Source organism: Pseudoleptotrichia goodfellowii (assembly GCF_007990505.1).
GTDB lineage: Bacteria > Fusobacteriota > Fusobacteriia > Fusobacteriales > Leptotrichiaceae > Pseudoleptotrichia > Pseudoleptotrichia goodfellowii.
The window spans coordinates 461,372-576,714 of record NZ_AP019822.1 but is presented as its reverse complement, the minus strand read 5'-3'; the positions used below and the strand labels follow the sequence as shown (position 1 = coordinate 576,714).

110 protein-coding genes, 3 tRNA genes, 1 other RNA gene and 1 pseudogene (1 of these 115 cut by a window edge) are annotated in these 115,343 nt (G+C 31.5%); 21 read left to right on the top strand and 94 right to left on the bottom strand.

The genetic code is table 11. The features are described 5' to 3' along the window. Window positions 1–124: 124 nt before the first annotated feature. From FVE72_RS02945 to FVE72_RS02920, 6 genes are all read right to left on the bottom strand, one after another. Window positions 125–667, bottom strand: a complete 543-nt coding sequence (locus FVE72_RS02945) for an OmpA family protein (RefSeq protein ID WP_026737192.1) — start codon at window positions 665–667, stop codon at window positions 125–127. Beyond that, window positions 622–864, bottom strand: coding sequence for a hypothetical protein (locus FVE72_RS02940; RefSeq protein ID WP_006808102.1), 243 nt, complete (start codon window positions 862–864; stop codon window positions 622–624). The genes FVE72_RS02945 and FVE72_RS02940 overlap by 46 nt, the downstream gene beginning before the upstream one ends. 249 nt (window positions 865–1,113) lie before the next feature. Then, complete coding sequence (locus tag FVE72_RS02935) at window positions 1,114–1,338, bottom strand: hypothetical protein (protein WP_146966358.1); 225 nt, start codon at window positions 1,336–1,338, stop codon at window positions 1,114–1,116. Continuing rightward, window positions 1,335–1,586 carry a hypothetical protein gene (locus tag FVE72_RS02930; protein WP_146966356.1) on the bottom strand — a complete coding sequence of 84 codons (252 nt, stop codon included), beginning with the start codon at window positions 1,584–1,586 and terminating at the stop codon, window positions 1,335–1,337. Before FVE72_RS02930 ends, FVE72_RS02935 begins: the two co-directional genes overlap by 4 nt. 9 nt (window positions 1,587–1,595) lie before the next feature. Further along, window positions 1,596–2,036 carry a hypothetical protein gene (locus FVE72_RS02925; RefSeq protein WP_036056043.1) on the bottom strand — a complete coding sequence of 147 codons (441 nt, stop codon included), beginning with the start codon at window positions 2,034–2,036 and terminating at the stop codon, window positions 1,596–1,598. Window positions 2,037–2,046: 10 nt separating this feature from the next. Continuing rightward, window positions 2,047–2,433, bottom strand: coding sequence for an adhesion protein FadA (locus tag FVE72_RS02920; protein WP_026737189.1), 387 nt, complete (start codon window positions 2,431–2,433; stop codon window positions 2,047–2,049). A 341-nt stretch (window positions 2,434–2,774) separates the two neighbouring features. Between FVE72_RS02920 and FVE72_RS02915 the strand changes: the two genes are divergently transcribed. Further along, entirely contained in the window at window positions 2,775–3,239 is a 465-nt protein-coding gene (locus FVE72_RS02915) for a DUF441 domain-containing protein (RefSeq protein ID WP_026737188.1), read from the top strand. Between the two features lie 105 nt (window positions 3,240–3,344). Here FVE72_RS02915 and FVE72_RS02910 read toward each other — a convergent pair whose 3' ends face one another. The 7 genes from FVE72_RS02910 to sufC all read right to left on the bottom strand — a co-directional run bounded on the left by FVE72_RS02910 (window position 3,345) and on the right by sufC (window position 10,634). After that, complete coding sequence (locus FVE72_RS02910) at window positions 3,345–4,022, bottom strand: DUF1266 domain-containing protein (protein ID WP_006806696.1); 678 nt, start codon at window positions 4,020–4,022, stop codon at window positions 3,345–3,347. A 25-nt stretch (window positions 4,023–4,047) separates the two neighbouring features. Further along, window positions 4,048–5,043 carry a YiiG family protein gene (locus tag FVE72_RS02905; protein ID WP_026737187.1) on the bottom strand — a complete coding sequence of 332 codons (996 nt, stop codon included), beginning with the start codon at window positions 5,041–5,043 and terminating at the stop codon, window positions 4,048–4,050. Window positions 5,044–5,246: 203 nt separating this feature from the next. Beyond that, window positions 5,247–5,681 carry a Fe-S cluster assembly sulfur transfer protein SufU gene (gene sufU, locus FVE72_RS02900; protein WP_026737186.1) on the bottom strand — a complete coding sequence of 145 codons (435 nt, stop codon included), beginning with the start codon at window positions 5,679–5,681 and terminating at the stop codon, window positions 5,247–5,249. Further along, entirely contained in the window at window positions 5,678–6,877 is a 1,200-nt protein-coding gene (locus FVE72_RS02895) for a SufS family cysteine desulfurase (RefSeq protein ID WP_026737185.1), read from the bottom strand. Before FVE72_RS02895 ends, sufU begins: the two co-directional genes overlap by 4 nt. A 397-nt stretch (window positions 6,878–7,274) precedes the next feature. Beyond that, window positions 7,275–8,402 carry a Fe-S cluster assembly protein SufD gene (sufD, locus tag FVE72_RS02890; protein WP_026737184.1) on the bottom strand — a complete coding sequence of 376 codons (1,128 nt, stop codon included), beginning with the start codon at window positions 8,400–8,402 and terminating at the stop codon, window positions 7,275–7,277. 39 nt (window positions 8,403–8,441) lie between these two features. Then, window positions 8,442–9,857 carry a Fe-S cluster assembly protein SufB gene (sufB, locus tag FVE72_RS02885; protein WP_026737183.1) on the bottom strand — a complete coding sequence of 472 codons (1,416 nt, stop codon included), beginning with the start codon at window positions 9,855–9,857 and terminating at the stop codon, window positions 8,442–8,444. 30 nt (window positions 9,858–9,887) lie between these two features. Further along, window positions 9,888–10,634 carry a Fe-S cluster assembly ATPase SufC gene (gene sufC / locus FVE72_RS02880; protein WP_026737182.1) on the bottom strand — a complete coding sequence of 249 codons (747 nt, stop codon included), beginning with the start codon at window positions 10,632–10,634 and terminating at the stop codon, window positions 9,888–9,890. A 249-nt stretch (window positions 10,635–10,883) separates the two neighbouring features. Here sufC and thiD point away from each other — a divergent pair, with 249 nt between their 5' ends. Together thiD and metF are read left to right on the top strand one after the other, a co-directional pair. Continuing rightward, window positions 10,884–11,690 (top strand): bifunctional hydroxymethylpyrimidine kinase/phosphomethylpyrimidine kinase, encoded by an 807-nt coding sequence (gene thiD, locus FVE72_RS02875; protein WP_026737181.1) that lies wholly within the window; start codon window positions 10,884–10,886, stop codon window positions 11,688–11,690. A 275-nt stretch (window positions 11,691–11,965) separates the two neighbouring features. Further along, on the top strand, window positions 11,966–12,832 hold the full coding sequence (gene metF, locus FVE72_RS02870) for a methylenetetrahydrofolate reductase [NAD(P)H] (RefSeq protein ID WP_026737180.1): 867 nt from the start codon (window positions 11,966–11,968) through the stop codon (window positions 12,830–12,832). A gap of 48 nt (window positions 12,833–12,880) precedes the next feature. On the opposite strand, the gene FVE72_RS02865 is transcribed toward metF, so the two are convergent. The 4 genes from FVE72_RS02865 to FVE72_RS02850 form a co-directional block, all read right to left on the bottom strand. Continuing rightward, on the bottom strand, window positions 12,881–13,156 hold the full coding sequence (locus FVE72_RS02865; protein ID WP_026737179.1) for a type II toxin-antitoxin system YafQ family toxin: 276 nt from the start codon (window positions 13,154–13,156) through the stop codon (window positions 12,881–12,883). Then, on the bottom strand, window positions 13,153–13,425 hold the full coding sequence (locus tag FVE72_RS02860; RefSeq protein ID WP_006806688.1) for a type II toxin-antitoxin system RelB/DinJ family antitoxin: 273 nt from the start codon (window positions 13,423–13,425) through the stop codon (window positions 13,153–13,155). The genes FVE72_RS02865 and FVE72_RS02860 overlap by 4 nt, the downstream gene beginning before the upstream one ends. A 372-nt stretch (window positions 13,426–13,797) precedes the next feature. Continuing rightward, complete coding sequence (locus FVE72_RS02855) at window positions 13,798–14,856, bottom strand: extracellular solute-binding protein (protein WP_026737178.1); 1,059 nt, start codon at window positions 14,854–14,856, stop codon at window positions 13,798–13,800. A gap of 59 nt (window positions 14,857–14,915) precedes the next feature. After that, window positions 14,916–16,388, bottom strand: a complete 1,473-nt coding sequence (locus tag FVE72_RS02850) for a UDP-N-acetylmuramoyl-L-alanyl-D-glutamate--2,6-diaminopimelate ligase (protein WP_026737177.1) — start codon at window positions 16,386–16,388, stop codon at window positions 14,916–14,918. A gap of 216 nt (window positions 16,389–16,604) precedes the next feature. On the opposite strand from FVE72_RS02850, the gene FVE72_RS02845 reads away from it, so the two are divergent. Further along, window positions 16,605–17,093, top strand: a complete 489-nt coding sequence (locus FVE72_RS02845) for a hypothetical protein (protein ID WP_026737176.1) — start codon at window positions 16,605–16,607, stop codon at window positions 17,091–17,093. 68 nt (window positions 17,094–17,161) lie between these two features. After that, the gene (locus tag FVE72_RS02840; RefSeq protein WP_051411731.1) at window positions 17,162–18,046 is read left to right on the top strand and encodes an HD domain-containing protein; all 885 of its coding nucleotides are present in this window, start codon (window positions 17,162–17,164) and stop codon (window positions 18,044–18,046) included. Between the two features lie 200 nt (window positions 18,047–18,246). Here FVE72_RS02840 and hydA read toward each other — a convergent pair whose 3' ends face one another. The 22 genes from hydA to FVE72_RS02730 form a co-directional block, all read right to left on the bottom strand. After that, entirely contained in the window at window positions 18,247–19,641 is a 1,395-nt protein-coding gene (gene hydA, locus FVE72_RS02835; protein WP_026737175.1) for a dihydropyrimidinase, read from the bottom strand. A 4-nt stretch (window positions 19,642–19,645) separates the two neighbouring features. After that, window positions 19,646–21,112, bottom strand: a complete 1,467-nt coding sequence (locus FVE72_RS02830) for an NCS1 family nucleobase:cation symporter-1 (protein WP_026737174.1) — start codon at window positions 21,110–21,112, stop codon at window positions 19,646–19,648. 184 nt (window positions 21,113–21,296) lie between these two features. Beyond that, window positions 21,297–22,610, bottom strand: a complete 1,314-nt coding sequence (locus FVE72_RS02825) for a YgeY family selenium metabolism-linked hydrolase (RefSeq protein ID WP_026737173.1) — start codon at window positions 22,608–22,610, stop codon at window positions 21,297–21,299. 27 nt (window positions 22,611–22,637) lie between these two features. Beyond that, the gene (gene dpaL, locus FVE72_RS02820; RefSeq protein ID WP_026737172.1) at window positions 22,638–23,849 is read right to left on the bottom strand and encodes a diaminopropionate ammonia-lyase; all 1,212 of its coding nucleotides are present in this window, start codon (window positions 23,847–23,849) and stop codon (window positions 22,638–22,640) included. 236 nt (window positions 23,850–24,085) lie between these two features. After that, window positions 24,086–25,279 carry a knotted carbamoyltransferase YgeW gene (ygeW, locus tag FVE72_RS02815; RefSeq protein WP_006806698.1) on the bottom strand — a complete coding sequence of 398 codons (1,194 nt, stop codon included), beginning with the start codon at window positions 25,277–25,279 and terminating at the stop codon, window positions 24,086–24,088. Window positions 25,280–25,702: 423 nt separating this feature from the next. Further along, window positions 25,703–26,386: a helix-turn-helix transcriptional regulator gene (locus FVE72_RS02810; RefSeq protein ID WP_006806687.1), complete on the bottom strand. Its 684-nt coding sequence runs from the start codon at window positions 26,384–26,386 to the stop codon at window positions 25,703–25,705. Between the two features lie 178 nt (window positions 26,387–26,564). After that, window positions 26,565–26,640, bottom strand: a tRNA-Phe gene (locus tag FVE72_RS02805). Window positions 26,641–26,643: 3 nt separating this feature from the next. Further along, a tRNA-Asp gene (locus FVE72_RS02800) sits at window positions 26,644–26,720 on the bottom strand. A gap of 7 nt (window positions 26,721–26,727) precedes the next feature. Then, window positions 26,728–26,803 (bottom strand) — tRNA-Val (locus FVE72_RS02795). A 123-nt stretch (window positions 26,804–26,926) separates the two neighbouring features. Beyond that, on the bottom strand, window positions 26,927–27,214 hold the full coding sequence (locus FVE72_RS02790) for a hypothetical protein (RefSeq protein WP_026737171.1): 288 nt from the start codon (window positions 27,212–27,214) through the stop codon (window positions 26,927–26,929). 159 nt (window positions 27,215–27,373) lie between these two features. Beyond that, a complete protein-coding gene (locus tag FVE72_RS02785; protein WP_232049497.1) occupies window positions 27,374–28,129 on the bottom strand; it encodes a DUF4846 domain-containing protein in 756 nt (251 codons plus the stop codon). A 284-nt stretch (window positions 28,130–28,413) separates the two neighbouring features. Then, the gene (locus FVE72_RS02780; RefSeq protein WP_026737169.1) at window positions 28,414–34,713 is read right to left on the bottom strand and encodes an autotransporter-associated N-terminal domain-containing protein; all 6,300 of its coding nucleotides are present in this window, start codon (window positions 34,711–34,713) and stop codon (window positions 28,414–28,416) included. A 130-nt stretch (window positions 34,714–34,843) separates the two neighbouring features. After that, window positions 34,844–35,365 carry an OmpA family protein gene (locus tag FVE72_RS02775; RefSeq protein WP_036056040.1) on the bottom strand — a complete coding sequence of 174 codons (522 nt, stop codon included), beginning with the start codon at window positions 35,363–35,365 and terminating at the stop codon, window positions 34,844–34,846. Beyond that, window positions 35,341–35,583 carry a hypothetical protein gene (locus FVE72_RS02770; protein ID WP_006808102.1) on the bottom strand — a complete coding sequence of 81 codons (243 nt, stop codon included), beginning with the start codon at window positions 35,581–35,583 and terminating at the stop codon, window positions 35,341–35,343. The genes FVE72_RS02775 and FVE72_RS02770 overlap by 25 nt, the downstream gene beginning before the upstream one ends. Window positions 35,584–35,754: 171 nt before the next feature. Next, window positions 35,755–36,294 (bottom strand): hypothetical protein, encoded by a 540-nt coding sequence (locus FVE72_RS02765; protein WP_180321552.1) that lies wholly within the window; start codon window positions 36,292–36,294, stop codon window positions 35,755–35,757. A 9-nt stretch (window positions 36,295–36,303) separates the two neighbouring features. Further along, window positions 36,304–36,744, bottom strand: a complete 441-nt coding sequence (locus FVE72_RS02760) for a hypothetical protein (RefSeq protein WP_036056037.1) — start codon at window positions 36,742–36,744, stop codon at window positions 36,304–36,306. A gap of 10 nt (window positions 36,745–36,754) precedes the next feature. Beyond that, window positions 36,755–37,141 (bottom strand): adhesion protein FadA, encoded by a 387-nt coding sequence (locus tag FVE72_RS02755; RefSeq protein ID WP_026737165.1) that lies wholly within the window; start codon window positions 37,139–37,141, stop codon window positions 36,755–36,757. Between the two features lie 744 nt (window positions 37,142–37,885). Then, window positions 37,886–38,893, bottom strand: a complete 1,008-nt coding sequence (locus tag FVE72_RS02750; RefSeq protein WP_026737164.1) for a helix-turn-helix transcriptional regulator — start codon at window positions 38,891–38,893, stop codon at window positions 37,886–37,888. Between the two features lie 233 nt (window positions 38,894–39,126). After that, window positions 39,127–41,985, bottom strand: a complete 2,859-nt coding sequence (locus FVE72_RS02745) for an autotransporter serine protease (RefSeq protein ID WP_026737163.1) — start codon at window positions 41,983–41,985, stop codon at window positions 39,127–39,129. A 39-nt stretch (window positions 41,986–42,024) separates the two neighbouring features. Beyond that, window positions 42,025–42,429: a bactofilin family protein gene (locus tag FVE72_RS02740; RefSeq protein ID WP_006807248.1), complete on the bottom strand. Its 405-nt coding sequence runs from the start codon at window positions 42,427–42,429 to the stop codon at window positions 42,025–42,027. Beyond that, complete coding sequence (locus tag FVE72_RS02735) at window positions 42,393–43,328, bottom strand: M23 family metallopeptidase (protein ID WP_051411729.1); 936 nt, start codon at window positions 43,326–43,328, stop codon at window positions 42,393–42,395. Before FVE72_RS02735 ends, FVE72_RS02740 begins: the two co-directional genes overlap by 37 nt. Window positions 43,329–43,654: 326 nt before the next feature. After that, a complete protein-coding gene (locus FVE72_RS02730; RefSeq protein WP_026737162.1) occupies window positions 43,655–44,236 on the bottom strand; it encodes a TetR/AcrR family transcriptional regulator in 582 nt (193 codons plus the stop codon). Window positions 44,237–44,470: 234 nt separating this feature from the next. Here FVE72_RS02730 and FVE72_RS02725 point away from each other — a divergent pair, with 234 nt between their 5' ends. Both FVE72_RS02725 and FVE72_RS02720 read left to right on the top strand, forming a co-directional pair. After that, on the top strand, window positions 44,471–45,046 hold the full coding sequence (locus tag FVE72_RS02725) for a biotin transporter BioY (protein ID WP_026737161.1): 576 nt from the start codon (window positions 44,471–44,473) through the stop codon (window positions 45,044–45,046). A gap of 101 nt (window positions 45,047–45,147) precedes the next feature. Next, a complete protein-coding gene (locus FVE72_RS02720; protein ID WP_026737160.1) occupies window positions 45,148–45,585 on the top strand; it encodes a hypothetical protein in 438 nt (145 codons plus the stop codon). 82 nt (window positions 45,586–45,667) lie between these two features. On the opposite strand, the gene FVE72_RS02715 is transcribed toward FVE72_RS02720, so the two are convergent. From FVE72_RS02715 to FVE72_RS02690, 4 genes are all read right to left on the bottom strand, one after another. Then, entirely contained in the window at window positions 45,668–47,221 is a 1,554-nt protein-coding gene (locus FVE72_RS02715; RefSeq protein ID WP_026737159.1) for a S1 RNA-binding domain-containing protein, read from the bottom strand. A 63-nt stretch (window positions 47,222–47,284) separates the two neighbouring features. Further along, the gene (locus tag FVE72_RS02705) at window positions 47,285–47,737 is read right to left on the bottom strand and encodes an ATP-binding cassette domain-containing protein (protein ID WP_026737158.1); all 453 of its coding nucleotides are present in this window, start codon (window positions 47,735–47,737) and stop codon (window positions 47,285–47,287) included. Between the two features lie 218 nt (window positions 47,738–47,955). Next, on the bottom strand, window positions 47,956–48,924 hold the full coding sequence (locus tag FVE72_RS02695; protein WP_232049469.1) for an ATP-grasp domain-containing protein: 969 nt from the start codon (window positions 48,922–48,924) through the stop codon (window positions 47,956–47,958). A 40-nt stretch (window positions 48,925–48,964) separates the two neighbouring features. Next, the gene (locus tag FVE72_RS02690; protein WP_026737156.1) at window positions 48,965–50,221 is read right to left on the bottom strand and encodes a dicarboxylate/amino acid:cation symporter; all 1,257 of its coding nucleotides are present in this window, start codon (window positions 50,219–50,221) and stop codon (window positions 48,965–48,967) included. A gap of 459 nt (window positions 50,222–50,680) precedes the next feature. Between FVE72_RS02690 and FVE72_RS02685 the strand changes: the two genes are divergently transcribed. The 4 genes from FVE72_RS02685 (at window position 50,681) to FVE72_RS02675 (ending at window position 52,844) form a co-directional block, all read left to right on the top strand. Then, complete coding sequence (locus FVE72_RS02685) at window positions 50,681–51,676, top strand: IS1634 family transposase (protein ID WP_146966354.1); 996 nt, start codon at window positions 50,681–50,683, stop codon at window positions 51,674–51,676. 108 nt (window positions 51,677–51,784) lie between these two features. Beyond that, the gene (locus FVE72_RS11200; RefSeq protein WP_154669368.1) at window positions 51,785–51,925 is read left to right on the top strand and encodes a hypothetical protein; all 141 of its coding nucleotides are present in this window, start codon (window positions 51,785–51,787) and stop codon (window positions 51,923–51,925) included. Between the two features lie 71 nt (window positions 51,926–51,996). Then, window positions 51,997–52,233, top strand: coding sequence for a hypothetical protein (locus FVE72_RS02680; protein WP_146966343.1), 237 nt, complete (start codon window positions 51,997–51,999; stop codon window positions 52,231–52,233). Window positions 52,234–52,292: 59 nt separating this feature from the next. After that, window positions 52,293–52,844 carry a cyclase family protein gene (locus tag FVE72_RS02675; protein ID WP_232049496.1) on the top strand — a complete coding sequence of 184 codons (552 nt, stop codon included), beginning with the start codon at window positions 52,293–52,295 and terminating at the stop codon, window positions 52,842–52,844. Between the two features lie 111 nt (window positions 52,845–52,955). Here FVE72_RS02675 and FVE72_RS02670 read toward each other — a convergent pair whose 3' ends face one another. The 6 genes from FVE72_RS02670 to rplS form a co-directional block, all read right to left on the bottom strand. After that, entirely contained in the window at window positions 52,956–53,876 is a 921-nt protein-coding gene (locus FVE72_RS02670) for an SPFH domain-containing protein (protein WP_026737155.1), read from the bottom strand. Window positions 53,877–53,903: 27 nt separating this feature from the next. Beyond that, window positions 53,904–54,329, bottom strand: a complete 426-nt coding sequence (locus tag FVE72_RS02665; protein WP_026737154.1) for an NfeD family protein — start codon at window positions 54,327–54,329, stop codon at window positions 53,904–53,906. 216 nt (window positions 54,330–54,545) lie between these two features. Next, window positions 54,546–57,194 carry a valine--tRNA ligase gene (locus tag FVE72_RS02660; protein ID WP_036056308.1) on the bottom strand — a complete coding sequence of 883 codons (2,649 nt, stop codon included), beginning with the start codon at window positions 57,192–57,194 and terminating at the stop codon, window positions 54,546–54,548. 85 nt (window positions 57,195–57,279) lie between these two features. Continuing rightward, window positions 57,280–57,738 carry a ribosomal protein S18-alanine N-acetyltransferase gene (rimI, locus tag FVE72_RS02655; protein WP_051411728.1) on the bottom strand — a complete coding sequence of 153 codons (459 nt, stop codon included), beginning with the start codon at window positions 57,736–57,738 and terminating at the stop codon, window positions 57,280–57,282. Window positions 57,739–57,757: 19 nt separating this feature from the next. After that, on the bottom strand, window positions 57,758–59,308 hold the full coding sequence (gene lepB / locus FVE72_RS02650) for a signal peptidase I (RefSeq protein WP_026737151.1): 1,551 nt from the start codon (window positions 59,306–59,308) through the stop codon (window positions 57,758–57,760). Between the two features lie 52 nt (window positions 59,309–59,360). Continuing rightward, a complete protein-coding gene (gene rplS / locus FVE72_RS02645; RefSeq protein WP_006808240.1) occupies window positions 59,361–59,711 on the bottom strand; it encodes a 50S ribosomal protein L19 in 351 nt (116 codons plus the stop codon). 234 nt (window positions 59,712–59,945) lie between these two features. Here rplS and FVE72_RS02640 point away from each other — a divergent pair, with 234 nt between their 5' ends. Then, window positions 59,946–60,677, top strand: coding sequence for a DUF554 domain-containing protein (locus tag FVE72_RS02640; protein ID WP_026737150.1), 732 nt, complete (start codon window positions 59,946–59,948; stop codon window positions 60,675–60,677). A gap of 21 nt (window positions 60,678–60,698) precedes the next feature. Further along, on the top strand, window positions 60,699–61,367 hold the full coding sequence (locus FVE72_RS02635) for a Crp/Fnr family transcriptional regulator (protein WP_036056035.1): 669 nt from the start codon (window positions 60,699–60,701) through the stop codon (window positions 61,365–61,367). Window positions 61,368–61,613: 246 nt separating this feature from the next. Here the strand turns inward: FVE72_RS02635 and ssrS are convergent. Beyond that, window positions 61,614–61,817, bottom strand: a non-coding RNA gene (ssrS, locus tag FVE72_RS02630) — 6S RNA. Between the two features lie 246 nt (window positions 61,818–62,063). Between ssrS and FVE72_RS02625 the strand changes: the two genes are divergently transcribed. Continuing rightward, entirely contained in the window at window positions 62,064–62,735 is a 672-nt protein-coding gene (locus FVE72_RS02625; RefSeq protein WP_026737148.1) for a YoaK family protein, read from the top strand. A gap of 164 nt (window positions 62,736–62,899) precedes the next feature. Here FVE72_RS02625 and FVE72_RS02620 read toward each other — a convergent pair whose 3' ends face one another. The 13 genes from FVE72_RS02620 to FVE72_RS02560 form a co-directional block, all read right to left on the bottom strand. Beyond that, window positions 62,900–63,421, bottom strand: a complete 522-nt coding sequence (locus tag FVE72_RS02620; RefSeq protein ID WP_026737147.1) for a type III toxin-antitoxin system ToxN/AbiQ family toxin — start codon at window positions 63,419–63,421, stop codon at window positions 62,900–62,902. Between the two features lie 213 nt (window positions 63,422–63,634). After that, window positions 63,635–64,489: an ATP-binding cassette domain-containing protein gene (locus FVE72_RS02615; RefSeq protein WP_197734923.1), complete on the bottom strand. Its 855-nt coding sequence runs from the start codon at window positions 64,487–64,489 to the stop codon at window positions 63,635–63,637. Between the two features lie 151 nt (window positions 64,490–64,640). Then, the gene (locus FVE72_RS02610) at window positions 64,641–65,345 is read right to left on the bottom strand and encodes a GTP-binding protein (protein WP_026737145.1); all 705 of its coding nucleotides are present in this window, start codon (window positions 65,343–65,345) and stop codon (window positions 64,641–64,643) included. Window positions 65,346–65,481: 136 nt separating this feature from the next. Then, window positions 65,482–66,708: an ABC transporter substrate-binding protein gene (locus tag FVE72_RS02605; RefSeq protein WP_026737144.1), complete on the bottom strand. Its 1,227-nt coding sequence runs from the start codon at window positions 66,706–66,708 to the stop codon at window positions 65,482–65,484. 121 nt (window positions 66,709–66,829) lie between these two features. Continuing rightward, window positions 66,830–67,033: a twin-arginine translocase TatA/TatE family subunit gene (locus FVE72_RS02600; protein ID WP_006808233.1), complete on the bottom strand. Its 204-nt coding sequence runs from the start codon at window positions 67,031–67,033 to the stop codon at window positions 66,830–66,832. A gap of 3 nt (window positions 67,034–67,036) precedes the next feature. Next, window positions 67,037–67,747, bottom strand: coding sequence for a twin-arginine translocase subunit TatC (tatC, locus tag FVE72_RS02595; protein ID WP_006808253.1), 711 nt, complete (start codon window positions 67,745–67,747; stop codon window positions 67,037–67,039). A gap of 22 nt (window positions 67,748–67,769) precedes the next feature. Next, window positions 67,770–69,443: an FTR1 family iron permease gene (locus tag FVE72_RS02590; protein ID WP_232049468.1), complete on the bottom strand. Its 1,674-nt coding sequence runs from the start codon at window positions 69,441–69,443 to the stop codon at window positions 67,770–67,772. After that, entirely contained in the window at window positions 69,436–70,677 is a 1,242-nt protein-coding gene (gene efeB / locus FVE72_RS02585) for an iron uptake transporter deferrochelatase/peroxidase subunit (protein ID WP_026737142.1), read from the bottom strand. Before efeB ends, FVE72_RS02590 begins: the two co-directional genes overlap by 8 nt. A gap of 1 nt (window position 70,678) precedes the next feature. Continuing rightward, window positions 70,679–71,566: an iron uptake system protein EfeO gene (gene efeO / locus FVE72_RS02580; RefSeq protein WP_232049467.1), complete on the bottom strand. Its 888-nt coding sequence runs from the start codon at window positions 71,564–71,566 to the stop codon at window positions 70,679–70,681. Window positions 71,567–71,698: 132 nt separating this feature from the next. After that, window positions 71,699–73,036 (bottom strand): TrkH family potassium uptake protein, encoded by a 1,338-nt coding sequence (locus FVE72_RS02575; protein WP_026737140.1) that lies wholly within the window; start codon window positions 73,034–73,036, stop codon window positions 71,699–71,701. A gap of 42 nt (window positions 73,037–73,078) precedes the next feature. Continuing rightward, window positions 73,079–73,738 carry a potassium channel family protein gene (locus tag FVE72_RS02570; protein ID WP_026737139.1) on the bottom strand — a complete coding sequence of 220 codons (660 nt, stop codon included), beginning with the start codon at window positions 73,736–73,738 and terminating at the stop codon, window positions 73,079–73,081. A 105-nt stretch (window positions 73,739–73,843) separates the two neighbouring features. Next, window positions 73,844–75,061, bottom strand: coding sequence for a glycosyltransferase family 4 protein (locus tag FVE72_RS02565; protein WP_026737138.1), 1,218 nt, complete (start codon window positions 75,059–75,061; stop codon window positions 73,844–73,846). Between the two features lie 18 nt (window positions 75,062–75,079). Next, window positions 75,080–77,257: an RNA ligase gene (locus FVE72_RS02560; protein ID WP_026737137.1), complete on the bottom strand. Its 2,178-nt coding sequence runs from the start codon at window positions 77,255–77,257 to the stop codon at window positions 75,080–75,082. A gap of 170 nt (window positions 77,258–77,427) precedes the next feature. Here FVE72_RS02560 and FVE72_RS02555 point away from each other — a divergent pair, with 170 nt between their 5' ends. Further along, window positions 77,428–77,817 carry a DUF4189 domain-containing protein gene (locus FVE72_RS02555; RefSeq protein ID WP_081453622.1) on the top strand — a complete coding sequence of 130 codons (390 nt, stop codon included), beginning with the start codon at window positions 77,428–77,430 and terminating at the stop codon, window positions 77,815–77,817. Window positions 77,818–78,065: 248 nt separating this feature from the next. Here the strand turns inward: FVE72_RS02555 and FVE72_RS02550 are convergent, their stop codons facing one another. From FVE72_RS02550 to FVE72_RS02525, 6 genes are read right to left on the bottom strand one after another with little or no spacing between them, the layout of a single operon-like run. Beyond that, window positions 78,066–79,028 carry a transketolase family protein gene (locus FVE72_RS02550; RefSeq protein ID WP_026737136.1) on the bottom strand — a complete coding sequence of 321 codons (963 nt, stop codon included), beginning with the start codon at window positions 79,026–79,028 and terminating at the stop codon, window positions 78,066–78,068. Continuing rightward, window positions 79,029–79,880, bottom strand: coding sequence for a transketolase (locus FVE72_RS02545; protein WP_026737135.1), 852 nt, complete (start codon window positions 79,878–79,880; stop codon window positions 79,029–79,031). A 36-nt stretch (window positions 79,881–79,916) separates the two neighbouring features. Continuing rightward, window positions 79,917–81,272, bottom strand: coding sequence for a PTS ascorbate transporter subunit IIC (locus FVE72_RS02540; RefSeq protein WP_026737134.1), 1,356 nt, complete (start codon window positions 81,270–81,272; stop codon window positions 79,917–79,919). A gap of 16 nt (window positions 81,273–81,288) precedes the next feature. Beyond that, window positions 81,289–81,558 (bottom strand): PTS sugar transporter subunit IIB, encoded by a 270-nt coding sequence (locus FVE72_RS02535; protein ID WP_026737133.1) that lies wholly within the window; start codon window positions 81,556–81,558, stop codon window positions 81,289–81,291. 56 nt (window positions 81,559–81,614) lie between these two features. Then, the gene (locus FVE72_RS02530) at window positions 81,615–82,046 is read right to left on the bottom strand and encodes a PTS sugar transporter subunit IIA (RefSeq protein WP_026737132.1); all 432 of its coding nucleotides are present in this window, start codon (window positions 82,044–82,046) and stop codon (window positions 81,615–81,617) included. Continuing rightward, window positions 82,040–84,097, bottom strand: coding sequence for a BglG family transcription antiterminator (locus FVE72_RS02525; protein WP_026737131.1), 2,058 nt, complete (start codon window positions 84,095–84,097; stop codon window positions 82,040–82,042). The genes FVE72_RS02530 and FVE72_RS02525 overlap by 7 nt, the downstream gene beginning before the upstream one ends. Before the next feature lie 336 nt (window positions 84,098–84,433). Between FVE72_RS02525 and clpB the strand changes: the two genes are divergently transcribed. Next, a complete protein-coding gene (gene clpB, locus FVE72_RS02520) occupies window positions 84,434–87,004 on the top strand; it encodes an ATP-dependent chaperone ClpB (RefSeq protein ID WP_026737130.1) in 2,571 nt (856 codons plus the stop codon). An 86-nt stretch (window positions 87,005–87,090) separates the two neighbouring features. Here clpB and FVE72_RS11630 read toward each other — a convergent pair. The 12 genes and pseudogenes from FVE72_RS11630 to pncB all read right to left on the bottom strand — a co-directional run bounded on the left by FVE72_RS11630 (window position 87,091) and on the right by pncB (window position 98,980). Beyond that, a pseudogene (locus FVE72_RS11630) lies at window positions 87,091–87,963 on the bottom strand (Abi family protein). Between the two features lie 256 nt (window positions 87,964–88,219). Further along, entirely contained in the window at window positions 88,220–88,477 is a 258-nt protein-coding gene (locus tag FVE72_RS02500; RefSeq protein ID WP_006808511.1) for a SemiSWEET family transporter, read from the bottom strand. A 93-nt stretch (window positions 88,478–88,570) separates the two neighbouring features. Further along, a complete protein-coding gene (locus FVE72_RS02495) occupies window positions 88,571–89,434 on the bottom strand; it encodes an AraC family transcriptional regulator (protein WP_026737128.1) in 864 nt (287 codons plus the stop codon). Window positions 89,435–89,512: 78 nt separating this feature from the next. Next, window positions 89,513–90,625: a YARHG domain-containing protein gene (locus tag FVE72_RS02490; RefSeq protein WP_026737127.1), complete on the bottom strand. Its 1,113-nt coding sequence runs from the start codon at window positions 90,623–90,625 to the stop codon at window positions 89,513–89,515. A 68-nt stretch (window positions 90,626–90,693) separates the two neighbouring features. Beyond that, window positions 90,694–92,142, bottom strand: a complete 1,449-nt coding sequence (locus FVE72_RS02485) for a TrkH family potassium uptake protein (protein ID WP_026737126.1) — start codon at window positions 92,140–92,142, stop codon at window positions 90,694–90,696. 24 nt (window positions 92,143–92,166) lie between these two features. Further along, window positions 92,167–93,522, bottom strand: coding sequence for a Trk system potassium transporter TrkA (gene trkA, locus FVE72_RS02480; protein ID WP_026737125.1), 1,356 nt, complete (start codon window positions 93,520–93,522; stop codon window positions 92,167–92,169). A gap of 74 nt (window positions 93,523–93,596) precedes the next feature. Continuing rightward, window positions 93,597–94,571, bottom strand: a complete 975-nt coding sequence (hemB, locus tag FVE72_RS02475) for a porphobilinogen synthase (protein ID WP_026737124.1) — start codon at window positions 94,569–94,571, stop codon at window positions 93,597–93,599. A gap of 16 nt (window positions 94,572–94,587) precedes the next feature. Continuing rightward, window positions 94,588–95,064: a precorrin-2 dehydrogenase/sirohydrochlorin ferrochelatase family protein gene (locus FVE72_RS02470; RefSeq protein ID WP_026737123.1), complete on the bottom strand. Its 477-nt coding sequence runs from the start codon at window positions 95,062–95,064 to the stop codon at window positions 94,588–94,590. Between the two features lie 89 nt (window positions 95,065–95,153). Then, a complete protein-coding gene (gene mnmH / locus FVE72_RS02465) occupies window positions 95,154–96,176 on the bottom strand; it encodes a tRNA 2-selenouridine(34) synthase MnmH (protein ID WP_026737122.1) in 1,023 nt (340 codons plus the stop codon). A 23-nt stretch (window positions 96,177–96,199) separates the two neighbouring features. Continuing rightward, window positions 96,200–96,814 (bottom strand): alpha-ribazole phosphatase, encoded by a 615-nt coding sequence (gene cobC, locus FVE72_RS02460; RefSeq protein ID WP_026737121.1) that lies wholly within the window; start codon window positions 96,812–96,814, stop codon window positions 96,200–96,202. Next, window positions 96,811–97,539, bottom strand: a complete 729-nt coding sequence (cobS, locus tag FVE72_RS02455) for an adenosylcobinamide-GDP ribazoletransferase (RefSeq protein ID WP_051411726.1) — start codon at window positions 97,537–97,539, stop codon at window positions 96,811–96,813. Before cobS ends, cobC begins: the two co-directional genes overlap by 4 nt. Before the next feature lie 55 nt (window positions 97,540–97,594). Then, window positions 97,595–98,980: a nicotinate phosphoribosyltransferase gene (pncB, locus tag FVE72_RS02450; protein WP_036056033.1), complete on the bottom strand. Its 1,386-nt coding sequence runs from the start codon at window positions 98,978–98,980 to the stop codon at window positions 97,595–97,597. Window positions 98,981–99,104: 124 nt separating this feature from the next. On the opposite strand from pncB, the gene FVE72_RS02445 reads away from it, so the two are divergent. Genes FVE72_RS02445 through FVE72_RS02440 form a run of 3 tightly spaced genes read left to right on the top strand, consistent with a single transcriptional unit; the run spans window position 99,105 to window position 100,923 of the window. Then, window positions 99,105–99,686 carry a hypothetical protein gene (locus FVE72_RS02445; protein ID WP_026737118.1) on the top strand — a complete coding sequence of 194 codons (582 nt, stop codon included), beginning with the start codon at window positions 99,105–99,107 and terminating at the stop codon, window positions 99,684–99,686. Between the two features lie 20 nt (window positions 99,687–99,706). Continuing rightward, the gene (locus tag FVE72_RS11390; protein WP_232049465.1) at window positions 99,707–100,000 is read left to right on the top strand and encodes a transposase zinc-binding domain-containing protein; all 294 of its coding nucleotides are present in this window, start codon (window positions 99,707–99,709) and stop codon (window positions 99,998–100,000) included. Further along, a complete protein-coding gene (locus FVE72_RS02440) occupies window positions 99,955–100,923 on the top strand; it encodes an IS91 family transposase (RefSeq protein ID WP_445013560.1) in 969 nt (322 codons plus the stop codon). Before FVE72_RS11390 ends, FVE72_RS02440 begins: the two co-directional genes overlap by 46 nt. Before the next feature lie 212 nt (window positions 100,924–101,135). Here the strand turns inward: FVE72_RS02440 and FVE72_RS02435 are convergent, their stop codons facing one another. From FVE72_RS02435 to FVE72_RS02420, 4 genes are all read right to left on the bottom strand, one after another. Continuing rightward, window positions 101,136–101,336, bottom strand: a complete 201-nt coding sequence (locus FVE72_RS02435; protein ID WP_006806256.1) for a preprotein translocase subunit SecG — start codon at window positions 101,334–101,336, stop codon at window positions 101,136–101,138. Between the two features lie 43 nt (window positions 101,337–101,379). Beyond that, window positions 101,380–102,141: a triose-phosphate isomerase gene (tpiA, locus tag FVE72_RS02430; protein WP_026737116.1), complete on the bottom strand. Its 762-nt coding sequence runs from the start codon at window positions 102,139–102,141 to the stop codon at window positions 101,380–101,382. 152 nt (window positions 102,142–102,293) lie between these two features. Next, on the bottom strand, window positions 102,294–103,109 hold the full coding sequence (locus FVE72_RS02425; protein WP_006806231.1) for a Cof-type HAD-IIB family hydrolase: 816 nt from the start codon (window positions 103,107–103,109) through the stop codon (window positions 102,294–102,296). A gap of 21 nt (window positions 103,110–103,130) precedes the next feature. Beyond that, window positions 103,131–103,652: a type III toxin-antitoxin system ToxN/AbiQ family toxin gene (locus FVE72_RS02420; protein WP_006806242.1), complete on the bottom strand. Its 522-nt coding sequence runs from the start codon at window positions 103,650–103,652 to the stop codon at window positions 103,131–103,133. Window positions 103,653–104,022: 370 nt separating this feature from the next. Between FVE72_RS02420 and FVE72_RS11195 the strand changes: the two genes are divergently transcribed. Beyond that, window positions 104,023–104,196: a hypothetical protein gene (locus FVE72_RS11195; protein WP_154669367.1), complete on the top strand. Its 174-nt coding sequence runs from the start codon at window positions 104,023–104,025 to the stop codon at window positions 104,194–104,196. 126 nt (window positions 104,197–104,322) lie between these two features. Beyond that, the gene (locus tag FVE72_RS02415) at window positions 104,323–104,655 is read left to right on the top strand and encodes a hypothetical protein (protein WP_026737115.1); all 333 of its coding nucleotides are present in this window, start codon (window positions 104,323–104,325) and stop codon (window positions 104,653–104,655) included. 271 nt (window positions 104,656–104,926) lie between these two features. Here the strand turns inward: FVE72_RS02415 and FVE72_RS02410 are convergent, their stop codons facing one another. The 9 genes from FVE72_RS02410 to FVE72_RS02370 all read right to left on the bottom strand — a co-directional run. Continuing rightward, on the bottom strand, window positions 104,927–106,510 hold the full coding sequence (locus FVE72_RS02410; RefSeq protein ID WP_026737114.1) for a UDP-glucose--hexose-1-phosphate uridylyltransferase: 1,584 nt from the start codon (window positions 106,508–106,510) through the stop codon (window positions 104,927–104,929). 16 nt (window positions 106,511–106,526) lie between these two features. Continuing rightward, complete coding sequence (gene galE, locus FVE72_RS02405) at window positions 106,527–107,504, bottom strand: UDP-glucose 4-epimerase GalE (RefSeq protein WP_026737113.1); 978 nt, start codon at window positions 107,502–107,504, stop codon at window positions 106,527–106,529. A 63-nt stretch (window positions 107,505–107,567) separates the two neighbouring features. Then, window positions 107,568–108,620 (bottom strand): aldose epimerase family protein, encoded by a 1,053-nt coding sequence (locus FVE72_RS02400; RefSeq protein WP_026737112.1) that lies wholly within the window; start codon window positions 108,618–108,620, stop codon window positions 107,568–107,570. Further along, window positions 108,617–109,774: a galactokinase gene (locus FVE72_RS02395; RefSeq protein WP_026737111.1), complete on the bottom strand. Its 1,158-nt coding sequence runs from the start codon at window positions 109,772–109,774 to the stop codon at window positions 108,617–108,619. The genes FVE72_RS02400 and FVE72_RS02395 overlap by 4 nt, the downstream gene beginning before the upstream one ends. Window positions 109,775–109,832: 58 nt before the next feature. Further along, on the bottom strand, window positions 109,833–110,861 hold the full coding sequence (gene mglC / locus FVE72_RS02390; RefSeq protein WP_006806259.1) for a galactose/methyl galactoside ABC transporter permease MglC: 1,029 nt from the start codon (window positions 110,859–110,861) through the stop codon (window positions 109,833–109,835). 8 nt (window positions 110,862–110,869) lie between these two features. After that, complete coding sequence (mglA, locus tag FVE72_RS02385) at window positions 110,870–112,384, bottom strand: galactose/methyl galactoside ABC transporter ATP-binding protein MglA (protein WP_026737109.1); 1,515 nt, start codon at window positions 112,382–112,384, stop codon at window positions 110,870–110,872. Between the two features lie 84 nt (window positions 112,385–112,468). Continuing rightward, entirely contained in the window at window positions 112,469–113,494 is a 1,026-nt protein-coding gene (gene mglB / locus FVE72_RS02380; RefSeq protein WP_006806244.1) for a galactose/glucose ABC transporter substrate-binding protein MglB, read from the bottom strand. Window positions 113,495–113,541: 47 nt separating this feature from the next. Then, window positions 113,542–114,738: an ROK family protein gene (locus FVE72_RS02375; protein WP_026737107.1), complete on the bottom strand. Its 1,197-nt coding sequence runs from the start codon at window positions 114,736–114,738 to the stop codon at window positions 113,542–113,544. Between the two features lie 399 nt (window positions 114,739–115,137). Further along, window positions 115,138–115,343, bottom strand: the end of a protein-coding gene (locus FVE72_RS02370) for a TIGR03915 family putative DNA repair protein (RefSeq protein WP_026737106.1). 526 nt of this gene lie beyond the right edge of the window; the window shows 206 of its 732 coding nt (coding positions 527–732); the start codon falls outside the window, past its right edge — the gene reads right to left on this strand; it ends in the stop codon at window positions 115,138–115,140.

Here is a 115,343-nt window from a genome sequence, read left to right as displayed (position 1 = left end):
TTCCTTTCTATAACTAAATTCCTTTTATTTTTCTCTCATTTCTTATCGCTTTTTCTTCTTTATCTCTTATTCTCATCCTGTTTTTTAAATTTCGTCTGTTTTCAATAGATTTTATTCTTGTTTATTAATTTTTTCTCACAAGTTTAAATTCTATTCTTCTGTTCAATGCTCTTCCTTCTGCTGTATCATTTGTTGCTACAGGTTCTTCTTCTCCTCTTGATTCTACTCCCACTATTCTGCTTGCAGGCACTCCAAACTCTATCATCTTTGCTTTTACACTTTCCGCTCTTCTCATTCCAAGTTTCATATTGTATTCGTTTGTTCCTTTAGAGTCTGTATGTCCTATGATTGTTACATCATAGTCGTTTACTTCTATATACTCTTTCAAGTTTTGAAGTATTCCGTAATATTGAGGTTTCACGTTAGATTTATCAAAGTCAAATAACAATGATCTTTCATCCAATACTACCGTTACTTCTTTCGGTCCTTTTACTTTCGTTATGTCTATTTCATCCAATTCCAATGCATTTATTCTTATACTGTTCTCTCTTATCTGTGTTGTCGTCAATTTTCTAAATGCTAACGTCGGAATAGAAACTAACAATAACAACATCATTAATATTATTGCTCTTGACTTTCTTTCCATGCGTCTGCCTCTCTTTCCAATGACTTATATTGTGTCGTATATTCTATTTGTCCTTCATTTTTCAATTTCTCCAAATTATCCGAAGGTTTTACAAATTTATTTTCTTTCAAATATGCTTCTATATTGTCTAATCTATCTGTATTGTAGTTTACCAACTTTGCATTTGTACATGATACTGCCAATGCTCCCAATCCTAATGCTATTGCTATCTTTTTCATATATTTTACTCCAGGGATTTTTCTTATTCTTAAATCCCTCTCCTTTCTTTATATTATATTTTTCCCTCAACATCATAATTTTACAACGTGAAAAATGTGTTAGTGAGTGTCATGAAAACATCCTTTTTGTTTTCATAGCGAACGGGCATTTTTGAGTATGTAAAATTTGTGTTGAGCAATTTTTTGTTACTTTTTTCCTAAAAAAGTAGGTTAGTTGTTTTTTCGCTACCTTTTTTCAAAAAGTAAATACTACTTCATTTTACTTTGTATACCTTCCAGTCTCTCTTCCATTTTCTCTAACGCTTCATTTGTTTTGTGGAATGTTTCTATATTGTTGTTTATTTCATCCACTCTTTTTTTGATTCTCTGTATTTCTACATTCATCTTTTCACTTTCTGTCATGTTCTTCTGTCTTGCCTTATTTGCTCTCATTTCTGCTTTCTTTTGCATCTGGGCATCTTTTTTCATCTTCATTTCTTGACTTTTTTTACTTTGTGATTCTCTTTTATTTCTGCCGCTCTCTTTTGTATACTGTTTGGTGTTTCTGTTGTAACAGGTGTTTCTTCCACTGTCACTTCTTCTACCTTCTCCTGCTTCGCTTCCTCTGCCTGTCTCTTTCTCGCTTCTCTCAATAATCTGTCCACTGCAGGGTCACTGTAACTTATTTGTGTCATTAACAGTACTAATCCTGCCAACAACCCTATCGCTTTTCTCACTTTCATTGCTTCCTCCTATTTCTTCTTATTTACTTTCTTAGGCTCTCTTACTTTTTTCTCTACTACTTTCTTTACTTTCTTTTTCTTGCCTATTACTTCATTATATCCGTTTAATTCTTTTTCTTCTCTTTCTACACTTCTCACTACTCTTTCGTAAAAGTCCACTCTGTCTTTTGCCTTTGCTGCATTGTACTCCAGTTTTTCCATCGGTGTCTTTGGTTTTACTTCTTCTACCACTTCTTCTTCTACATCCAATGTCACTTCCTGTACATTCCCTTCAGCTGTTTCTCTTCTTAACACTTTCTTTTCTTTTACTTTTTCTTCTCTTACAGGTCTTGATGCCTCTTTTTGTTGTCTATAATAGTCTTCTCTTGCTTTTCTTAATACGTCCTGTGCACTCTCTGCCATTACTATACTTCCTATCGCAAGTAAGCCCAACATTACTATCTTTTTCATTACTTCCCTCCTAATTCATCACTGATAACATTGCTTCTAATTCACTTATCTTCTGCTCTTTTTCTCTTATCATTTTTGCTATGTTTTTATAGTATGTGTCGTAATTGTTAAGAACCTGTTTATACTTGTCTCTTAACCATCTTACTTCCGAATCCTTTTTCAGCTTTTCAAACAGTTTTTCTTTCCCCTGTTCTTTTGCTTTCAAGTCTTCAACTTCTGCTTCCAGTTGTGCTTTCTGTGCTTCAAACTCTCTTTTCTTTTGTGCTTCTTTTTCTAGTAAATCATTAAATTTTGACTCTATCGCATTCAAACTTTGTTCCAAGCTCTTCTGCGGTGCTGCATAACTTACTGATGATACTGCTATTATGCTCATCAACAGTATTATTTGTTTTCTCATTTTTCCTCCTTATTTTTTGTATAAAACATTACTTTTAGTTACCTTTATTTTATCTTATAAAATTATAGCAAATATGTATACAAAAATCAACATTTAATTTTCAGATTGTTTTTAATCAAATTACAAACATGCCTTTAAATCTCTTAAATACAAGGCTTTATAGCACATACAAGAAAATTATAAAACGCTATTAAAAAACATTTGTTTTTTATTAATAAAACAACAATTCTAAATTATTCTCTAAATTTAACCTTTAAATAACGATTTTTTTCTATTGATATATTTCCTTTTTTTCGCTACAATATAGTATATTTACATATGAAAAAGAAAGGAAACAAAAAATGGACGAAAGTTTATTATTTTTAGGATTAATTTTATTTATCGGGATCATTTCAAAAAATCATTCTATAATAATAGCAACAATATTTGTAATAATTCTAAAATTATTGCCTTTTACTGAAAAAGTCATGTTTCAATTTAAAACAAAAGGTATAAATTGGGGAGTTCTTATAATTACTGTAGCAATTTTAATTCCTATTGCTACAAAAGAAATAGGATTTCTTGATTTGTTAAATGCTTTCAAATCTCCCATAGGATGGGTTGCCATATTAAGTGGAATAGGAGTTTCTCTGCTTTCAGCAAGAGGAGTAAATCTTCTTTCGGGACAGCCTGAAATAACCGTTGCTCTCGTTTTCGGCACAATAATAGGTGTTGTATTTATGAGAGGTGTTGCTGCAGGCCCCGTAATCGCAAGTGGAATAACATACTGTGCTTTACAGATTATAAATATTTTTTTCAAAAAATAATTTTAACAAAAAAAGAGCTTTTAATCAGAAAATTTTAAAATATAATCCGAAAAATTTTAAGGTTATATTTTATTCCTGATTTGAAAACTCTTTTATTTAAAGTCCTTATTTAAAAGAAAATTTATTATAAGGGCTGTTTTTGTCTTTTAGAAGTTTGTCGGCTACGATTTTATTTTCTGAAAAATTATTTGAAAAAGTTATACCTCTTCCTAACATAACCCCTGCAAAATAACTTTTCCAGCTATCATAGTCATTTCTTGCTTTTACTACAGTTTTGTCGATATAAGACCACATTTCCTCTTCCGTTATATAACCCGCATCATAAGCAAATCTGGCTACATTTATCAATCTGTCATAATCCCATGCACTTATAGTTTTTACATTGTCTACTTCTTCTTTTGTATATCCGTAATCATTTACAAGGGCATCTCTTATGTTGTTATACGTAGCAGCTACTTCCGCATACTCTCCGCTTAAAGCATTCGGAGATTTCAACTCGGGAAGAATCAAATCCACTTCTCCTCTTGTCCCTTCGTCTAATAATATGTCAAGAGTTTCTGTTGCAGACTTTTTGTCAGTTATATCCCAATCTCTGCTTAACACTTCAACACTGCATTTATCACAATCCTTTTTATCAGGCAATCTGTCATAAGGAAAATCATTTCTCGTGAGCAATACTGCACCGTATACCATTTTATGCTGTTGCTCTTTCGTCAGTTTCTTTTTCCCGCAAGATATTAATAACGCAGCTAAAATCGTTATCAATATTAATATTTTTCTCATTTTATCCTATTTCCTTTCTTGAAAATTATCTGTTTGAACGATTGTACTCTCTCACAAGTTCATTAAAACTTCTTATAACATTTTCAGGTGTTCCGTTATCAGTTTCAAGGAAGAAAGAATTACTTAATTTAAAGTCATCCACTTTTTTCTTATTTTCTATTCTTTCTATGAAAGTAGCTGTAGTTGCTTTAAACTCTGTGGCTTCACTTAAAAAACTGCTTAATGTATGACTCGCATAACCTTCTTTTTTCAACTGTGCTTCATCGTTTACAGAATTTTGAAATTCAGACACTGCATTAATAAGTTTTTCTTGTAAAGGTTTAAATTTTGAAACATCTCCTGTTGTAAAGTTTGCTCCGTTTAACTTCTGTTTTTTTATTTCAGCCAATATTTCTTCAGAAACACTTAAAACCATCATTTTATTGTAACTGATTTTTCTTCCTTCTTTTTGAAGCATTTTCATTTCTTTTTCTCTCTGTTCAGCTACTTTTTTATCCATCGCAGCTCTGAAAGGTACTACAGCTTCATTATACTTTTTCACTATTGCCAAAAATTTTGTGTGAAATTCCTGAGCTTTTTTATAATTATCACTTGTATAATCTTTTCCGTCATAGTATACTTTCATATCCTGAGTAAGAGGAGAAGCTTCCTCAATTACAGAAGTTAAAGCAGCCGTACTTTTATCCAATTCAGCCATTGCAGGTTTCGCAGAAACAGCCTCTTTCATTTTTTTTATTAACGAAGTTAAATCGGAAAAACTCGCATCTACACTTCCTGAAGGTTTTTGAAACTGTTCTTTATCTCCAGCATCTTCAAAATAATCATTAACATCATCTTCAAAATTTAACAAATCATTATATATACCTACATACATATTATATTTTTCAACTTCATTTACTTCTTTTTTAGTTCCTCCCTGATTCAAATTATCAAAAGGATTGGACTTACTGTCTTTAGCCTTTCCTTTCCCGCAGGAAATCAATATTAACAACATCGAAACAGCAATTAAAAATTTTTTCATAAATCTTCTCACTTCTTTCTTTTATAATTTTTTGTTTTTACAACTCATTATAATAATTTTTTATCATAATGTCAATTAAAAATGGAGATCATTCAAAACTGAACTTTCCCTTTTTCTATATCGGTAACATTAATTCCGAAATTCCAAAACGAAAAATTTTTCTTCCAAACTATCTCTTGTGAATATTCTATAAATTATTGAATTTATTTTCTTTTTTCAGTAATAACTCTCAACGAATGCCAACTCAAAGTCGCACATTTTATTCTGGCAGGCATATTTGCCACATATTCCATTAATACCGCATCTCCCAGCTTCTTCTGTTCTTCAGCAGTCAATTTTTCTTCCTGTTTCATCATTTTAAAAAACAGATTTACTTTCTCTTCAGCTTCCTCCATTGTTTTACCTTTTATCAATTCTATCAGCATTGCTGTAGAAGCACTGGATATAGCACAGCCGTTCCCTATAAATGCAGCATCTTCTATAATATTCCCGTCTAATTTTACCTCTAAAGTCAAATCATCTCCACAGTTGGGATTATGACCTCTTTCAACATAATCGGGATTCTCTATTTCCTTTTTCAAATCCTTTCTGTTACTGTATTCCAGTATTGTCTGTTGATATATTTTCTCAAAATTCATATTCCGAACACTTCCTTTACTTTTTTTAAACCTTCTATAAGTTTGGCAATGTCTTCATCATTATTGTAAATACCGAAACTCGCACGACAACAGGACGGAATCCCTATATAGTTCATTAACGGCTGTGCACAATGATGTCCCGATCTTACTCCCACATGATAAGAATCCAGTATAAATGCTACATCATGAGAATGCACACCTTTTACATTAAAAGCTATAATTCCTGTTCTTTCTACATTTTCAGTACAGTAAGTTTCCACAAAATCAAGTTTTTTTATTTCAAATAATGCTTTCATATCCAATTCTTTTTCAACCTTATCTATTTTATCATAACCCATTGCCTGTATGAAGTTTATTGCTTCTTTCAGTCCTACAGCTCCTCCGACATTTTGAGTGCCTCCTTCAAACTTATTCGGCAAAGGAGCAAAGGTAGATTCCTGCTCGGTTACAAATTCTATCATGTCTCCTCCGTATAAGAAAGGAGGCATTTTATCCAAAAGCTCTTTCTTCCCGTACATCACGCCTATCCCCATAGGTGCAAATAGTTTGTGTCCTGAAAACACAAGAAAATCAGCATCCAGCTTTTGCACATCATGTTTAAAATGAACTATAGACTGGGCAGCATCTATTAAAACAGGAATATTTTTTCTGTGTGCAGCTTCTATTATTTCTTTTACAGGTTGTATAACTCCCGTTACGTTGACTACTCCCGAAACTGCAACAATCTTTGTTTTAGCCGACAATTTATATTTATAATCATTTAAGTCAAACTGTCCATCATCATCCAATTCCACATATTTTATTTTCGCTTTTTTCTTTTTGGCTACAAACTGCCACGGAACTATATTCGCATGGTGATTGGATATTCCCAGTAAAATTTCGTCTCCCTCATTTATAAACTCCATTCCGTATGAATAAGCAATCAAATTTATAGATTCCGTTGTACTTTTTGTGAAAATTATTTCCTCTGTTTTTTCGGCATTTATGAACTGTCTTACCGTTTCTCTCGCACTATCCATTATTTCCGAGGCTTTCATTGACAATTCATGAGAACCCCTGCCCGGATTACCGTTATATCTTTCATAATACTGCACTACTTTATCCAACACTTTTTTCGGCTTTTGAGATGTTGCCGCAGTATCCAGATAATGTTTTTCCCCATTTTCAAATATAGGAAACTCTTTTCTGTAATCCATATTTAAACTCCTTTCTTTTATTTATATACCTTTTTATTTATATACCTTTTTTCTTCAATACAATTCTTCTCTATTTTTATAACATTTACAATTCACTTTGACAATCTCCGTTAATATACCGTTATTATACATTTTAATCCGTTCTTTTACAAGAAAAAATATGTACCTCCAAACTTATCAGATTTTTCGTTCAGTCTTTCAGTACATATTATTTTCCCGACATTAAAATTTTACTGCAAAAAATACGAAACGGAATGTTATAAAAACAACTGTCTGAGCGAGGATTCTCAATCCGAAGCAAGTTTGTTGTTTTTATAATGGAGTGAGTCATTTTGAGTTAGTAAAATTTTAGTCGGTTGTTTTTTGCTACTTTTTATAAAAAAAGTAGATAAATCATTTATATTCTTCTTTCCAATTCTTCCAACAAATGTTCTCTTATATTCTCGTCATCTATATTATCGAATATAGGTCTGAATGACGATTCTACAATCAGCTTTTTCGCTCTTCCCTCAGAAAGTCCTCTGCTCATTAGATAAAATAATTTTGCATCATCCACTTTACCTATCGAAGCATAGTGTTCTCCGATTACGTCGTCTTCATCGCAAAACAGAGTCGGAATTGCATGTACTTTAACATCTTTATCCAAAAGTATTGCAAACTCCCCTTCTCTTCCTTCGGATTTTGCCGCACCTCTTTTAAAGTACATATTTCCTCTGAATACTTTCCTTGCAGTATCTTTAACAGCACCTCTTCCGTGTATTTCTCCTATTGTCTGTCTGCCGTAAAACACTGTGGAATATTCCAAATCCAGTTGTCTTGTCCCGTCAGCAAGGTATCCGGGCCATACATAAGTTTCGGCCCTATCTTCCATTAGATAAGTTTTATGACTTATTCCGTTTATTTTCGCTCCCAACTCGATACTGTAATAATTTACAATTCCCTGTCCTGAAGTTTCTATTTTTGAAGATTCAAAATTTGAGCTTTCAGTATTCAAAGTCTGTATTTTTATTATTTTTACTTTGGAATTCTGTCCTGCAAATATTTTTGTTATTCCGTTATGATAAGCAGGCGTATCATCTTCGGAATTATAAGTTATTATTATTACAGCCTCGGCAAAATCTTCAACTTCTATAATATTGCAATCTATTAAAAAATTATTCTCTTTATTTGTATTGTAAGTTATATATACAGGTTTTTCCAATTTTTTTCTTTCTTTTACTTTTACAAACTGCCCCGCATTATGAAAAGCAAAAATCTGTAACTTGAAAAACTCATCCAAACCGTATTCATTATCATTTTGCAATCTCGTCAAATCTTCGAGAGAATTATTTATCTCCTTTATTGTCAAACCGTCCTGATTTTCATTTTTTATTACTGTATTATTGAAATCAGTATATTTTTCAGGTTCTTCGTATTTATATCCTACTCTTTTCCAATTCGGTTTATCAAGAGCGGAGTATTTTTTAAAAAAATCCAGTCTGTAATCTGAATTTTCAAGATTTTTTAAACTCGCCTCATTTAGCATTATTTTTCTCCTTTATTTTTCGTTAATACTCGGATTTAATTAACCTATCGTTCCTTCAAGTTCCAATTCGATTAATTTGTTCAATTCTACAGCATATTCAAGAGGAAGCTCTTTGGAAATAGGCTCGACAAATCCTCTTACTATCATTGCCTTTGCTTCGTCTTTACTGATTCCTCTCGACATCAGATAGAATATCGCTTCATCACTTATTCTTCCTATCTTTGCTTCATGCCCTATATCTACACTGTCATTATTTATTTCGATAATAGGTATAGTATCCGAATGAGATTCATTGTCAAGCATTAACGATTCACATTCCACAGTGGATTTACAGCCATGTGCATCTTTTGCAATATGTAAGTATCCTCTGTAAAAAGCATTTCCTCCGTTTTTTGAAATTGATTTTGAATGTACTGTAGATGTTGTGTAAGGTGCTGCATGCACAATTTTACAACCTGTATCCAGATACTGTCCCGTAGAAGCAAACGTAACTCCTGTAAATTCACATCTTGCTCTTTCTCCTCTTAATATCGTTCCCGGATAAAGCATTGTCGCCCTCGAACCGAATGATCCCGATACCCATTCCATAATACCGTCTTCATCTATTAATGCTCTTTTTGTATTCAAATTATATAGATTTCTTGACCAGTTCTCTATTGTAGAATATCTCATTCTCGCACCTTTTCTTACTATAAGCTCTACGGCTCCGGCATGTAAAGCATTTCTTCTGTATTTCGGTGCCGAACATCCTTCTATAAAATGTAAATCTGCTCCTTCTTCAACGATTATCAGTGTATGCTCGAATTGTCCCGCTTCGGCAGCATTCAATCTGAAGTACGACTGTAAAGGCTGATTTACTTTTACACCTTTCGGAACATAAACAAACGATCCTCCTGACCACACTGCAGCATGCAATGCTGCAAATTTATGATCTGTCATTTTTATTACTTTCATAAAATATTCTTTTATTATATCTTCATGTGTATGTAATGCCGTTTCAATATCCGTATAAACTACTCCCTGCTCTTCAAGTTCTTTATGTAAACTGTGATACACGACTTCCGAATCATATTGAGCTCCCACTCCTGCAAGAGACTGCTTTTCAGCTTCAGGTATTCCCAGCCTGTCAAATGTCGCTCTTATATAATCAGGTACATCGTCCCAGTTATCACTCATTATTTTTGAATCCGGCTCCAAATAGTGTATTATCTGATTTATATCCAAATCCGACAAATCTGCTCCCCAAGTCGGCATAGGCTTTGAATTAAACACTTCCAATGCTTTCAGTCTTAATTCCAGCATCCACTCCGGTTCATTTTTCTTTTCGGATATTTTTCTTATAATTTCTTCTGTAAGTCCTTTGCCTGTTGTATATTTATGGTGCATTTCATCTTTAATATCATATACACCTCTTTCAATATCCGCAACATATGTTTTATTTCTGCTTTCTTCCATTTTTACTAACCGCCTTCTCAAAACTCGGGATTATAACCCCAGCTCCTTTTTTATTTTAGAATATCCATGTTTCTCAATACTTTCAACCAGTTCTTTTCCTCCTGTTTTAACGATTTTTCCGTCCATCAGAATATGAACAAAGTCAGGTTGCAGATATTCCAGAACCTTATCGTAGTGAGTTATAATAAGCATTGCAGTATCAGGAGTTTTAAGTGATTTTACTCCTTCAAACACTATTTTTGTAGCATCTATATCAAGCCCCGAATCAGTTTCATCAAGTATTGCCAATTTAGGCTCCAAAACAGCCATCTGCAATATTTCATTTTTCTTTTTTTCTCCCCCTGAAAACCCTACATTCAAATGTCTTTCAGCATATTCGGGATTTATATGCAATTTCTCCATTTTTTCTATAAGTTCATTATGAAATTGCATCATATACTGTTTCTCTCCTGTTACCGCTTCTTTTGCAGTTCTCAAAAAATCTTCCACTGTTAATCCCGGTATTTCTTCAGGATACTGAAACGACAAAAAAATACCCCTTTGAGCTCTTTCATCTACTTCCAAATCATTTATATTTTCTCCATCAAGTATAATTTCTCCGTCAACTATTTCATGTTTGGGATGTCCTACGAGAATACTTGCAAGGGTAGACTTTCCTGCACCGTTAGGCCCCATTATTACATGTACTTCTCCTTTATCAATGGTTAAATCCACACCTTTCAGAATAGGCTTTCCTTCAACTTCGGATTTAACTCCTTTTAAATTAAGCAAACTCATTTTATATTACCTCCAATAATTTATCCAAAACAGACCGTTTCCAAGAATAAAAGTTAGTGAAAACTTTATTTCCTCTATTTTGAAACAATCTTAATATATAGATATTTTACAAAAAATTTGTAATAAAGTCAAATTTAAAAATATTATATTTTAAAAATTTTTTAAACAAAAAATATTAACTTTCATATTGATTTTTACATAACATCGGGTATAATTAATATGGAAATTTAAAATCAGGAGGTCTTTAAAATGGCAAATTTAAAAAAAGTAGTTACTATCGCAGGTTCGGATACAAGCGGAGGTGCAGGAATCCAAGCCGATCTTAAAACTTTTCAGGAACGTGGAGTTTACGGCATGAATGTCCTCACAGTAATAGTTACTATGGATAAAAACTGGAATCATAAGGTTTTCCCTATTGATATGAATACTATAAAAGAACAGGCACAGACAGTTTTTGAAGGTATCGGCGTAGACGGAGTAAAAACAGGAATGCTGCCGACTGTAGAAATTATAGAATATGCAGGTTCTCTTTTGAAAAAATGTGACTCTTCGGTTATTAAAGTCGTGGATCCTGTTATGGTCTGTAAAGGAACAGACGAAGTTCTTTTCCCTGAAAATACGATAGCTATGCAAAAACATTTACTTCCTTATGCTACAGCTGTTACTCCGAATTTATTTGAAGCAGCACAGTTAGCAGGAGTTGCTCCTATACATTCCCTTGACGATTTGAAAGAAGCAGCTAAAAAAATATATGATTTGGGTCCGAAAAACGTTGTTATCAAAGGAGGAAAAGCCCTAAGTGATAAAATTTCCATAGATGTAGTATATAACGGAAAAGATTTTGAAATTTTTGAATCAGAAAAAATAAACACTCCTTACACTCACGGTGCAGGATGTACATTTGCTGCTTCATTAACAGCTGAACTGACTAAAGGAAAATCTGTCACCGAAGCTATGAACACAACTAAAAAATGTATAACAGATGCTTTAAAAGAATCTTTCAAACTCAACGAATACGTAGGTCCTGTTTACCACAAAGCTTTTTCATTAAAATAAACATAAACAGTTTATATCCTTCATATAAAATCAATCAATTTTACAAATGGACATTTATGTAGTAAAATACATTCGTTATGAGTTTCTCAAACAGTCAATAACCGATTTTGATAGTAAATTAGCGATATAATGGGGAATATTGTGATTTATTAATAAATACATAATAATGAAATTGATTGTTTCAATTGTGCTTTTCTGTATGGAGGAGTTTTCAAGATCCGGTTTAGTTTTCCGGGTCTTTTTTATCGCTATTTTATAATATTGAAAGGAGATTTATGAAAATTAAAGATTTATACGAAAATAAAAATCCTGTTTTTTCTTTTGAGATATTTCCGCCGAATAAAAATTTTTCCGAAGAAAAACTCAAAGCGGTAACCAAAGAACTTGCGAGTTATAAGCCTGATTTTATAAGTGTTACTTATGGAGCAGGAGGTACTACAAAAGCGGGGACTGTAGAAATCGCATCCTATATAAAAAATGAGCTTAAAATAGAAACTTTAGCTCATCTTACATGTATCGGAAGTAAAAAACAGGAAATAGCCAATTTTTTGAAAGAATTGAAAAATAACAATATTAAAAACATACTGGCTCTAAGAGGTGATATTCCTCAAGGAGAAGACGAGTCTATTTACAATAGAGGCGACTATAAATATGCTTCGGATCTGATAAAAGATATAAAAGAAAATGAAGATTTTTCCATAGGAGCGGCATTCTATCCCGAAACTCATTATGAAAATAATGATTTGATTGATTTATTTCATTTAAAAGAAAAAGTGGATTTAGGTGCGAATTTTCTTATTTCTCAAATATTCTTTGAAAATGAAACTTTTTTAAGATTCAGAGAACAGGCTAAAAAACTGAGTATAAATGTGCCATTAGTGGCAGGAATAATTCCTGTTACAAATGCCGCACAAATAAAAAGGATTACTGCCCTCTGTAATTCTAAAATACCTTCAAAGCTTGAAAAAATCCTCGATAAATACGGAAGCAATCCCGATTCTATGAAAAAAGCGGGTATCGCTTATGCAACAGAACAGATTATCGAACTTTTATCCAACGATATAAGAGGTATCCATTTATACACAATGAATAAAACCGACACTACAAAAGAAATACTTGATAATGTCAGTTTTGTGAGATAATTTATTTCTTTAGGGGATTATTTCCCCTAAATTTTTTTATTTTTAAATTCAAAAAAGTTCGGAATGGGAACCTGTACGCAATAACAGGAGAACTAATATATCATCATAAAATTCATATATTAACAGCCAATCCGGATCAACATGGCATTCTTTGGTACCTTTATAATTTCCTGTTAAATTATGTTCTCTATATTTTTCTTTCAATTTTTTTCCATTTGCTAAAATTTCAATAACTTCAAACAATTTATCTACATCTTTGCCCTGTTTTTTTAATAATTTCAAATCTTTTTTAAATTGCCCTGTAAATTTAACTTTATATTTCATACTTCAAGTGCTTTTTTCAAATCTTTAATATTTGAAAACCCCTCAATTTCTTTATTTTCAGCAATTTTTCTACCTTCTTCTATTGCTTTAATAGTCATTTCATTCGGTGTTTCCAATTTCAATGAAAAAGGTATCCCATTTTCTCTTATAGCAGTTTTAAGAAATAAATTAACAGCTGTTGTCATTGACATTCCAAGTTCCTGAAATATCGCATTTGCCTTTTTTTTCACATCAATGTCCGTTCGAATATTTAAATTTGTGTTTGCCATAAACTCTCCTTCTGTTATGATATAAATTATTATATTCTTTTTTAATGACAATGTCAATACACTACGATTATAAAACAAAAATTACTTTCAAAAATCCCGCACTCTCAGAAATAATCTGAAAATGCGGGACCCACAATTTATTATTAATATTTTATTATTTACCGACATTAAAATTTTACTTCGAGAAATAATAAATGCAACGTCATAAAAACAACTGTTTGAGCGAGGATTCCTAATCCGAAGCGAGTTTGTTGTTTTTATAGTGGAATGAAATTATTTCGAGTTAGTAAAATTTTAGTCGGATAATTTTTCGCTTCCTTTTTTGAAAAAAGGAAGATAAAATAATTTTTTGCTATTTTTCAAAAAAATAGACTAATTCGACAACTTTATCTCATTCCATATTTTATCCTGTTTTTCTTTCGCTTCATCGGATAATGCTCCCGGCAATTTTGCATTTTCCACTACCTGTTTTGATTTTACGATAGCTTTTACCTGAGATTTTTCTTCTACACCTTTTATTACTGACGGAGCTTTAAACTGCTCGTATACTTTTATAAAGTTTTCAGGTCTGTATAAAAACTCCAAAAATTTATAAGCATTTTCCTTATTCGGTGCATTTTTGACAATAGCCATACTGTCGATGTACATCATCGCACCTTTAGGTATGAAATAATCATAATTACTGTACTCGGACTCTTCCAATTCACCGTAAACATTTTCGGCATATCCATGTGCCGCATAAAACTCTCCTGTAACAACACTTTTACCGAATGCAGTGGCATCAAATTTTGCAAGATTCTTTTTCCATTCCAGAATCTTATTTTTAGCTTCCTGTAATTCTTTGTCATTTGAAGAATCCGAAAGATATCCTAAATATTGAAGAGTAGCTCCTATAACTTCTCTTCCGTCATCAAGCATTGTCATTTTTCCTTTATATTGAGCTAATCCGAATATATCAAAAGACTGAGGATAATCTTTCATAAACTTCTTATTAACTGCAATTCCTGTTGCCGAGAAAGAATAAGGTATAGAATAGTCCAATCCCAGATCATATATTTTAGAATGTTCCATTAATTTTAAATTATCTGCATCTAAATTATTGAATGTCTGTCCTAATTTCGATTTATCCAATTTTTCTATTAATCCGTTTTTTATCAATATATCAACATAATCAGTAGACGGCGAAATTATGTCAAAACCTTTGGCACCTGACATTAATTTAGCAATCATCACATCGTTATTATCATAGTAACTGAGGTTTACTTTTATTCCTGTTTCTTTTTGAAAATCATCTATTACTTCCTGCGGTATGAAGTATGTCCATGTGTATATGTTCAACTCTTTACTTTCTGAACCTTTACTTCCTTCACTTTTTCCTCCGCAGGCAACCATCAATAAAGCAATACCCAACAACAAAATAATTTTTTTCATTTCTTAAAAATCACTCCCTTCAATTTTTTATACAAAACAAGTGTATCAAAAAACTGTAATTATATCAAATATTTTTTTGCAATTTCTCTGTCATCAAAATGTCTTTTTTCTTTACCTATAATTTGATAAGTTTCATGCCCTTTTCCGGCTATAAGAAGACTGTCTCCTTCTCCTGTCATTTCCTGAACTGCATATTTTATAGCCTGTTCTCTGTCTTCAATAACAGTATATTTATCTTTCGGAAAATTTATTTCAATAAGTCCCGCTTCCACTTCTTTTAAAATATTCGCCGGATTTTCAGTTCTCGGATTATCCGAAGTAAGTATTATAAAATCACTAAATTCAGCAGCAGCTTTTGCCATTTTAGGTCTTTTTTTGTTATCTCTGTCCCCTCCTGCACCGAATACTGTAATTACTCTATTATCAGTTATTTTTCTCAAAGTTTTCCCGATGTTTGTCAACCCGTCATCAGTATGTGCGTAATCTACTACAATTCTTGCATTTTTATTATTCTTTACAGTTTCAAATCTTCCTGGAACCGAAGGCATTTTCTGAAGTTTTTCTATAATTTTTTCTATTTCTATACCTAAAGCCAGTGCAGATGCTGCACAGCCTAAAACATTGTATAAATTATATTCTCCTACCAGATTTATATTTGCAAAATATTCTTTACCGTTATGCACGATTTTTATTTTCATTCCGTCGTTGGTATATTCAGCTATTTCTCCGTACAAATCCGCATTTTTATCTTTTATGCTGACCGTTTTGTAACATACATTTTCTGCATCCTTTTTTTCTTCGATTATTCTTTTTCCGTATCCGTCATCTATATTGACTGTTCCTGTTCCACTGTTTCTAAGCATGGAAAATATTTTTCTTTTCGCATTAAAATAATTTTCCATAGTTTTATGAAAATCCAAATGATCCTGAGTCAGATTGGTAAATATTGCCGAATCAAATTTGAGCATGTTTACTCTTCCAATCTCAAGAGCATGCGAGCTGACTTCCATTATAAAATATTCCACTCCTCTTTTCACACTTTCATTTATTAATTTCACAAGTTCAAGTGATTCAGGAGTAGTATTTACGGTTTCAAATTCTTCGTCAAGTATTCTGTTCCCTGTAGTTCCTATTCTTGCAGTTTTTTCAAGAATGTTTTCCAGTATATAACTCGATGTTGTTTTCCCGTTTGTTCCTGTTATTCCTATTATCTTTATCTTGTCTTGCGGATATCCGTAATAATTAGACGCGATAATTCCCAGATGTTTTCTCACATCTTCCACAAACACAAAAGATATATCCTCATATTTATCGTACTTGGATACTTCTATATTTTCTTCGACAATTATCATTTTCGCACCGTTATCTATGGCTTTTTGTATAAACTCATGACCATTGACACTGCTTCCTTTCATTGCGGCAAAAACAAAATTTTCCTTTATTTTTCTCGAATCATATTCAATTCCTTCGATTTTAAATTCTTTTCCTTTATGCAAAACTGTATGGGATATGTTTTCAAATATTTTAAACATCACAGGACTCCTTTTAATTTTATAATTTTTCATAGTTATTTTATCACTTTAATCAAGAAAAATCTACAATATAAATAACAATATTTTTCAAATTCAAAACAATAAAAATTCTATTGCTATTTTAATTGTGCTATGATAATATTTATACCCGAACAGGAAACTGTATAAGCCTTTTATTTTCAGTAAAAATAATTAATTTTGAAAGGAACTTAAACTATGAAAAAAATATTTTTAACTTTTTCAGTAATAATATTTTTATTATCTTGCAATAGCAATAAACCTGAAACAAAAAAAGAAGTAACAGAAAATAAAAATCAGGAATATAATAAAATTTTAAACTCAGATGGTATAGAATTTAAAATTTCTTCTGAAAATAAAGATAATAAAAATATCGTCAGCATTTCTACAAAGGGATTATCCGAAGTGGAATATAACGAAACTTTTGACATTGAAAATTACAAAATTGCAAATTCGGAAGTTGCAGATTTGGATTCTGACGGTTCACCTGAATTGTTTGTTTACGCTCAATCAAAAGACAAAGAAAAGTACACAAAAGTCCTTATATTTTCAGTCAATAACAAAAAATCAATGAGTGAAGCGTTTTTTGCCGAAGATAATAAATCACAAAGTCAAAATAAATTTTTCGTTGAAGGAAAACATTTATGCGAAGTTTCTTCCTTCAAATCAGCAAAAAGTCTGTTATAATCTCGTAAACGGAGAAGCATCGAAACTTCTTAAAGCAGATAGCGATTCAAAATAAGGAGAAACCCGAAATGAATGAAATTATTGACGAGTTATACGGGAAATACTATGTAAATGATATAATTTTTGAGATAATGGAAAGTTCTATTTTTAAAAGACTTAAAAACATACATCAGTCAGGCGGAGGATATTTAGTAAACGAATTGTGGAATGTTACCAGATATGAGCATTCTGTAGGTACAATGATTTTATCCTTAAAATTCGGAGGAAATGTTGAAGAACAGATAAAATCTCTTCTTCATGACATCTCTCACTCTGCTTTTTCTCATGTTATAGACTATATTTTGAAAAATAATAACGAAGATTATCATGAGATTATTCAAGAAGATTTTCTGAAAAATAAAGAACTCTTTGGTATTTTTAAAAAACACAATCTTAATCTTGACATAATCATGTCAACTAATTACAATCTTTTGGACGCAGACCTTCCCGATTTATCTTTTGACAGAATAGACTATACTTTCAGAGATTTATTCAGACAAAAACTCATTACAAAAGATGATATAAACTTTTTACTGAATCATATAATTGTTCATAAAAATATATTATGTTTTAATTCGATTGAAGCAGGAAAATATTTTAAAGAACTGTATTTTAAAGAAACTGTGGAATATTTCAACGATCCCTTAAATAAATATATTAATACCGTGTTAGCAAATTTACTGTCTAAAGCCTTGCACGAAAAAATTATTGAATTGAAAGACTTTAATTTCACTGAAGAAATTATATTGGAAAAAATCAAAAATTCCCATTACGAAAAGGAACTTGAAAATATCATTAACAAAAAGTATTTTGAATCTTTTTTACAATCAAACAGAAAAATAGAGATAAAACAGAGACACATAGATCCTTATGTTTTTATAAATGGTGTGATTAGGAGATTGTCCGGGTTTTAATTTTATGATTTTCAGTTTTTGCTCTTTTTATAATTTCATAATAATATTAACCTTTTAAAGGAATGCCTCATAATAAGAAAGCAATATTTTTGAAAAATTTATTATCAAAGTTAACTTTATAAAATTTATATGAGAATAACAAAAATTTATAAATGAGGCATCCTTTAGATTATAGAATTACCGCATGTTTTTAAATTACTTTAGTAAATAACCAGATCATTGTTTTTATATCTTTTTATAAACTGACCATATCCTTCTTCCCCTATAAACTCATTATTTTTAACTATTACTTTTCCTCTTACGATAGTCATTATGGGATATCCTTGTAATTCCAACCCTTCATAGCTTGTATAATCAACATTTTCATGAAATAATGATTTCGTAATATTAATTTTTTTATTTTTATTAATTATTACTAAATCAGCATCACTTCCTACAGCAATTGAACCTTTTTTCGGATACATTCCGCAAATTTTTGCAGGATTTGTACTTGTCACTTCAACAAACTTATTAATTGAAATACGACCTTTCATAACTCCTTCTGAAAATAATACAGGTATTCTTGCTTCTACTCCGGGTGCTCCGTTAGGACATTTTGTAAAGTCGTCTTTTCCCATAGGCACTTTTTCTTTCTCATATGAGAATGGGCAATGATCTGTCGCAACTACCTGGATATCTCCATTCTTTATTCCTCTCCATAATTTTTCCTGATTGGATTTATTTCTTAAAGGCGGACTCATAACATATTTTAGACCTTCTGTTCCGGGCAATTTATACAATTCTTCATCTAAAACAAGATATTGAGTACATGTCTCCACATATATATTTTTTTGTCCTCTTTTTCTGGCCATTTTTACATAATCAAGTCCCATATCTGAAGTCAAATGTACTATATATATCGGTGCATCCCCTACAATATGTGCTAATGTTATTATTCTGTTTATAGCTTCAGCTTCACATTCTTCAGGTCTGCTTTTCGGATGATACTCTGCCGAAGTCATCCCGTTTTCTACATAATACTTTCTTAAATATTCAACAGCTGCATGATTTTCAGGATGCACTGAAACTATAGCATTATTTTCTTTAGCGGTTTTTAATACTTTTAAAGCTTCTTCATCTCCTATTCTCTGTCCATAAGTCATATAAATTTTATAACTTTCTATTCCTTCTTTTATAAGTTCTTTCATATCTTTTATCTTTTCTTCATCCGCATTATAAGCTATAACTCCGTGAAATGAATAATCTATTACTGCTTTTCCGTCTGCGAGTTCATGATAATGTTTTATTCTGCTTTTTAAAGTACTTCCTACGGGACCTTGTCCTATATGGTCTACTATTGAAGTTGTTCCTCCACAGGCAGCTGCAATTGTCCCTGTTCTAAAATCATCGTTTGAAATTGCAATTCCTACATCAAGACTAAAATGAGTATGTACATCTACTCCACCGGGAATTACATAATTTCCTTCTGCATCTATAATTTCATTGTCATCTATATTTAAATTTTCTCCTATTTCTTTTATTACTCCATCTTTAATATAAATATCTCCCGGATATAAATCACTTGCAGTTGCAATTAAAGCATTTTTTATCAACATATTTTTATCCTCCTATTGAATTATTTTTATTAAAAATTTTTATTAGCAAAATATAAACAAACATTCCTATCAGTAAGCCTAAAACATAAGAATTTTCATAAAATATCTTATAAAAAGAGTCTGAAAATTTCCCGAAATATAAAAATAATGTTATTAAGAAAAGTGAAATTATTGCTATTTTATTTACTCCTTTATCATAATAATATTTTCCGCCATCTATTCTGTATAAATCTACCAACTCAATATTTGATTTATACTCCAGCCAATAAGAAGCTAAATATATTCCTGCCATCGGTCCTAAAAAGGTTGCTAAAGCTCCGTTTACTTCATATATATAGTTATTAGGATTTTCCAACACTTTCCAAGGTTGTGCAACTATAGCCAAAAAACCTACAATAATTATGGCTTTTTTGTATGTTAAAAATTTCGCAAAAAGATTAGAGAAGATAATTCCCGGTGGAACGAGATTAGCTGCAACATTAGTTGTTAAAGTTGCCAATATTATAAATATGGAAAATAGAATTACTATTAACGGATTTTTAAATTTCGATACTAATTCAGCAGGATTCCAAATAGGACTTCCAAAACTGATTGCAGATGCTACTGTTCCGCAAATTCCCACAAAAACAATAAAAGCTGTCATTACAGGGGCACCTATAAATTGACCTGAAATTTGTGCTTTTTGAGTTTTTGCATGTCTTGTAAAATCTGATATATTTAAAGCTATAGTTCCATCAAAAGCTATCATTGCAGTTAAAGAAGGAAAAAACAGTTTCCAAAAATTATTTTTTCCTCCTTGTGCAACACTATGGGTTAAAAGTTTCCCAAAACCTCCGGAAACTCTATATGCCCATATTATAACTGCCAATCCCATTATTATTAATACAGGTGCAGCATAACTTTCCATATATTTTACAGCTTTGGAACCGGTATACCCTATGTAAACATTTAATAACAAAAAGATCCCATAACAAACAAATAAATGTCCATTAATTTGTATCCAAGCAGGTATAATAGCTGATATCATTGAATCTACAGCCATACCTCCTATCCAGCATTGAATTCCGAACCAAAAACATCCTAAAAAAGCTCTAACCATTGTCGGAAAAATATTACCTTTAGGTCCAAAAATCAATTTAGATACCAATGGATAACTTATACCGTATTTTGTCCCTGAATGACCAAGAAGTGTTGCAGGTATTATTACAATTGTATGCCCTAAAACAATAACTGAAATTGATTGCCACCAATTCATTCCTGATGCAATTAAACCACTCGCCAACATATAAACCGGAATTGAAACCATAATTCCTATCCATAATGCAGCAATGTCCCAACTTCCCCATTCTCTTTCCTTACTGGAAATAGGTTTTGTATCATTTGTATAAATCGTTTCATATTTTTCTATTTCTTGTAATCCCTCTTTTGTTAAATCCCATATGCCATGATTATCTTGTTGAAACTTTTTCATAAAATCACTCCCACAAAAATAGATTAATTAAAAACTCAATTATATTTCATCCTCCAAAACAAAATATTATCCTTTTATTGAATTTATATTATCATTTAATATTTTTTATCAATATTTCAATATAATTAATTTTTTTGATGCAATTTTTCTAATTTTTTTATTTTATTACAGGAAGTTCTCATTATTATTTTGTTTTATATATTTCAGGTAATGCTGCATAAACAGCTGCACACACTACCAGATCATTTTTCCAGCTTTTTTCATTAGGTGCATGTGCTTGAGCTTCTGCTCCCGGTCCAAACCCTATTACAGGTATTCCATTTCTTCCCATAATTGAAACTCCATTTGTTGAGAATGTCCATTTATCCACAAGAGGTCTATTTATTCTTGTTTCTATAATTGATTTTGAACCTGTTCTTTTTTCTCCATATAAAGATTCATATGCTTCTTTTAAAGACAATGTCACTTTATGATCTTCAGGAAGTGTCCATGTAGGAAAATAACATTCTATAGGATAAACTAATCCTGTATACGACGGTCTATCATAATCATACATTAAAATCGTTACATCATTTTTATATTTTTTAACTGCCGGTAACTGTCTTATTTCTTCCAAACAATACTCCCAAGTTTCTCCGGCTGTCATTCTTCTATCAAGAGAAACAGCACAAAAATCAGCAACTGCACATCTACTTGGACTTGTATAGAATATTTGTGAAACTGTTATTGTTCCTCTTCCAAGAAAATTAGCCTCTTTCCATTCAGAATTATACTTTTTATCCAACATTTTTATTAAACCTTTTATTTCGGTTCCTTCAGAAACACCATTTTCATTTAAAGAACGTATATCCTGCAAAATATCTGCCATTTTATAAATTGCATTATCTCCTCTTTCAGGTGCGGACCCATGACAGGAAATCCCTTTAACTTCAACTCTTATCTCCATTCTCCCTCTTTGTCCCCTGTATATTCCACTATCTGTAGGTTCTGTAGACACAACAAATTCAGGGCGGATCTTATCTTCTTTTATTATATATTGCCAGCATAAACCGTCACAATCTTCTTCTTGTACACTTCCAACTACTAAAATTGTATACTCCGGATCTATTAACTCAAGCTCTTTCATTATTTTAGCTCCATAAACTGCTGAAACGATTCCTCCTAATTGATCACTGGTTCCTCTTCCTCCTATTTCTTCTTCCGTTTCATATCCTTCATAAGGATCAAATGTCCAATTTCTTATTTCTCCTATTCCTACTGTGTCTATATGACCATCAAAAGCTATTATTCTTGGTCCGTTTCCCATATAACCTAAAACATTTCCTTGAGGATCAATTTCAACTTTATCAAATCCTACTTTTTCCATTTCTTCCTTAAGTCTTAATGCATGTCCTTTTTCTTCAGCACTTTCTCCCTTTATTTGTACTAACTCTCTTAAAAATTTTGTCATATCGGATTTGTAATTTTCAGATTTTCTTTTGATTTCTTCATAATTCATCTTGTTTACCTCCAAAAACTTATTATTTTATTTACTAGGATATTCTCCATCCCATACTATATCTGTATACTTATCAGGGTCCGTATTTCCTTCCGTATTAAAGAGCAAAATTTTCGAATTCTCATCTAACTTCAATTTTTTTCGTAATTCTTTATAATAATCGTCTTTCAAAATAGAAAATAAACTTCCTAAAGATACTGCTCCTGATTCTCCCGAAATTATCTGCTGATCTCCTCTTAACGGTGCTGCTGAAATCCTCATTCCTTTAGCTGCTATATAATCCGGACAGGATAAAAAAGCAGTTGCATAATTTTTCAATATTTCAAATCCTATTATATTAGGTTCTCCACATGCCAAACCTGCCATTAAAGTCTGCATATCTCCTCCTACATTTACCGGTTTTCCATCCCCCTGTACTGCCGATCTGTAATAACAATCTGCTGAATTAGGTTCTACTACTATTGTTATAGGAATATTATCTTTATAAGTTGAAGCAAAAAAACCTTGTATAGTTCCTGCTAATGAACCTACACCCGCTTGAATAAATATATGAGTCGGTCTGTCGACTCCGTATTTTTCAAGCTGCTTTTTAGCTTCTATAGCCATTGTCCCATATCCTTGCATAATCCATGTCGGTATATCGGTATATCCTTCCCAAGCCGTATCCTGTATTATTACTCCGTTATTTTTTTCAGCATTTTTAGCTGCAAGCCTTACAGCATCATCATAATTCAATTCTGTTATACTCGCCTCCGCCCCTTCAGATAAAATGTTCTTTAATCTTGTTTTTGAAGAACCTTTAGGCATATAAACCACTGATTTCTGTTTCAATTTATTGGCTGTCCATGCGACTCCCCTACCATGATTACCATCTGTAGCAGTATAAAAAGTAATTTCTCCCAACTCTTTCTTTACTTTTTCAGATATTAATTTTTCATAAGATAATTCTGAAATATCTTTCTCCAATTTTTTTGCCAAATATTTTGCCATCGCATAAGAGCCGCCTAAAACCTTAAAAGCATTTAATCCGAATCTATAAGATTCATCTTTTATATAAATTCCTGAAACCCCTAAATTCTTAGATAAATTATCTAATCCTACTAAAGGAGTTTCGCAATATTGCGGAAAACTTTCATGAAACTTTTTAGCCTTAATTACTTTATCTTCTGTTAAAATCTCAATACTTCTATCTCCATCAGATTTAGACATTGTATTTAAAATCCACTTGATTTTTTCCATAATTAAATTTTTCCCTTCTTAATTTTTTTATGACTGACAATTATATGATATCAATTTTACCTAAATATTTTTTTTGATACTAAATTATTTTTTGAATCAAAAGAAAAAAAATAATTGAACTTTTGAATGTACTGAAAAAATCTATACAATTATATACAAAATATAACTATTTATAATTTTTCTCTGTTAAAAGACTTGATAAAATACACAACCTTTTATTATTCTCCTATAATTCTCTAGAAATTCCATCGAATTTTATTTTGAATCATAAGATTTTCCAATGTTTTTTCAGGTTCTTTTACTTTAGATAAGAATATCATAGCTGCTATAATATAGGGTTTGAAACTTGCTTGCTTATATAAGGGTATTCTATATCTATTAAATACTGAAGCTTCTACTTCACCTTTCTCACAGGAAACTCCTGAAATATCAGCCGGCAAGCAATGTAAATATAAAGCTTTTCCATTTTTAGTATTTTTCATAAATTCTTCAGTACATTCCCAATCTTTATGCTTTGAATTTTCTTCTAACAACTCTTTCTCTAACTCTTTGATTCCCTGAGTATCCCCATTACCGTATAAAACTGTTCTTTTTTCCATTGCTACAAATGGTGCCCAACTCTTCGGATAAACTATATCTGCATTTTTAAATGCTTCTTTCATATCATTTGTAACTTTAAATGTTCCTCCTGATTCTATAGCATTTTTTTCAGCTACTTTTTGAACTTCAGGCATAATTTCATATCCTTTAGGATGAGCTAGCACCACTTCCATCCCAAATCTTGTCATAAGACCCACTATTCCTTGAGGTACACTTAATGGCTTTCCATAAGAAGGAGAATATGCCCAACTCATAGCAATTTTTTTCCCTTTTAAATTCTCCACTCCACCAAATTCATGTATTAAATGTAACGCATCTGCCATACTTTGAGTTGGATGATCTATATCACATTGAAGATTTACTAAAGTAGGTTTTTGTTCCAATACACCGTCTTTATTTCCTTCAGTAACCGCATTAACTACATCATGCATATATTTGTTTCCTTTTCCGATATACATATCATCACGAATACCTATAACATCTGCCATAAATGATATCATATTTGCTGTTTCCCTAACTGTTTCACCATGGGCAATCTGACTTTTTCCTTCATCCAAATCCTGAACTTCTAAACCTAACAAATTACAGGCAGATGCAAAAGAAAATCTGGTTCTTGTAGAATTATCTCTAAACAATGAAATTCCTAATCCTGAATCAAATATTTTAGATGAGATATTATTTTCTCTTAAATATCGAAGAGCATCTGCTACTATAAAAACAGCATCTAGTTCATCTCCGGTTTTTTCCCATGTCAAGAAAAAATCACTATTATACATGCTCTTAAAATTAAGCTTTTCTAATATTTTTATATATTTTTTTATATTTACCATTGTTTATCACTCCTATTTTACTTATAATTGTTCATTTAATATAATTTATATGATTTTCTACGGGAAATACATAATTTCTTTTAAAAATTTTATTATTACTTTTTTGTATTTTTTTGCATCTTTTCTAATTTTACTAAAATCCATTGTATTTTCCTCCTTTTTTAAAAGAAAATTTTATCATTTTAAAATTCTAATAAAACAAAATGCCTCTTTACTTTTATTTTACCCCATTAAATATAAATTAGCAAGAGAAATCTAAAAAAAATTTTTTTATCTAATTTTTTTTTAGTTTTTTTGTTTCGCCGGGAACAAAGTTCACAGTTATTTATTATTCATATAATTTTTTATAAAAAAAAGAGAGTTGTCCTATATTTACAACTCTTTTTAAATATCATATTCTATTCTACTTACAGTTATCTTCTCCTAGACTATTTCTTTTTTAGAAATTATTTTTTTATTATCTTTTTCGGTATTTTTTATATCTATATAACTATATAAAGTGTATTTTGAAATCCCGAAATATTGAGAAATCCTATCACCTGATTTAGTTATTAAAAATGCTCCTGCTTCATTTAAATATTTTATGGCTTTTTTCTTTTCAATCTTTGTCATGAGAGGAGCAGGCTTCCCTATTAATTCCACAGATTTTTCTATAAGACTCTCTAATAGATCATTTACATTATTCGGTATTTCTATAGCCTCTTTATTTTTATCTTTCCCTGTACTGATGATAGTTTGTATAGCTGCATCCACTACTAATAAATGAGTTATATCATAATTTATTGATAATACGTATTTCAATCTTTTTTTAGTCTTATCAGAAAAAAACAAAGTACTTGACTTTAATATTTTTCCGTCTTTTGTTTTAGTCAAATAACAAAGATTATCTTTTATTTTAGAAAGTTTTTTTTGAGAAGATTCCAAAATAATTCTTGACGGTCCGTCTCCTAAATGTCTGCCTGAAACATGTCCGTTTTTTATATATACAATTCTGCTGTCATGTCCATCAGATTTTATATCATGAATCAAAACTTCACAATTTTCTCCAAAATGTTCTGCTATACTTTCTCCTATTTTTTTTAATGCTTTTAAAGTACAATATTCCATAATTTATACTCTCCTATTATTACAGTTAACTATCAATTTACATTTTTGTAATGCTACAAGTTTATTATAACATAACATCTAGCTATATCGAAAGAAATTTTTACATTCCTGTACTCACAAAAAAATAATTGACAACTCTATTATTGTCAATTTAATCAACTTTTTTATTTAAACTGAATGGTGCCCAGACGCGGAATCGAACCACGGACACAGGGATTTTCAGTCCCTTGCTCTACCGACTGAGCTATCTGGGCAAATGGCGGAAGTGACGAGACTCGAACTCGCGACATCTTGCGTGACAGGCAAGCACTCTAACCAACTGAGCTACACCTCCATAAAAATGGTGGTCACAATTGGGCTCGAACCAATGACCCCCTGCTTGTAAGGCAGGTGCTCTCCCAACTGAGCTATGCGACCACTTCTTAATGCTTAATTATTATACTACATTTTTTTTACAATTTCAACTATTATTTTAAAATTTTTACAAAAAATCAGACAAAAATTTAATCCTACCCAATAATCCCCCCTTTTATTTAATTATTAAAACTCAATATTTCTTTCTCTCATTTTTTCTTCCATTGTTTTCTTAAGTTCAGGAATAAATTTTTTCTTTGCCAAAAAGAATCCTACAGGACCTCCGTAAAATATAAATATTGTAGACATCACATCCAATCCTTTATATTCTTTCACGATTCTTTCGTCAGTCATTCTTTTTGAATTGAATACACGTTTTATTCTCATTTGAAGGCAAAAATTCATAAAATATGCCAATCCTACCCAAGCTGCAATTATTATTGCTATCACAATTATAAAGTAAACAATTTCCATAGTTTTATTACGATAAATAAAATTTAATATTTATCCTTTTCTCCTTTCTCAAATCTGTTTGAGATTATACCATAAAATACTTAAATTTTTAAAAAATTTATATAAATTTTAACATAATCCGTTTCATACCCGGTTTTCCAAATAAAATCTTTTACTTCCCTAAAAACTTCTTAATTTATCCACAGAAAATCTCCATTGAGGAGTTACAAGAATATCTTTATTTTTTAACGAATACCAGACTTTCATATCACTATTTTCAGGATTTATAAGTATTTGTGTCTGTTGTGCAGGCATGTAGGATTGGGCTAACATAAATATTTTTTCTCCTTTATCATTTACAGCCATATCTACGATTATTACTGCATGACCGGGACTTCCACCCATTATAAATACATCTCCGATTTTCATATCTTTCAATGCTTGAGGTTTCATTTCATTTTCCAAAGAAAGAGTTCCCGAATATGCAAAAACTATAGTCATAAAATTTCTGAAATCTTTGTATGTATTTGAACTGCCTGTTTTTTTGTAATAGGAACCTTTGCCCTCAGGATTTATTCTGTATCCTTCCATCCATTTGGAATATTTTGCATCGAATCCCGAAACAAATTTAAAATTTATTTTGTCATATTCTTTTTTTGAATAAAAATATTCTCCTCTCAACAGCATTATCGCATCTGCACATTGATGCAAATCTCTGTCACCTATTTCCACATCTATAACACTGTCGTATATTCCCTCACTTCTTTTAGCTTCTCCGTTAAAAAATAAAGCTTTTTCTCCGTAAGGTTTCAATTTCTGATTTCTCAAAAATTGTGCAAAACTTCCTTCTTCCGCCTGTACTCTTTTATATCCTGCAGGCACATTATACCTTGTTTCTATTGTAGTTCCCTTCGGATTCACAATGTTATTTTTCATATTCTCTTCATTTTGCTGTATAGTTTGTGAATTATCATTTTTCACATCCTTACTTTGGTTTTCGGAATTACAGGACATTTGCAGACATATAAATACAGCCATTAATAATTTATTAAACTTCAAATTCTTATTTTTCCCCATGGATAATCCTCCCGAATAATTTTATTTTTCATATTTTATATTTTTTATTCTCTCCTGTCAATAACTTTTAAAAGTTCCTTATCATATAAAAAGAAAGAGTATTTCAGCTCTTTGAAATTACTCTTTCCCTTATTTAGAAACTATTAGTAAATAACTCTAAGTCCTAATCCGCCTCTTATGTTTTTACCTTTTGTGTCATATCCTGCATTCAATGTTACTCCGAATCTCTGATTTTCTATTCCGAGGTTCAAATCCGCTTTAAAGTTTCCTCTTCTGTCGTCTTTTTCTCCTCTTATATTAAACCAGTCCGCATCAGTATATGCCACTCTTCCTTTATTTTTTACATTTCCTACTTTTCCAAGTTCGTTTTCATATCCTAAACCTAATGTAGTCGTAAATGTCGTTCTTACTGCCATAGGTTGTTTATATTTGAATTCGATTCCTACTTCAGGTTTTACAGAGTAATAATCATTTCCTTTTACTTCAAGTCTTACTTCTCCTGTTTTCTCCTTTATTGTATTGAATCTTCCATATTCAAGTTTTAAACTTCCGTATGGTCTTATGCTTGTTCTTTCACTTGTTCTTATATTATATCCAAGTTCGTTCTTAACTGCCACTCCATATGTTGTATAGTCTGAATTCGCATTGAAGATTTCATCAACTACAAGATACTTTCTGTGCATGTCGTTTCTTGATACATATCCTTCTCCTGATATTGTCCATTGAAGACTTCCGTTATGGTCTGCTACCGGTGACATTGTCTTGAAGATTCCAAGTTTTAACATAGTCTGATTTTCTTCTGATCTTCCAATATCCTTGAACTTGAATCTGTTATATACCGCTCCTGCATACCATCCTGATCTGTTTCCAAGTTTAACTGTTTCATCTTCATGCAGATATGCAATTCCATATGCATTACTTGTATAATCTATTACTCCTGCTGTATCTGTATTATATTCGTCTCTCATTCCAAATAGTTTTATCTTATTTGACTGTTTAGACTTAGTATCCCACTCTTTAGACAGATGACTGATTTCCTTATCTATCATTCTTCCTGTTCCATATATTCTCTGCTGTACATTTGCATACTGGTGTCCCATCATTTCATCTACTGCCTGATAGAATAGAACTGCTTCATTTTTTCCTATTCCATTTAATTTATTAAATAATAATTTTTCTCTAGATTCAAGAGCATTTTTATCATATCTTTGTTCTAAACCATCTAAGAAATTATATGTATCAGTTACCTCAACTGGTGTTGGTTTTTTCCCAGCAAATTCTGTATATGGTATTTTTGCCATTCCAACTTTTAAAGGTACTCCATTTCCATCAACTGAAGGTAATGCCATCCATGTAAAAGAAGCAGAATTATGACTCCATTTCATTCCTGTTGCTTTTTTTACAGCATCCTGATATGGTTTTAAAATTTTCCCAGAAACTTCAAAATATTTAGAGTTTGAATTTTGCGCAGCTTCTACTCCATATAATAATTCAGCTTTTTTAACATTTAACTTCTCTAATCCATTTATAGGATTAGTTCCTCTTAAAGTATCAACATACATTCCTAATCTTGATATCAAAGCATTCCCTCTATGTCCTATTGGATCAGTTATTTTTTCAACATTTGGTACAGGTTTTCCTTTTGATGTTATATTAACATCTGTAGTACCTTTAGGTGCTTTTAATGTTACTCCTCCTGCTGTCTTCTCTAATTCTTTTCCTCCTGTTGGATCAAACTTTCCACTAGCTGTTGCTCCACCACTTACTGTTATATCTCCATAGTTTGCTATAGTAATATTTGTTTCTTCAGAATTTACTCTGTATATTCCAAATCCTTCTGCAGAATTTATATTAATTTTAGCTCCTGCTCTATTTATCAATTTCGAATTATTACTTAAAACTACTCCTTTAGCTCCTTTAGGAGAACCAACAGTTGTTATTGTTCCTTCATTTATTCCTGTTGCTCCATTATCCAGATACATCCCTACTGAATTTTCTCCTCTAAGATTTATTGTACCTTTATTTATTGCAGTTGATGAAGCTCCAGTCGCATACATTCCAATACTGTTCTTACCATTTACATTTATTACTCCTGTAGGGCTATTTATTATATTTGCTGAGTCTCTTGTTTTATATCCTGCAGCCATTCCTATTCCAAATTTTTCTCTCGCTGTATCAGAGGCTCCTACTGTTATAGTTGCATTATTCGTTCCTGTTCCACCAAATATACTATACATTCCTACATTACCTATACCTGTTCCAAAATTTATATCTCTATTATTTGTAACTGTTCCTGCACTATAGATTCCATAGTTTCCATTTCCAGTAGAATTTAAAACTGTATTGTTTATAACTGTCCCTGCTCTATTATTTGAATAAGAATAAACTGAATCATTTTTTAGTGTTACATTAGCTGTGTTTGTTGTTAATGTTACTCCTGCACCGTGTTCATTTTGTATAACAAATCCATATGCACTATTTCCTATATTTATTTCACTTGCATTACTTGTTACTGTTCCTCCCTGTCCTACATAGTAAACTCCTACTGCATCATTTGCTCCTTCTGCTCCATCTTCTCCTACTGAAAGTTTCCCATTTGCAACAACATTTCCACCTTTTGAATATACTATTGTTCCTCCTGTTCCTGTTTTAGCAACTGAAGTACTTCCAAGATTGACATTGTATCCATATATTCCTACTGTCTTGTTTCCACCTGTTATTGTACCATTATTATTTAATGTTATTGATGATTTATCAGTGTACATTCCTATATTAGGTTTATTAATATTTGTTGATGATGCAAGGTTTATTTTACCCTCATTTGATGCTTCATATGTTCCTGTTCCTGTTGCAAATATTCCAGTTGATTCCTGTCCTTGTAAGTCTATCACTCCTGATGATTCATTTCTGAATATTCTTGCCGTACTATGTGGGTTGTCAATTGATATTCCTGTTACATTATTTGCTGTAGATTCTATTCTACCTGCATTAGACACTCCTCCTGCTGTTCCTGTGTGTGTACCTGCAGAATTTACCTTATAGAATATTCCAGTTGAATTTTCTCCTAATTTTATCGTTCCTGTTGCATCATTTGCAGCTTTTGATCCATCCGCAGGACCTCTGTCATCTTCTACAAGATATATAGCCGTAGATTTTTTACCTACACTTATTGTTCCTTCATTTCTTATAATTCCTCTTTTTGCATATATCCCTGTTGTTTCTTCTCCAGTAAGATTTATTGTCCCTGTTGCTGTATTTGTAAGCGTTACTTCTCCAGGGTTGTATCCATTTCCACTTGTATCATTTCCGTTTTCCTGTGCCATCGCAACTTGTCTATTTTGGCTTCCTGTCATCTGATTAGCATTATCAATAGATGAATTTGCGATTTCTAACTGTGCATAATTACTATTAGAATCATTTAAATCAACAGGTTGATTTATAGTTAATTTACTCAAATACAACATGAATGTTTTATAATTTGAACCATTTATTGTTGGGGCATTTGTTATACCTGACATTAAATTTGTTGCTGATGTATCTGACAAATTCATTCCAACATTGGAAGCAACAAATAATCTTGAACCTTGTTCCATATTTAATGTTAAATTATTTAATGTGCTTGTTCCATTACCAAAAGTATTATTAAAATAATTCTGAATAGCTGTTTTATCAAAAGTTCCATATCTTGTTGGAGATACATAATAAAAAGCTGTTCCTCTTGTATTTGGAGTAGTTCCACCTTTTATTGTTGATGTCATTGCTCCACCAAGAGTAACTTTTCCAGTTCCACTTGTATAAAATAATAATGATTTTTGTCCTGTTACAGTAGTTCCTCCACCTGTTATGTTTATTTTTCCATCTTTTGCAAAGAAATTTATCGCACCATCTGTTGCAGTTATATTAGCTTTTTTTACAGTTAAGTTTCCTTCAGAATACAATCCTATAGACTTATCTGTTTTTACTTTTGCATTAACTGTTGTACCAGTTCCTTCAAACTTTCCTGCTGAGCCTCTTACAACTATACCATAAGAGCCTTTTTTATCTATTTCTCCTGCTTCTGAGCCATTATCATCAACTGTTACAGTCGCATCATCTTCTAATTTAACATTGGTCCCATCTGCCACTATACCTGTTATACTATTTCCAGATACTTTTACATTTCCTTTTAAAGTTAATGAACTGCCAGCACCTGTTACAAGAACTCCAGTAGAATTATCTCCTGAAACTTCTACTGATGGTGCACTGGCTCCTGGTGCCATTGTTCCAACAGTTCCTGTAGAACCAGAATTTATAAGTACTCCTATATTGTTAGTATTTCCTGTTCCAACAACTTTAACAGTTCCTCTGTTTTCAACAGTTGCTCCATTCATACCTACAATACCTATACCATTTTTTACATTTGTACTGCTTATTGTTTTAGTATTTACTAATTTAGAACCTTTAGCTAACATTCCAATAGCATAAGATCCATCAATAGTTATTTCTCCATTATTTATAATTTCTGCACCTGCATGAGAATCTGCTCTCATTCCCATATTAAAAGCTTGTTTCTTTCCGGCATTTTTCTCAGCTTCTGTTAATTTTGCTATAGTTGAATTAATATTAATTTTACCGGTAGAAGTATTTGTTATATTAGAATCTACATTTACATATGTTCCTATTGAATTTTGAACATCTTTCAATGTTATTGTACCTTCATTTCTTGCATTTCCTCTTTTTAAGCTTACGCCATTAGCAACAGTGTTATCAGCAGTTAATGCCATAGCAATTGAGTTACTTGCACTATCTTTACCATTTTTACCTAATGTAATTTTTCCTGTTGAGGCATTTACCATTTCTGCTCTGTCAGCAGACTTTGCAGCTATTTTCATACCATAGCTTTCGCTTCCTCTTAGATTAATTTCTCCTTCATTTTTCATTATTGCATAAGTTGTACTTCCTGGTAAGTATACATACATACCAATAGATCTTTCTCCAAAGAAATTAATTTTTCCTGTTGGAGAGTTTGTCATTTTTTGATTGATTGCACCATATGAATTCGACCCATTTTCTTGAACTTGTGCAATTCCAACCTTGTAACCTACATATCCCTCTCCACTTCTTTTTACTTTATAATCTTCCGTTGGACCTTTTATAGTTAAATAATCTTTTCCAGGATCATAAGGCATTTCTTTAATCCATTTTTCATCTTTTTCTTCTTCATCAGTTATCGTTCCAGAATTTTTTAATTCTGTTCCATTTTCTTGAGATACAAGACCAAGAGTAAGAATTCCACCAAGATTTAATTTTTTCCCATTTGGAAATTCGAATGTCCCTGAGCTAATATTATCAATTTCCCAGAATCTGGACCCTCCTATAAAGAAACGTTGATTATTTTTATTATCTCCTTGAGAAGCCACAACACCATTTGCAAATTCCTTTGTTCCACCAAAATTATATGAATTAAAATAGTATGTATTTCCGCTTGAAGGAGCTGGTAAATTTGTTGTATCTCCTTCTTTATACATTTTAAATGCATAGGATTTTTCTGCACCTGTATTATTTGGCCAAGTATAATGTAAGATTGTATCGATATTTTGTTTACTTTGATTTTCTTCCGATCCTAGAAAGTTTCCTTTTGTATTTTGTCTAGGTGTAGAAGCAGAACTGTCACATCCTTCATTACAGTCTGCTCCTAGTACTACTGAAAATTTAGGTGCTTCCGGTAAATCTGGATCAGCAGGTATAACTATTTTTGGATCTATAGGTGCAAATTTTACTGCTTCTGGCAATGTTGGTGAGTTTGCAGTCTTAGCAGCAATATTTAAAGGCACTTTATTTACACTCTTAGGATTTATCCCAGCATTTACTTCTGTTACAGCAGGTGGTTCAGGAACAGGTTGAGTACTAGCAATACCATAGCCATTTAAATTTGTTCTTTGATTAGAAGCAGCAGATCTAGGATTAGTTGATGTAGGTAATAATCCATAATTTTCACTGTTCGGTGCTATATATCTATTAAATTCATCTTTATCTCTTTGAAATATACCTTCATAAGGATATTTTTCTGCCTTATCTCCTCTACCTTTGTAAGTTCCTCTCCAGTCACTGTAGAAGTAGTTCATTCCCATTTGCCAGCTGCTCCATGGTGATTTTACTACATGGTCTCCCTGTTCCATTAACTGAATCAATTCCAAATTTGCTCTTTTCAATAATCTGTTGTTATCTCTTTTGGCCTGTTTAAACGCCACATGTAAATCGTTTATTGATGTATTCAATTCTTTTCTTGTCTGATTTATAGCATTTTCTGTGCTCTTAACTTCAGGTGATGTCAATGTATCGGAAAATGTCAACATTCCCATTAATAGAAAGCTGAATAGAAGACCTTTTGTATATTTTACATCTTTTGATCTTTTAGCAAAAGCTCTTAAATCTTTTTCCATTTTCTTCAAATTATTACTCATAATTTCTTCCTTTCTATAACTAAATTCCTTTTATTTTCCTCTCATTTCTTATCGCTTTTTCTTCTTTATCTCTTATTCTCATCCTGTTTTTTAAATTTCGTCTGTTTTCAATAGATTTTATTCTTGTTTATTAATTTTTTCTCACAAGTTTAAATTCTATTCTTCTGTTCAATGCTCTTCCTTCTGCTGTGTCATTTGTTGCTACAGGTTCTTCTTCTCCTCTTGATTCTACTCCCACTATTCTGCTTGCAGGCACTCCAAACTCTATCATTTTAGCTTTTACACTTTCCGCTCTTCTCATTCCGAGTTTCATGTTGTATTCATTTGTTCCCTTAGAGTCTGTATGTCCTATGATTGTTACATCATAGTCGTTTACTTCTATGTATTCTTTCAAGTTTTGTAATATTCCGTAATATTGAGGTTTTACATTAGACTTGTCAAAATCAAATAACAATGATCTCTCATCCAATACTACTGTTACTTCTTTCGGTCCTTTTACTTTTGTTATATCTATTTCATCCAATTCCAATGCATTTATTCTTATCGAATTTTCTCTTATTTGTGTTGTCGTAAGCTTTCTGAAAGCCATCGTAGGAATCGAAAGCATCAATAACAACATCATTAATATTATTGCTCTTGACTTTCTTTCCATGCGTCCGCCTCTCTTTCCAATGACTTATATTGTGTTGTATATTCTATTTGTCCTTCATTTTTCAATTTTTCTAAATTATCCGAAGGTTTTACAAATTTATTTTCTTTCAAATATGCTTCTATATTGTCTAATCTATCTGTATTATAGTTTACCAACTTTGCATTTGTACATGATACTGCCAATGCTCCTAATCCTAATGCTATTGCTATCTTTTTCATATTTTCTACCTCTCCTGTTATATTTTTATTTTTCTCTCAACATCATATTTTACAACGTTGAAGTTTTCTTTACTTCCGACATTTAAATTTTACTTCGAGAAATACGTAACGAAACGTCATAAAAACAACTGTTTGAGCGTAGCGAGTTTGTTGTTTTTATAGTGTAGTCAGTTATTTCGAGTTAGTAAAATTTTGTCGTTTGTTTTTTCGCTTCCTTTTTTCAAAAAAGGAAGTTAAAAGTTTCATTTTACTTTGTATACCTTCCAGTCTCTCTTCCATTTTCTCTAACGCTTCATTTGTTTTGTGGAATGTTTCTATATTGTTGTTTATTTCATCCACTCTTTTTTTGATTCTCTGTATTTCTACATTCATCTTTTCACTTTCTGTCATGTTCTTCTGTCTTGCCTTATTTGCTCTCATTTCTGCTTTCTTTTGCATCTGGGCATCTTTTTTCATCTTCATTTCTTGACTTTTTTTACTTTGTGATTCTCTTTTTATTTCTGCCGCTCTCTTTTGTATACTGTTTGGTGTTTCTGTTGTAACAGGTGTTTCTTCCACTGTCACTTCTTCTACCTTCTCCTGCTTCGCTTCCTCTGCCTGTCTTTTTCTCGCTTCTTTCAATAATCTGTCCACTGCAGGGTCACTGTAACTTATTTGTGTCATTAACAGTACTAATCCTGCCAACAACCCTATCGCTTTTCTCACTTTCATTGCTTCCTCCTATTTCTTCTTATTTACTTTCTTAGGCTCTCTTACTTTTTTCTCTACTACTTTCTTTACTTTCTTTTTCTTGCCTATTACTTCATTATATCCGTTTAATTCTTTTTCTTCTCTTTCTACACTTCTCACTACTCTTTCGTAAAAGTCCACTCTGTCTTTTGCCTTTGCTGCATTATACTCAAGTTTTTCCATCGGTGTCTTTGGTTTTACTTCTTCTACTGCTTCTTCTTCTACATCCAATGTCACTTCCTGTACATTCCCTTCAGCTGTTTCTCTTCTTAACACTTTCTTTTCTTTTACTTTTTCTTCTCTTACAGGTCTTGATGCCTCTTTTTGTTGTCTATAATAGTCTTCTCTTGCTTTTCTTAATACGTCCTGTGCACTCTCTGCCATTACTATACTTCCTATCGCAAGTAAGCCCAACATTACTATCTTTTTCATTACTTCCCTCCTAATTCATCACTGATAACATTGCTTCTAATTCACTTATCTTCTGCTCTTTTTCTCTTATCATTTTTGCTATGTTTTTATAGTATGTGTCGTAATTGTTAAGAACCTGTTTATACTTGTCTCTTAACCATCTTACTTCCGAATCCTTTTTCAGCTTTTCAAACAGTTTTTCTTTCCCCTGTTCTTTTGCTTTCAAGTCTTCAACTTCTGCTTCCAGTTGTGCTTTCTGTGCTTCAAACTCTCTTTTCTTCTGTGCTTCTTTTTCAAGTAAATCATTAAATTTTGCTTCTATCGCATTCAAACTTTGTTCCAAGCTCTTTTGCGGTGCCGAATAACTTACTGACGATACTGTTAATATTCCCGCTAGTAATAAAATGATTTTTTTCATACTTCCTCCTTGTATAAGATAAATATAGTAGTTATTTGAATCCCTCTTCAAGGATTTTATTGTATATTATTATTTTATACACTGTCATTAAAACTTCCCCATTTTTATTTACTATTAAAATTTTTCGATACGATTTTGCATTGAATGATTAGTTGAATTTTTAATTTGATAATCAGGTTATTTTTTCATTCACATTGAGAATTGAATCACTTTTAATTTTTTTACTTAAAATGTATATTATTTTAGATCCGTATTATATTTTAAAACGAAATATTTTCCGACACCGTTTCTTTTTGTAACAAAAAAACAACTCCAAATATCATTTTTACTTTTTTAGTATTACAATAATATTACAAGATAAAAATTTAAATAATATTTTCAAAAATTCAGTTATATATTTATTATTTTATTTTTATTTAAACTTATTTTTTTTAAATCTTTATATTAACTAAATTTTCATAAAAATACTTGTTCAAATATAGCAACTAATATTAACTCTTATAAAAATATAACTTTTATTTTTTCTTTATTTTATCTTATAACATTATAACAAATACCTTTTAAAAAAGCAATAACGAATTTTTGGAGCATTTAAAAAAAGGGATATTCTTTATAGAAAAGAGTTCTATCAAAATAAATTTTTCTATACAAATATTAATTTAAAACTATTTTATATTATAAATGATAATATAAAAAATAATACCTATTAAAGAAAATCTCTAAAATAAATATTATTTTTACTTATCAATTCTTTTTTAAATATTTACTCGGCAAAATTCCGAAATACTTTTTAAATGTTTTGGAAAATTTGCTCGGATTTTCATAACCTATTTCCATTGCGATATCGATTATATTTTTATCCGATGTTTCTAACAGATGTTTTGAGTAGTCCATTTTCTTTTTCTGAACATACTGATAAATAGTAATTCCCTCTATTTTTTTAAATGCCTTTTGCAAATGATAATTGCTTATTCCTACAGTTTCATACATTTCTTTTATTGTAGGTATTTCCGAAATTGCATAGCCGTCAATCATTCCTTTCAATTTCATTACAACTTCTTCTTCATTTATTGACACCTCTTTTACAGGAGTTATTCTGAGCTTTAAAATTAAAAATAAAAATTTAAAGATTTTCATTTTAAATTCCAAATAATCATCAATATTATCAATATTCATATTTTCTATCTGATTTGATAAAATATCTATTTCCGAGTTTGTTTTTCCATAACAGAATATATTATTTTCAAAAATATTTATAACTTTTTCTTTCCACTCAAGAATAAGATTTTTATCTATGGACTTTGAAAGGCTTGTCTCCAATTTATCAATATCCAAAAAAATCAGAATTTTCTTAAAATTACTGCTTTTAAAACTGTATTCATTTATATTGTCATTATTCATTTTATAAATTAAAATACTGCCTTTTTTCATGAAATAACTTTCATTACCCGAAGAAATTATACATTCTCCATGTAAACAATACATTATTTCATATATATTCATATTTATTGAAGGATAAAAAAATCCTTTGTCCATTTCACCGACTGTATTCAAAATCGAAACTTCATAATCTTCATCAATTCTGTATCTTTCCAACATACATTTCAATTTTTCATTTTTAGATATTAACTTGTATTCTTTTCCGAATTTTTTCTCTTTTTCTTTTATGCTGAAAAACTTTTTTAGTTCATTTACCCCAAATATTCCTATAAAATCTTTTTCTTCCAATAATTTTTTTTCTATCTTTTCCATATCGTTCACTACCCTACTAGATTCTATTTTTTATTTTCATTATACTTGAAATCTTTTCCATATTCCAGTCCTTTATTTAAAATAGCCTTAATTTTAAATCTTTTTTATAAAAAAGATTTTCATTTTAACACTTTATCAGATTTTTTGAAAAATAAATATAATAAAAGAGGCTGTGAAAATAGAAATTTCTATTTTAAGACAGCCCCTTATTCAAAAGTCATTTAACTAAAATATTAGAAATTAAATCTGAATCCTGTCGTAAATACATTATTGTTTAATTTGTTTTTCTCCATTTTTGCATCATAGTTTACATACCATGAAAACTTAGGATTTACTTCTGTCAATACTCCTATTCCTGCCCATGTACTGTTCTTTGAAAGTCCTATCCCTTCTACTCTGAATCTTGCGTTGGACAGTCCGCTGTATGCTGCTTCAAAACTTAAGTCCTGTTTCTTAAATCCTATATACTGTGTTACATACCCTTGGAATGTCGTCTTGCTTCCATTGCTCCAGTTTACTGATTTACCTAATCTCAATCCCAACAATGCAGATGTCTGATTATATCTCTTCTTATCCGCCGTCAATCCGAACTGACTGTTTTCCTCACTGAACGCTCCTCTTTCCACTGTGTCATGACTCAATCCCACATAAGGTGTTATTGTTAAACTGCCTATCTTTGCATCATAGCCGCTTTCCAAATATCCCGATAATACTTTATCTCTATGCTCTATCTTCGCTCTCGATATATCTCCGCTTCCTAACAGTATATCTCTTTCCACATTACTTGTTATAAAGCCTAATCCTATTCTTCCCTGTAAGTAATATGGCACTTCTTTATTTCCAAGTCTTCCGTATAACGATATTCCGAAACCGTCTCCTTTGGATTCTCCTCCGTATCTGTCAAACTTCACATCGGATTTTGAATATGATAATGCCGTTCCCAATATTAAACTGTTTCCGAATGCTTTATCTATTCCTACCTGTCCTCCGTATGTATGTGTTTTTCCTACTCCGAAGCCTTCCTGTCTCAATCTTCCGTTTGCTCCTATTCCTGTTACCCATATACCTGCATTATCTCCTACGTTGTCCAATGTTCCAAGCATTACAAGTCTATTGGACAAGTCTTTATTCACTGTTTGTGAATGCTGGAATGTCAATGCCTGTGCAGAAGCATATATTTGACCTGACAAGCTGTCAAGCACTGCTGCAGTATTAGGCAATGAAAGTTTTTGCAGTAATGCCGCACTTTTTGAGAAAGATTTTACATTTTCAGTATTTCCGTTTTCTATTTGACTGTCAAGTTCTTTAAATGATGTTTCAATGTTTTGAGCTACGTTATTTCTCATTGTATCCGATAAACTCAAAGTAGATACATAATCTTCAACATTTTTTCTGCTTAAATTAACATCTACAGAGTTTTCAGATTTTTCAACATCGGCATTAAGTAAAGTTTCTGTTTCCACATTGGAGAAGTTTCCTTTTATTGCATTATCCGAAGTTATTATATTTTCCTTTACTCCTCTTGCTGTTATGTATTGTTGCTCTCCATCTTTTACAGCAGATGCTTCAAGAGTTCCGTTTAATTCTGCCTGACCTTTTACATAGGCACTCGCTCCCAATTCGGAAACGTATTTTGAAGATGAAGAGGCAACATAATTTCCGCCTATAACAGTATTACTTCCGCTATTTACATATGTTCCTTCATTTTTTATTCCGTTTTCCAAGTTAGCATTTTCAGTAGTTTCAACCGTTCCCATTTTTGCTATTTCCAATGAAGATACATATTGATTTCCCAATTTCAGTCTTCCTGCATTTACTTTTGTTCCTCCGGTAAAAGTATTTTTACCGCTTAAAACTAATTCTCCCGTACCGTTTTTTATAATTCCTGCATCTCCTGCTATATCATTGGAGAAAGTATATGTTCCCGACGTTACATCGGCAACTACATTATCTCCCAACGCAAGTCTTTTATCAAATAATGCAGGTCCTTTAAGAGCTTTGTCTATATTCAAAAGTCCCCAACCGAAGTCTTCATCTACACCTTTTTTACCTATATCGGTTGCAGTAGATAATATGGTTTGTCTTATAAGGCTTCCGTCCATCCACGGATATTTTTCCTTTAATAATGCTGCTGTCCCAGTTACCATAGGAGCTGCAAAAGATGAGCCGTTTGCCTGATAATTATTGTCCCCTGTTTTAAAAGTAATTCCTGAAACAGCACTTACAGTCCAGTTTTTAGCCACTCCTGCCCCTGAAAGTCTTTCCTGCTTACTCCATTCTGTATTTCCCGGATTTTCTTTATTGCTATGAGCCAATCCGACAACATTAATCCATCCTTTTTCAAGCTCACTAACACGATAAGGCAATCCCGCTTCAAGAGAAGGATTAGAGTCTTCTTTATTATTACCGGCAGCCCACACAAATAACGAACCGTCATTTACAGCAGTTTTGTAAAAGCTCAATATATCAGAGCCCATTTGTGCTTCAACATAATATGGATTATTCCATTTAGAATCAGTTACCTGACTGTCTACTCCATATGACTGATTAAATATTCTTGCCCCTTTTGAATAAAGAAAATTATACATACTGATTGTAGGATCAGGGTGATATTTTCCGTCACTTCCTCTTTTAGACGCATCAGATACTGCTATCGTTACATTTTTGGCAATTCCGTTAGAAGTATTTCCTCCTATTATTTCAGCAACTATTATACCGTGATTATCATTACTTGTTTGACCTGTGTAACTGCTCGGTTTTACAAGTCTTGAACCGAACTTATCTCTCATATCCGTAGCATATGTTATGTTTGTAGTATTGAATCCCATATCTATAACACCTACTGTTACACCTGCTCCTGTTTGTGTAGTCGCTGAAGTTTTGTTATTAGGATTACCTGCATTGTATGTTCTCGTTGTATCATTCCATTTTATATTTCCGTTAGAATCTTTTGATGAATCTACGGAAGGTGTAGGTATACTCGGTGTAGGATTGGAAGTATTTCCACCGCCTCCACCTCCTCCACCGCCGCCGCCACAACTTATAACGACTGTCAGTAGTGCTAATATTAATATTTTCTTATTTTTTTTCATAGTCTGTTACATCCCTTTCTATATTTTTGATAAAAATTCTTATCTTTCAGAATCTTCATCGGAGCTTTCATATTCTATATATGTTTCCGCTTTTTTCATTTTTTTGTTTCCTTCAAATACTCCTCCCTCCTGAATTACAAATAATGTAGACACTACATTTGCTAATACTTTACCTTTTTCTCCTATTTCAACTTTTTCGGCTAATATATCGCCGGAAACTTCTCCGTCTACAAATACTGATTTTGCGACAATATTTCCCACTATTCTTCCACCGTCGCTCACGTGTACTGTATTATCACACTTGATATCTCCTTCCAAAACTCCTTCGATTTGTGTCATAGTATCAGTTTCAATTACTCCTTTAACGTACGTTTTTGCCGAAATTACACTTATTCCCTCAGAAACATTTAATTCTTTCCCATTATTGTTAGAAAATATTCCCATGGTACACTCCTTTCGTTTTTAAATATTATATTAAAATTTTTACTATCCCAATCTATAAAATTTTTAGGCTGTATAGGTGTTCCGTTGTAACGGACTTCATAATGTAAATGAGGACCCGTAGAATGTCCGGAATTTCCTCCTTCAGCTATAATTTTTCCTTTACCTACTATTTCTCCCTCTTTAACAAGAATCTTATTCAAATGTGCGTAAGCTGTCTGAAATCCGTACATATGATCTACAATCACAACATTGCCGTAACCGCCTTTTACTCCTGCAAAACTTACTCTCCCTATTGCAGTGGAGACTACAGGATTTCCCACATCTACCCGCAAGTCAATTCCATGATGAAATTTTCTTTCATGAGTTATCGGGTGTACTCTTTCTCCGAAAGGACTTGTTACAAAAAGTTCTCTTAACAAAGGACTTCCGCTCGGAATTATACTTAGCATAAGATTTTTTTTGTCTTCAGGAACATTCTGTACATTGTCCAAAGATAAATTTTTCAGATCCTTTAACTCGGCTGCTTTCATTTTCTGCTCTTCTTCATATTTTTTACCGAGAGCTACGATTTCCTTATTTTTAGTCTTATATAGCCGAAAAGATTGATATTCGACGAATAAAAACCATATTATTCCTGCCATTAAAAGAAATATGCCAAATACAACCACATTAAATATTTTTCTTAAATTCTTTTTCCCCGAAGAAGATTTTTTTATAAAACTTTTTGTTCCGCATTCTCCGACTTGAATAATAATGCCTTCATTAAATTGATTCTGTTTTTTTGCTTTTTTCTTAGGTTCTTTTTTTTCTTTTTTCCCCTTATCTCCAAATACTTCGCTCATTTTCTTTTCTTTTAAAGCATTCAAAGTTTCCAATTCAATTTTTCTTTTTTTCTCCATTATATCCGGTCAGACTATCTCAAAAATATATGTTTTCTGAATTTCTGTCATTTTCTTCTCTAATAATAATGAGAAAAATCGGACATTCTTTCGATTTGAGTTGAGATACCCTTTCTTCCCTTCTTTTATTTTGTATTATTATACTATACTTTATCGATTTTTCAAAATACTGAATTCATTAAATGTTTAAAAAAATCCCGCTTTGCAGTCGACGAAGTCACGAAGACCGCAATTAGCGGGAATACGAGAGTAGACGGACTCTCATTTGAGACAACATCGTTAATAAGATTATTTACTCAGTTCAGCTCGATATAAATTCAAGTTTTTCAGAGTCTTTCTACTATTATTTCCACTTGTTTCTCAATTTCAGGTAACTTAAATTTAAAAACCCCGTTTTCTTTTGAATTAATCAGATTAGGTAACGCAAGAGCTCCCAACATTTGCATTATAATCAAATTTTCCGAAACTCTACTTTCTTCTCCGATAATTTCAAATAATACTTTTTTCATTTTAGGCAATCCTACATTTTTAACATAAGCAGAAAATTGCCTTTGTTCATCAAACAAAAATTCTCCTTCACACAAAAGATACTTTACTGATTCTTTAAATTTTACTAACTGATTTAAAAAATCCGTCAAAAATTTTTTAAATCTTGATCGAGCATCCAAATCATAATTATCTAAAACATCGAATATCGCCCATAAATCTTTTGACATAACCGAAACAGCCTCTTTTATAAGATTCTCTTTCCCTGTAAAATGATAATTTACAAGAGCTTTATTCACTTTAGCTTTTTCTGCAACTTTTTTCATTGTCAGATTTTTACTGCCTTCTTCCTGAATCAGTTTAATTGTAGTTTGCAAAATCTTTTCATAAGTTCCGTTTAATTTTTTATCGATTTTTCTCACCCCAATCCAGAAAACTGTTTTATTCAGATTGTAATAATTAAGTTGTGTTCGATACTAATATTTTTCTGTAACATATTATACTTCTTATAAACTTTTTTGTCAATAAAATTAAAATGTTTCATTTTACTATCTTTAATATTTTTTAATATTATTATAACTGCTCATTCCCTTGACTTTTCAATTTTTTTTGGTTATACTTTTACTGAAAAACTATAATATTACAGGAGGTTCAAAATGAATCAGAATTTACTTATCAACAATATTGTTACAGTTAAAAATAAACATTATGCAATAGCAAAAAATATATTGCTTGTTTTAAGCGGAACTATTTTTATAGCACTTATGGCACAGGTAAAAATCTTCTTACCTTCAACTGTTATACCTGTTACAGGACAAACTTTTGCTGTTATGCTCATAGGACTTACTTACGGAAAAAAATTAGGAACTTCTACTTTGATTTCTTATATCACAGCAGGTTCGTTGGGACTTCCGGTATTTGCAAATCTTAAAAGCGGCTTTCCTTTCTTTTCTCCAAGTGGAGGATTTGTTATAGGATTCTTATTTGCGGCATTTATTTGCGGATATTTTGCAGATAAAGGAGCAACAAAATCTTACGCAAAATTAATTCCTGTATTACTTCTTGCTCACTTTGTTTTATATTTTTTCGGACTTTTACAATTCAGATTGTTCTTTCCGGGTGTAAATGTATTTGAAAAAGCGTTTATTCCTTTCATTCCGGGAGATATAATAAAAATGGTATTAATGATAGGAATACTCCCTACTGTATGGAAATTTGTAAAAGAACAGTAATTTTAAAATAAGTATTGAAAAATAGATTTATATGCTCCTGCTTTTACCCCGGTTTTAATAACACCGACTTTGGTAATACAGGAGTTTTTTTAAGGAGATATATGAGAAAATTAAAAAAAGAAAACAAACAAAATACTGAAAATACTAATTTATCCAATAATATCGATAAAGAAAAAATTAAAAAACAAATCGGATTTATTCTTCTTATAAGCTGGATTTTTCCCTTTTTCGGATTATTTTTTCTGCATTTTTCGAGAAAAACCTTGTATGATAAACCTAAAGAAATATTATGCAAAATTATAAATATGGAATTTACTTCAATAATCATACTGTTTATTCTGACTTCACTGCTTAATACTCTTGCGATTGCCAAAGTCAGCGGAATTATTCTTCTTTTTATTACTGTAATTATGCTCGGAATTTTAATTTATGCTGTCATTTCACATGTGATAGGGACTTTGAAATGGTCAAAAGGAGAAGATTATTCTTTTAAATATTCTTTAGAATTTTTTAAACCTTATGAAAATATAAATAAATAGAAGTAACCGTTTAACTTTTTTCTGCCAATAAAATCAAAAAAACATAGAAAAATTGTGAGGGCTTATGCCCTCACATTACTGTTTATACTCCGTATATTTTCATCAATTCTTCTAATTCTTTTTTATCTTCTATTTCTTTGATTTTTTTAACCGATAAAATGATTGATTTTCTTTTTTCATTAGTTTCAGTAATTACAGCTTCGACTTCATCTCCTACAGAAAATTTTTCGGAAATATCTTTTAAAAATTCATCTGTCAACTCTTTTTTAGGAACCATTCCGTTAAATCTGTCTGTTAATTTTACAAGTACACCGTTTTCCTGTATTTCAACAATAGGTACTTTTACTTTATTTCCTATTTTATACTGTTCGGCAGCTTCTTTCCATGGAGATACTGTCAACTGTTTTATACTTCCTCCGATTTTCTTTTCGTTTTTATCCAAAGAAATTATTTTAAATTCAACTTCATCTCCGACTTTAAATTTAATGTTTTCGTTTCTGTCCCAAGAAAACTCGTTTTTATGGATAAATACTTCCACTCCTTCACGAATCTCAAGGAATATACCGTATTCCTGAACATTTACAACTTTACCTTTTACAACATCTCCGACATTGTATAATCCTTCTATTTTATCCCACATATCATCAAATAAAGCTTTCGCACTTAACGACAATCTGTTTTTTTCGTCATTAAATCCTATAATTTTAAATTTAATAACATCGCCTTTTTTATATTTGGAATTTAAATTGGAAACTCTTCTGTAAGCCAAATCCGAAACATGAAGCAGTCCTTCAATATCTTTTTCCAATTCTATCAACAGTCCGAACTCAAAAACTTCAGAAACGTCTTTTTCCAATATATCTCCTATTTTATATTTTTCCTTTACACTGTTCCATGGATTTTCCGACAACTGTTTAACACTCAGCTTGACGCTTTTCTTTTCGTTGTCAATATCTATAACTTTAGCTTCTATTTTATCGCCTTCCTTATAGTTTTTTAAAGCATCCGCACCGTGGTGCCATCCCAATTCGGAAATATGTATAAATCCTGTCGTTACTCCAAGATTAACTATTATTCCGAAATCAAGCACTTTTTTTACTTCTCCCGTTAGCGTATCTCCGATATTGATTGATTTCAAATAGTCTTCTTCTTCTTTTTTTATAAGGTCAGTTCTTGACAATGTCAAACCGTTTCTCGTTTTTTCTTTTATAATAAATTTGAATTTTTCTCCTATGTGATCGTTATTTCTCTCAAAACTTGAAAGCGAGAAAGGTAAAAATCCTTCATTTTTACTTACTTTAACTGAATATCCGCCTTTTATTTTTTTGAAAATTGTCCCTGTAACAGTTTCTCCCTCGCTGAAATCGACAAATTCTTTTGCTTTGTCAAGTAAAAACTTGGATACAATAACATTTTCTTCATCATTTCTCAAGACTTTTACTTCGATAGTATCTCCTATATTAAAATCTTCAATTTCTCTGATTAAAATTCTTCCTTCCTGTTTTCCGCTCAAATCCAGATATCCGAAATCATTGTCTTTTCTGACAATAACAGCTTCCACAATATCTCCTGATTTTTTCTCTTCGGGAAGATAATCATTCAGCATTTCTTCAAACAAATCATTTAATTCACTCATTTTATATCTCCTTAGACAGTATAGTTGATTCTATTATTTCTATTTTTTATTATACCAAATTAATCAAAAAAAATGAAGTATGGAGTTGCCTTTTTTATTTATTCTCATCAGGTACATACCACAAACCTTTATTATTTGCTTCCAAATATTTTTTAAATTCTTCTGAGTGATAAGCCTCCACAATAGCTTTAGCCCATTCGGTATTTTCAAATTTTGATAAACTGTTTGTGCTTCCAGCAAATTAAATTGTTGAAAAACCATTCCTATATTTTTTCTTAATTTATTCAATTCTCTTTCAGACAAGTAAACGATTTCTTTTCCTTTTATTTTTACACTTCCGCTATCAGGCTTTTCCAATAAATTTACCAAACGCAGTAAAGTCGATTTTCTTGCCCCTGAATATCCTACTATTCCGAAAATATCGCCTTTTTCCACTTTTAAAGAAACATCTTTTAAAGCATGAACTTCCGTTTTTTTATTTTTAAAGACTTTTTTTACATTTGAAATTTCAATCATTTTCTATTTTCCTTTGCCTTTCTACAATATTTCCTCAATCTGTTTTGTTGTTTCGTATTTTTCTAGAGGTAACTCAGGATGTTTGTGAAACCACTTAAATTCCTTTTTAAATATTTTCTGTAAATTCTGTATTTCTTTCATCCGATTTACACTCCTGTATACTAATCTCCTCTACATAAATATTTTAACTCTGTCCAAATCTATTCCATCTATAACATTTACAATTTTTCCAATTTATTTTTCAAATATTCAGCTAATTCAAGCATTGCATACTTACCTGCAATTTTTTCAGCATCGGCATTATAATTAGTGTTAGTATTTATATCATAAACATAAACTTCGTTGTCTTCATTTACGATAAATTCAATTGCTGCAACATTTATATTATGCTCTTCTAAAAACTGTTCATATTTTAGTATCTGTTCCTCAGGCAATCTGTCAATAATTTTAAATTTATTTTCTTTTGAAGAACTTTCTCCTACAGGACAAAATTTATCATCTATTTGACATGAGTCTGCAGGACAGAGCTCAAATCCGTCACGAGAATCTACTTTGACTGCATAAAAATATTTTCCTCCTATGAATTCCGCTCTTACAATATGACCGTCTGCAGGTTTCACATATTCCTGAATCAGACTTATTCCATCCACAGAATCTTCGAACTGTCCTCCTTCTACATAATTTTTCAGTTCTTCATAACTTCTTATGAGCCTTACTCCCAGTCCTTTACCTGCACGATTATGCTTAATTATAAAAGGATATTTATTAAGTTTTTTCCCGGCAGAAAGAATTTGCTCCTTTCCCACAGCTCCCAAAGATTCCGGAGTTTTTATCCCGAATTTCTGTAATAAAATATATTGCTTCAATTTACTTACTTCCAAATTTATTGCCGATGTTCCGTTGATAACAACAGCTCCTTTATTTTCAAGCCATGTCAATACTTGCTCTGTTAATTCCGGAGCATATCTATGCCCTCTCGTATGGGAAGAGGCACTCATTCTGTTGTAATAAACACCTTTCTCAGGCTCTTTCTGAATATCAATAACTCCTTCGGACAAATTCAATTCTTCATAAGGAACTGACAATTCCTCCAATCTTTTGATTAAGTGCTGTGTCCAATCTATATTTTCATGTATAATGTAAACTTTTGCCATTTTTTCATCTCCTTCATAACTATATTTTTTCATCTTCAGTATTCTGCTCAATAGAATGTTTCCATAAAGTTTTTTAATTACTGTTTATCAATACTTTCTCTTTCAAATCCGAAGATTCTTCAATAAACTCATTTTCAGATTTAGCAATGATAGTAGGTATAAGTGCATTTCCCACCACATTTACTGCTGTACGACCTGCATTTGCAAGAAAATCAACAGCCACTATCAACGCCACTCCTTCGGGCGGCAAGTTTAACTGTCCTGCGGTAGCTAATAAAACAACCAATGCTCCTGCCGGAACAGCAGCAATACCTTTAGTTATAATTGTTAAAAATAATATTAAAGGCAATAACTGCACCCATTGAATAGGATTACCGTATAAATTCGTAATAAATGCCACAGAAAGACTTATATATACACAAGCTCCTGTCAAATTAAAAGAATATCCCAACGGCACTGCAAACGCCGAAATTTCTGACGGCACGCCGTTTTTCTCACTACGCTCAATCAATGTAGGTAAAACAACACTTGAACTCCCTGTAGTAAAAGCTATTAAAATCAGATCTTTAATATTTGAAAGCAGTCTGATATAAGGAACTTTATATATATAAGCAATAATCGGAAAAACAATAAGTACTGTCGATAAATAACCTACATACAGTAATAAAACAAACTGTCCCAATAAATACAAATCTCCCAATCCTGTCTTTGCCACGTTACTCGCAACTAATCCAAACACTCCCACAGGTGCAAATGAGATAGCGTAATTTACAATTTTAAACATAGCTTTTGACCATGCTTCAAAAAAATCAATTACAGGTTTATTATCATCTCCTATAGCAATTAAAGCTATTCCTAAAAATACTGCAAAAAATATAATAGGTAAAAGATTTCCTTCAGACAAAGCCGAAACAACATTTTTAGGTATTATTGATAATAAAAAATCATTTATATTAATGTCCGAAGCTACCCCTTTAATCGCCTCTGTAGAAACATTCACGGCATGTATACTTGAACCAGCTCCTGAAACTTTCCCCAAAACTAGGCTGATCGTAATTAATAGTGTAGTTATTAAAAAGAAAAACGAAAATGTTTTAAATGCCAACTTTCCGAATTTGTTACTATTCTTAATAGTAACAATTGACAAGACAACTATCGGAAATATTAGCGGTACTATAACCATTTGAATAAGATTTGTAAATAATACTCCCAATATTTTTAATTCTTTTCCCAGTGAAGGAAATAAATATCCTGCAAAGGCACCTAACAATCCCCCTATTGTAATCTGAACTAATAAATTTAACTTTTTAAATCCTAAAAAACTTTTCATGTTTTATTCTCCTTTCAATAATTAAATATATTTTCTATATATAGTTACACCCGCTATACTTTAATTAGGAAAGGTTATATAAAACAAAAGCTTTCGGGAATCTTTCCTGAAAGCTCTTTATATCTATTATTCCGATTCAAATTTAGAGTCATCAGGTGCAACTATATAAAACACAAATAAGTCTGCACCTAACTATTAACAAATTAAGCAGCAAACTTATAATTTCATACAGCAACACATTAATTCTCTAAATTTTCTCATTGAATTATCCTCCATCTATAATATCTATCTTTAGAAACATTATAATAAATTTCAATCATAAAATCAAATATAATACCTAAATTTCCGAAGAAATAAACATATGAAGTAGAAAAAAGATTAATTTTATTGCTTTTTTCTACATTTTTTTCTTGACTTTTTCTTTATTTCTATGTATAATTATACATAGGTGATAATCTTATGGCTTCTTTAGTTTTTCTATATAATAAAAAATACAATAAAACTTATGTTTATGAATCTATTAACTATTGGGATAAATCTGAAAAAAAATCTAAATCTAAAAGAAAATTAATCGGTATTAAGGACCCTCTTACTGGACAAATTGTACCTACTTCCACTCAAAAAAAGAAATTGGAAGAAAATAAAGCTCAAAATGATAAGCGTAAATTTTATGGTGCTAATCTGCTTTTAAATCTTATTGCTAAAAAATTGGGACTGACTTCTAATCTTAAAGAATGTTTTCCTGATTTGTACAAAGAAATTTTATCTGTTGCACAATATCTGATATTAGAAAAAGATAGTCCTATATCAAGATATGAAAAATGGAGTAAAATTCATAAAACATTTAACAGAAGTGAACTAACTTCTCAAAGAATAAGTGAAATGTTTTCAGAAATAAATGAAAGCGGAAAAAACAATTTCTTTAAATTACAGGCTGAACAGTTGAAAGAAGATGAGTATTGGGCTTATGATACAACAAGCATATCATCTTATTCAAAAGCTATTAATCAAATGAGATACGGATATAATAAGGAAAATGATACATTAGCACAAATCAATCTTGCAATTTTGTATGGAGAAAAGTCAAGATTGCCTTTTTACTATAGAGTTTTACCAGGAAACATTGTTGATGTGTCAACAGTTAGAAGATTAATAAAAGATGTTCAGTATATAGGAGTTAAGAAACCTAAATTAGTGATGGATAGAGGATTCTACAGTAAAAACAATATAGATGAACTCATGAATAATAAATTTAAATTTATTGTAGGAACAAAGTCATCATCAAAAATAATAAAAGAAAGAATAGAAAAAGTAAAAGATATTAAGAAATTTACTAATTATATAGCTGAATATAATATATATGGTAAAAAGAAATACTTATGTGGGACGATACAGACAAGGAAAATAAGAAGTATCTTTACTTGTATGTGTTTTTTGATGATGAAAAAGCTTTAAAAGAAGATAAAGATTTTACAGAATACCTGATTAAATTAAAACAGATATAGAAAATAATGTAGAAAATGAAAAAAGTCGAAGACTATAGGAAATATTTCGATATTAAAGTTGAAAAAGAAAAATATAATTGCTGTAGCAAAAGATGATATTATAGAAAAACATATGAAAAAATATGGTTATTTCAGTTTGATAAGTAATGAAAATCTTGAAGCAAGAGAAATATTAAGTATATATAGACAAAAGATGTAGCAGAGAAAGCATTTCATAATATAAAAGACCGACTTGATGCAAGAAGATTAAGAGTATCATCAAAACCTACAATGGATGGAAAAATATTTGTAACATTCGTGTCATTAGTAATGCTATCGTATATAAAAAATAAGATGAGTGAAAAAGAATTATATAAGAAATACACAACACAGGAACTTCTTGATGAATTGGACTTGATAGAAAGTTATGAAAGAGGTAATGAAAAACTTAAATTGGGAGAAGTAACAAAGAAACAGAAAGAAATATTTAAATATATGGATATTAAATTTCCTGAAGAATTATTATAGAAAAAGACTAATTCTATGTCCTTTTTTCATATGTATAATTCTTCGGAAATTTAGGTCATATAGATTATCCGGGGCATTTTGTTAAAAACGCACGTCTTGCAGGGGATTTCAAAGTTGAGGACACTGTATTACCTCTTGTTGTTATTGATTTGAGTGAGAAAGTGAAAGAAAATAATGACTATGAAATTTCAATAGATGACATTAAAGAATTTGAAGAAAAACACGGGACTGTTCCTGAGGGTTCATTTGTAGTTTTCAGATCTGACTGGAGTAAAAGATGGCCTTGTATAGTTTCCCTTACAAATGCTGATAAAAATGGAAATGCTCATTCACCGGGTTGGCCTGTTTCCACTTTGGAATTTTTATTTGATGAAAGAAATATAGCCGGAGTAGGACACGAAACACTTGATACCGATGCAGCAGTTACCTGTGCAAAAAACGGGGATTTGGTAGGAGAAAGATACATTCTTCAAAAAGATAAGTTTCAGGTAGAAGCTATGGCAAATCTTGATAAATTACCTCCTGTGGGAGCTGTTATATTTATAGCCGCACCGAGAATTATTCATGCAAACGGTTTACCTGTAAGAGCATGGGCAGTTATACCTGAATAAAGAAAAAAGAGCTGTTTGAAATAAGTAAATTTTTAAAAACATTTTTTGAATAAAACAAAATATTTTTAAACTAATTACAACTTCAAAAACAGCTCTTTTTATTTTTAATTATTATTTTGTTTCAGGTTTATTTACTTGTTTTTCATTTAATTCGGCAAATGCAGTTACCATACTTGCCAAATTTTGCATATTGCTCGGTATTATAATTTTAGTTGATTTTCCGTCGGCAACTTTTTCAAAAGTTTCCATTCCTTTTAACGCCAATACTTCTGCAGTAGGGTCAGACTCTCTTAACAGTCTTAATGCTTCGGCTTTCGCTCTTTGAATGGAAAGAATAGCTTCCGCTTCCCCTTCCGCTTCTTTTATCTGTTGCTCTTTTTTAGCTTCTGCTCTAAGTATTGCAGCCTGTTTTTCTCCTTCTGCAACTAATATTGCCGACTCTCTTCTTGCCTGTGCTTCAAGGATATTTGCTCTTTTTTCCCTTTCGGCTTTCATTTCTTTTTCCATTGCCGATCTTATATCTGCCGGAGGAATTATACTTTTCAACTCTACCCTGTTTACTTTAATTCCCCAAGGATCAGTAGCCTCGTCAAGTTCCACTCTCATATTTGTATTTATTACATCTCTTGAAGTCAGTGTCTGATCGACAGTCATATCTCCTATTATATTTCTCAATGTTGTAGCAGTAAGATTTTCTATTGCCGAAATAGGTCTTTCTATTCCATAAGTATATAGTTTCGGATCTGTAATCTGAAAATATATTATTGTATCTATCTGCATCGTAGCGTTATCCTTTGTAATTACGGGCTGAGGAGGAAAATCCACAACCTGTTCTTTTAACGAAACAACCCTTGACACTTTATCAAAAAACGGATTTATAAAGTTTAATCCGGATTCCAATGACTGATCATACTTCCCTAATTTTTCAATTATGTAAACTCTTGATTCAGGTACTATTTTTATAGCTTTAAATACTATAATTAACGCAATTGTTATAAAAATTATTATAAGTGGCAGCAAAATAAATCCCATAATTTTCCTCCTGATTTTTATTAAAAATTATTTTCTTTCCAGTACTATTTTATTACCTTCAAAACTTTTTATTCTTACCATATCTCCGACTTTGAAAAATTCTTCGCTGGTACCGGTCCATATAGATCCTTTAAATTTTACTTCATATTCTTTTTTAGCTTTATCCGAATTAACAACTTTTTCTATTTTTATTTCAGAACCTGTCATATTTGAATTAAAATCGTGTTTTATTTTTTTCTTCAAATAATTCTGTAAAACAGGTCTTGTAAATAAAATAAAAATTAATGATAATACTGCGAATATGAAAAATTCAATATAAGCATTATTAATTAACCCGGCAAAAACTGTTACAACAAGAGCTGCCAAAGCTAACCATATTGTTACAAGTCCCGGAATAATAATTTCCAGTACAGCAAAAACCGATGCGGAAATTGCCCAAAAAATTGCTCCCATTGTATCTCCTCCTCTCTATCCTTTTTTCTAGAATGAAATACCTGCGTGTCCGTTGACTCCGTGCTTTCCGACATTTACTCCTACTCCGGCAGAACACGATATTAAAGACAATCCCAATAATATTGCTATAATCAATTTTTTCATTTTTACCTCCTAAAATATAAATAAATACTTTACCCCAACTATATTATACTACATTTTCGGATTTTTTTTAAGTTATTTATATAAATTTATAGATTCCCTGAATTTAGCTATTTTAGTTTCCAATTCTTCTTTTATAGCATTTTCTTTATCTATAACAGCTTGAGGAGCTTTTCCTAAAAAAGCCTCATTAGATAATTTCCCTAAAACTTTATCCAATTCTTTTTGAGTTTTCTCAATATCCTTTTCGAGTTTTGCTATTTCTTTTTCTTTGTCTATCAGATCGGCAAGAGGTACGTATATTTCAGTCGTTTCTACCAATCTGAAGCCTACAAGTTCAGGAATTTGAACATCAGGAGTAAATCCGTATTTTTCTATATTTGCCAATTTATCAAGTATTTTCGGATTATCCGTCAATATTTTCTTTTCACTTTCCGAAGAAGTTTTAAAAATAACTTCGATTTTTTTCGATGGTGAAACATTAGCTTCCCCTCTTATATTTCTTACAGCCGTTATTACTTCTTTCAAATAATCGAATTCCTTTTCAGCTTCTTTATTTATGAGTAATTTATCTTCCTTAGGAAAATCTGAAAGCATTACAGTTTCTTCATCAAAATCAAGTTTTTGCCAAATTTCTTCAGTAATAAAAGGCATAAACGGATGAAGCATTTTAAGTCCACTGTCAAGAACATGTCTTAATACCCATTGAGCAGTAACTTTGTCAGTACCTTCTCCTCCGTATACTCTCGTTTTTGCTATTTCCACATACCAGTCACAAAATTCTCCTCTGAAAAACTCATAAACCGCTTTTGCAGCATTATCCAATTCATAACCGTTCATATATTCATTTATTCTTGCTGCAGCTGATTGGAGTTTTGACAGTATCCATGTATCTTCCAGTTTAAATTCCAAATCAGTTACCGATGTTTCCGTATTAAAATCTTCGAGATTGGACAATACAAATTTTGAAACATTCCATATTTTATTTGCAAAAGTCGATCCCATTTCCATTAATTTTTCGGAAAAATGTATATCCTGTCCTTGGGACGTATTGTAAAGGAAACTGTATCTTATAGCATCCGCTCCGTATTTATCTATAAGATCCAACGGATCAGGAGAATTTCCCAATGATTTACTCATCTTTCTTCCGATTTCATCTCTTATCAGTCCGTGCAGATATACATAATTAAAAGGAATTTCATCCATTATGTATAAACTCATCATTATCATTCTTGCAACCCAGAAAAATAATATATCCGCTCCCGTTACCAATGTATCTGTCGGAAAGAATTTTTCCAGATCCTTTGTTTTTTCAGGCCAACCCATTGTGGAAAAAGGCCATAATGCTGACGAAAACCATGTATCAAGTACATCCGTTTCTTCTCTCAAATCAACATCTTTTCCGAATTTTTTCCTTGCCTGTGCTTTTGCCTCTTCAATATCTCTTGCCACAAACACTGTTCCGTCTTCGGCATAATAAGCGGGTATTCTGTGTCCCCACCAAATCTGCCTTGAGATAGTCCAGTCCCTTATATTTTCAAGCCAGTTATAATACACTTTTTCCCATCTTTGAGGAGTTATTTTTACCTGTCCGTTTTTTACCACTTCCAACGCTCTTTCTGCAAGAGGCTGCATTTTTACAAACCACTGGGTAGAAACTCTCGGCTCTATTACAGAATCACATCTGTAGCAATGTCCTACTGCATTTTTATGATCTTTTACACTTACAAGAAGTCCCTGCTCTTCCAAGTCTTTCAAAACAGCTTTTCTCGCTTCAAATCTGTCAAGTCCGCAGTATTTACCACCATTTTCGTTTACTTTGGCATCTTCGGTAAATATATTCAAAAATGCCAATCCTGTTCTTTTAGCCACTTCAAAATCGTTAGGATCGTGAGAAGGTGTCATTTTAACAACTCCCGTTCCAAACTCCATATCTACATATTCATCGGCAACTACAGGTATTTCTCTATTCATCAAAGGCAATATTACTGTTTTCCCTATTAAGTGAGAATATCTTTCATCTTTGGGATTTACAGCTACCCCTGTATCTCCAAGCATTGTTTCAGGTCTTGTAGTTGCTATTACTACAAATTCATCACTGTCTTTTATCTGATATTTTATTTCCCATATTTTTCCGTTTTTCTCAATATGATTTACTTCGTCATCTGCCAATGCCGTTTTATCATGAGGACACCAGTTTACAATATACTCTCCTCTGTAAATAAGTCCGTCATTGTAAAGTTTTATAAACACTTCCTTTACAGCTTTGGAAAGTCCTTCATCCATTGTAAATCTTTCTCTCGACCAGTCAAGAGAAACTCCAAGTCTTCTCAACTGTTTAGTTATAAGTCCTCCGTGTTTTTCTTTCCACTCCCATGTTCTTTTCAAAAATTCTTCTCTGCCGATTTCTTCTTTGGAAGTTCCCTCATCTTTCAGCATTCTTTCCACTTTATTCTGTGTCGCAATTCCCGCATGATCAGTCCCCGGAACCCACAACGTATCAAATCCGCTCATTCTTTTATATCTTATAATCGTATCCTGAATAGCATTATCAAGCATATGTCCCATGTGCAATATTCCTGTCACATTAGGCGGAGGAATAACTATGGAATAACCGGGCTTTTCGTCATTATGCTGTGCATTAAAATACCCTTTTTCTTCCCATATTTTATACCACTTTTCTTCTATCTCATTTGGAGAATATGTTTTGCTTAACTCCTTTATCATTTTTTCCCTCCTGTTTTTTAATCATTTATATTTATAGAATATCATTTTTTTATATTTTTTTCAATTTTACCAAATTACAATCCTATAAATTCCTCACCATTATCAGAGCATTCTGACCCGCTCCGTAATAATTTTTTCTCAGAGAAATTTCTTTAAAATTATTTTTTTTGTATAACTTTACAGCACTAAAATTATTTTCATTAACTTCAAGAAATACCGTTTTTTTATATTTTTCTTCATTAAACAGTCTGTCTATAGTCTTTTCAAGCAATTCATTTCCCAAGCCTTTATTTTGAAATTCTTTTTTTATTGCAATCTCAAATAAGTCAAAACTGTCAAAAGTATCGTAATAAATAATATATCCCGATACTTTTTCCGACTTTTTCATATAATAAACTGTATATTGTGTATTTGATAAAATTTCTTCAAAATATTTACTTTCGACTTTTTTATCAAAATTTTCATTATGTATTTTGCAAAGTTCGATTATTATTCTTTCCTGAACCTCACAAATTTTTATAATTTCTATTTTTTCAAGCACTTCTTTTTTCCTTATCTTTTTACAATAATCCTATTCTGTTCAACGGCCACCATCTGAATAAAAGGTTTCCTTTTATTCTGTCTTCAGAAACATATCCGAAAAATCTCGAATCTAAACTGTTTGTAGTATTATCTCCCATTGCCATATAATAGTTTTTATCAAGAGTTACAGTTTCTCCCTTTAAAAGTTTCATAAACTTTTCGTCGTTATATTTGAAATCCTGTATGGGAAGTACCAGTTCATCTCTTCCTTCCACTTTTAATGTGAATGTATAATAAACATTTAATTTCGGATCATCTTCTCTAAATTTATCAGAAATTCCTACAATGTTTTTAAAATCTCTATTTGTATTTATTCTGCTTAAAAATTCTTCAGGTGTTATTTCAAGATAATTTTTATCCTCTTTATATCCATCCCAATCTGCTTGAGATAACAAAAAGTTATCTTTTAATAATTCCGTTTCTTTTTCTTCTCTTTTTTCATATAATTTTGATATCATTATAATTTTATCTAACTTTACTTTATCTCCTTTTTTAGGAATATATATTTTTTTATCCTGAACAAGTCCTTCTACACTGTAAGGTCTGTTCAAAACTTCCGAAATTTTATCATCTAAATATATTCTTCCTGCATTTGTTTCTTCAGTTCTTTCTGATGAAGGGTCAGTAAGATTCGTTAGTGAAATATCCTTTATCTGAAAAGTCTGCCCCGGTGTTCCCGTTATTCTTTTAGTATACATTATTTTATCGGTTACAGGCTCTTTAAAAGCTATAATATCTCCGACTTTAGGCTTTCCGAACTTATATTTTACCATGTTTGCAAAAGCTCTGTCTTTTACTTTTATTGTAGGTTCCATGGATCCTGTGGGAATTACATAGTTCCCAAGATAAAATGTCTGTATAATCAGCACAAGAATTACTGCTGTTACAGTTGTATCAAGTCTTGCAAAAGATTTTCCCAATGTGCTCTGTTTTCTTTTTTCCAATTCTACCATTTCTTTTCTGGCTTCTTCGGTATCCAGTCCTGTTTCTTTTTTAACCTTTTCCAATTCAACATTAAATTCCTCAGGTTTGAGATCATTTCTCAAAGAAGACTCGGTAATTCTTTTTTTGGAATGTCTTCTGTAAAGAAAAATCAGCGGAAAAGCCAATATCATATTTATAAACAGATAAATATAAAAATTCGTATCCAAAATATTAAACATCAGTTTTGACAGAAACAGCATAACAAGATTTGCTAAAAATGCCCATTCATGTTGCTCCCTCATAACTAAAATACTCAAATTCAATACAAACATCCCGTATATTCCGTAAATTTTAATTCTGATTACCGGATCAGGCTCTTTATCCACTAAAAAATAAAAAGCTACAGAAACCAGAATCCCGATAACAGTTATAATATTTCCGATTTTTATTCTTTTTTCTTCTCCTTTATCTCCCATAGGAATTTTTTTCAATATCTCATCTTCTTTTTTTCTTATAAAATTAACCACCTGCTTTTCTCTTATAAAAAAATATAAAAGAATAACTGTCATTATCAGATAAAACATCCCCCATAATATTATATTCATCCTATTTTCCTTTCTATAAAACAGAAAAAGCCAGCAAAATGCTAGCTTTTAGCTACTTTCTGATTTCTTTAATTCTAGCAGCTTTTCCTGATAAGTTTCTTAAATAATATAGTCTTGATCTTCTTACTTTTCCTATTCTCTTAACTTCTATTTTTTCAATTAACGGAGAATTAATAGGTAATATTCTTTCTACACCTATTCCTGAAGATACTTTTCTCACTGTGAAGTTTTTAGCCATTCCACCACCGGAAACTCTTATAACTACACCTTCGAACACCTGTATTCTTTCCTTATTTCCCTCTTTTACTTTATAGTGAACAGCTACTGTGTCCCCTGACTTAAATTGAGGTATATCGGATTTTAAGTATTCTTTTTCTACCAGTTCGATTAATTTCTCTTTCAAGAAATCCACTCCCTTCTTTACGCGATATTCTTTCTATCTCTACCGATATATCGGCATCAACAATAAAAGCGGAATATCCTTTTTCATATACGAAATATAGTACCATATTTCCATATTATTTTCAAGTTATTTTTTTCTGCCTATACAATCAACTCTCATTATGTTATAATTCGTCATACATAGTAAAAAAGCATAATAAATAAAAGGATTTTTATGAAAGGAAAATAAGTATTAATGGGAATTTTTACGGATTTTTTAGCTATTATTATCGGGAGTCTTTTAGGGCTTCTTATAGGAAAAAAATTTAAGGAAAGCATGAGAAATATTGTAATGGACTGTATCGGTCTATTTATAATAATTTCAGGAGTAAAAAGCACACTAAGTTCAAATAGAGATATTACAGTTCTGATATATCTCATAATAGGTTTAATTATAGGACAAATTATTGATATAGATTTACAAATAAAAAAACTGAGTACTTTTGTAGAAAATAAATTTTCAAAAATTTCATCAGTTTCCTATAAAAATAAAAATTTAGTCGATTCTGTGGAAAATAAGGAAAAAGATTCCAATTTTGCCAAAGGGCTTTCAGTCACGACTATTCTTTACTGTGTAGGAGCAATGGCTATTGTGGGACCTATTAACAGCGGGCTTACCGGAGATAATAAAATAATGAATATAAAAGCTATTCTGGACGGGATTACGGGAATAGTATTTGCATCAATATACGGTGTCGGAGTTATTTTTTCAGCTATATCGGCTTTCTTATATCAGGGAACGATATACCTTTTCGCAAGACAGATAAAGTCTTTTTTAACTCCCACTGCAATATCGGACTTGAATTTCTTGGGCGGAATAATGATTTGTGCTTTGGGCATTAATGTTGTTCTGAAAAAAAATATAAAAGTGGCAAATATGATTCCTTCTATATTTATTCCGATAATTGTCGAAATATTTCTAAAATAACTTTTATTTTCGGGAGGTTATATGAAACCTGAAGAACTTTATAAAAAAGTATCTGAAATTTCTTTATTTAAAGGATTTAATATTCATGAAACAGAAAATATATTAAAAAAAATAAATTTTCAGACGAAAAACTATAAAAAGAATGAATCAATTTTTTTCAGAGGAGATAAAATCGATCATATTATAATCATTCTCGAAGGAACTGCCAAAGGAGAAATGCAGAAATTCGGAGGCGATTCCATTACTATTGATTTTATAAAAGCTCGGGAAATTATAGCTCCCGCTTTTATTTTCGGAAATATGAAAGTTTTTCCTGTAGATTTAATCTCAGTGGAAAATTCCAAACTTATATTTTTAAACAAAAAAGATTTCGTGGAAGTTATGCAGGAAGATAAAAGACTTCTCTTAAATTTTCTTGACGAAATTTCCAATAAAAGTCAGCTTTTATCCAAAAGAATATGGTTTAACTTCATAAATAAGACTATAAATGATAAAGTTCTGAGTTACATTAGAGAAAATCAGAAAGACAATATTATCATATTTAAACCTAATATATCCGAGCTTTCAAAAAAATTTGAAGTTACAAGGCCTTCTCTCTCAAGGGAAATATCAATATTATGCGATAAAGGAATTTTAATAAAACTACAGAATAATAAATATAAAGTCGATTTTTCAAAAATCGAAATATAAGGAAAAGAGTGGTTGGGGTTCCACTCTTTTAAGTAACGCTATGAAAAGACAAAAAAGATAAAATCTTTTTTAAAAATAAGTACTATTAAAATATACCTCATTTTTTGTAAAATCAAAATTTTTTTTGTATTTTTTTCTTTACTTTTTTAACTTTTTCTCAAATAAGTTTGTCATATCAAAAAAAATCTTTAAAATCAAATATTATAAAATTATACTTTTTTAACTGTTCATAAAAATATTTTAAATAAAAAATCCGATCTACCGTTCCGACTGAATTTTTGGTCGCCTGTAGTTGTTACAGGTGGTAGTCATATTTGTAAGTCGTACAGAATCCGTGCAAAGTATAGAAACCGCCGTGATGTACCTGATTCAAAATACAAAGATCTGACCCCATTAAGAAAGAGTAAAGCCCAAAAATTGTAATGTCGGTCACAAATAGACCAGAAAATTTTGTTTTCTTATTTTATAGATATATTATAGCCTTTACTTATAAGAATGTCAATTTGTTTTTGTCTATAAAATATAAAAAAATATTAAAAAAGCTGTGAAAACTTATTACTTTCATATTCCTACTAAACGAACGGATTTTCGGCACTTAAAAATGTCAAGATAAAAATTCCTCGACAAATAATAAATCTGTGATATACTATCAATATGTGAAATTTAGTTAATTTATCAGGAAAGCGAGATAAACAAATGTGGGGATATAATAAACAAAAAAAACAGACTTCGGACACTTTCCGATTGGGACTGTTATTGTGTCTTGTCGGAGGATTTACAGATGCATATACTTTTATAATGAGAGGAAAAGTTCTCGCAAATGCTCAAACCGGGAATATGGTTTTTTTTGCACTAAGACTGACCGAAAGACGTTGGAGAGAGGCTCTTTTTTATTTTCTGCCTATTTTTGCTTTTGCTTTGGGTATTCTGATTGCAGAATTTATAAAAAGAAAGTTTAAACACGATAAAATCCATTGGAGACAAATAGTTGTTCTAATGGAAATTGTTGTCCTTTTTACGTCTTCCTTTGTGCCTATAGGAGAACTGAACGTTTTTGTAAATATCGCAATATCATTTGTCTGCTCTCTTCAGGTTCAAGGGTTCAGAAAAATAAACGGTAATATTTCTGCCACTACGATGTGTACAGGAAATCTAAGAAGCGGAACAGAAAATTTATTTCACTATCTTATGACAAAAGACAAAGAATTTAAACATAAATTTATGACATATTTCGGATTAATATTTTTCTTTATGACAGGAGCTGTAACAGGATCCTTTTTCTCTGAAATTCTCAAAGAAAAAGCTCCTCTTGTCTGTTGTTTAATATTGTTTTCAGCATTTATAATAATGTTTAAAGATGAGATTTAAGAATTTTGTGAGGGCTTATTGCCCTCATTTCCCTGGTATAAACTATGAGAATACATTTTTGTATTCATACTCTCACTATATTTTTACGAAAATTTATCAATTTCATATTTCGTCAATTATATTTAGTCTATATAAAATAACGTAATTTATTTTATCTTTTTTTACTATTTTTTATACAATTTAGCTTTCTCTTCCAACAATTCAAAATCAACAGTATGTTTTATATAGTCCATAGACATATTATTAATCTTTTGATTATATAACCTTGAAGCAGTTCTGTTTATTTTCTCTTTGTTAACATAAATAAATCTTAATTCTCTAATGATTAACAATTTATAATATTCATCCTGCTCTTTATGAATATCGTAGTATTTTATAACACTTCTATCAAAAACAGGTATCATATTGCTTATTTTTATAGTGCCTAATAAAATATTTCTTTTACTTTGAGAAGCAACTATTCTAATTATAAAATTATTTGATTTTTTTATTTTTCCATTTTGGTCATAGTCACTTTTTTTATTCGGAGAAGAAAGAAGTGCTATATAATCACAGTCATTTACACGAAGCAGTAAACCGATATATTTTCTTGTTTTTTTATAGTTACTTCCTGAATGATTTAAAACCTTACTGTCAAAAAATTTTAAATAATTTATATAATTCTCATCTATTTCATATAATTTCATACTTAATCCCCCTCTTTTTTAAAGAAAGCTACCCAAAATAATCGGGTAGCTTTTCGTATTTAAAATTGCTTCATTTTAAGGTAGTGCAACACCTGTTTTTATCTGTCCTTCATTTTAAGGTAGTGGAACACCTGTTTTTAAGCTTTTTGCTTCAATATTATTATAGCATATTCTATAAATTAGTCAATATCTTTTCTTTTTTCTGCTACTTTATTAAAAATTAGAATCACTCAATATCTCTCCGTTTCTCAAAGCCGTTCTCATCTGTTGGATTGTATTGTCCATTTCTTCAAGTTTTAAGAGTATTTTCTTTTCTTCAGAACTTGTTTCTATTATTTTTGCAATCCCTCCGTTTTTAATTATTATTCTTTTATCGGCTATCAATGCCAATGTCGGATCATGAGTAGCCATTAACACTATCTTATCTGCCGACACGAGCAAATTGAGTGCTTTTTTTCTGTCAATTCCGGCATTTTCAATTTCATCTATTAAAACTATAGGAGAAGAACTCAAAATCGCAGTATCAGCTATCATTAAGGCCCTTGACTGTCCTCCGCTAAGGGCAGTAACAGGTGTATCAAGATTAAACTGTTCTCCTGCCAGTTTGTTTGCTTCCTGTATTATTTTATCCGTAACTTCCTCAACATTTTCAATCATTCTGCTTTTTGCATGCAGTTCAAGAAAATCTTTCACTGACAAATCCATAACAAAATTCATATTTTGGGATAACTGTGCGACCAGCTTATTGTTAGATGAAAAACGCCACTTTTTATCGGGAAGTTCTTCATTTATAAGTATTTCCCTTTGAGTCGGAGTGTCTTTTTGAGCAGTCCATTCAATATCGGCAAGGAGCCTTGATTTTCCTGAACCTGTAGGTCCCACTATAGATATTATTTCCGATTTATGTATATCAAGTCTGTTAAAGCCTTCAGGATTCCCGGATTTATCCTGTCCCGCAATTATCGTCAATACTTCGACCCCTTTATCTTCTTCCATTCCAAGAAACAGCTTCATCTGATCTATATATTCAACTAATCCCTCTTTTATCTTTTCGATATCCAGTGCCATGTCTTCTATTTCTTCTTCAGTAAATCTTTCCAAAAATTCACTGAAAGTTTTATCTTCATGACCGTTTATATTAATGGCATTTTCATTGAAAAAGTTTTCTGCAAAAGGATATTTTAAGATAAGTTCGCTTATTTTGAACTCATCGACCAATTTATTTTTCATCTTTACCGCCTAAATTCATTTTTCTTACATTTCCCATTTGATATTTCTCGCCTATTCTTGTTTCTCCTAAACAATAGGAACATAATGCCGACGGCATAGGAAATCTGAGCTTTTTCCCCTGAACACTTTCTATTTCTTTTTCTTTCTCGTAAAGAAGTGTACTCAACTCATAAGCCCCCTGCCCTGTAAGTCCGTTGACATGCATTGTAATTGCAGTAGGATTTACCGAATTTACTCTTGATGCAAATACTTCTCTTTCCGCCTGAGATACTATATCTCCCTTTGTAATAATAACAATATCCGCTGCTTTTAACATAGGTCCGATTTTTTTCGGAGTATTTATACCCGATAAATTATCTATTACGCATATTCCTTTTATATCTTTAATATAAGGAGAACAACGGTTGCAAAGTCCTGCCGACTCGGTAATAAGCATAGAAAGTCCTAAACTTCTTCCCCACTGCACCACTTCTTCTATATTTGAAACGAAAAAATGATCCGGACACAAAGCTCCCGAAATACCTTTTTTCACAGGTATTCCTGCTTTTTCATACAATATATCGTCATCTGTATACAAACAGTCAAATTTTACAACCCCTACTGACATTCCCTGTTTTTTTAGTGCATCTACCGTTTTTAAAATCACACTTGTTTTTCCTGATGAAGGGGGTCCGGAAACTATTATTAAATTCATTTTTACCTCCTTTTAAACAGCAATTTTTTCATATATCAAAGAAATATAATTATACTTTGTGTTTTTTAATAATAATTTTTTTGTCTTTTTATCGTCAAATAATAAAACCTTATTTTACTATTTCCAAGACAACTTTTTATAATTTCATAATCGCTTCATTAAATTCATCTTCACATTTTCTGACAAGTCCTCCGACATCATTTCCGTGAATGAAATCCCATCCTATCCATTTAAATTTCTGATCTTCGGTCAAATGATTGTCTACATTGGGGTTTGTGGAAGGAAATTTACTGTTTGCAGAAAACAGTGTTCCTATTTCTTCGGACATAAAGAAATCTATAAACGGCTGTATCTTATCTTTTTTAGCTTTTTTTGTAATCATAAATATAGGACTTAATAAAGCTCCGTCTTTGGGCCAAACAGCTTCCAAATCAGTCGCTCCCATAAGCATTTGCGTAAAGAAATAAGGAATTATACTTACTGCAGGAGCATCCCCGCTTCTCCCTTTAGCTTTTACCATTTGTGCAGGATGAAGATTTTTCTTGTAAGATCTCGCCAATTTCTGTATTCCTTCCGAACCGTGTTCTTTGTATATATTGATAATCAATGCATTGAACAAATCCAAATCGTTCATAGGTAACGCTACCGAATCTTCAAACTCTTCACTAAGTATATCTTCCCATGTTTGAGGAGGTTTTCTATCTCCCAACACCGTTTTATTTATAAGAAATACAGCAGGAACTACTCCCATTATGGCATATTGTTTTTTCGGATCTCTTAAATCTATTTTGTCATTGCAGAAATCTTTGTTCATTTCATCCAGATACGTTTCAAATATACCCTTTTCCATGTATTGACCCATAAGTTCCTTATCAAAAAACAACTCGAATCCTGCAGAAAGAAGTATATCCGATACTTTATCAGGATCTCCCGTTTTTACTTTATCCACAACCCAATCAAGTCCTAAATTTGCTGATTGCAATTCGTATGCTATTTTATAATCCACTTCATCATTTCTCTTATTTACCCAGCCTTTAATCCCCTCAAGCAAAGGTATTCTTATTGGACAGGGCAATACCCCTTCAATGAGTATATCTCCCGTAGAATCTTCTTTTCTTCCTTCAAGAGAAATATCCGTTTCACTGTCTTTTTCAAGAAAAGCGACAAGCTTTTCCTCAAATAATTCGGGATTTATTTTTTTAGCTTTAAGTGCCATATTAAGATTTATATTTTTTGCCATTGATTCAAACATTTGTTTGTTTTTCAGCTGATCAAAGCCGTTAGCTATGAGAAAATCCAATGCTTCAGGATATTTCTGTACAATCTGATACAGAGTATCATTTAAACTGAAAAATTTATTCATAAAACAGTCTCCTTTTATTCAGAAAATTTTTATTTTTAGTTTCAATTATTTTGTATATCCAATTATATCATATCCATAAAAAAAATATGTAACCAAAGTTACACATTTTTATTTTTTAAACTTATTCGCTTTTATCGGATTCTTTTTTTTCGCTATTTTTTTCATCTCCGTCAGTTGTTATATCCGACATAGATTTTTTAAATTCTTTAAACATTTTCCCTACTGCTTCGCCTAATTCAGGCAAACGTTTCGGTCCGAAAATAAGTAAAGCTCCGAGTATTATTACTATAAGCCCGGGTGTTCCGATATCTCTAAAAATTCCCATATTCTATCCTTCTCTCTTTTTATAAATATATTTACTTACTGAAATACTTATTTCATAAATCAAAACAAGAGGAACTGTCATTGCCAAATCGCTTATAAAATCTGCAGGTGTCAGAACTACTGCCAATACAAGCAATATAAAATATCCGTATCTTCTGTTTTTTGTAAGAAACATAGGTGTCAAAATATGCAGCGATGTCAGAAATGCCGCTATAACAGGCAACTCAAACACAACAGCAATAGGTAATGATGTATGTAAAACAAATTCCAGATAATTTCGTGCTGTAACCTGCACATTAAACAAGTCTTCTCCGATAGACAGCAATATATTCAGCAATGCAGGCGTTATCACAAAAAATCCGAATGCCAGTCCTCCGACAAACAAAATAAAAGTCGCAGGAATATATGTCAATATCATCTTTGCCTCTTTTTCTTTCAATCCGGGCTTTATAAATGCCCACAACTGATAACTTGCAAAAGGCAGAGTAAAACTCAAAGCACATATTCCCGCAAGAGTTACATAAATTCCCAAAACTTCGTCAGGTCCTAAAACCAGAAGTTTTTTACTGAAAGGATAGGTCAGTAGTCGATAAATATCAGCACAGAACACAAAACTTGCAACAAAAGCAAATAGAAAAAATATTATTGTCATAATAAGTCTTTTTCTAAATTCGCCTAAATGTTCTATTAATGATTGATTTTTCTCTTCAGACATAACATACCCTTTCAAAATATTATTACTGTTTTTTTCTTTTTAAAGTTATTCCTGCAATTATTAATATAAGAATAAGTTGACTTATAAACACTTCTACATTCGCATAAATCCCCAGTATTCCCACTGTCGGAATAAAATGTATCACATGAAGAGGTATAACTCCTACTACCTGAAGCATATGAATACTTACTCCGAGCATTTTAAATGCAAGGAAATAAATCATCCACGTCAATATAAAGAATACTCTATGTACTTTTATTTTTGAAGAAGCATAAGTCAGAGCAAGTGCTATTATAATAAGTATTATTACTGCTGCTGAAATACCTGTAATAAGATTTTGTACTGATATTAGAGGTAAAATTCCCGCATAGAATAAAATCGTTTCCGCTCCTTCTCTGAATACCGCAAGAAAACTTAATGCAAACATGGATATAAAGCTTCCTGTACTGAGTACGACATTCATTTTTCTGTCCATATAATCTTTCCAGGCCTTTAATGATGACTTGCTGTGAAGCCACACTCCTATACCTATCATCATAATTACTGCAAAAATTCCTACAAATCCCTCAATTATTTCACGATTTGTTCCTGAAGAAACTGCCGGAAATAGCTTTTGCAACACAACTGCAATTACGATACTCGCTAAAATCCCTGCAACCGCTCCTGCATAGACCCATTTAAGCCCTTTTTTCTGATTAGCCGCTTTAAGTCCACTCACAAGAGCCAACACTATAAGCAATGCTTCTACACCTTCACGTAAAAGTATAAACATCGCATCAACAAAAGTATATTCAGCCTTAGTGTCTATTTGGGATAACTCTGTTATCAAATTCTGTAACTTTTCCTGATATTGTTTTTCTCCACCTTTCACCATTATTACAGGCGTTTCCGTTTCGACTTTTGTATACAATGAAGCATTTCTGGTACTTACGTCACCCTCTACAGTCGGCCATATTTCAATAAATTTTCTCACTTTTGACTGTCCTGCAGACTTATCTCCCGATTTAAAAGCTTCAAGCCCTTCTTTTAAAAGTTCTATTGCCTGTTTTAAAGTAATTCCTTCTGTAGAAACCTGTTCAATCTTCTTTCCATCCAGAAATTCCTGAATTACGGTTTTCAGATTATTGAAAGAACTTATAACATTGTCGTAGTCAAAAGGCTCCATTTCCATAGAACTTCTGAGAAAAGCCATTGCAGTTTCCACTTTTCCGTAATAGGCAGTATCTCTGTCACGGATTACAGCCTCGTTTCTTGTCCATACACCGTTATATTTCAGATATTCTTTTTTCATAGCTTCTACATCTTTACTTTTGATTACTTTTTCCAAAGTATCAAGAGCTGGATATATTTTAGCTTTAAAATCTTTTTTTACCTGAACTTCGTCAACGGGATTCTGTTCTTTTTCAAAAGCCAGTAATGCTTTTGTAATTTCTTTCAAATCATTTTCAGTTATTTCACCGGTTTTACTCAAACTTTCCTGAACCTTTTTTCCTTGAGGCGAATCAGCATTTTTAACGGATTTGAAACTTTCTCTTATTTCTGCAATAAGTTTTTCGGTTTCTTTTTTATCATTATTTTTCAATGCTGTAGTTGCATCGGTTATTTTTATATAAAGTTCGCTGTAGCTTTCTTTTGCAATTATATTTGCAGAAAAGAAAGTAAAACATATTAACAATATAATTCCGATTTTACTCAAATAATTTTTGCCCAATATATTCCCCTTTCTTTACTCCTCCGAAACATGCAAAAATCCCTGTACCTATATGTGTTATATATTCATTCAGTTTATCTTCGCTTCCAAGACTGTTCTGTATCTTTATAAACTGCTCGGGATGTTTCTGGAAACAGATGAAAAGCAGCCCTGCATCAAACTGTCCGCTTATTTCGTTAATTCCGTCAGAATACGAAAAAGCCCGTCTGCATATTTTTGCTTCCGCTTTTTTAGCCAAAAACACATGGGAATCGATAGGAAGTATCGGCTTTCCGTCAGGCCCTTTTTTATTTATATCTATTACTGCAAATTCGTCTTTTTCTCCGAAAGGAGCTCCACTTTCTTTATATCTTCCGAAAGTATTTTCCTGTTCCTGCAAATTAGTACGATCCCATGTTTCAAGGTGCATCTGAATACGCCTTACAATAAGAAATGTTCCGTCTTTGAGCCAGTTATTTTTATCATACCAGACAACATTTTTAAAATCATTCTCATTTTTGGGATTTTCTGTTCCGTCTTTAAATCCGAACAGATTTCTAGGTGTTTCTTTTCTGTTTCCGATAGGAAGAAAGCCCGCCTGACTCCATTTAAGAGTAATCAAAGTACGTCCTTTTCTCACAAGATTTCTTACTGCGTGAAAAGCTACTTGCGGATCATCTGCACAAGCCTGAATACAAATATCTCCGCCTTTGTACTGTTCTTTTATCTGATCTCTCGGAAAATGGGGCAAATCTTTAAATTCCTCGATTTTTTTACTGTCAAGTTTCAATTTATCCAAAAATGCAGGACTTACACCGAAAGTTACTGTCAGACGATAAGGATTAAGACCTAATGCTTCTCCTGTATCTACAGGGGGCAACAAATGATTTTTAAGTTCGGGGGATACGAGCTCACCTTTCATAAGTTTTTCAGTGTAAGCAGTCCATTCTTTAAACATTTGGATTATCTCTTCTTTATTTTCAGAATGTAAATCCAACACCGCAAAATAAACGTTGCTTTGCACAGGTGTCGCGATTCCCGACTGATGTTCTCCGTAAAAAGAAATTTCCTCTTTTCCTTCCATCTGATCAGCAGTGTTACCAAATACATTCGATAAAACGGCACCGACTCCGCTCGCTCCTACTGCAAAGCCGGCTCCTGCCAATCCCGCCTTTTTCAGAAAATCACGACGAGATATTTTTTTATCAAACCATTTTTTTTCATTGTCATCTTTACTCATACTACTTACCTTCTTTAATATCCAATATTATTCCCATTTGAGATAAAGGTTCTCCTAACTTTGTAACTGCTTCTGCAAGTGCTTTTGTATCTTCTTTTGTCAAATCCGTATATAATTTATAGTTTTTGTCATCTGTCATATATTTGTCAAGTAATCCGTTTATAGCTTTAAATTCAGTATCCAAAGTTGCTACAAGTTTACTATCTTTTTTCTCCAATTTAGCTCTGAAAAGCTCGAATATTTTCTGAGCTCCTTCAATATTTGCTCTGAAGTCATATAAATCAGTATGCGAATAAACTTCTTCTTCCCCTGTAATTTTAGAAGTGGCAACTTCATTTAACAAATCTACGGCTCCTGTAAGCATGATATCCGGAGTTACTTCTACAGTGGCTATTTTTGCTTTTAATTCTTTTATGTCATTTACAAGCTGTTCAGCATATTTTTCAGTACCTTTTGTAGTATTTTGTTCCCATAATATTCTTTCGATTCTGTGGAATCCTCTCCATCCTTCTTCTGTATTGTGTTCTTCTTTAAAATCCACAAGACGGAAATCTATATTAACATCGGATTCTCCGAAACTTTCGGCGATAGGTTCTGATCTCTCATAAGCCATACGAATTAACGGATAAACTTTTTTAGCTTCTTCCAATTTTCCGTCTTTCAATAATTGTGCGAAATTTTCCGTATCTTTTAAAAGCATGCCAATCTGTTCTTCAACAAATTTTTTGTATTCTGATGTTTCGGCACTTAAATCTACTGTTGCATTATCCTGAGCAGTTGTTTGTGTTGTTGTATCTTTATTACTTTCTTTATCTTCTTTTTTATCGCACCCCACTATTACTAATGTTGCTATTAAAGCCAAAAGTGCAATTTTTTTCATGTTTTTCATTAAAAACCCTCCTAAAATAATTTTTTATTACCAAATTATACCTGTTATTTGATTATTTTTAAAGCAAAATTATTTGATTATCAAAATTTCTTAATCATATCATAAAAAATTGTTTTTATTGTATAATTTCTACTATCCTATAATTATGTTTTCTGCCGGGTATTTATAATTCGCACTTTTTATTTTTTTAGGTAATAACACCAATGTCACTGTCAAAGGTCCGACTCTTCCTATAAACATCGTAAATATTATAAAACTTTTAGAAATATCTGAAAGTAAAGACGTTACACCTTTTGACAATCCTACAGTTCCGAATGCCGATACTATTTCAAACAGTAAATCAATAAATTCGATATTTTTCTCTGTTATCATCATTAAAAAAAGAATTATAGCTATGTATATAATTGATATAAAAAACAATACTATTGCTTTATTAAAATTATTCCATTCTATTCTTCTTCTTGAAAATTCCAAATTTTCCTTATTAAAAAGTATCGCTCTTATCCCTAAAAAAATTATTCCTATTGTAGTTGTTTTTATTCCTCCACCTGTAGAACCCGGCGAAGCACCTATAAACATGAGTATAATAAATAAAAAAGTTGAGGCATCTTTTAAATCTACTAATGATATTGTATTAAAACCTGCCGTTCTTACAGATACACTTTGAAATATTGATGCTGTAATTTTTTGTAAAAATGATAGGTTGCCTATTGTCTTCTCATTTGAATATTCAATTATAAATATTGAAATTGTTCCGATTAATATTAATATTAGTGATATATTTATTGATAGCTTTGAAGTTATCGTAAGCTTTTTATCTTTTTTACTAAAATATCTATAAATATTTAATAATGTTGAAAATCCTATTCCTCCCAAAATTATGAGTAAAGAAATAACCAGATTTAAGATAAAACTGCTTTTAAAATCTGAAAGATTATTTGAGAACAATGAAAATCCTGCATTACAAAATGCCGAGATTGAATGAAAAACTGAATAATAAGCTGCTCTTTTCAATTCAAAGATTTTAGAGAATTCAAATAAAAGAAAAACTGCTCCGGAAAACTCTATAAGAAAAACTGTAAAAATTACATTTTTTACATATTTTTGTATATTAAATATTTTATCTGTATTCAGATCTTCTTCAACAGCTTTTTTTGTATAATAATTTATTTTTCTTGATAAAAGAATTATAAATAATGACGAAATCGTAATCAGACCGAGTCCTCCAAGTTGTATAAGTATCAATATCAGCGTTTTTCCGAAAAGATTAAAAACCGAATTCATGTCATTTACACTTAAACCTGTTACACATACTGCCGATGTCGCTGTAAAAATTCCGTCTATCCATCGTATTCCTTTTCCGTTTACTGTTGAAACAGGAAGAGACAGTATCGTTCCGCTTATCAATATTATCATACAAAATGATATCAGGATCATTGCCTGTGGTGAGATATGTAATTTTTTTCTCATTTTTTTAAATATCTCCTTCATTATTTTAAATTATCTTCTAAGTTAAATTATATTACTTAAAAAAGACATTTTTTCCTGTTCTGCCATTGCAAATAAAGTATCATTTTCTTCAATGACTGTCAAAGGATTGGGAGTAAAATTTATTTCTTTATTTTCAGATTTTATGACTATAATGTTTATTCCGTATTTTTTCCTTAAATCAAGTTCCATTAAATTTTTCCTGATAAAACTTTTAGGTGCTTTAAACTCGAATATCCCATATTTATCAGAAAATTTAAAATATTCCGTTATATTGGACTGTAATACATTAAGAGCTATTTTTTCGCCCATTGCTTCTTCAGGATAAACTACTGAAGAAGCTCCGATTTTTTCTAACACCTTTCCCTGCATTTTTGTTTTTGCTTTGCATATAACCGTTTTTACTCCAAGTTCTTTTAATATAAGTGTTACTAGTATACTTACCTGAATATTATCTCCTATACAAACAAAAGCTGTGTCAAAATCATCATCTATAATTTTTTTTAATTCATTTTCATTTGTAGCATCAATTACTATAGCTTCACTAATTATTTCATTATCTATAACTTGTTGAACAATTTCTTCATCTATATCCAAACCCAATACAGTTTTATTATGATTATACAATGTTTTTGCTATACTTTTTCCAAATCTTCCAAGACCTATTATAAGATATCCTTCCATTTTTTACCTCTTAAAATTATTTTCCCAAATTTTTTTAGCTGACTTTATATTAATCATTATATAATAAAACAATATCTATTTCAATTGAAAAAATTTTAATAATTGTTATTCAGCCAAAATCTCTTTTATCTTCTCTATTTTCGACTTCCATGAATTTCTTTGAATTTTTTCTGTCAACGCTTCATCTATTTCACGCTTTTCCCTTGTTCTTTCTATTATTTTTTCTATTTTATCAGCCAGTCTTATTATAAATGCAGGCTTTTCCTCTTCCACCGCTTTATCTGTATCATAAATCGTAGGCATATCCACATATTCGATAACTTCACTGCCATTCAGTTCATCTCCGAGCAGCTCCATAAGTGCCTCTATTTTCGTAGCGACTACTCTAAGTCCGCTTCCTAAAGCCTCTACCGCTATAAGCGCAATTCCCTCAAAATATGACGGTAATATAAAAATATCTTTTTTACGCATGATTTCAGCCAATGTTTTTTGATCTACAGGTGGATAAATTTTTATATTTTTAGAATTTCCCACAGCTTTTTCTATTCTGTCTTTATTTTTTTCAGTAATCGCCCCTATCAAATCTATAGTAACGTTTTTATCTTTTTCTTCAATCTTTTTAAACGCCTCTATTAATTCATAAAATCCCTTAGAATCATCAAATTTCCCCGCGTACATTAATTCCACTTTTTCTTTTTCAGGATATTTTTCAGGAGGATAAAATATTTTTTCATTATAACCTCCACCGATATTTATCATCTTTTTTTCATCTATTCCAAATAATTCACTTATTTCAGGAATTTGTTTATTGCTTAACGCCAGTACTTTATCAACATTTTTCAGAGCTTGCAAATGTTTTTCTTTTATATGCGGATTTTGCTTTGACTGTCTTATATCGGTATTATGACAAACCGCAACTACCTTTTTATCGGGAAAAACTTCTCGAACCATTGATGACAGTATCCATAAATGATGTGTCAGTATCACATCGGGATTAAATTTTTCTTTTGCAGCATTCAGCTGTTTCAAGAACTCTTTTTTCCATACACTCATCATTTCATCAGTCATATTTTTATAAAGAGTATTCGGATAAGGCATAATATCACTCATTCCTGCAATAGAAAAAGGCAGATTTTCACTTTCAAAAACTACTTCATATTGATTTGCCTTATTTAATATATTTATATTGTATTCTGCTGTTGTTGCATAAATACAAGCCTGTTCTATATTACTCTCTTCTTTCAGTCCATCTATAACATTTGTAAAATAAACTCCGCTTCCTGTTTTTAAAGGCAGCTGAGCTAAAACATGCAATACTTTCATAATTTATCAAGCCTTTCTTTATTTTTTCGTGTATTTATTCATCAAATCGACAATGTGTGTATTCTCTACATAGCCTTTCTCAAGGGAAATTATCCATTTCATAAAGTTTTTTTCTTCTTCGTTTTTACACTGTTTTAAACTAAAATCTCCATTTTTCCTGTACAGTTCCACTAAAGTTCTTCTTCTTTTCCATTTATTATAATGTTCAGCCTTGTATTTAAACATAAGTCCTTTTGCGTCGGTAAAGACGAGTCCTTCTACATTAGGTATATCGCCATATTTTCCCATAAGATCCAGCACTTCTTCAAAATCATTACATATGCTTACGGCTTTCTTCACTTTAATCACATCATCATTTATATTCAGTTCTTTTATATATTTTTCACTTAGAGTAATATCCGAGTGAATACCGTTTATAACAAGATTATTTTCAATAACATCAAGTAAAAATAGATTTTCATTCATAAAATAATCCACAATATGCCTGTCTTCATTGGAAACTACTTCAAAAATTACAGAAACATTTTTATTTTTACATAATTCAAAGAGTTTTTTCTTATTTTTTTCGTTTACTTTCTCGAAAAGTTTTCTGAAATATCGGGCATGTTCTCCTTCTGTTGTACTTTTTGTAGCAAAGATAAATTCATCATTTATGACTCCGAGTATTCCTAAAAATCCGTTATATTTTTCATATGCCGTAACAGGAAAACTCAAGTTTTTCTCAAGATATTTCTTTGATGAAAAATTATTTTCTCCATAATTGAAAAATTTATTGTAACTTCTCATTTTTACTTCGCCTGTTATCTTATCCACAAAAAGTCCTCTCGCTTTTATTGTCGAGTCATTCCATAATTTTCTTTTAAAAGCATTTCTCGTAAAATTAAGAGAATATAAATTAGGTTTTGTATTTTTTACATTTATGAGCTTGCTTATAATCAGTTTATTTACTTCGTCATCTTTTGTGAGATTTATTTCTTTTGAATTTTTTGCTTTATCAAGTTCATGCTGCAGATAATCTCTGTCATAAATATCATTTTTAACAGATTTCAATTCTATTTTTTCAGGAAGTATATTCAAAAATTTTAATTCTCCGCCGAATTCCACTTCTCCCTCAAGGCATACGGAATGCTCTGTCGACTCTATCCCTCTATGCCCATGAACCTGAGTGTAATCCTGACATTTCCCGAGCTTGTAGTTTTCCTCGTACACTATTCCTATTTCCGTTTCATATTTTCCTACACCTTTTATCATATCCTGTGCCGAAATCAATGCCATATCGGGTACAGCCGAAAGCCCTCCGTGAGTGCAGAGAATTTTATGATTATGAAATTTGAAACTGTAACATTGTCTCATTTTTTTGCAAAACACCCTTATCTGCTTTTTAAATTCTTCGGTATTTGTCACATTTTCCGAAATTGCAGGAAGTGTTGCTTCCATAAATTCTCTTGATTTTACAGGCAAATCACTTGCAAAATTTCTCAAATGAATTTCGTGATTTCCTTCGAGCAGTATTACATTGGGATTTTTCCATAATCCCAAAAATAAATCAAGAGTCTTTTTATGCTCTATCCCTCTATCAAGATAATCTCCCAAAAATACATACAGAGTTTTCTCACTGAAATCTTCCAGTATCTTTGATAATGCAGTATAACACGAATGAATATCGCCTATTATTTTCACATTTTCATATTTACCGGTTATATCGTCCACATAAAAATTTATAATTTCGTTTATATCATAAATTCTTTTAAATCTGTTAGGTAAAACCGAACTTTGCACCGAATTATACATTCTTTTTATTACATTTTCCGACACCTGCTTAAATACATCTCTTTTCAGATTATTTTCAAGGCAAATTTCGTAAGGTGTATCAAACTGATAATAATAAACTGAATATTTATACTTTTCAGCCAAGTCTTCATAGCTTTTTACCGATTGTTTTGTAGAATGCGTAGCATCTATAATTGTAAAATCTCCTTTAATCATTCTTTCTTCAAGACATTCCATAAGCATTTTCCATGAAATTTTATCGTATCTTTGGGAAATTGTAAAATCTCCTTTTTCATTTAATACGGGATTGGAAACAAGCGTTCTGAACCTATCTGCTTCCAATGTATACTGTTCCAATCTATTTTCTCTCACAAATGTGCTTTTTCCTGAGCCGGGTGCCCCTCTAAGCAATAATAGTGTCCTCATTTTTATTCCTTTCATAACTGTTTTAAAAATTAAAAGTTATCTTTTATAATACAATTTATATTATTGTACTAAAAATTATATTTGATTTCAACAATAAAAATAAGGATTTTTTAGATTCCCATATTATTTTAACCTTTACTTTAAGTTTATTTTAAGGTTTAAATGATAAAATGATTTATAAAAATAAACTGATTTTGGAGAGTGGAGAAATGAGAAAAATTCTTTTAATGCTTTTTATTATGATTGCTGTTCCTTCTTTTTCTTATTATAATTATTACGGAGCAATAGCAATTAATCAAAGTACAGGAGCTTCCGGTTACAGTTACAATTATTCTGATGAATCTTCCGCAATAAACACAGCTCTAAATCAATGCGGCTACAACTGTATCGCAACGGTATCCTTTGCAAACACTTGTGCCTCTGTAGCATGGTCTCCGAGTACAGGTGCTTACGGTTGGTACAGTTCAAGAGATAGGTATCTGAATAATCGCTTATCTAAATCATACTGTGGTTATAGTGATTGTTATGTTATTGCAGATGTTTGCACAAGCTGGTATTAATAAATAAAGAGAGTAGCTTGTAATTTTAATCTTTCATCTATACGAAAATTAATCATAGTTTGTCTCATAATACTTACTTCTCTTTTTTAATATAGCACCGTATTACGTAAAGCGTTTGAGAATAAAACGCTTTACATTTTATATAGAATTATTATTTACTTTTTTAACATAAAAATACCGCCTCTTTCCGATTAAGACGATATTTTTATATTTCAAGATTATTAACTTTTAACTTTTTCAACTCTTCCTCATTTTTCCAACAATTTCAATGCGGCTTTATAAATATGTTCTGAAGTCAATCCATACTCTTCCATTAAGAAATCCAACGTTCCTACCTGTCCGTATCTTTCCTGTATTCCTATTCTTTTTAATACTGCATTACCACTTTCAGCTATAACTTCTGCAACGGCACTTCCTAAACCATTGTGAACACTATGATTTTCACAAGTAACTATTTTACCTGTTTTATTTCCGTATTCTATTATAAGCTCTTTGTCTATAGGATTTAAAGTAAACATATCTATTACTGCAACACTATTTCCTTCTTTTTCAAGTTTTTCTGCAGCTTTTAATGCCTCTACTACCATTATTCCGTTAGCAATAAAAGTTATATCTTTTCCGTCTTTTAGTAAATTTCCTTTTCCTATTTCAAATGTCGAACCTTTTTCATAAATAGTTGCAGCATTTTTTCTCATTGTTCTTATCCAGTAAAAACCGTCTTTCAAAGCTGTCTGATCAAGGATATTTTCAAACATGACGGCATCGGTCATCTCCATTACTATTGTATCCGCAAGTCCTCTCATAATTCCCATATCTTCAAAAGACATATGTGTTCCCCCGTTATGTACAGATGTTACTCCCGCATCAGAACCTATTACTTTTATATTATTCTTCTGATATGCTCCCGACATAAAAAGCTGATCAAAGCATCTTCTGCTTGCAAAAGCCGTAAATGTATGAGCAAAAGGATATTTCCCCGCTATGGACATTCCTGCTGCTACCCCTATCATGTTCGCTTCCATTATCCCGCAATTTATTACTTTGTCGGGATTTTCTTTCTGTACTTTATCCATTGTCATAGAACTCATCAAATCAGCTTCAAGGGCCACCACTCTGTCATCTTTTTTCATTAACTCGGAAAGTTTGGAGGAATAAACTTTTCTCATCTCAATATCATCTTTTTTAGGTTCACCTTTATATACCTTAAACATTTATTCCGCCTCTCTTTCCAGTTTTTCTATTACTTCCTCTATTTCTTTTTTCAATTCTTCAGTTAATCTCAAGTGATGAGAATTTTTCATTTTTTCAATATATTCCACACCTTGACCTTTAACAGTATCAAGTATTACAAACAAAGGCTTTTCATTCTCTTTTCGGGGGTTTTTTACCATTTCATATATTCCTTTAATATCATCGCCTTTTATGGTAACTGTATCAAATCCAAAAGCTTTTAATTTATTCTCGAAAGAAAAAGGTTTGATTATTTCTTCCAAAGTACCGTCAAGCTGTTGCTTATTATAATCAAGAAATACCGTTAAATTATTCAGATTATGGTGAGCAATAAATTGAAACGCTTCCCAACACTGTCCTTCATTAATTTCTCCATCTCCGATTATTGAAAATACCCTGTTAGATTTTTTATCCATTTTCAGTGCCTTAGCAATTCCTGTAGCAATGGAAATTCCCTGTCCCAAAGATCCTGTAGTAGCATCAACGCCTTTAGTTTTAAGTCTATCGGGATGGCTTGGTAAATTTGTTCCATTTTGATTTAATGTATAAATTTCTTCTACAGGGAAAAATCCTTTTAATGCAAGAGTTGCATATAAAGCTGGTCCTGCATGTCCTTTAGATAATACAAAATAATCTCTTCCTTTCCAATTAGGATCCTCAGGATTAATATTCATCACTCCGCCGTAAAGAACTGCCAAAACCTCGACAACCGATAAACTTCCTCCGTAATGTCCGAAACCCAAATGAGTTAAAGATTTCAGAGTATTTATTCTAATTTTCGAAGCCAATTTTTCTATTTCTTTTAATTTTTCTTCACAATTACAATTTTTCACTTTTCTGCTCCTTTCGGATTATTAATGAATCTATAATTATTTTTCTTCTTTTTTCTTTGAAGGCACAAATCCTAAAGCTACCAATACAACAGTTATACCTACTATTATTGCAGATACTATCATTGGTGATACTGATTTAGCCATATTTCCTAAAACGATTCCTACAGTTACAAAGTCCGCATCTGAAAATGTAGTATTTGCAAACCCTAAATTTCCCAATACAGGTAACAGTATTACAGGTAAGAAAGTCAATAGCAATCCGTTTGCAAAAGCTCCCCACGAAGCACCTCTTCTACCTCCCGTAGCATTTCCAAACACTCCTGCTGTGGCACCACAGAAGAAATGAGGAACTACTCCTGGTAAAATAAGCGTCCATTTTAACATCCCCAATATAAAGAGCCCGATTATCCCTCCTAAAAAGCTGCATAAAAATCCTATTAACACTGCATTAGGTGCATAAGGAAAAACTATAGGGCAATCCAACGCAGGTTTTGCATTTGGTACAAGTTTTTCTGAAAATCCTACAAATGCAGGAACTATTTCCGCTAAAACAAGTCTTACTCCCGACAGGATGATATAAACTCCGGCAGCAAATGTTATAGCCTGAATAACTGCAAATACAAGATAATTATCTCCGCCGCTTAATTCTTTTTCAACAAAATCTTTTCCTGCTACCAAAGCCAGTATCAAATAAATTATCATCATTGTCAATGAAATAGAAATCGAACTGTCTCTTAAAAAACTTAAGTTTTTAGGTAATTTCATTTCTTCTGTTGATTTTGAACCTTTTCCTATTAAAGACCCTACTATTCCCGACAATACGTATCCTATTGTACTGAAATGTCCGAATCCTACATCATCACTACCTGTGATTTTTCTCATATAAGGTTGTGCCAAAGCAGGGAATATAGCCATTACAAGTCCTAAAGTCAAGGATCCTATAAATATCAATAAAGGTCCTTCAAATCCTCCGACTTTCAATATTATCCCTATCATACAAGCCATGTATAATGTATGATGTCCTGTCAGAAATATATATTTCAATTTTGTAAATCTTGCAATAAATATATTCCAAAACATTCCAAGTGCCATTATAAGAGCTGTAATTGTTCCGTATTCTTTTAATGCTAATGAAACTATTGCTTCATTATTAGGAACAATTCCCTGTACATGAAAGCCCTGTTCAAACATAGTTCCCATAGGTGCAAGAGAACTTACTACAAGTCCCGCTCCTCCTCCTAATACAAGAAATCCCAAAATAGTCTTAATTGTACCTTTTACTATATCGGCAACAGGTTTTTTCTGAACCATCAATCCTATCATTGCTATTAATCCTACTAAAATTGACGGTACTTTTAAAATATCCACTATAAAAGTCAATAAAGTTTTCATACTTTCCTCCTAAATTTTATTTTTTAAAATAATTTGTTAATTTTTCTTCAAGTTCTGGCATACTTATAATACTGTCCAAAACTATCCGTTTTTCAGCGGGAACACTTGAACTTTCTGCAATATCTTTTGCCATTACAAACAAATCAGCTGCTCCTGAAACTGCCGATGCCAAATCCGAATGCTCCACTTCTGCTTCAACTCCGATTTTTTTCAATACTTTTTTTATGTTCATCTCAACTATAAAGCTGCTTCCCAATCCTGAACCGCAAACTGCCATAATTTTCATAAAAACATCTCCTCTCATTCCAATAAATTTATATAAAAATAATTTTTATAACATATTTAATACTTCCCCACTATCCGCCTTATCTCTTCCACTGTCTCAGCCTTAATAAGCTCCTCTATACTCTCGTCGTCCTGAAACAGTTCCACAAGTTTCATAAGTATTTCCGTATGGCTGTCAGAATCTTTGGAAGCCAGCACAATTACAAGATATACCTTTTCATCTCCGTAATTTACAGGCTGATTCAGTTTTAAAAGACTTATCCCTGTATCTATCGCCCCCTCTTCAGGTCTTGCATGGGGCATAGCAAGATTTTCCCTTAAAATGATGTAAAATCCCAGTTTTTTTATACTTTCTATCATTGCTTCCACATATTTTTCTTCAATAATTTTTTTTTCAAGTAAGGGCTTAGAAGCTATTTTTATACTTTCTTCCCAGTCCTTTACAAAATCGACTGTCTGTATATTTCCATCAAGTATTTCTTCTAACATACAAATTCCTTTCTGAAATATTTTTCCAATTCTTCGTATTTACTTATTTTTGATATTTCTTCTATAAAATTATATTTGGTAATCAATTCAAACAAATCATTCAGTATATTCAAATGATCGTTTTTATTTATTGTTGCAAAACTCAGAAATATATTTGCTCCTCTTCCGCTCGGGAAAAATACTTTTTCTTTTACTATTAATAATGACACACCTGTTTTCAATACATTTTCCGAAATTCCCGCATGAGGTATCGCTATTCCCTCTTCGATTACTATATAAGCTCCGTGTTTTTTCACAAGTTTTATCATTTCTTCTACATATCCGCTTTTTACAACCTTATTTTCAACAAGTATATTGCCCGACTTTGTTATTGCTTCTTCCCAATCCTGAACTTTTTCAGCAAATCTAACATTTTCTTTATTAAGTATTTCTCTCAGAATCGTTCCTGCATCAGATAAATCATCAACAATACTGTTTTCCAGTTCCTGTTTCAGCTCCTCAATAAGTTTATCGGAATTTTCCATTGTCGTATTATTTTTTATTATTTTCATTAATTTTTTCATAGATATTTTCCTGTTACCTTTTTTTATGCCGTATTTAGAAAGTTTGACAAAATCGTCTTCTTTAAGTAAAGGATTTATCTTAACTACAGGAACATCTCCGTATTTATGCTTCAAATCGACAGTAGATAAAATCAAATCAATGTTTTTATAATTAGGCAAAGTATCTTCTATTAAATAATAAGGAAGAACATCCACTATATCTAAGTCATAATTTTCTTTCAGACTTTGCTCCAGAACTTTGGAACTTCCGTACCCCAAACCGCAAATGAGTATTACTTTTTTCGTTTTTTCCGAAGTATTTCTTTCTATTGAAGCTTTTATATGAAAACCTATTAAAGCTATTTCATCTTCGGGAAATTTAACTCCGAAAAGTTCTTCTATTTCCTTAATCCCTTCATTTACGACATTAAGGACAGGATCTTTTGCGAGTATAAGCTCTTTAAACACTGAATTTGTTATCTGAATATTGTTTTTTATTCTGTACATTGCAGGTTTTATATGATACAAAAGTCCGTTATACAGTATTTCATCCCTTGTCAAATCGGTTTTCACTATTTTACTGACTTTGGAAATCATCTTCTTTATAATCAGTTCTTCATTTATCCAGTCCTCAAAAGAATTATTTTCAAAACTGTTTATTGTAATTCCTGTTATTAAATCGGTCATTTCTATCAACATTTCCTGTTTTACAGTTGCTTTCAAAATATTTTCAAGTATTTCCTTTATTTTTTCATATTCATCAGTATGAGCGAGAAATTTTTTAGAAACAGAATCCTGACTGTTGCCGTATTTACCGTCAAAGTTCAGCAATATCAGCATATAAGAAAATATTTTATTATAGCTTTCTCCGTTTATATTCAGTTCCATTACTTTTTCGACTTCTACTATAAATTCTTTTGTATTTTCAATATTTTCTTCTTTTATATATTTATAAAAATAATTCAGAATTTGAGTTTTTACTATTTTAAAATCATCTTTTCCTTTGGACAGCTCCAGTATTTCTTCAATCAGTTCAATCTGTTTGATAAGAATTTCTCCGTTATTTCCTTCAGGTTTATAGCCGATATTATTTTTATAATTCAGCTTTATTCCGTCTTTTCCAAGCTCCTCCGATAACAGTTTCATATCTTTTTTTATCGTTGTTCTTGAAATTTGAAGTTCTTCGGATATTTTTGTTATATTAAGTCCTTTTTCATCAAAAAAGAGAATTAACTTCAAAATATTTACTCTGTCATCAACAGATAATTTCTGTGCTTTTTTTAAGATCTCAAAAATCTTACTGAAATCCTGATCTGTTTCCAGAAAAATAATATTTCTGTCCTTCTCGGTTATTTTATAGCCGAGTATTTTCAATATGTAATCAATATTATCAATATAATATCTGGCAGCTCTGTCGGATATTCCGTATTTCTCGGATATGGCTCTGAAACTGCACTTTTCACCTTTTATAAGGCTGTTTAATATTTCTATTTCTTTATAATTCAACATGATATATCACCTTTTATTTATTATAATAATACCCCATAAAACAGAATAATCAATTTGCACTGATTTTCAAATATATTTGAAATAATGTTACCCCCTGTTTTTCTTCAGAATCTATTTTATCCTTAATTTTATTGACATTTTCAGCATTTACAAAAAAATTGTTTTTTTCAAAAAAAGTGTTGACATATATCAAAAAGTATGATATATTATTTTTGTTAGCAACCAACGGTACAGAGTGCTAATAATTTAAAAAATAAAAGATTTGTACTGAATCTAACTTTATAATACAGTATATAAAAGCAACAAAAAATTTGAAAAACAAGGAGATTGATAGATATGGAAGAAAAATTTACGCAAAAAAGTATGGAAGCTCTTTCCGAAGCTCATAACTTTGCGGTAAGATATAAAAGTTCGGATATGAAAGTAGAACATTTGTTGCTCGCATTAATCGGGCAAATGAACGGGCTTATTCCCAACATACTTAAAAAAATGGGAATAAACACAATAGAATTAACAAAAAAACTCGAAGATAAATTGAACAGAATGCCGAAAATTGAAGGCGGTACTTCAGATCCAAGACCTAATGGAGAGTTAAACAGAGTCATAGTAGGTGCCGAAGATTACGCTAAAAAAATGGGGGACGCTTATATAAGTACAGAGCACCTATTTTTAGCGAGTTATGACAATAACAGTTTTTTAAGAGAAAACGGTATTGTAAAAAATCAATTTGAAAACGTACTAAATGAAATAAGAGGAGGTAGAAAAATTATGTCCGACAACCCTGAAAATTCATATGAAGCATTGGAAAAATACGGAAAAGATCTGGTAGAACTGGCAAGAAAAGGTAAACTTGATCCGATTATAGGAAGGGATCAGGAAATAAGACGTGCTATTCAGATTTTATCCAGAAGAAATAAAAATAACCCTATTTTAATCGGTGAGCCGGGAGTAGGTAAAACAGCTATTGCTGAAGGTATCGCACAAAGAATACTCAAAGGTGACGTGCCTGAAAATTTAAAAGATAAAACTATATTCTCGCTTGATATGGGAGCATTGATTTCCGGTGCAAAATACAGAGGAGAATTTGAAGAAAGACTTAAAGCCGTTCTTGACGAATTGGAAAACAGCGACGGAAGAATAATACTATTTATAGACGAAGTACATAATATAGTGGGGGCAGGAAAAACCGAAGGTTCTATGGACGCAGGAAACCTTTTGAAACCTATGCTTGCCCGTGGAGAAATTAAAGTTATCGGTGCTACTACATTGGATGAATACAGAAAATATATCGAAAAGGATGCTGCTCTTGAAAGAAGATTTCAGCCTATTATGGTAAATGAGCCTACTGTAGAAGATACAATTTCAATATTACGTGGACTGAAAGAAAAATTTGAGATATTTCACGGTATCAGAATTACTGATAACGCCATAGTTACAGCCGCTACAATGAGTGACAGATATATAAATGACAGATTTTTGCCGGATAAAGCTATCGACCTTATAGACGAAGCCGCTGCTAAAGTAAAAACCGAAATAAACTCCATGCCTACAGAGCTTGACGAAGTAACAAGACGTCTTATGCAGCTTGAGATAGAAAAAGTGGCATTGACAAAAGAAAAAGATCAGGCTTCCAAAGATAGACTCGAATCATTGGAGAAAGAAATAGCCGAATTAAAAGAAGAAGAGACTAAATTAAAATCTCAATGGGAAAACGAGAAACAGGAAGCGGGAAGACTTACAAAAATCAACGAAGAAATTGAAAAAGTCAACTTAGAGATTCAGGAAGCCGAAAGAAAAAGCGATTATAACAAATTAGCCGAATTAAAATACGGAAAATTGGCTACTCTTGAAAAAGAGAGAGAAAATGAAGAAGAAAAATGGAAAGACAGAAACGAAGGAAACGGAAACAAATTATTGAAACAGGAAATCGACAGTGAGGAAATAGCCGAAATTGTCGGAAAATGGACAGGAATACCTGTTTCAAAATTATTGCAGGGAGAAAAAGAGAAAATATTGAATCTCGCTGAGCATATGAAAGCTCGTGTAATAGGGCAGGATGAAGCTATAGAAACTATAAGCGATACAATAATAAGATCCCGTGCAGGATTGAAAGATCCGAACAGACCTATAGGTTCATTTATATTCCTCGGACCTACAGGAGTGGGGAAAACTTACCTGACTAAAACTCTTGCACATAACTTGTTCGATGACGAAAATAATATTGTCAGAATAGATATGAGTGAGTATATGGATAAATTCAGCGTCACAAGACTTATAGGGGCACCTCCGGGATACGTAGGATACGAAGAAGGCGGACAACTCACAGAAGCTGTCAGAAGAAAACCTTATTCGGTTATACTGTTCGACGAGATTGAAAAAGCTCATCCCGATGTATTCAATGTTCTGCTTCAATTACTTGATGACGGAAGACTTACAGACGGAAAAGGTAAAGTCGTAGACTTTAAAAATACTATCGTTATAATGACATCGAATATCGGAAGTGAGATTATACTCGAAGATCCTAAACTTTCCAATGTTACAAAAGAAGCCGTGCTCGATGAAATGAAACACAGATTCAAGCCTGAATTTTTAAACAGAATTGACGATATTATCGTGTTTAAGTCATTAGGAAAAGAACACGTAAAAAATATTATAAGTTTGATACTTAAAGATATAAACAAAAAACTTAAAGATCAGTTTATAAAAATAGAATTTACCGACAAAGCTCTTGATTATATAGTAGACGAGGCATATGATCCTGCTTACGGAGCAAGACCTTTAAAAAGATTTGTTCAAAAAGATATAGAAACTAATCTTTCAAAAATGATTTTATCTAATGAAATACCTGAAAACAGTACTGTTTTAATAGACAGTGACGGAGAAAAACTTACTTATAAGGTAAAATAGACTGTAAAAATCAACAATATTCTATTTTGAGATAACTCCCACTAATTCTATAAGTGGGAGTTTTATTTTTAGTAATTAATTGCTTTTTAAATTCTTTCTTCCCAATTTTTTGGGAACCCCATTTCTATTAATACTTTATTAAATATACTCGTATTCAACTCTTTATTTATTTTATCTATTTCTATTTTCAATTCTTTTCTAAAAATATTAAAATCTTTTTTAAATAAAAATAATTTTAGTAAAAGAACAGCATCAAATAATCTTCCTTTAAATATTTCTGAACTATGCGGATATTCAATAGCAGTTTTCTTTTTATTTGTATTAAAAAAACGTTCATTATGGGCACACTTATTTCTCAAAAAATTCAAAAAATGAATAACATTTTCTAATTCTTCTTTAGAAAGGTTAATTTTAATGTTCTTATATTCATGAGAATATTCACTCGATATTTCATTTGAAATTTTAGCCTTAATATCATCTGTAAGAGAAGAATAGAAAAAAGCTGTAATACCAAACGTAAATTGTTTTATTAATACCCAAAGAAGTAAAGTCTTGATGATTTTTTAAATGATGAGAAATTTGATTATTTTTATTCGACTTACTTTTATCTTTTATGACATGTGATATATTTGCTATCAGTCCTGTATTTTCTTCTAATTTACTTGGGTGAAAATTATTAATATTTAAGTAGCTGAATTCTTTTTGATTTTTTTCTGAGAAATAATAAGAAATTTTCGTGTTTACAAGGCTCTCAATTTTTAAAATGTTTTTTTAAAAATATTTCTTAAATTTCTATCAAATTCAAAAATGCAATATATATCTTCAAAAGTAGTTCCCATTTTAAACTTTTCAATTGTAGAATTATTATCTATAAAAATATCTTTATATCCATTTATTATACTATAATAATTTTCCCTTTTTAAAATTTTTATAACTTTACCGCCATCTTTTATTTCCATTCCTCTATTTCTAAGAATAGAAAGTTGTTGTCTATAAGTTTTAAACGGCTTACTCATAAATCCTCCCTTAATTAAAATAAAAAGTCTTACTTCTCCGCAGATAGGTAAGACTCCACAAGTCCGCCTCAGCTCGCTTGTAATTCACTTATAATTATATTACCTTATATTTTATAAAAAGTCAACAACTTTATTATAAAATTTTTCAATTATTTTATATTACACTGCACTATATTTAATTATTTTAAATTAATTTAACCTAAAACGCAGTTATTGTTGCCAACAGTCCGAAAATAATTCCCGGAAGATTTGCTGCCGATAACGGATAATCTTTTTTCTCTTTAAGAAGTCCGTAACTTGTCCATATTGTACAGTTTATAGCAGCAGCCAAAGGTTGTAAAAACGGTGTTTTATTCCCATGTAAATTCCCCATTATTTGAGGTATGTAAGAAACATACATTATTACCGAAAGAAATGTTCCTATCCATCCCAAAATTTTCAAATTTTTCTCGCTCACATTTTTCTCCTTTCAAAAAGTTTTCTTATTATACTATTATTCAAGGAATTTGTAAACACTTAAATTTTCTATAGGGCAAAATTTTATCGATTATTATAATTTTTCAACAGGAATCCAAAGTTCCATTTCGTAATCTATGCTTTCCGGGTTTCCTTCAGAATACACTTCAAAATCCGGAGTTCCTGCATGTTTGTATCCCTGTTCGGGAAAGAATACGTTCGTTACATATTTCCAACCTTCGTGAATACATTCAGGAATTGCCCCTTTCAATTTAATAACAGCATATTCAGCTTCGGGAACTTCCAGTATTTCAAGACCTGCTTCTTTTGCTTTATTCATATCTTTAACATCATATCCCGCCATATAATCGAATATATTTTTTTCACATAAAACTTCGATTTTATTTTTAAAATTACAACAAGCTCCGTAACTTTGTCCATTTCCAAGATTTTCCAAAATACGACTGTCTACTTTGGAAAATAACTTATTCCATACTTCGGGAAAATTTGTATTTTCATTTACTTCTTTTCTTATCCCTGCAATTTTAAAACCTTTCTTTTTTTCAATTTTAATATCCATGTTTTTACCTCCTGAAACATTTAAAGATAACAGGATTGGAGAAAATATTTTAAAAGTCTTTCCTTTTTTAACCTCATTGGGAGTGTAGCCGTGAAATTTCTTAAAGGCCGCTGTAAATGAATCGGGAGATTCATAACCGTATTTAAAAGCAATATCGATTACTCTTTCATCTTTTCCCCGCAAATCAACAGCTGCACAACTCAACTTTCTGAAACGGATATATTCGCTTAAAGGATAGCCGACCATAATTGAGAATATTCTACTGAACAAAGGAAATGAATATCCTGAAAGTTGTTGTATGATTTTTTCATCCAACTTTTCAGTTAAATTTTCCTCAATATACCCGATCGTCTGATTAAATGCTTTTATTATATTCAATACTCTCTCCTCCTTACATGGATATTATATACTGAACACAATATTTTTTCCCTGTATTTTCTGTACAATTTTTATAAGTTATTTTCTACTTCTTTCTTTTTTTATTTTATTTATTTTTTCTGTCAATTTATTATAATCGTCTATTTTAACATCTTTGTTAATAGGAACATACCACACAAATTTTGAAAAATAATCTTTTAATTGCTTTTTGGAAAAATCATACCCTGCTATTGCATAAAGATAATTTTTAACAATATCAAGATCTTTATTACTCAGTTTTCTCATTTCTTTTTCATTGCCATAGGCTGCAATCATGAAAAGTTTATCCGTAAATATATAATTTCCTACTTTTTCTCTTGGAAGTTCATCTTCCATCTGTTCAATATTTTCTATATACTTCATGTAAAAATCTTTATCAGGAGCAAAATTTTCAGCTTTATATCTTATATATCCGTTTTTCAATCTCGCATATATATTTTCATTAATTTTTTGACCGAAACTGCCTTCCGCTTTTTCTGCCATCTCGGGAGTAATAGCCGTTAATTTTCCTTCTCCGACAATTTCCCAGTTTATCATTTTTTGATCATTCCAAAAACTGTACTGTAATTGAATAAATTTATTTCCCGGCTCAATAATCAGTTCAAAATCATCCACTTTTTTGTTTTTCCATTTGGAAATAGTCGTTAAAACATATTCAAAATCATAGATATAATCTCCTTTATAGCTGTGTTCAACTACATTTTCCCCTTTTACAAAATCAGCATTAAAATAATAAACATAATTATCCGGATATTCTTCATCTGTATATTTTTTTAATTTGTCCTCACTCATAATTCCCTTTTTTAAAAAATAATCCAGTTTTTCCACATTGGAATTTACTTTTTTTCCATTTACTTTTGTTTCAAAATCTCTGACATTTAATTTATCCAATCCCGGATTTTGCATATTTTTTATTGTTGGAGCTACAAAGCCTATCATTTTTTTACTTTTTACAGGGCTGTCAAATATAAATTTGACATTTACTACAGCTTCTTTTCCTTCTATGTTTATTTTTATTATTTCCTTTTTTATAGCTGTTTCCGAAATTTCAAAAGGAACAATCTGTTTTCCTGTAAAATAAAAATCCCAGTCATTTCCGAATATTGACAAACTTAAAAAACAAAATATAAAAATTTTAAAAAATTTTCTCATAAAATGCCTCCAAAAAGAAAAGTATTTAAAAAATTGTGAGAATTTTTCACTCTCACAAATTTATAATATTATTTTATCTTCCATGTTGCCGGTGCAAACAATATGAGCATAGGATATATTTCGAGTCTTCCTGCAAGCATAGCAAAACTCAATACCGTTTTTGAGAAATCATTATACTCTGCAAAGCTGAATGCAGGGCCGACTTTTCCGAGTCCCGGTCCTATATTATTGAAAGTTGCCGCCACAGCACTGAAAGCTGTTAAAAAGTCCTGTGAATTAACAGATATTATAAGTAATATAGCCGTAAACAATATCATATAAACCATAAAATAAGCTGCCACACTTTTCTGTATTTTTATATCCAAGGGTTTATTTTCATATTTTACAGTAACTACTCTGTTAGGACTTATCATCTGTTTTATTTCAGAGAAAAACATTTTTCCCATCATAACAACTCTTGACACTTTAAGTCCACCCGCTGTAGATCCTGCACAAGCCCCTGAAAACATAAGAATAAGCAGTATTGTTTGAGGAAATACAGGCCACATACCAAAATCTGCAGTAGAATATCCCGTAGTAGTTATTACAGAAGATACTGAAAAGAACGCATTCCTGAAACACTGCCACAAAGACTTATACATAGGGATTATATTTATCATTATTAACGCTGTACTGAAAATTACAATCATAAGATAATATTTCAATTCTTCATTAGCAAGAGCTTCTTTGGCTTTTTTTATAAGTATAAAATAGTAAATATTAAAATTAATTCCGAAAACAAGCATCCCTATAGCCAAAACCATTTCAATATAAGCACTGTGATAAGGCAGTATACTTCCGTTTCTTAAGCCAAAACCTCCTGTTCCTGCAGTTCCGAAAGCAAGTAAAGACGACTCAAACAAATCAAGTCCACCGAACATAAGTAAAATCATGACAACTATTGTCATTACAAGATAAATCTGGTAAAGCACTCTTGCAGTAGCAGAAAGTTTTGATACAAGTTTTCCAAAAGTCGGTCCCGGAACTTCAGCTTTCATTACGTGTACTGAACTCGGAGAATTTTTCGGAAACACTGCAAGAGCAAGTACCAGCACTCCCATTCCTCCTACAAAATGAGTAAAACTTCGCCAAAATAAATTTGAATGACTTATTTTTGAAAGATCGGTTATTATACTCGAACCTGTTGTAGTAAATCCACTTACTGTTTCAAAAAATGCATCTATAAAAGACGGTATTTCTTTAGTAAGAACGAAAGGTAATGCCCCGAAAGCCGAAAGTAATATCCATGAGAGCGACACGATAACAAAACCTTCTCTTCCCTGTATACTCATGTTCTTAGGAGATTTTCCCGAAAGAATAAATCCGAGTATGACAAGCATCATTATTACTGAAAAATAAGAAACCTTGTATTTCCAGTCTTCTCTATAAATAAAACTCACTATTAAAGGTAAAATCATCAGTCCCGCTTCAAGCAAAAGTATTCTTCCAACTATAAAACCTATCATTTTTTTGTTCATATTTTTCTCCTGTTCACGTTACCTTTATTCTAAAATATCGTCAATATCTTCTATTGCTCTTTTAAGAGTTACAATCATAACTTTGTCTTTTGCCTGAATTATATCATCTCCGCCGGGATATATAAGTTCTTCATCTCTTAAAATACACACTATCAAAAGATCGGAAATTACTTTTAAATCTTTTAACGGTATTCCTATTATTTTACTTTGAGGACTTACTTCAAATACTATTGCTTCTATGTTATTATCCACAAGTCTGTGAAGCGTATTCATTTTTGAGCCTTTAACATTTATTTTGGAACGTACCACTCTTATAATTATATCCGCAATCACTTTTTTCGGAACAATAACCGAATAAAGTCCCTTTTCTTCCAAAATCGGCAACAATAGAGTTCTGCTCATTTTAGTTATTACTTTTCCTTCATTTACAGACTCTGCGAACATTGAGATTACTATATTTTCTTCATCTTTATCAGTTAATGCCAGAACTGCATCATAATTTTTAATACCTTCATTTAATAAAAGTTCCTGATCTGTCTCATCTCCTTTTATTACTATAGCATTAGGATAAGACCGGCTCAATTTTTCGGCTCTTTCTCTGTCCGATTCTATTATTTTTACCTGTTTTTTTATTTTCAACAGTCTTTCAGTCAAATAATGGGAAATTGTTCCTCCGCCTATAAGCATTGCTGAATTTATATTTTTGTGCTGATATCCCATTTCATTATAGAATTTCATTACTGCATCGCTCGTTCCTGTAACATATATACTGTCATCTTCTTCAAGGACAAAGTTTCCTGAAGGGATAAAGACTTCATTTCCTCTTTTTACTATGAAAATTATAATTTTTTCCGACGTTACTTTATCCAGATCTTTCAGCATTATTCCTTTTAAACTGCTTTCTTTGGTTATTTCCAGTTCAAGAATAGTTGCTCTGTTGGAAAAAATACTGTCTACACTCGTTGCATTGGAAAATTTCAGCTTATTCATTATACTCTTTGCCGCTTCTTCTTCAGGGTTTATCATCATGGATATTCCCAGTCCTTCTCTCACGAATTTCTTATCCGCACTGTATTCGGGATTTCTTACTCTGGCAATGGTATATTTTGCACCGATTTTCTGAGCTATAATACATGAAATGATGTTCAGCTCGTCGGCTTCGGTTACTGCAATAAAGACATCAGCTTTATCGGCACCCGCCTCAAAAAGATTTTCATAAGAAGCTCCGTTTCCTACAAGTCCTGTAATATCATTAGTATCTATTATTCTGTTTAATACTTCTTCTCTTTTTTCTATCAGAATAACGTCATTTCCTTCTTCTGACAATTCGCTGCAAAGAGATTCTCCTACAACTCCCGCTCCGACTATTACTATTTTCATTTGTTCCCCTTTCTTTTATGTCCGAATTATAGCAGTATTATATTTTATTTTCAGCTTATATACAAGTATTATTTTTAGTTTTCTTCATTCAAATAACGGGCTACATCTTTGGCAAAATACGTTATTATTGCATTTGCTCCTGCTCTTTTAAAAGCATACATCTGTTCCATAACAATATTTTTTTCATTTATCCAACCGTTAATTGCAGCAGCTTTTACCATGGAATATTCTCCGGACACATTATAAGCAACAACAGGAACTCCGAATGTTTCTTTTACCTTTGTCAATATATCCAAATAAGCAAGGGCAGGTTTTACTATTACTATATCCGCTCCCTGTTTCAAATCGGCTTTTACTTCGCTCAAAGCATCTCCCGCATATCTGAAATCCATCTGATAGGACTTTCTGTCTCCGAATTTCGGAGCGGAATCGGCAGCATCTCTGAAAGGTCCGTAAAAAGAAGACGAGTATTTTACCGAATAAGACATAACAGGAATATTTGCAAAGTTATTTTTTGCAAGTATTTCCGATATTTTTTCCACTCTTCCGTCCATCATATCGGACGGAGCTATAATGTCCACTCCCGCCTTTGCATAAGATAATGCAATTTTAGCGAGAATTTCCAATGTTTCATCATTTTTCACATATCCATGTTCGTCAAGTATTCCACAATGCCCATGACTCGTATATTCGCAGCAGCATACATCTCCGATTATAAGAAAATTAGGATATTTACTTTTTATATATCTTATCGCTCTCTGAATAATTCCATCTTCGCTGTAACTTTCAGTAGCATACTCGTCTTTATGTTCAGGTATTCCAAACAGCAGTATCGAGTTTATTCCAAGTTTTACTAATTCTTCCAGTTCTTCATCAATTTTATCAAGGGAATATCTGAAAATACCCGGCATTGATTTTATTTCATTTTTTATATTTTCCCCTTCTTCAATAAAAACAGGGTATATTAAGTCATTTTTTTCAAGATATACATCTTTTACCAAATTTCTTATCATACTGTTATTTCTAAGTTTTCTGTGTCTTTTATACATTTTTCTCCGCCTTTTCTTACTCACTCATTGCAGCAATTTCATCTATTACTTTCTGTACTCTTCCTTTTAAAGCTTTCGATCTTCTGCAGCTTTTTCCGTATGAAGATATTCCTATTTGAAATTCTTTATTTTTAACTATTGCTCCGAACATGGAGTTCATTTCTGTTTTTGAAGAAACATTATTTACAAGAACATTTTCAGCTATACAGATATGAGCTGTTTTATCGTTTAACTCTTCATCATTAGTTGCAGCAACTACCACAAAATATTTTTTAACCAGTTCTTTTATTTCATTTTCATCGTGAGATAAATTTTTATTTACTATTTTTATCCCTTCGATTTTTATCAACGCTTCTTCAGTAACTACTTCCGAATAAACAGTAACATTTCCTCCGTACTCTTTTAAAAGCTCAGCTTTTCTTGCCCCGATTTTTCCTCCTCCTATTACTAAAATCTCTTTATTTTCAACGTTTACAAACATTGGAAAAAACATAATTTCACCTCTTCTTTAAATTTTTGTTCTACTTTTTGTAGTTTGTATATACATTATAATAATTATTAATGATTTTTGCAACCTGTATTTTATCCGAATATGTATTTTACTATCTCATCTGCACACTCTTCTTCGTTTTTGTTATAAAAAGTTTTCTGAAAAACCTTATTTTTCGTTGTATACACTTTATCATAATATTTTTCAATCAATTCCTTAATTACAAAATCATACTCCTCTTTTTTTATTCTCTCGATATATTCGTTTATCTGCTTTTCCCCTATATATCTTCCCAATTTTTTCATTGTTTCTATGATTTCTTTTTTTTCATAACTTTCTTTGAGATACTCTTCTTTTATAATATCTATCCTTTTAGCAAGTTCGGTTTCTATAAGAAGTTTTTCCGAATTTATTACTGCTTCGTATAAATATTTAGGCATTACTATATTTCCTATTCTTTTACTCTCCCCTTCAATTATAATTTTTTTTGTTTTAAAAGAAAGAAATCTTTTTAAAACTTGGGATTCAAAAAACTTTTGAGAATATTTCTCTCCCAATCCTATACTTCCCAACAAAGATCCTCTATTATTGGCACATTCTTCCAAATCAAGAACATCATAACCTTTCTTTTCAAGGACTTTAAGTATTTTCGTTTTTCCTGAGCCTGTTTTCCCGTATAAAGCTACATATTCACACTGAGCTACCATTTCGGGAAGTTTTTCATTAAGGTAATTTCTGTATCCTTTATACCCTTTGGCTAATTTCACGAGAGGCAAAGAAAATTCTTTAAAAAAAGAAACAATAGCTGATGACCTCATTCCTCCCCTTGCACAGTAGACTACTATTTCCGCATCTCTTTCTACATATTTTTCCATTTCCGTATAAATATCATATACTTTAGGACCTACTCTTTTCAGTGCCTCACGTATTGCCTCTTTTTTCCCTTCTTTTTTATACAAAGTACCTATTATTTCTCTTTCTTTATCTGAAAATACAGGTATATTTACCGCATCGGGTATATGGGCCTCTTTATATTCTTTAGGACTTCTCACATCAATAAAAACGAGCTTCTTATTCTTTTTCAACAACTCTTCGTAACTTTGAGCAATAATCATTTTTCCTCCGAAAAGACTTTCTTTTAAAGTCTGTTTATATAATCAAAATAAGTAAATCCGTCTTCCAGTATGCACATTTTAGTCATCGAACCGTTATCTACTTTTATTTTCCAGTATCCGTCCAAATTTCCGTATAAATAATAGCTTACTATACTTTTTATAACTCCGGCATGAGATACTATTACTATTGTTTTATTTTTATGTTTTTTTATCAGTTCCTCAAGTTTTTCGACGACTCTTTCCATAACTTCTTTAAGGCTTTCTCCCTGAGGCACTTTATATTCTCTCCAGTCTTTATTCATTTTTTCGACTTCTTCAGGAAATTCGTCACTTATTTCTTCATAAGTTTTTCCTTCAAATATCCCGAAATTCATTTCCCGAAATTCATTTAGCGGTATCTTTTTTATTTTAGCTCCTATTTTTAAAATACCTGTACTTTCCATACATCTTTTCAAATCACTGGAATATACAATATTTATATTTTTCTCAAAATATTTCAAAAGTTTTCTTGTTTTTTTGAGCTGATATATTCCAGTTTCATTTAATTCAGGGTCCAAATGACCGAAATAAAGGTTTTCTTTATTCATATCGGTTTCGCCGTGTCTTATAAATATGACATTAGTCTGTCTATTTTTCATTTCAATATTACTCCTGTTAATAAAATCAAAATTGAGGTCAGTTCAAGAGATGCTCCCATTGTATCTCCTGTTATTCCCCCTATTTTCTTTTTTACGTTTCTCATAAAAATGAGTATAAATACAATAGCTGCAGCTAAAACTCCAAGTCCTTTTATTTTCAATATTAAAAAGGACAGGACTGCTGTTATAACAACGGAAATAACCGCTTCTTTCGGACCGTTTTTCTCGATTATGCTGTTACTCATACCGTCTTTTCTCGCATATTCTCCCAATCCTGCATTCATGGACGTGGAAAGCCTTGAAATTATCGGATATAAAAGTATATATTCGGGTTTTACTTCCGAAAGCAGTATTATTTTTGTTATGAAATAAAGTATAAGAACTACCGCTCCGTTAGTCCCTATTCTCGAATCTTTCATAATTTCGAGCATTCTTTCTTTTTTTGCATAACTGAACAACCCGTCAAAAGTATCCGCCAATCCGTCAATATGCAGTATTCCTGTTATAAAAATTTCCGCAACAACAATAATTACAGCTATGATCTGTCTGTTTCCCGTAACTTTTCCCGCTAAAAAATTTATTCCGAAAAGAAAAATCCCGATAACTGCTCCTACCAAAGGAAAGTATTTTATAGATTTCCCAAGCTTTTCTTCGTCATATTCCACATTTACAAAAACGGGTATTCTTGTCATGAACTGTATTAAAATTAAAAATTGTTTTATCATTTCAAATCCTTTTCAGTATTATAAAATTATATCGAATAAATATCAATATTTTTCTTTAAAACTTTGTCAATTCTTCTTTTAATTTTTTTATCCCTTTGGAAAATCTTATCCTTTTTCTTTTCTGAGTTTCATTATAGATTTCCTTTAAATAAAAAACGTTATTTTCATAATATCTTTTTGTTTCGGTCAACCCCAGCAATTCTATATTTTCCTCAATTTTTTCCCCGTCTATTATAAAATCCAGAGTTAATTTTCTGTATTTTTCCTTTTTCAGTATTTCCATTTCCTCTTTTTCATCTTTTAGTGTGACAACATCAAAAAAATTGTTATTTTTATAAGTTCTATAAATTTCTTTATCTCCCGGATAAGACATTTTACCTTTATCATCGGAAATTTTCATTACATCTGTCTGTTCTATTCTGGACATTTTATAAACAGTGCTTATTTCCTTTTTAGGCAATGCTATGGCATCTCCAACTCCAAACATATCAGCCTGCACTCCCTGTTTCATGAGCCGTCTTATTTTCCCTTCGTCAATTCCGCCTGTCAAAATAATCTTGGCTTTTCTGAATCCTTCGTCATCCAATATTTCTCTGCATTTTTTTGAAAGATTCAATAAATTTCCCGAGTCTATTCTTATTCCGTATATTCCCTCATAATCATCATTTATATTATTGTCTCTGAAAGCTCTTATTGCACTGTGTATGCCGCTTTTCAAGACACTATATGTATCTGTGAGCATTATCAGAGGCAGTTTTTCATCTTTGCATGTCTTTATAAAGGTGTCGAAAGCTCTGTATTCGGAATCTTTTTCAGTGCCGAAACTCTGCACATATCCGTGAGTCATAGTTCCCGTACTTTTCAAGTCATAAAAATACTCTCCCATTATATTTGAATGGGAAATACATCCCGCAATATAAGATGCCTTTGTCATAGCCATAGACGCCTCAAATCCCGGCACTCTTCTCGTCCCGAAAAACAGCACTTCCTTGTCTTTTGCAGCCAGTGTTATTTTTGAAGTAACCGTTGCTGTCAGAATCTGATAATTCAATATATTTAAAATCGGTGTTTCCAATATTTTCCCCTGAATAAGAGGTGCAATAATAGTCAAAATCGGCTCATCGGTAAAAACTGTTTCTCCGTCTCTTACTCCTTTAACAGAGCCTGTAAACTTCATATTTGCAATATATTCTGTCAAATCTTCGTTTTTCAGTATTTTTGACAGGTATTTCTTTTTCTCTTCATAAGAAGTACTGTTAAGTATGTCTATAAGCTCCAAAACATCAGATATTCCGTATACGATCGCGTAATCCTTTTCTTTTTCCGTACGCAAAAATATATCAAATACGGCAATTTGATTTTCCATGTTATTTTTCAAATATATCTCACTTTCAGTATACTGATACCTGTCCGAATTTAAAAATTTAAAAAATTTATCCATTAACATGTCCCCATCTATGTTTTTTATTTGTATTATCGCATATTTTTACATATTTTAAAAGTATGTCCGATTGTAAAATTTTATAATTTATTATAAAATAAACAAAAAGGAGAGCGATTTCATTATGAAAAGAAAACTTATATTTTCTCTTTTAATAAGCCTTTTAATAGCGGTCATTTATTTTCTGAATGTTTTTAGGATACCTTATAAAAAGGATATTTCTTATCTACTTATGAATGATAAATATTTAATATCAAAGCCGGATTACGGTTATTTGAATAATTCACTTATTTTTCTGGATAACAGAGAAATGACAGAAAACGGCAAGGATAATGAAATTGATACTTGTCTTACAGTAACGAAAATGGCGATGATTAAAGATTATTATATCGGATATGTAACAGGAGAAAATTCGGAGTCCTGTAAAGGATATTTTTACGTTAGAAAAAGTGTTCCTGAAAATCTCATCGGGCTTACTGAAAAGGAGATAGAAGAAAAATTCGGTAAAAATATAAAATATGAGAATCCTTCTGATTTTATGAATAAATACGGTATAGACGAGCATGGACAGGAATATTATTCGGAAAATTTAAAAACTGTCAGTATAATCTTATTTTTCTTCTGTTTTCTTATTATCGAAACGGGATTTATCATTTACAGTAATATTTTTAAGATTATAAAAAAAGCCGAATTGAAATTCGGCTGATTTTTTTGTATACTGTATTTATGACTAGTAAACACTTTATACAAAATAAACTGAAAACTATCTTCAGTAATAAAAACATTGTACTAAATTCTTTAAACTTTTGCAAGAAAAATTATCTTAACCCTAAGCACCTTCAATATATTAAATTTTCTATCTCTAAATTTCTTGCTTGTAGAGATTTATCCAAAGGCTTTGTTTCTTTCAAATGCCCTAACTGTCCTATTACTCACAAATTCCCTCTTTCCTGTAAATCCAGACTCTGTCCTTCTTGCGGTCGCAACTTTGGACTGATAATATTCATAAACATATTCTAAACATTCCTCACAGACATGTTCTTTTTACTATTCCTAAAGCATGCAGAATGTTTTTCTTCTATGATAGAAATCTCCTTTCTAAGCTTTCTGTCGCTGTTAATGATATCTTTAAATTTCAGTTCCATAATATTTCTAAAAAGAATAAAAGAATTAATAAAATTTCCAAATCTTCTAAATATTACTTCACTGATTCTGATATTCTTCATTATGGTCTTATTTCTGTTATTCATACTTTCGGGCGTGATTTAAAATGGAATCCTCATATTCACGCTATCGTTTCTCTCGGAGGATTTAATAAAAATTTTGATTTTAAAAAACTTGAATACTTTAATGTTGATACTATTGCAGCTCAATGGAAATATCACGTCCTTGATATTATTTCTAAGGGGAACTATCCTAATCAAAAAATTAAAAGATTAGCTAAAATTACTGTCAATAAGCTATATAGTCAAAATGCAAGATTCTTTTTTAATGTCAGAAGCGGTGATGTCAATAACACCAAAGGTATTATCAAATACTTAGGTCGATATCTTGCACGTTCTCCTATTGCTGAGTATAAAATTACTGATATTACTGACAATGAAGTTACTTTCTTTTACAATGATTTAGCTAATGATAAACAAAAAACATTTATTACTATGCCTATTCAAAAATTTATTTCCCAAATTTTAATCCATGTACCTCCTAAAAATTTTAAAATGGTTAATAGATATGGACTATATGCAAGACATATTTCCAATAAGCTAAAAAGAGCTGTTATTCCTTTTAAGAAGAATATTGTCCCTAATAAATTTTCTTTTTATCAAAGACAAACATTTAAAACTTTCGGTATAAATCCTTTCTATTGTCCTATATGTAACATTAGAATGATTGTATGGGAATTTTATCATTATTTATATCCCAAACCTAAAAGATATTATTAAATCTTTTTAATCCAACTATGTTGGATATTTTGTCATGCATTTTTTTTAATAAAAAGATAATAAAGAGGCTTACGCCTCTTATATAATTTGCAAAACATATCATTGAATTTGATTTCTAATCATTTATTTAATCATTAAATTTAAATTTACTTTCCTTAGGAATAAAAAAAGAGCCGTTGAAGACCCTTTTTATGATTATAATTTTCATTATTCTATCTTATTATTTGAAATAAAACTGCAACTATTAAAAATGCTGCTGCTATATATTCTGTAAATTTTTCAATTCCTTCTTTTTCCTGATCCAGAACATTCGAGTTTTTAGCTAACCCCTGACTTCTGTCAGGTTGAAGAAGAATAACTACTATCATTATTACAGCCAAAGCTACCAATGCTACTACTAAAAGATTTTCCAATTCCTGTCCTCCTGTTTATATTTTACTTTTATCAAATTTTCGATTATATTGAATCTCCCGCTTTAATTATTTCTGCAAAACTTCCTGCTTCCAAACTTGCTCCTCCGACTAATCCTCCGTCTATATCTTTTTGAGAAATCAATTCAAAGGCATTGTCGGCTTTCATAGATCCTCCGTATTGAACTGTTACATTTTCGGCAACTTCCGCTCCGTACAAGTCTGTCAACAGTTTTCTTATAAATGCGTGTACTTCCTGAGCTTGTGCAGGACTTGCAGTTTTTCCTGTTCCGATAGCCCAGACAGGCTCATAAGCTATAACAACATTTGCCATATCTGCTGCAGAAATCCCTTCCAATCCTCCTACAGTCTGCTCTTTTACTACTTTTTCAGTAGTTCCGTTTTCTCTTTCTTCTAATTTTTCTCCTACACATAAAATAGGTTTCAATCCGTGTTTTAAAGCTGCTTTTACTTTTTCATTTATAAATTTGTCAGTTTCTCCGTAGTATTCTCTTCTTTCGGAATGTCCTAAAATAACATATTCTACACCTAAATCTTTTAACATTAACGGCGAAATTTCTCCTGTGTATGCCCCGTTATCATTTGGATTCATATTTTGTGCAGCAATTTTCACATTACTTCCTGCAGCTTCTTTTACGGCCGATTCTAAAGCTGTAAAAGGTGCTCCTATAACAATTCCCGTTTTTTTAACATCTGTTACCAAAGGTTTTAATTCGGATATGAATTTTGCAGCCTCTTTCGCAGTTTTATTCATTTTCCAGTTCCCCGCTACTATTACTCTTCTCATAATTTTCCTCCGTTTTATATAATTTATATTTTTATTTTCGTTATATTTTAGCATAAATTACGGTAATTATCAACTTGCATGAGTATGCTTTTTAAAAAAGCTCGGCGAAAACTTCCGACTCAAATTTCTCAGTCCTCTAACCTCCATATATTCTATTTCATAAAAAACTCCTCAATAACAGTTTTTAAAGCATCATTATTATTGGAAGTACTTTCAAATTTAGACATCTCTTTTATTTTCGGAACTGCATTTTCTACAGCGACAGGCATCCCCACAACTTCAAGTAAAGGAGCATCGTTATAGCTGTCCCCGACTGCTATCATTTCACTTGTATCTATTCCTGTTATCTCTCCCAGTTTTTTCAATGTTTTACCTTTATTTATATTTTTATTTGCAATTTCAAGAAAAATGGGAGCCGATATTGCAATAAAATAATCTTTTTCGTATTTTGATTTCATATATTTTTCGGCTTTTTTGACACTTTCTCCATTTCCTATAATCATACATTTTGTAGTTTCTTTTATTCCGTATCCGTATAACTCTTCAAGACTTTTAAATTCTACAAATTTCATTTCACATTGATTTACTTCAAACTGCACATATTCGGAATTTCCGTTTGCATAGACAGTGTCTCCTGCATATAAAACCATAGGAAGTCCTATTTCTTTTGAAGCATTGTACACTTTTTCTATATCTTCTTTATTAAGCCCTTCATGAAACATGACTTTTCCGTCTGACATATTTATAAGCTGACCCCCGTTAAATGCCAACACATACCCCTCGTTTTTGTCCATTTCCAACTTCTTTGCATAATTCAGCATTGCAAAACTCGGTCTTCCGCTTGCCAACACAAATTTTACCCCTTTTTTTTGAACTTCTTTTATTGCCTGAACATTTCCTTCGGAAATCAAATGTCTGTCATTCAATAAAGTTCCGTCCATATCTGTTGCTATCAGCTTATAATCCATATTTCTTTTTCTCCTTTTATTTTATATTATTTTTTCTATTGCTTTTTCGAGTATTTTAAAGTTATTGCTTCTTGAAAGTATCTTTTTTTCCGTTTTTGTAAGTTCTTTATAATCTTTTTGAGAAATTTCATATATCTTTTCGGCTTTTCTTTCAATAAATTCTCTATTTTTTTCGCAATAATTCAGTTGTTCCTGCAATAAACGAAAATATTTTCTCTCTTTTTCAGACTTACTTTTTTTTAAAATATTCAAGTCAATTACAGTTCTGTATTTTTTATCGTCTATTACAGGTATCATATTATTCAGGTTTATAATTCCCAATTCACCCTTTTTTATCTTGACAATATCTAAATTTTCTTTCATCAGCTTATGTTTTTCTTTTGGAGAAGATAAAGGTGCGAAATACTTTTTATTATCCACTTCCAAAACTATTCCGATAAGAGGTCTTTTAATTTTTTCGGATATTCTTGTTTCAATTTTTTTCAAATACATCAAATATTCATAAGTCAATCTTATGAAATACAGCCTGTTCTTTTTACTCATTCCCTTCCCCCCTATTTAAGTAAAAGGACGACATAACATCGTCCTCTCTTAGATTTTCTTTTTTAAGATCCGTTTTTTAACACCAAACATTCTCAGTTTGGGAGATCGGACTACTCGCTCCTATTAAGATCCGTTTTTTAACACCAAACATTCTCAGTTTGGGAGATCGAACTACTCGCTCCTGTCAAGGTTCAACTTTTAAACACCTGTCTTGCACAGGAAGGCTTGAACTGCTCGCTTTCTGTATATTTATTATATACTTTTTTGTGGATTTTGTAAAGATTTTTTGTATTTTAACATTTTCTATTTTATTTTTTTCTTATTTTATGATAATATGATTTTAAATAAAACAAATGAGGAGATGATATAAATGAAAAAAATAATTCTTTTAATATTTATAACATTAGCAATTATAAGTTTTCCTGCAACACAAAACGAAATAGAAAATGATAAAAAGATTATTAAATCACAAACTGAATTTATTATAGAGCTATTTAAAAGTGATTCTTTAAATAATTATTTGAAATCTTATATGAATTTGTAAAATGATGACGGATCTTTAACTAAAGAAGATATTGAAAAACTTTCCGATTTTTATTCAGATTATATAAATAGCAATAAATATGAAATTAAAGATGTTAAAATTACAGGAAAAAAGGCAACAGTATACATGAGTATTTCTATTATAGATATTGACAAATATTCATCTGAAATTATTGGAGATATCAAAAAACTTGCAACACAGAAAAAAGCATCCGACAAAAGAAATTCTGATGAATTTTCATCTGAAGAATTTGTAAAAATTTTTTCAACAATTTCAAAGAAAACAAATGCAAAAAGAAAAACAAAAGACTTAAAAATCGGATTTGAGAAAATTGATTCGGATTGGAAAATGGAAGATAAAGGATTTGACGAAATGTTTAATTTACAAGAGTTTTCACAAAAAACAGATGTTATAATTACCAAGGCTCAAAATGAAATAAAGAGTTTTTTCTCCAAATAATTTATAAGGAAAATAAAATATTATGAAAAAGATAATTTTGGCAATATTTTTGTCCCTGTCAGTAATAACATTTTCATCATTGCGAGAAGAAAATTTACTCAACGTCAATGATTTTTTCAAAGTTTTTGAAAATTTAGAAACTTCATCGAAATAAGTAAATCAACTCTTACAAAAAGGGCTGTAAAAAATAGAAAAACTATTTTAAATACAACCCTTTTTATATTAATCTAAGAATTTTTTGAGAAAGCATCGTTAAAGTATTTCTTTTCCCCTATTCATTCACTTTTCTTATAAATTTCAAAAAGCCTTTCTCTCCGATTTCGTTATTTTTAAATACTCCGCAATCTTCAAGAACTCTCGAAAAAGTTTCTCCTATAGCATTTTCAATAAATACATCCGGACTTTCTTCAATCAGATGTTTTATTTTATGCTCTTCTAAATAATGTTTCAGCCATTTTGTATGTTTTTTCAAACTTTCGTTTTTATCCATTTCCTCATAACATTTTTCATAATTTCCTGTATTTTTAAATTCTTCGGAATTTCTTACTTTTGTTATTATTTCCTTTATTTGTGCCGTTTCTTCTTTAAGTCTTCCCGGCAATATAGCCAGACCCATCACTTCGATTAATCCTATATTTTCCTTTTTTATATTATGATGTTCATCATGAGGATGAAATATCCCCAAAGGATGATTTTTATTGGTAAGATTATTTCTCAATACAAGATCAAGCTCGTATTTCCCGTCTTTAAACCTTGCAATAGGTGTAATAGTGTTGTGTCTTTCTCCCTTTGCATGCGAGTAAATATCAAGTTTTTCCTCATTGTAATCTATCCATTTTTTCAGTATTTTGTCGGCAAGTTCTACAAGCCTTTTCTTTTCTCCGTTTATTCTTATAACAGACATAGGCCAGTTCAAAATTCCCGCTTCAACGTCTTCAAATCCATTAAACACTATCTTTTCTTTTATTCTCGCCTTTTCCATAGGAAAAATATGTCTTCCCGCCTGAAAATGATCATGGGAAAGTATTGAGCCTCCTACGATAGGCAAATCCGCATTTGAGCCTATAAAATAATGAGGAAATATTGTTACAAATTCGAGTAATCTCTGAAAAGTCGACTTATCGATTTTCATAGGTCTATGCTCATGGGAAAACACGATAGAATGTTCGTTATAATAAGTATAAGGAGAATACTGAAAATACCAGTTCTCATTTGTCAGATTAAGTCTTACTGTTCTTAAATTCTGCCTTCCCGGATGATCCAGTCTTCCCATGTATCCTTCGTTTTCCTTGTCCAAAAGTCCTTTAGGGTAATTTGAGGAAACTTTGTCTTTTGCCATCGCAATTTCTCTCGGGTCTTTTTCAGGCTTTGAAAGATTTATTGTTATTTCAAGATTTCCGTAATTATTTTCATAATTCCAGTGAATATTTTTGGATATTCTGTCCATTCTTATATAGTTGCTTTTTTTGGATAATCCGTAAAAAAACTCTGTAGCCTTGTCTATTCCATAATTATCGTATTTATCCCAAAATTCTTTTCTCACTTCGGAAGTTCTCGGAACGATTTGACCCATTATTTTCGAGTTCATTAAATCCTGAAAAGTAACCGTATCACTTTTCAATCTACCGTTTTCCCCTGCCCATTTTACTATATTATCAAGAATTTCCGAAGGATAAACAATATTTTCCGTTTCCTTTTTTATTTCTTCTCTTTCTTTTTCGGAAAACTCTCTGTAAGTATCGAGCTCTATTGCTCCCGCTACTAAATTTGTTATTAAAATCCTGTCTTCTTCATTTACAAATCCGTTTTTTACTGAATATTCCACAAGTTTTTCAATTTCTGCATATATATCCATACTTTTCACATCCGATTTAATATTTTCTGTTCATTTCCCATTTCCAAGCCGATTTTATAATTTCTTCGAGATCGTATTCAGGTTTCCAGTTCAGTTCTTTTTCGGCTTTTGTCGAGTCGGCTACCAAAACTGCAGGATCCCCTGCTCTTTTTTCCACTTCATCGACTTTAAAATCTTTTCCTGTAACTTCCTTGACTTTTTCTATAACTTCTTTTACGCTATAGCCTTCTCCGCTTCCGAGATTATAGTTTAAACTTCTGTTTTCTTTAAACATTTTCTCCATTCCTAAAATATGAGCTTTTCCCAAGTCATACACATGGACAAAATCCCTTATACAAGTACCGTCTTTTGTATTATAGTCGTTTCCGAATATTTTTATACTTTCCCTTTTACCGCTTGCAGCCTGTAATATTAACGGTATCAAATGAGTTTCGGGGATATGACTTTCTCCTATAAGCCCGTCTTTGTCAGATCCGCTCGCATTAAAATATCTCAGCACCGTACTTTTCAGACCGTAAGCAGTATCGTAGTCTTCAAGTATTTTTTCCACTGTCAGTTTCGTTTTTCCGTAAGGATTTATCGGTAACTGAATATGCGTTTCATCTATTTTTTCTTTTTTAGGCTCTCCGAAAGTTGCTGCAGTGGAACTGAATATAAATTTCTTCACTCCCGATTCGACCATTTGATCGAGCAGTTTTAGAACCTTTGCTACATTATTATCGTAATATTCCGAAGGTTTCTGCACAGATTCTCCGACTTCTATAAAAGCCGCAAAGTGCATAACCGCATCTATTTTTTCTTTTTCAAAAACTTCTTTGAGTTTTTCCCTATCTCCCAAATCTCCTTTTATAAGTTTTACTCCCAATATTTCTGCTACCTGTTCGTATCCTTTTGACAGATTATCGTAAATTATTGGATTGTATTCGCTCTTTTTCAGAAGATTTACCGTGTGAGAACCTATATAACCCGCTCCTCCTATTACCAATATATTCATTTTATCTGCTCCTTTCTCTATTTCAATATCTTAAAATTTAACATTTCTTTCTTTGTTTTCTATTTATCGAGCAACATTAAATTCATATACTGTTTTACTGTGATACTTTTCCCCTGGATTAAGAGGACTTGTTTTAAAGTTTTTTTCATTTATTCCGTTAGGAAAATCCTGTGTTTCTATGGCTACTCCCAAATAACGGTTATTTTTATTTCCGTCATTTTCTCCTGTAAATAACGGCATATCATCGAGGTAATTTCCCGTATATACAACCGCTGTATTTTCAGTAGTATAAACTTTCATTTCTATTCCGCTGTATTCGGAGAAAAGTGTGATTTGAGGTTTTCCCTTTTCTACACTGTTCAAAACAAAAGGATGGTCGTAAGCCCTTGTTATTTCAAACTGAGAATGCCCTTTTTCTATACCTTTTTTTATAACAATTCCTTTTCTTAAATCAAATGCAGTATTTTCAACATTGATAAATCTCCCTGTAGGAACTGAATCATCGGCAAGTTCGCACACATTATCAGCTTCTATTTTCAAGATCTGCTCGTCTCCATTTCTTTCAGTATTTCCTGCCAAATTAAAATACGAATGATTTGTCGGATTAACATATGTTTTTTTGTCAGAAATCGCCTCATATTTTAATGTCAGACGATTTTTGTCCAATAAATAGAAAATTTTAAATTCTAGATTTCCGGGATATCCTTCTTCGCCGTCAGGACTTGTATAAGAAAGCTCTATCCCGTTTTCCAGTTCTTTCACATTGAATATTTTCGTATGAAATCCTTGATTTCCTCCATGTATGGAATTTTTCCCACTGTTTTTATCCAGTTTATACTCTGTCCCGTCTATGTAAAAAGATGCATTTGCAGTTCTTCCTGCTGTTCTTCCTATTACCGATCCTGGATAAGCCTTATTGTCAATATATTTTTCAATATTGTCGTAACCTAACACTACATTTTTAACTTTTTCTTCTTTATTCTTCACAAATATTTCGGTTATAATGCCGCCTAAATTTAAAATGTTTACCTGAAATCCGTTTTCACCTTTCAGTTCATATTTATATACTTTTTCTCCCTTATACATTCCGAATTCTTTTTTTTCTATATTAATCATAACTCTCTCGGTCCTTCACTTACTTCCACAATATAAAAATCAGCATCATAACCTATTTTTTCTTTATAACCTTTGCCTACATTTTTTATAAATTCGTCTACTTTATCTTTTTTTACAATGCTTACAGTGCAGCCTCCAAAACCCGCTCCTGTCATTCTCGAGCCTATTACTCCGTTCTGTTTCCAAGCGAGTTCCGTTAAAGTATCCAGTTCTTTCCCGGTAACTTCGTAATCATCTCTCAAAGACTCATGTGACTGATTCATCAGTTTTCCGAATTCTTCCAAATTCCCTGCCGATAATTCTTTTTGTGCTTTTATCGTTCTCTGATTTTCGTAAACTGCATGTTTTGCCCTTTTTCTGTTTATTTCATTTTTTATTAAATCTTTATTTTCTTCAAACTCCTCTATGGATAATTCTCCCAATGCTTTTATTTTAAGTTTTTCCTGTAAATCTTTCAACGCAGTTTCACATTCTCCACGTCTTTCATTATATTTTGAATCTGCAAGTCCTCTTCTTTTATTTGTATTGGATATTACTATCACTTCATTTTTCAGTATTACAGGAACATATTCATATTTTAATGTATTACAGTCAAGTAGAACTGCATGGTCCTTTTTACCCATTCCTACGGCAAACTGATCCATTATTCCAGAATTTACTCCGATAAACAGATTTTCCGTTTTTTGTCCCAGTTTTACCATTTCTATCATATCAATATTCAAGCCGAACATATTTTTCAATATTACCGCTGTCAATATCTCAATGGAAGCCGATGACGAAAGTCCCGCTCCGTTGGGAATGTTGCCGTAAAAGAGTATATCAAAGCCCTTGTCTATCTTATATCCCGCATCTATAAACATTTTTATTACGCCCTTAGGATAATTTGCCCAGTCGTGTGCTTTTTCATTTTCAAGTTTATCCAGACTAAATTCAATTATTCCTATTTTTTCAAAGTTTTCCGAGTACATTCTGAACCTGTTGTCATTTCTTGTCTTTATAAGGGCATAAGTACCTCTGTCTATGGCACACGGAAATACATTACCTCCGTTATAATCAGTATGCTCTCCTATAAGATTCACTCTTCCCGGAGAAAAAAATTCTTTTTCCGAATTTTCTCCGAACACTTCAAAAAATTTTTCTTTTAAATTCAACATTTTTTATCCTCCTGAAAAATTAATATACTCTTTTAAATTCCCCTTGAGACATTCTGTCTTATTTATTTTTTCTGTATTTTAATACGTCTATTGCAACTGCAGTTATTATTATTATACCTTTTATGATGTATTGCCAGTAAGGGCTGACACTTATATATGTCAATCCGTAGTTAATAAGTGTAAATATTATAACTCCCGCAACTACTCCCGAGATTTTTCCTACTCCTCCGTTAAAGGACACTCCTCCAACGACGCAGGCTGCAATGGCATCCATTTCGTACATGAATCCCAAGTTATTTGTAGCCGACCCTATACGTGCAGCTTCCAGAAATCCTCCAAGTGCATACATAATTCCCGAAAGAACATATACAAGTATAAGTGTTTTCGCCACATTTACTCCCGATACTCTTGCAGCTTCGGGATTTCCTCCCACTGCAAACAGATTTTTCCCGAATACTGTTTTATTCCACAATATCCACATAAATACTATCGCTATTACTGCATATATAATCAGATATGACAGTCTTAACTGACCGAATTGAAATAATGCTCCCTGTGCTACTTCAGAGTATCTCTTGTCAAATCCTGCTACGGGAGATGCTCCCACATAATCAAAATACAATGAGTTTATACCGTAAACGATAACCATTGTTCCCATAGTTGTAACGAAAGGCACTACATCCAGTTTCGCTACAATCAGTCCGTTTACAAGTCCGAAAATCGCTCCTAAAACAACTATTATAAGAATAACTACAGGTATAGGTAAAACTCCAAGTGTTTTAAATACTTTATTCGGATTAGTTACTGCCTGTAATAATGTTGCCGAAAGTAAAGCCGCCATACCGACCTGTCTACCTACTGACAGATCTGTTCCCTGAGTAACTATAATTCCTGCAACTCCCAATGCTATTATTATTCTGACTGATGATTGAGTAAGAATATTCTGTATATTTATTAATCTGAGAAACGTAGGATCTTTTATTACTATCAATATCAGTAATAAAATCAACACAAAATATATTCCTCCGTTTAATATCAGTTCTTTTAAATCAAAAGACTTTACGCCTTTATCCATTCTTTCCGCCATTTTTCCTCCTATAGATACTTAGCCGTTAATTTTAATATTTCTTCCTGAGTAGTTTCCGATGTTTTTACTATTCCGGCAACTTTACCGTTACTCATAACCAGTATTCTGTCGGTAACTCCCAGTAACTCAGGCATTTCCGATGAAATCATTATAATTCCTTTATCTTTTTTTGCAAGATTTACCATTAACTGATAAATTTCAAATTTTGCTCCTACATCTATTCCCCTTGTAGGCTCATCCATCAGAAGTATTTCAGGTTCTGTCAAAAGCCATCTTCCTATTATGACTTTCTGCTGATTTCCTCCCGACAGACTTCCTATGTGAGTTCTTTGAGAAGGAGTTTTTACTCTCATACTTTCTATAACCCATCCTGTGTCTTTCTGTATTCTTTTATCATTCAACAGCCCTATTTTAGATTTATAATTTCTCGTATTGGAAATAATTGAATTGAATTTTATGTCCAACATTGAAAATATTCCCGTAGAACGTCTTTCTTCTGTAATGAGTGCAAGTCCGTTTGCTGTCGCTTCTTTAGGATTTCTTATATTTACAGTCTTTCCGTGTATTTTTATTGTTCCCGACTTTCTTTCCATTACACCGAATATCGTTTCTACAATATCCGTTCTTTTAGACCCTACAAGTCCTGCAATTCCAAGTATTTCTCCTTTATGAAGAGTAAAAGAAACATCTTCGATAGAATTTTTTCTTTTAGCAGTCAGATTTTCCACTTCCATAATGACATCTGACGGTTTATTTGTCTTATCAGGGAATCTGTTTGTCAAATCCCTTCCGACCATGAGATTTATAATCTGATCGGTAGTCAAATCTTTTACTTTTTCAGTTGTAACCCACTGTCCGTCTCTTAATATTGTTATTTCATCACAAATTTCAGTAATTTCTTCCATTTTGTGTGAAATATATACTATCCCGATTCCGCTTCCCTGTAATTTTTTTATTATGTGAAACAGATGTTTTACTTCATTTTCAGTCAACGAAGATGTAGGTTCGTCCAATATCAATACTTTTGAATCATAAGAAACCGCTTTGGCAATTTCCAGCATTTGCATTTGGGACACTGAAAGATTGCTTACTTTCGTTCTCGGATCTATTTTTATTTCCAGTCTTTCAAATATTTCTTTCGTATCTTTATACATTTTTTCTTCATCTATGAACAAGCCCTTTTTCGGGTATCTTCCGAGCCATATGTTATCCATTACATTTCTTTGAATAACCTGATTCAGCTCCTGATGCACCATGGAAACTCCTTTTTCCAAGGCTTCTTTGGAATTTTTAAACTCTATTTTTTTATCTTCCAGATATATTTCTCCTGCATTTTTCTTATATATACCGAAAAGACATTTCATCAAAGTAGATTTCCCTGCACCGTTTTCCCCCATAAGTGCATGTACGCTGTTAGGTCTTATTCTCAAATTAACGTTATCCAGTGCTTTTACCCCGGGAAATTCTTTACTGATACCTTCCATTCGCAAAACATATTCATGTTTTTTATCGGAATTTTCCATTTTTCACCTCTTTTTTAAAAAGGTACCGCGAATAAGTTCGGAAAAATCTTATAAGCGGTATCCGTTTAATTTAATATTTAAAAATTATTTTTTGAATTCTGCCAAGTTATCTTTATCTACACCTATATAAGGAACTCTTACAGATTTCCCTTCAAATTTCCATGAAGTACCGTCAAGAGGTTCTTTTCCGTTTCCTAAGTTTCTTGCCAATTCCAATACTGCTTTCGCCTGATTTTTACCGTCATTCAATACAGTTCCTTTTAATTCTCCTGATTCTATTAATGTCAATGCTTCCGCTAACGCATCAACTCCGTATACAGGAAGATTTTTTTGATGAGCTTTTAATGCTTCCAATGCTCCCAATGCCATTCCGTCATTGTTTGAAATAACTACTTCTATTTTTGAAGCGTTAGGTCCTGACAACCATGCATCCATTTTATCTTTAGCCTGAGCTGCATCCCACATTCCTGTGTCTTCCTGAAGTTTTTCAGTTTTGATTCCTTTATCGTTTAATTCTTTAATTACGAAAGTTGTTCTTGCTTCTGCATCAGGGTGTCCCGGTTCTCCTTTTAATAACACATATTGGATAACTCCGTCACCGTTTAAATCTTCTTTAGCATCTGCTTTCCAGTTTTTCTCGATTAATTGTCCCTGAATTATTCCTGATTCTTCAGGTTTAGTTCCTACATAGTATGCTTTGTCGTAGCTGCTCAATGTTGCTTCTCCCGGATCTTTATTAAAGAATACAACAGGTAAATTTGCAGCTTTTGCTTTATCAACTATTGTCTGTCCTGCTGCAGGGTCTACAAGGTTTATTGCAAGTACGTCCACACCTTTTGCTATCATTGTATCTACCTGCTCGTTTTGTGTAGCCTGATTGTTTTGAGAATCGTTCATAATCAATTCCACATTTGCATCTTCTTTGGCAAATGCTTCAAGGTCTTTTCTCAATGTAGCCATGAAGTTATCATCATATTTGTAAATGGTAACTCCGATTTTGATTTTTTTACCGTCTTTAGCCGGTTCTCCTCCTTTTGCCTCTTCTTTTTTCTCTCCTCCACATGCCAGCAGCATAAACATTGCAAGCATAACCAATAAAATCTTTTTCATTCCTTTTCACCTCTATAAAATATTTTTTTTATTGCCTTAACTTAATATTACCCTTTCATCAGTTTTTCTCCTACAAACAAATTACTCGTAACAAGGGATATGGCTCCGTAAATCCCTATCATGTCATCCAGTGCCGAAGATACGATTTTAACTTTTTTATTAAAATCTTCCAAAATCATCCTGTCTACACCTTTTCTGAAATTATTCATATAAAGTTTTTCAGTCATAATTATATCCCCTGCAACTACCACATTATCAATATCAAGGATATTCAGTATATTTCCGATTACTTTTCCCGTTTCGTAAGCTGCCTCTTTCACTATGGAATAATAAGGTTCTTCCTTATGCTTGGAACGACTGTATATCCTGTCTATAGTTATTTTTTCTTTAGATTCATTCCTGTCCCTTTTTTCCAATTCCCAAATAACTTTGTTTATGAGAGCCTGCTCCGAATATTCCGTTTCCAGACATCCGAATTTACCGCATCTGCATTGAATCGTAGATTTTTCGTTCACTATAAAATGTCCCACTTCTCCTGCAGAATAATTGCTTCCTTCAAATATTCTGCCGTTCAAAAATATTGCAGCACCTACGCCGTTTCTAATATAAAGCAGCATAAAATTTTTCATGTTTCCTGCACACCCGTACATATGTTCGGCTGTAAGCATTGCTCTAACGTCATTTTCCACGATTACTTTGAGATTGAACTTTCTTTCAAGCTCTCTTCTTATATCCAGTTTTTTCCATTTGAAATGCGGCGAAAATATAACTGTTCCTTTTTTTCTGTCTACTAATCCGTGAGTTGCAAGTCCTATTCCTATGATTGATTCTTCTCCGAATTTTTCGACCATATCTGAAATACCTTCATAAAGTAAATCAAGAACTTTTTCCTGAGTTTTATACACAAATTTTCTTTGTCTTATTTGTATAATTTCACCGTTTAAATGAGATACAACTATATTTATAAAGCCTACTCCCAAATTTACTCCGATAATTTTTTTATACTCTTTATTGACTATTAACGATTTTCTCGGTCTGCCCCCTGTAGATTCCAAAACTTCATGTTCCATTATTATATCCTGCAACATAAGTTTTTTTATTGCTTTGGAAATTGCAGCCGAAGTCAATTCCATTTCTTTTGCCAAATCCGTTCTTGAAACTTCGGAATCTTTCATTACCTTTTCCAAAATCCAATAATCCGTTGTATTCAATTTCCTGATTTTTTTGCTCTCTATTTTTTGCATTGAAATCATCCTTTTCACATTTTAAATATACCCAACTTTTTTAACTTTAGCAAAAAAAGTTTTCACATTCCGCCTTCCTTTTTTAACTTTTTTCAAAAATACTCGTTTGGATATTGTTTTATATATTATACCACATTTTTACTTTTTTAACTTTTTTCAAAAAATATTTTTTACGTCATAAAATATGAATGTTGCAATTACACATGTTTTCTTTTCTTCGACATTAAAATTTTACTTCGAGAAATACGAAACGGAACGTTATAAAAACAACTGTCTGAGCGAGGATTTTTAATCCGAAGCGAGTTTGTTGTTTTTATAGCGAAGTGAGTTATTTTGAGTTAGTAAAATTTTAGTCGAATATTTTTTGCTACTTTTTTTCTTAAAAAAGTAGGTAAAGATTTACCCCATTTCCTCCACAAGATGTTTCCAATAATATTTAGGTAGATTACTTTGCTGAAGTTTTTTATTTTTCCGTTCTTTTATAGAGATACTTTTATGAAAAGTCGACCAGAGAGAAGAATATTCCTGTTCTTCATCGCTCCATTCGATTTCAGGTGTTTTTACAAAAAACAGCTCAAACTTTTCGGAATTATAATAAGCTATCA

Excerpts from the sequence above, each read along its gene's own strand:
- FVE72_RS02925 (WP_036056043.1), bottom strand. The coding sequence starts at position 2,036 with ATGAAAAAGATAGTAATGTTGGGCTTACTTGCGATAGGAAGTATAGTA.
- hemB (WP_026737124.1), bottom strand. The coding sequence starts at position 94,571 with ATGTATAAAAGACACAGAAAACTTAGAAATAACAGTATGATAAGAAAT.
- FVE72_RS02575 (WP_026737140.1), bottom strand. The coding sequence starts at position 73,036 with ATGAGAAAAAAATTACATATCTCACCACAGGCAATGATCCTGATATCA.
- FVE72_RS02695 (WP_232049469.1), bottom strand. The coding sequence starts at position 48,924 with ATGAAAAAATATAGTTATGAAGGAGATGAAAAAATGGCAAAAGTTTAC.
- FVE72_RS02640 (WP_026737150.1), top strand. The coding sequence starts at position 59,946 with ATGGGAATTTTTACGGATTTTTTAGCTATTATTATCGGGAGTCTTTTA.
- FVE72_RS02930 (WP_146966356.1), bottom strand. The coding sequence starts at position 1,586 with ATGAAAGTGAGAAAAGCGATAGGGTTGTTGGCAGGATTAGTACTGTTA.
- FVE72_RS02420 (WP_006806242.1), bottom strand. The coding sequence starts at position 103,652 with ATGAGTAAAAAGAACAGGCTGTATTTCATAAGATTGACTTATGAATAT.
- mglC (WP_006806259.1), bottom strand. The coding sequence starts at position 110,861 with ATGGCGGAAAGAATGGATAAAGGCGTAAAGTCTTTTGATTTAAAAGAA.
- FVE72_RS02410 (WP_026737114.1), bottom strand. The coding sequence starts at position 106,510 with ATGGATATATATGCAGAAATTGAAAAACTTGTGGAATATTCAGTAAAA.
- FVE72_RS02785 (WP_232049497.1), bottom strand. The coding sequence starts at position 28,129 with ATGAAAAATAACATTGTGAATCCGAAGGGAACTACAATAGAAACAAGG.
- FVE72_RS02425 (WP_006806231.1), bottom strand. The coding sequence starts at position 103,109 with ATGGATTATAAGCTGATAGCAACAGATATGGACGGAACTTTATTGAAT.
- pncB (WP_036056033.1), bottom strand. The coding sequence starts at position 98,980 with ATGGATAAATTTTTTAAATTTTTAAATTCGGACAGGTATCAGTATACT.
- FVE72_RS02740 (WP_006807248.1), bottom strand. The coding sequence starts at position 42,429 with ATGGGAATATTTTCTAACAATAATGGGAAAGAATTAAATGTTTCTGAG.
- efeB (WP_026737142.1), bottom strand. The coding sequence starts at position 70,677 with ATGAGTAAAGATGACAATGAAAAAAAATGGTTTGATAAAAAAATATCT.
- FVE72_RS02600 (WP_006808233.1), bottom strand. The coding sequence starts at position 67,033 with ATGGGAATTTTTAGAGATATCGGAACACCCGGGCTTATAGTAATAATA.
- FVE72_RS02830 (WP_026737174.1), bottom strand. The coding sequence starts at position 21,112 with ATGAAAAAGTTTCAACAAGATAATCATGGCATATGGGATTTAACAAAA.
- FVE72_RS02375 (WP_026737107.1), bottom strand. The coding sequence starts at position 114,738 with ATGCAAAAAATAGAGAGCAAAAAAATCAGGAAATTGAATACAACGGAT.
- sufD (WP_026737184.1), bottom strand. The coding sequence starts at position 8,402 with ATGCTAAATGAGGCGAGTTTAAAAAATCTTGAAAATTCAGATTACAGA.
- mglA (WP_026737109.1), bottom strand. The coding sequence starts at position 112,384 with ATGGAAAATTCCGATAAAAAACATGAATATGTTTTGCGAATGGAAGGT.
- FVE72_RS02560 (WP_026737137.1), bottom strand. The coding sequence starts at position 77,257 with ATGAGGACACTATTATTGCTTAGAGGGGCACCCGGCTCAGGAAAAAGC.
- FVE72_RS02765 (WP_180321552.1), bottom strand. The coding sequence starts at position 36,294 with ATGAAAGTGAGAAAAGCGATAGGGTTGTTGGCAGGATTAGTACTGTTA.
- FVE72_RS02725 (WP_026737161.1), top strand. The coding sequence starts at position 44,471 with ATGAATCAGAATTTACTTATCAACAATATTGTTACAGTTAAAAATAAA.
- mnmH (WP_026737122.1), bottom strand. The coding sequence starts at position 96,176 with ATGATTATTGCTCAAAGTTACGAAGAGTTGTTGAAAAAGAATAAGAAG.
- FVE72_RS02620 (WP_026737147.1), bottom strand. The coding sequence starts at position 63,421 with ATGAAATTATATGAAATAGATGAGAATTATATAAATTATTTAAAATTT.
- FVE72_RS02615 (WP_197734923.1), bottom strand. The coding sequence starts at position 64,489 with ATGGCACTGGATATCGAAAAGATAAAAGAGGGATTAGTTGAATATATA.
- FVE72_RS02525 (WP_026737131.1), bottom strand. The coding sequence starts at position 84,097 with ATGTTGAATTATAAAGAAATAGAAATATTAAACAGCCTTATAAAAGGT.
- FVE72_RS02940 (WP_006808102.1), bottom strand. The coding sequence starts at position 864 with ATGAAAAAGATAGCAATAGCATTAGGATTGGGAGCATTGGCAGTATCA.
- FVE72_RS02530 (WP_026737132.1), bottom strand. The coding sequence starts at position 82,046 with ATGTTAGAAGAAATACTTGATGGAAATATACAGACAGTCGATTTTGTA.
- tpiA (WP_026737116.1), bottom strand. The coding sequence starts at position 102,141 with ATGAGAAGAGTAATAGTAGCGGGGAACTGGAAAATGAATAAAACTGCG.
- FVE72_RS02735 (WP_051411729.1), bottom strand. The coding sequence starts at position 43,328 with ATGGAGAAAAAAAGAAAAATTGAATTGGAAACTTTGAATGCTTTAAAA.
- FVE72_RS02750 (WP_026737164.1), bottom strand. The coding sequence starts at position 38,893 with ATGGAAAAGATAGAAAAAAAATTATTGGAAGAAAAAGATTTTATAGGA.
- FVE72_RS02790 (WP_026737171.1), bottom strand. The coding sequence starts at position 27,214 with ATGGAAATTGTTTACTTTATAATTGTGATAGCAATAATAATTGCAGCT.
- trkA (WP_026737125.1), bottom strand. The coding sequence starts at position 93,522 with ATGAAAATAGTAATAGTCGGAGCGGGAGTTGTAGGAGAATCTCTTTGC.
- FVE72_RS02895 (WP_026737185.1), bottom strand. The coding sequence starts at position 6,877 with ATGGATTACAGAAAAGAGTTTCCTATATTTGAAAATGGGGAAAAACAT.
- FVE72_RS02680 (WP_146966343.1), top strand. The coding sequence starts at position 51,997 with ATGGATGGAAAAATATTTGTAACATTCGTGTCATTAGTAATGCTATCG.
- FVE72_RS02610 (WP_026737145.1), bottom strand. The coding sequence starts at position 65,345 with ATGAATTTAATAATAGTTTCCGGACCCCCTTCATCAGGAAAAACAAGT.
- FVE72_RS02935 (WP_146966358.1), bottom strand. The coding sequence starts at position 1,338 with ATGAAGATGAAAAAAGATGCCCAGATGCAAAAGAAAGCAGAAATGAGA.
- dpaL (WP_026737172.1), bottom strand. The coding sequence starts at position 23,849 with ATGGAAAAAATCAAGTGGATTTTAAATACAATGTCTAAATCTGATGGA.
- sufB (WP_026737183.1), bottom strand. The coding sequence starts at position 9,857 with ATGGAAGAAAGCAGAAATAAAACATATGTTGCGGATATTGAAAGAGGT.
- cobS (WP_051411726.1), bottom strand. The coding sequence starts at position 97,539 with ATGATAAAACAATTTTTAATTTTAATACAGTTCATGACAAGAATACCC.
- FVE72_RS02845 (WP_026737176.1), top strand. The coding sequence starts at position 16,605 with ATGAAAAAAATATTTTTAACTTTTTCAGTAATAATATTTTTATTATCT.
- ygeW (WP_006806698.1), bottom strand. The coding sequence starts at position 25,279 with ATGGTAAATATAAAAAAATATATAAAAATATTAGAAAAGCTTAATTTT.
- FVE72_RS02670 (WP_026737155.1), bottom strand. The coding sequence starts at position 53,876 with ATGGGATTTATTTTGCTGCCACTTATAATAATTTTTATAACAATTGCG.
- FVE72_RS02550 (WP_026737136.1), bottom strand. The coding sequence starts at position 79,028 with ATGTTTAAGGTATATAAAGGTGAACCTAAAAAAGATGATATTGAGATG.
- FVE72_RS02850 (WP_026737177.1), bottom strand. The coding sequence starts at position 16,388 with ATGTTTAAAATATTTGAAAACATATCCCATACAGTTTTGCATAAAGGA.
- FVE72_RS02760 (WP_036056037.1), bottom strand. The coding sequence starts at position 36,744 with ATGAAAAAGATAGTAATGTTGGGCTTACTTGCGATAGGAAGTATAGTA.
- galE (WP_026737113.1), bottom strand. The coding sequence starts at position 107,504 with ATGAATATATTGGTAATAGGAGGAGCGGGTTATATAGGTTCTCACACG.
- FVE72_RS02840 (WP_051411731.1), top strand. The coding sequence starts at position 17,162 with ATGAATGAAATTATTGACGAGTTATACGGGAAATACTATGTAAATGAT.
- FVE72_RS02665 (WP_026737154.1), bottom strand. The coding sequence starts at position 54,329 with ATGGGAGCAATTTTTTGGGCAATTTCCGCATCGGTTTTTGCTGTACTG.
- FVE72_RS02485 (WP_026737126.1), bottom strand. The coding sequence starts at position 92,142 with ATGAACAAAAAAATGATAGGTTTTATAGTTGGAAGAATACTTTTGCTT.
- FVE72_RS02490 (WP_026737127.1), bottom strand. The coding sequence starts at position 90,625 with ATGAGAAAATTTTTTAAAATTTTTATATTTTGTTTTTTAAGTTTGTCA.
- FVE72_RS02775 (WP_036056040.1), bottom strand. The coding sequence starts at position 35,365 with ATGGAAAGAAAGTCAAGAGCAATAATATTAATGATGTTGTTATTGATG.
- FVE72_RS02905 (WP_026737187.1), bottom strand. The coding sequence starts at position 5,043 with ATGAAAAAATTTTTAATTGCTGTTTCGATGTTGTTAATATTGATTTCC.
- mglB (WP_006806244.1), bottom strand. The coding sequence starts at position 113,494 with ATGAAAAAGATTTTATTGGTTATGCTTGCAATGTTTATGCTGCTGGCA.
- FVE72_RS02540 (WP_026737134.1), bottom strand. The coding sequence starts at position 81,272 with ATGAAAACTTTATTGACTTTTATAGTGGATATTTTAAAAGTACCGTCA.
- FVE72_RS02920 (WP_026737189.1), bottom strand. The coding sequence starts at position 2,433 with ATGAGAAAACAAATAATACTGTTGATGAGCATAATAGCAGTATCATCA.
- FVE72_RS02755 (WP_026737165.1), bottom strand. The coding sequence starts at position 37,141 with ATGAAAAAAATCATTTTATTACTAGCGGGAATATTAACAGTATCGTCA.
- FVE72_RS02705 (WP_026737158.1), bottom strand. The coding sequence starts at position 47,737 with ATGATTGAAATTTCAAATGTAAAAAAAGTCTTTAAAAATAAAAAAACG.
- FVE72_RS02825 (WP_026737173.1), bottom strand. The coding sequence starts at position 22,610 with ATGAATTATGAAGAAATCAAAAGAAAATCTGAAAATTACAAATCCGAT.
- FVE72_RS02715 (WP_026737159.1), bottom strand. The coding sequence starts at position 47,221 with ATGAGTGAATTAAATGATTTGTTTGAAGAAATGCTGAATGATTATCTT.
- FVE72_RS02415 (WP_026737115.1), top strand. The coding sequence starts at position 104,323 with ATGAGTATTTCTATTATAGATATTGACAAATATTCATCTGAAATTATT.
- efeO (WP_232049467.1), bottom strand. The coding sequence starts at position 71,566 with ATGAAAAACATGAAAAAAATTGCACTTTTGGCTTTAATAGCAACATTA.
- metF (WP_026737180.1), top strand. The coding sequence starts at position 11,966 with ATGAAAATTAAAGATTTATACGAAAATAAAAATCCTGTTTTTTCTTTT.
- FVE72_RS02865 (WP_026737179.1), bottom strand. The coding sequence starts at position 13,156 with ATGAAATATAAAGTTAAATTTACAGGGCAATTTAAAAAAGATTTGAAA.
- FVE72_RS02570 (WP_026737139.1), bottom strand. The coding sequence starts at position 73,738 with ATGGAAGGATATCTTATAATAGGTCTTGGAAGATTTGGAAAAAGTATA.
- FVE72_RS02860 (WP_006806688.1), bottom strand. The coding sequence starts at position 13,425 with ATGGCAAACACAAATTTAAATATTCGAACGGACATTGATGTGAAAAAA.
- FVE72_RS11390 (WP_232049465.1), top strand. The coding sequence starts at position 99,707 with ATGACTAGTAAACACTTTATACAAAATAAACTGAAAACTATCTTCAGT.
- cobC (WP_026737121.1), bottom strand. The coding sequence starts at position 96,814 with ATGAAAAATAGACAGACTAATGTCATATTTATAAGACACGGCGAAACC.
- FVE72_RS02720 (WP_026737160.1), top strand. The coding sequence starts at position 45,148 with ATGAGAAAATTAAAAAAAGAAAACAAACAAAATACTGAAAATACTAAT.
- FVE72_RS02445 (WP_026737118.1), top strand. The coding sequence starts at position 99,105 with ATGAAAAGAAAACTTATATTTTCTCTTTTAATAAGCCTTTTAATAGCG.
- FVE72_RS02535 (WP_026737133.1), bottom strand. The coding sequence starts at position 81,558 with ATGAAAATTATGGCAGTTTGCGGTTCAGGATTGGGAAGCAGCTTTATA.
- FVE72_RS02745 (WP_026737163.1), bottom strand. The coding sequence starts at position 41,985 with ATGAAAAAAAATAAGAAAATATTAATATTAGCACTACTGACAGTCGTT.
- FVE72_RS02685 (WP_146966354.1), top strand. The coding sequence starts at position 50,681 with ATGGCTTCTTTAGTTTTTCTATATAATAAAAAATACAATAAAACTTAT.
- FVE72_RS02565 (WP_026737138.1), bottom strand. The coding sequence starts at position 75,061 with ATGAAAGTATTGCATGTTTTAGCTCAGCTGCCTTTAAAAACAGGAAGC.
- FVE72_RS11195 (WP_154669367.1), top strand. The coding sequence starts at position 104,023 with ATGAAAAAAATAATTCTTTTAATATTTATAACATTAGCAATTATAAGT.
- FVE72_RS02605 (WP_026737144.1), bottom strand. The coding sequence starts at position 66,708 with ATGAATAAATTTTTCAGTTTAAATGATACTCTGTATCAGATTGTACAG.
- FVE72_RS02855 (WP_026737178.1), bottom strand. The coding sequence starts at position 14,856 with ATGAAAAAAATTATTTTGTTGTTGGGTATTGCTTTATTGATGGTTGCC.
- FVE72_RS02780 (WP_026737169.1), bottom strand. The coding sequence starts at position 34,713 with ATGAGTAATAATTTGAAGAAAATGGAAAAAGATTTAAGAGCTTTTGCT.
- FVE72_RS02635 (WP_036056035.1), top strand. The coding sequence starts at position 60,699 with ATGAAACCTGAAGAACTTTATAAAAAAGTATCTGAAATTTCTTTATTT.
- FVE72_RS02690 (WP_026737156.1), bottom strand. The coding sequence starts at position 50,221 with ATGAAAAGTTTTTTAGGATTTAAAAAGTTAAATTTATTAGTTCAGATT.
- FVE72_RS02770 (WP_006808102.1), bottom strand. The coding sequence starts at position 35,583 with ATGAAAAAGATAGCAATAGCATTAGGATTAGGAGCATTGGCAGTATCA.
- FVE72_RS02470 (WP_026737123.1), bottom strand. The coding sequence starts at position 95,064 with ATGTTTTTTCCAATGTTTGTAAACGTTGAAAATAAAGAGATTTTAGTA.
- FVE72_RS02400 (WP_026737112.1), bottom strand. The coding sequence starts at position 108,620 with ATGATTAATATAGAAAAAAAAGAATTCGGAATGTATAAGGGAGAAAAA.
- FVE72_RS02555 (WP_081453622.1), top strand. The coding sequence starts at position 77,428 with ATGATTTATAAAAATAAACTGATTTTGGAGAGTGGAGAAATGAGAAAA.
- thiD (WP_026737181.1), top strand. The coding sequence starts at position 10,884 with ATGGCAAATTTAAAAAAAGTAGTTACTATCGCAGGTTCGGATACAAGC.
- clpB (WP_026737130.1), top strand. The coding sequence starts at position 84,434 with ATGGAAGAAAAATTTACGCAAAAAAGTATGGAAGCTCTTTCCGAAGCT.
- sufU (WP_026737186.1), bottom strand. The coding sequence starts at position 5,681 with ATGAATTTTGAGAAAATATATCAACAGACAATACTGGAATACAGTAAC.
- sufC (WP_026737182.1), bottom strand. The coding sequence starts at position 10,634 with ATGAGTTTGCTTAATTTAAAAGGAGTTAAATCCGAAGTTGAAGGAAAG.
- FVE72_RS02810 (WP_006806687.1), bottom strand. The coding sequence starts at position 26,386 with ATGGAATATTGTACTTTAAAAGCATTAAAAAAAATAGGAGAAAGTATA.
- FVE72_RS02395 (WP_026737111.1), bottom strand. The coding sequence starts at position 109,774 with ATGTTGAATTTAAAAGAAAAATTTTTTGAAGTGTTCGGAGAAAATTCG.
- FVE72_RS02915 (WP_026737188.1), top strand. The coding sequence starts at position 2,775 with ATGGACGAAAGTTTATTATTTTTAGGATTAATTTTATTTATCGGGATC.
- hydA (WP_026737175.1), bottom strand. The coding sequence starts at position 19,641 with ATGTTGATAAAAAATGCTTTAATTGCAACTGCAAGTGATTTATATCCG.
- tatC (WP_006808253.1), bottom strand. The coding sequence starts at position 67,747 with ATGTCTGAAGAGAAAAATCAATCATTAATAGAACATTTAGGCGAATTT.
- lepB (WP_026737151.1), bottom strand. The coding sequence starts at position 59,308 with ATGAATATAATATTATGGGGGATGTTTTATCTGATAATGACAGTTATT.
- FVE72_RS02910 (WP_006806696.1), bottom strand. The coding sequence starts at position 4,022 with ATGAGAAAAATATTAATATTGATAACGATTTTAGCTGCGTTATTAATA.
- FVE72_RS02625 (WP_026737148.1), top strand. The coding sequence starts at position 62,064 with ATGTGGGGATATAATAAACAAAAAAAACAGACTTCGGACACTTTCCGA.